Raw genomic sequence first — 112,675 nt, 5'->3', positions numbered from 1 at the left:
AAACCTTCGATCTGGTCTACGTGCCGGATGCGCCCCAGCACCAGGCTGCCATCGCCGAGCATGGTAGCCGCGTGCGGGTGGTGCTCACCATCGGCTCCATCGGCATCACGCCCGCGCAGATCGATGCGCTGCCGGCCCTCACGCTGATCTGCGCCCTGGGTGCGGGCTACGAGAACATCGCCGTGGCGCATGCCAAGGCGCGCGGCATCGTGGTGGCCAATGGCGCCGGCACCAACGACGACTGCGTGGCCGACCATGCCTTCGGTTTGCTGATCGCGGCCGTGCGCGGCATCCCCAAGCTGGATGTCGCCACTCGCCAGGGCGTGTGGCGCACGGCACTGCCGCTGCCACCGAATGTTTCGCACAAGCGCATCGGCATCATCGGCCTGGGCACCATCGGCAAGAAGATTGCACAGCGCGCGCTGGGCTTCGATCTGCAGGTGGGCTACCACAACCGCAGCGAGCGCACGGACGTGCCCTACCGCTATTTCGGCGACGTGAAGTCGCTGTCCGAGTGGGCCGATTTTCTGGTCGTGGCTACGCCCGGCGGGCCAGGCACACAGCACCTGGTCAATGCCCCGGTGCTAGATGCCCTGGGGCCGCGCGGCTACCTGGTCAATATCGCGCGCGGCAGCGTGATCGACACTGCAGCGCTGGCCCAGGCGTTGCGCGAAGGGCGCGTGGCGGGGGCCGGCCTGGATGTCTACGAGAGCGAGCCCGCGCCACCGGCCGAATTGCTGGATCTGGACACCGTGGTGCTCACACCCCACGTGGGCGGCTGGTCGCCCGAGGCGGTGCAGGCCTCTGTGGACCGCTTCGTCGAGAATGCGCGCCGGCACCTCGCGGGCGAGTCGCCGGTTTCGCCGGTCTGAAAGCGCGCTGGAGAAGGGGGCTCAGCCCCCGCCGAGCACCTTGTACAAGGTGATGCGGTTGGTCTGCTCGGCCAACTGCAGGCTCAGCAGGGTCTGCTGCGCCGCGTACAGCGAGCGCTGCGCGTCGAGCACCGTGAGGTAGTTGTCGGCCCCGGCCTTGAAGCGGGCTTCGGACAGGGCGTACACCCGCTCCGTCGCCGCCAGCAGCGAGGTCTGTGCGGTGATGCGGTCCGTCAGCGTGGCGCGTTCTGCCAGGGCGTCGGCGGCTTCGCGGAAGGCGGTCTGGATGACCTTCTCGTACTGCGTGAGGGCAATGCGCTGGTTGGCGTGGGCCACGTCCAGGTTGGCCTGGTTGCGGCCACCGTCGAAGATCGGAAGCCGGATCTGCGGCACGAAGCTCCACAGCAGGTTGCCGCTGCCGAACAGGCCCGAAAGCTCCGTGCTGGCCGTGCCCAGGTTGGCCGTGAGCGAGATGCTGGGGAAGAAGGCTGCGCGCGCGGCGCCGATGTTGGCGTAGCTGGCCTGCAGGCTGCGCTCCGCGGCCATCACGTCGGGGCGCAAGAGCAGCACGCTCGACGGGATCTGCGCCGGCACTGCCAGCAGTTGCAGGGCGCTTTCGCGCAGCATGGGCACCTGCGTGGCCGCCTGCGTGACGCGCTCACTGCGCCGCTCGTCCGGCACCTGTGCGGCCACAGGCACGGGGGGCGCCACCTGTACGGCGGGCAGCAGGGTGGCGGGAACGGGCGAGCCCACCAGCAGTTGCAGCGCATTGCGGTCGCGCGCCACCTGGCTGGTGAAGGCCGCGACGTCTGCGCGCGCGCTGTCCACTGTGGTCTGGTTCTGCGCCAGCACCAGGCCCGAGGTGCCGCCCAGGCGGTGCGTGCGCTCGGTCAGGGAGTAGGAGGCTTCGCGCGAGCGCAGGGTTTCCTTCGCCAGCTCCAGGCGTGCCTGGTCGGCCGCGAGGTTGAGCCAGGCATTGGTGACCTCGGCCACCAGGCTCAGCTGCACGCTGCGCTGGGTGTCGGTGACGCGCAGCACCTCCTGCAGTGCGGACTCGTTGAGGTTGCGCACGCGGCCGAAGAAGTCGAGCTCATAGCTGGTGATGCCCAGTTGCGCGCTGTACTGCTCGCCGATCTGCGAGCGGCCGGCGGTGGTCAGGTCGGCGGCGGTGCGGGCGCGGCTGCCCTGGGCCGTGCCGCTCACGCTGGGCAGGCGATCGGCGCGGCTCACGCCGTACTGGGCCTGGGCGCGCTCGATGGCCAGCGCTGCGGCTCGCAGGTCGCGGTTGTTCTGCAGCGCGAGGGTGATGACGTCGCGCAACTGTGCAGACTGCACCACCGCGTCCCAGCCCAGCGGGGCATAGGTCTCGCTGGCGCCTGCCGTCGTGGCGGCGTTGTCCAAGGCTGCGGGCACCGGGGCGACAGGGCGGTCGTAGCTGGGTGCCAGATTGGTGCAGCCGGCCAGGACCAGCAGGGCGCACAGGGGAGTCATCAGGGCTTTGGACATGCCGGTGGACACAACGGGGTAGGCAAGAACGGTACGGAAGCTCATGCCTGCGCCTCCTGGGCTCCTGCAGGCGGCGTGGCGGGCGCGGCGGGGGCCTGGCCCTGGCCCTTGCGCCGCTGGACCAGGGAGCGCACGAGCAGGAAGAACACGGGCACGAAGAACAGCCCCAGCACGGTGGAGGCCACCATGCCGCCGAGCACGCCGGTGCCGATGGCCTGGCGGCCGCCGGCACCCGCGCCCGTGCCGATGGCCAGAGGCAGCACGCCGAAGCCGAAGGCCAGCGAAGTCATGAGGATGGGGCGCAGGCGCATGCGCACGGCTTCCACCGTGGCGTCGTACAGGTTCTTGCCCTGGGTTTGCAATTGCACCGCGAATTCGACGATCAGGATGGCGTTCTTGGACGCCAGCCCCACGGTGGTGAGCAGCCCCACCTGGAAGTACACGTCGTTGGTCATGCCGCGCGTGTAGGTGGCCAGCAAGGCGCCGATCACGCCCAGCGGCACCGCCAGCATCACCGAGAACGGCACGCTCCAGCTTTCGTACAGGGCCGCCAGGCACAGGAACACGAAGAGGATGGAGACGGCGTAGAGCAAGGGCGCCTGCGAGCCCGAGCGGCGCTCCTGCAGCGAGGCGCCGGTCCACTCCATGCCGATGCCGGGCGGCAGCTTTTTCATGATTTCCTCGATGGCCACCATGGCGTCGCCCGAGCTGGCGCCTGGCGCGGTTTCGGCCTGCAGTTCCAGGGCGGGGCTGCCGTTGTAGCGCATGAGCTGGGGCGGGCCGTTGGTCCACGAGGTGCTGGCAAAGGTCGAGAAAGGCACCATTTCGCCATTGCGGTTGCGCACGCTCCAGTGACCGATGTCTTGCGGCAGCATGCGATAGGGCGCATCGCCCTGCACATACACGCGCTTGACGCGGCCCTGGTGCACGAAGTCGTTCACATAGGTGCCGCCCATGGCGCTGGAGAGCACGCCGTTGATGTCCGCCGTGGTCAACCCCTGGGCCGCGGCCTTGCGGTCATCGATGGTGACCTTGAGCTCCGAGGTGTTGTCGAAATTGGTGGTCCGCACATTGGTGAGGATCGGGTTCTGGCGGGTCAGTTCGATCAACTGGTCCTTGGCGGCGACGAGAGCGTCCTGCCCCAGGCCATTGAGGTCCTTGACCATGAAGTTGATGCCCGCGCTCGACCCCAGGCCGCGCACGGCGGGCGGCAGCGAGACGAAGATGCGTGCGTCGCGGATCTTGGCGAGGTCCTTGGTGGCCTGGCTGGCGATGACCTCCGCCGACTGGCTGCGCAGCGGGCGTTCCGCCCAGGGCTTGAGCCGGATGAACATGTTGCCGGAGTTCTGGTTGCCGTTGTTGCCGGCAATCGAATTCACACGCAGCACTTCGGGCTTGGCCAGAAAGTAGTCCTTGATTTCATCAAGCACCACACCCAGGCGCTCGTCGGTGGCGCCAGAGGGCAAGGTGATCGAGGCCGTCACGAAACCCTGGTCCTCATTGGGCAGGAAGGAGGTGGGCAGTACCTTGAACAGCAGCCCCACGCCCACCAGGATCGCCAGGTAGATCACGACCATGCGCAGGCTGCGCTTGAGCAGGCCGCCCACGACGCGCTGGTAGCGGTTGGCCGTGCTGTCGAACGTGCGGTTGAACCAGGCGAAGAAGCGGTCGCTCAGGCCGAGCAGGCCACGCCTTGGCGGGCCGTCATGGGCTGCGTGGTGGCCCTTTTCGATGGGCTTGAGCAGGGTGGCGCACAGCGCAGGGGTCAGCGTCAGCGCCACGAACACCGACAGCGCCATGGCCGAGACGATGGTGATGGAGAACTGGCGGTAGATGACCCCCGTGGAGCCCGTGAAGAAGGCCATGGGGATGAACACGGCCGACAGGGTGAGGCCGATGCCTACCAGTGCAGGCGTGATCTCCTTCATCGACTTGCGCGTGGCCTCCTTCGGCGACAGGCCTTCCTCGCTCATCACGCGTTCCACGTTCTCCACCACCACGATGGCGTCGTCCACCAGCAGGCCGATGGCCAGCACCATGGCGAACATGGTCAGCATGTTGATCGAGTAGCCCAGCGCCGAGAGCACGCCGAAGGTGCCCAGCAGCACCACGGGCACGGCGATGGCCGGGATCATCGTGGCGCGGAAGTTCTGCAGGAAGATGAACATCACGATCACCACCAGCAGCATCGCCTCGGCCAGGGTCTTGACGACCTCCTCGATGGAGGCGCGCACGAACGGGGTGGAGTCGGAGCTGACGACACCGTTGATGCCATCCGGGAAGAAGGGTTCGAGCTCCTTCATCTTGCGTGCCACGGCATCGGCCACTTCCATGGCATTGGCGCCGTCGGCCAGCACGATGCCGATACCGGCGCCCGGCTGCCCGTTCAGGCGCGACTTCACGGTGAGGTTGTCCGCCTCCAGCGCCACCCGGGCCACATCGGCCATGGTGACCACCGAGCCATCGGTGCCGGACTTGAGGACAATGCGCTCGAACTCCTCCACCGTCTGCAGCTTGGTGCGCGCGGTGATGGTGGCATTGAGCATCTGCCCGGCGGGCGCGGGCTGCTGGCCCAACTGGCCGGCCGAGACCTGCGCGTTCTGGGCATTGAGCGCGTTGATCAGGTCCGACGGCATCAGCGCGAACTTCTCCATCTTGGCCGGGTCGATCCAGATGCGCATGGCATAAGATGTGCCGAACACGGTCACGTCGCCCACGCCGTCCAGGCGGGCGATCACGTCCACCACGTTGCTGGAGATGTAGTCGCCAATGGCCACCTGGGTCACGGTGGGGTCGGGCGAGGTGAACACGTAGGTCACCAGGAAGTCCTGGCCGCCCTTGTTCACGAACACGCCGCGGCTTTTCACGGCCTCGGGCAGGCGGTTCATGGCCGCCTGCAGCTTGTTCTGCACCTGCACCTGGGCCACGTCGATGTTGGCGCCGGGGGCAAACGTGAGCGTGGTGCGCGAGCGGCCGGCGGAGTCGCTGGTCGAGCCCATGTACAGCAGGCTGTCGATGCCCTTGAGCTGCTGCTCGATCACCTGGGTCACCGAGTTGTCGACCGTGCCGGCCGAGGCACCGGTATAGGTGGTGTTGATGGTCACGCGCGGTGGCGCGATGTCGGGGTACTGCTCCAGCGGCAGCGTGAAGATGGACATCGCCCCCGCCAGCATGATGACGATGGACAGCACCCAGGCGAAGACCGGGCGGTTGATGAAGAACTGGGCCATGGATCAGCGTGGGTGTGGTGGGGTCGCAGGTCGGTCGGGCGAGGCGTTGCGCGCAGCGCGCCTCAGGAGCTGGCGGCGGCCGACGAGGCCGTGGCCGCCGCAGGTGCGGCCTTGTCGCGTGGCTTGACCACCGTGGGCTTGACCGTCTGGCCCACGCGGGCCTTCTGGAAGCCGTCCACCATCACCTTTTCACCGGCCTTGACGCCCGAGATCACCAGCCAGCGGTTGCCTACGGCCTGGCCGAGTTCCACCGGGCGTTTGGTGAGCTTGTTGTCCTCGCCCACCACCTGCACGCTGGGCTCGCCGGCGGCGTTGCGGATCACGGCCTCCTGGGGCAGCAACAGGGCCTGTGGCGCCACGCTGGTGGCCAACTGGGAGCGTACGTACATGCCGGGCATGATGAAATGGTCGGGGTTCGGGAAGGTCGCTCGCAGGGTGATCGCACCCGAGGTCGGGTTCACTGCGGTGCCGGTGAACTGCAGCGTGCCTTCCTTTTCGTAGGTCGAGCCATCCTCCAGGATGAGCTTCACCTTGGCCTGGTTGGAATCCACGCGCGTGAACTTGCCTTCCTGCCATTGCCTGCGCAGCTGCAGCAGCTCCGCGCTGGACTGCGTGATGTCCACCTGGATCGGGTCGAGCTGCTGGATGGTGGTCAGCGCATTGGCCTGGTTCGCCGTGACCAGGGCGCCGGCCGTGACGGCCGACAGCCCGATGCGCCCGGAGATGGGGGCCAGCAGGCGTGTGTAGCGCATGTTGATGCGAGCAGCGTCCAGCGCCGCCTGCGCCACGCCCACGTCGGCCTGGGTCTGCTGCACCGCCGCCTGGCTTTCGTCGAAGACCTGGCGGCTGATGGCGTCGATCTCGACCAGTTCCGCATTGCGTTTGGCGTTGACCTGGGCCGTGCGCGCCGTGGCCTGCGCCTTGGCGAGCACTGCCTGGGCGCTGGCCTGGGCGGCTTCGTAGGTGGCCGGGTCCACCTGGTACAGCGGCTGGCCGGCCTTGACCAGCGCGCCCTCGGTGAACAGGCGCTTCTGGATGATGCCGTTGATCTGCGGGCGGATGTCGGCGTTCTGGAAGGCCGCCGTGCGGCCCGGCAGCTCCGTGCTCAGGGTCTGGCTTTCGGGGGCCAGCACCACCACGCCCACCGCCGGTTCACCGGCCGGCTTGCCGGCCCCGGCCTGGGGGGGCTGGTCCTTGCCGGAGCAGGCCACCAGGCCGCCGATGCACAGGGCAGCGATGCAGGTTCGTGCCCAGGCCGGGCTCAGCCGGGACAAGGGGAGGGCAGCAGGGCGGACGGGGGCGGGGGCCAGCGTCAGCGAGCCCGTGGCAGCCGGGCGTGCGGCATTCAGAAGGAACGGCATGGGAGACGGTGAGTCAGAGTTGAAGGCATTGTGGGGGCCATATGTGTACGCACGATAAAGTTGGCAAAGCCGGAGCCTGTTGGCGGGCTTTTTTCAGACAGATGCGCGCGCGTCCCGCACCGCAGCAGCGCTTGCAAGCATCGGGCCAGCCGGGGTGGCCACCCCGGCGGCCGCCCACGAAAAAGGCGCCCCTTGTTACAGGGGGCGCCTTGGATTGTGCGGGCCGCCCTTATCGGCTGCCGGTATGTGCTTATGCGTTTATTGCTTGCGCGCGGCAATCGCCTTTTCGGCCTGGGCCACCAGGTCGGCACCGATCTGGCCCTTCCACTTCTCGAACACGGGGCGGGTGGCCTTCACGAAGGCCTCGCGCTCGGCGGGACTCAGCTGGGTCACGGTCACGCCATTGGCTGCGATGTCCTTGAGCAGGGGCTTGTCGGCCTCGACCATGCCCTTGCGCGCGATGGCGATCTCTTCCTTGCCGGCGTCGATGGCGGCCTGCTTGACGATCTCGCGGTCAGCCGGCGTCCAGGAGTTCCAGATGTCCTTGTTCACCACGAAGATCAGCGGGTCGTTGATGTAGCCCCACATGGTCACGTGCTTCTGGGCCACGGTGTGCAGCTTGGCGGCCATGTACACGGCGATCGGGTTCTCCTGGCCGTCCACGGCGCCACTGGCCATGGCGGGCTGGGCATCGGCCCAGCTCATCTGAGTGGGGTTGGCGCCCAGCGCGGTGAAGGTGTCCAGGAACAGGGGCGAGCCCACCACGCGGATCTTCAGGCCCTTCAGGTCGTCAGGGGTCTTGATGGCTTTCTTGGAATTGGAGATCTCGCGGTAGCCGTTCTCGCCCCAGGCCAGGGGCACCACGCCGGCCTTGTCCAGCGTGCTGAAGATGTTCTTGCCGACTTCGCCCTGCGTGAGTGCGTCCACTGCGGCGTAGTCGGGCATCAGGAAGGGCAGCGAGAACAGGTTCAGCTGCTTGACCTGGGGCGACCAGTTGATGGTGGAGCCCACCGCCATGTCGATCACGCCCTGGCGCAGCGCCGAGAACTCGCGCGTCTGGTCGCCCTGGATCAGCGAGACACCGGGGTACAGCTTGATGTTGATGCGGCCCTGCGTGCGTTCGCGCACCTTGTTGGCCCACAGCTCACCGCCCTTGCCCCAGGGGAAGGCAGTGCCCAGCACCAGGGACATGCGGTATTCGCTCTTGTAGGCCGTCTGTGCGATGGCGGCCGGGGCGGCGAAGGCCAGTGCGGCGGCAGCGGCCACGGCGGAAGTCAGAAAGGTGCGCAATTTCATGTTGTCAGTCTCCTGGGGTCAATTTTGTAGGGTTAAAAGCAAATCGGTCTCGGGGTTTACTACGGGTCAGTAGCCCAGTCGCGCCGGCAACCACAGTGCCAGTGGCGGGAAGGCGATCACCAGCACCATCACGAGGAACATGGCGAACAGCATCCAGCCCACCCAGCGCACGGTCGATTCCATGCGCACGCCGGCGATGCGGCACGAGACCATCAGGTTCACCGCCAGCGGCGGGGTGAACTGGCCCAGCGCCACCTTGAGCGTCAGGATCACGCCGAACCAGACCGGGTCCCACTGGTAGTGCTGCATGATGGGCAGGAGCAGCGGCACGAAGATCAGGAAGATGGAGATGCCGTCGAGGAACATGCCCACGGTGATGAGCAGCACGATCAGCAGCGCCAGCACGCCGTATTCGCCCAGGCCCGAATTCACGATGGCCTTGGCCACCGGGTCGATCACCCCGAGGGTGGACAGCGAGTAGGCAAAAATCCCCGCGAGCGAGACCACGAGCAGGATCACGGCCGACAGCTCGCCCGATTCGCGCAGGATGGGGAACAGGTCGCGCACCTTGATCGTGCGGTGGATCACCATGCCCACGAAGAGGCCGTAGAACACCGCTACCACGGCCGCTTCGGTGGGTGTGAACCAGCCGGCGCGCATGCCGCCCAGGATCAGCACCGGTGCGGCCAGGCCCCACAGGGCTTCGCGCAGGCTCTTCCAGAACGGGGGGCGGGGCATGGTGGATTCGAGCGCACCCATCTTGTGCTTGCGCGCCATCCACACGGCCGGAATGATCAATGCGATGCCGGCCAGGATGCCCGGGATCATGCCGGCAGCGAACAGCGCGGGCACCGAGGCGCCCGGCACCAGCACCGAGTAGATGATGAAGGCGACGGACGGCGGTATCAGGATGTCGGTGGCCGCAGCCGCCCCCACCACGCTGGCCGAGAACGAGGGCGGGTAGCCCGCGCGCGACATGGCCGCGATCATCACGCCGCCCACGGCGGCGGCGTTGGCCGGGCCCGAGCCCGAGATGCCGCCCAGGAACATGGCCACGGCAATCGCCACCAGCGGCAGCATGCCCGGGCCGCGTCCGACGATGGCCACGGCGAAGTTCACCAGGCGCAGGGCCACGCCCGAGCGGTCGAAGATGGAGCCGACCAGCACGAACATCGGAATCGCCAGCAGCGGGTACTTGCCCAGGCCGGCATAGAAGTTCTGCGGCACGGCCAGCAGGCCGAACCACTGGCTGTCGGCATTCGCCAGCGCAATCGCGGCGGCACCGGCCAGCCCCAGGGCAGCGCCTATCGGCACGCCCAGGAACATCAGGCCCAGGAAGGCCACGAACAGGAGCGTGGCGATCATGGCTGTGCGTCCTCGGCGGGGCTTTCGGGCCGCAGCGCTTCACGGCTGCGGCGCAGCAGCAGGCCCACGGCCCGCGCAGCGATCAGCGCCGAGATGACGGGCAGCCAGATGGAATACCACCACTGCGGCACGCCGATGCCCGGCGAGGTCTCGCCAAAGCGGTAGTCGTCCCAGACCACGCGCACGCTGAGCACCGCGATCAGCGCGAACAGCACGGCCACGGCCACGGCGCCCAGCTGCGCCAGGCGCTTGCGGCGCGCGGCCGAGCCGCCTTCGGCAAAGTATTCGATGCGGATGTGCTGGTCGCGTGCCACGGCGGCGGAGCCCGCCACCAGGGCCAGCACGATCATCAGGAAGACGGAGATCTCTTCCGTCCAGGCGAAGGAGGAACTGGTGAAGTAGCGCACCAGCACATTGGCAAAGGTGATCAGCGCCAGCGCAGCCATGACGATGACGGTGAGCCAGTCCTCGATGCGCAGGGAGCGGGGTTCTTCGGAGTCAGGGGCGGCGACGGGCACGGAGGCGTCGGTCACCGGCCCTTGGGGAGGGGTGGAGGACATCGGGGCGGCGGTACAGGAGAACAAACAGGACGGGCCGGTCGCTCTGCCCGCCGGTGTTGTGCACCTGGGGCCGTGACGCGGGAGCGCGCTTTGGACGCAACTTTCCCTATTATGCGGTGCGTTGCTATGTGTGCACACCAATGGTGCGCTATGGATAAACCCTTGTACAGGCTTTCCACCACAGGCCAGCACGCGGCAGGGCCGGCACCGATAATGCACCGATGGAAACCAAGTGGCTTGAAGATTTCGTCAGTCTTGCGGAAACGCGCAGCTTCAGCCGGTCCGCCCAGTTGCGGCATGTGACGCAGCCCGCCTTTTCGCGGCGCATCCAGGCCCTGGAGGCCTGGGCCGGTACCGATCTGGTGGACCGCAGCTCCTACCCCACGCGCCTCACGCCGGCCGGCAAAACCCTGTACGACCAGGCGCTGGAGATGCTGCAGGCGCTGCAGAACACCCGGGCCATGCTGCGCGCGCACACCAGTGCAGGCAAGGACATGATCGAGTTCGCGGTGCCGCACACGCTGGCCTTCACCTTCTTCCCGGCCTGGGTGTCGAGCCTGCACGACAAGTTCGGCCCCTTCAAGAGCCGGCTGATCGCCCTGAACGTGCACGACGCCGTGATGCGCCTGGTGGAAGGGGGCTGCGACCTGCTGATCGCCTACCACCACCCCTCACAGCCCTTCCAGCTCGATGCCGACCGCTACGAGATGGTGAGCCTGGGCCAGGAGGTGCTGTCCCCGTACTCCAAGGCCGACGCCGACGGGCAGCCTCTGTTCCGGCTACCGGGCCGGGTGGGCCAGCCGCTGCCCTACCTGGGCTATGCGCCCGGTGCCTACCTGGGGCGGGTGACGGAGCTGATCCTCAAGGAGTCGGGCACGGCGATCCACCTGGACCGGGTCTACGAGACCGACATGGCCGAGGGCCTCAAGGCCATGGCGCTCGAAGGGCATGGCGTGGCCTTCCTGCCCCACAGCGCTGTCAAGAAAGAGCTGCGCACGCGCAAGCTGGTCAGTGCCGCCCCGCCGGACACCGAGGGCCTGCAGATGACCATGGATGTGCGCGCCTACCGTGAAAAGCCCTCGGGCAAGGAAGCGCCCAAGGGCACGGCCCAGGCCCTGTGGACTTATCTGCAGGCGCAGGCGGCATGAACAGCCGGTTTTTCATGCCTAGGGTAAATACGGATATAAACAGTTTGCATAGTTGTCCGCGCAAACGGCATTGGAATTTCATGGTAACGACACGTACAGTCGCCCCCATTGCTGGATCAGCGATGGCGATGTAGTCTCTTTCAGGCCCCACGGTGGCACGAAGATTGCAAATCTGATTCCACTTCCTATTTACCGAGACATCCGCATGAAAGTTCAGCATTGGGGTTTGGCGTGGGGCATTGCTGCCTTGTGCTGCGCATCCGCGGCGTCTGCGCAGGGGGTGCTCGAACGCGTCAGCGGTGGCGGCAAGATGGTGATCGCGTACCGCGAGTCGTCAGTGCCCTTCTCGTATATCGACACCAAGACAGGCAAGCCGGTGGGCTACGCCATGGACCTGTGCCTGCGCCTGGCCGACGTGGTGCGCAAGAAGACGGGCAAGAAGGACATGCAGGTCGAGTTCCTGGCGGTCACGCCAGCCAACCGGATTGCGATGATCGAGCAGGGCAAGGCCGACATGGAGTGCGGCTCCACCACCAACAATGCCGAGCGGCGCCAGAAGGTGGCCTTCACGGTGCCGCATTTCATCACCGGCGCGCGCCTGCTGGTGAAATCCGCCAGCACCATCGACCGCGTGGAAGATCTCAATGGCAAGAAGCTGGTGTCCACCAAGGGGACCACGCCGCTGAAGGCGGCCGACCAGGCCAACCGCGAGCGCCTGATGGGCATCACCATCCTGGAAGCGCCCGACCACGCCAAGGCCGTGGAGATGGTGGAAAAGGGCGAGGCCGATGCCTTCGTGATGGACGACGTGCTGCTGTACGGCCTGGCCGCCGGCCGGCCGAACCCGGGTGCCTTGAAGGTGGTGGGCCGGTTCATGACCACCGAGCCCCTGGCCATCATGCTGCCCAAGAATGACCCCGAATTCAAGAAGCTGGTGGATGAGGAGATGCGCCGCCTCATCACCAGCCGGGATATCTACCCCATATATGAGAAGTGGTTCGCCAAACCGATTCCCCCGAACAACACCACGCTGAACCTTCCGGTCAGTTATCTGTTGCGGGACTTCTGGAAATACCCTACCGACCAGGTCCCGTTCTGACTAATATCGCTGGTCGCGTGGTTCCCTTTTTGGTTTTTTGCCCGCCGGTGCTTCCGGGCTGGGTAAATCTCTAAAATCCCCCCCTTTTTTCGTTTCACACAAGGAGATCCCAATGAAGAAGCATTTGCTCGCGGTTGCCGTGACCGCCCTGGCTGCAGGCAGCGCATTCGCCCAAGCCACCGACACCCTGGCCAAAATCAAGGCCTCGGGCAGCGTGACGCTGGGTGTGCGGGAGTCTTCGGGTCTTTCCTACACTCTGGGCAATGGCAAGTACGTGGGTTTCCACACCGAAATGGGTGAAATCATCCTGGCCGACATCCAGAAGCAACTGGGCCTGGCCAAGCTGGAAACCAAGTACCAGCCCGTGACCTCGCAAAACCGCATTCCCCTGGTAACCAATGGCACCGTGGACCTGGAATGTGGCTCCACCACGAACAACGCCGCACGCCAGAAGGACGTGGCCTTTGCCGTGACCACCTATGTGGAAGAAGTTCGCACCGTCGTGAAGGCCAATTCGGGCATCACCTCCATCAAGGACCTGAACGGCAAGACCGTGGCCACGACCACGGGCACCACCTCGGTGCAGACCCTGCGCAAGCACGAGCGCTCTGGCGGCATCGACTTCAAGGAAGTCTTCGGCAAGGACCACGCCGACAGCTTCCTGATGCTGGAAACCGGCCGTGCCGACGCCTTCGTGATGGATGGCTCGATCCTGGCTGCCAACATCTCCAAGTCCAAGAACCCTGCCGACTACAAGATCGTTGGCGAAGTGCTGTCGGTGGAGCCTATCGCCTGCATGCTGCGCAAGGATGACCCGGCCTTCAAGAAGGCCGTGGACGACAGCATCAAGCGCCAGATCGCCGACGGCTCGCTGGCCAAGCTGTACGACAAGTGGTTCATGCAACCCGTGCCTCCGACCAACACCAAGATCGGCCTGCCCATTTCCGACGCCACCAAGGCGGCTTGGGCCGCCCCGAACGACAAGCCCATGGAAGACTACGCCAAGAAGTAATCTTCGGGATGCTTGCGCCCCTTCGGCCACCGCGGTTTGAAGGGGCTTTTTTGTTGGGTGGGCAAAGGATTGCGCCCAATGCAATACCAAAAAATAAAGGGGTGATCCTATGAGTTGGGATTGGCAGGTGTTCTGCCAGGACACCATGGACAGGGAAGTCGTGCAAAGCTGCTTTGGCAAGGGCGGCGAAATCACTTACCTGGACTGGATGCTGTCGGCCTGGGGCTGGACGGTGTCTGTTTCGCTGCTGGCCCTGGTGCTGGCTCTCGTATTGGGCTCCGTCATTGGCACGCTGCGTACCTTGCAGGACCGGCCGATGGTCGTGCGCCTGGGCAATGCCTGGGTCGAGCTGTTTCGCAACATTCCACTGCTGGTGCAGATCTTCCTGTGGTACCACGTCCTGCCCAGCCTCTTTCCGGTCATGAAGGGCGTTCCCGGCTTCACGCTGGTGGTGCTGGCGCTGGGCTTCTTCACGTCGGCACGCATTGCCGAGCAGGTGCGCTCGGGTATCAACACCCTGCCGCGCGGCCAGCGCTATGCGGGTCTGGCGGTGGGCTTCACCACCTTCCAGACCTACCGCTACGTGCTGCTTCCCATGGCGTTTCGCATCATCATCCCGCCGCTGACCAGCGAGACGATGAACATCTTCAAGAACTCCTCCGTCGCGTTTGCCGTGTCGGTGGCTGAGCTCACGATGTTTGCCATGCAGGCGCAGGAGGAAACCTCGCGCGGCATCGAGGTCTATCTGGCCGTGACGGCGCTCTACGTCATCTCGGCGTTTGCCATCAACCGCATCATGGCGTTCATCGAGAAGCGTGCGCGCATTCCCGGCGTGGTTGTGCCCAGCGGCGCAGGTGGGGGGCACTGACCAATGAATCTCGATTTTTCCTTCTACAACTGGGACCTGATCTCCAACTTCGTGCTCAAGGGGCTGTATTTCAGCCTTTTCCTCACGGTGGTGGCCACCATCGGTGGTGTGCTCTTCGGGACCGTGCTGGCGCTCATGCGCTTGTCGGGCAAGAAGTGGCTGGACGTGCCCGCGACCATCTACGTCAATGGCATGCGCAGCATCCCGCTGGTGATGGTGATCCTGTGGTTCTTCCTGCTGGTGCCGGCCATCATTGGCCGGCCTATCGGCGCGGAAGTGTCTGCGGTGGTGACCTTCATCGCCTTCGAGGCCGCCTACTTCAGCGAAATCATGCGCGCCGGCATCCAGTCCATTGCGCGTGGCCAGGTCCATGCGGGCCAGGCGCTCGGGATGACCTACGGGCAGAACATGAAGCTCGTGGTGCTGCCCCAGGCGTTTCGCAACATGCTGCCGGTGCTGCTCACGCAGACCATCATCCTGTTCCAGGACACCTCGCTGGTCTACGCCATAGGTGCCTACGACATGCTCAAGGGCTTTGAAGTGGCCGGCAAGAACTTTGGCCGCCCCATCGAGGCTTACCTGGCCGCAGCGGTTCTGTACTTTGTGATGTGCTATGCGCTGTCCTGGATGGTCAAACGCCTGCACCAGAAGATCGCGATCATTCGCTGATGCAAAAGAGATTGGATTGAGGAACAAGAAATGATCGAACTCAAGAACGTATCCAAGTGGTATGGCCCCGTGCAGGTGCTCAACGAGTGCTCGGCCGTCATCAACAAGGGTGAAGTGGTGGTGGTGTGCGGGCCTTCGGGCTCGGGCAAGTCCACGCTGATCAAGACCATCAACGCGCTCGAGCCCTTCCAAAAGGGCGAGATCACGGTGGACGGCATCCAGCTGCACGACCCCAAGACCAACCTGCCCAAGCTGCGCAGCCGCGTCGGCATGGTGTTCCAGCACTTCGAACTGTTCCCCCACCTGTCGGTGACGGAGAACCTGACGATTGCGCAGGTCAAGGTGCTGGGCCGCAGCCCCGACGATGCCAAGAAGCGTGGCCTGAAGATGCTGGAGCGCGTGGGCCTGATGGCGCACAAGGACAAGTTCCCTGGCCAGCTCTCGGGCGGCCAGCAGCAGCGTGTGGCGATTGCCCGTGCCCTGAGCATGGACCCCATCGTGATGCTTTTCGACGAACCCACTTCGGCGCTCGACCCCGAAATGGTCGGCGAAGTGCTGGACGTGATGGTGGGCCTGGCCAACGAAGGCATGACCATGATGTGCGTGACCCACGAAATGGGCTTCGCCCGCAAGGTGAGCAACCGCGTGATCTTCATGGACGTGGGCGGCAAGATCCTGGAGGACTGCTCCAAGGACGACTTCTTCAACCACCCCGAAGCCCGCCAGCCACGCACCAAGGACTTCCTCAACAAGATCCTGGCGCACTGAGTGGTGCATGCATGCCTGTGCCCTGCGGGGCACGGCGTGCAGGATTTCATACAAGGCGCCTTCGGGCGCCTTTTTTTGTTCGTGGCGGCAGCGCAAAGCGTGGGAGGCCCAAGCTGGGTTCGCGGCTTCTCGCGCCCGGTGACCTCGGCGCGCTGAGTCGCTGGCTGCCGTCTATTTTCGGACGGGCTTGCGTCCTGGAACTCCCTCCACGATGAGCTGCTGGTCCTCCACATCCTTCCACAGCGTATCCCGGCGCTTGAGTGCTTCCGACACGGCTTCGTGCCGCAGCTGCGCCACGGCCGACACCAGCGCGTTGCACAGGAAGAAGGCGGCGGTATACGAGTCGAATGGCGAGGCGTTCGAGGTGCGCACCAGGATGCGTTCATGGGCCAGCACGGCCAGCGGGGCCGAGGCGCTGTCGGTGATGGTCAGCACCTGGCCACCGGCCTCGCGAAAGCGCTGCGCAACCTTCACCGGCCCGCTCGCGTAGCGGCGGATGCTGAAGGCCAGCAGCACATCGTCGGGCTGCACCCAGAGCAACTGGTCGGTGGCGGCCACAGCACCCGCGCCCAGCTCATGCACACCGGGGCGGCACATGTTCAGGTGCAGCGCCAGCCACGCTGCCACGGGCGCGCTGTTGATCTGTGCGAGCACGAAGACGCGGCCCTTGCCCTGCGCCAGTCGCGTGGCGATGGCCTCGAAGGCCGCCATGTCCAGCCCGTCGCGCGTGGCGCCGATGTTGTGCTGGTCGTGCAGCAGGGCGTCGTCCACGCATTGTTGCAGGCTGCGCCGTGTGCCGATGGTCACGGGCGCGCGCTGCCCGGCCGTCTGCAGCAGGGCCGTGACCTCGGCGCGGGCCTCGCGCTGGGCCTCGGCGTAGCTGCCATATCCCAGCTTGGCGAACAGCCGCACCACGGTGGAGGCACTGGTGCCTGTGCGGGCGGCCAGCGAGGTGGCCGATTCCAGCAGCGCATGGGGGTAGTCGCGGTCCAGCGCCTCGGCCAGGGCGCGCTCGCTGGCCGTCAGGCCGGCGCCCTGGCGGGCCAGGCGTTCGGGCAAAAGACCGTCTGAAGTTTGCAATGATGATTTCATTGATGTCCATTTTATGAAAAATGTATTGCGAACAACGTCGCTGCATGCAACACTTTCTCCCCATCACCATGCCGTCCCCGGGCGTGGATGGAAAGGAAAACATGCAGGATACCCTTGAAGAAAGCCGTGCACAGGTGCGCGAACGCATCCTGCCCTGGCTGGCCGGCCAGCAGCAGGCCATGCAAGACCTGTTGCAGAAGGTGGTGGACATCGACAGCGGCAGCCGCGACGAAGCGGGCGTGGCGGCGGTGGCCAGCGCGCTGCGCGGGCGGCTCGTGGCTGCCGGTGTGGCGGTGGAGCTCGTGCCTGTGCCCGGCTATGGCGTGCTGCTGCAGGCCCAGGTGCCTGGCCCCACCGAGGGCGCACCCATCCTGCTCATGGGCCACATGGACACCGTATACCCGGCCGGCACCGCAGCGCGCCGCCCCTTCCGCGTGGAAGAGGGGCGGGCCTATGGCCCCGGCGTGGCCGACATGAAGTCGGGCCTGGTGATGAACACTTTCGTGGCTGAGGCTTTTGCGCGTTGCGGCGGGCTCACGGCACCGCTGCGGCTGTTCTTCTCGTGCGACGAGGAGATCGGTTCGCCCGCCACGCGCGAGCAGATCATGGCTGCGGCCCGCGGCGCCCGCGCCGTGCTCAATGCCGAGCCCGGCCGCGTGAGCGGCAACCTGGTCACCAGCCGCAAGGGCTCCATGGCCATCGAATTCGAGGTGCAGGGCGTGGCCGCCCATGCGGGCATCAACCATGCGGCCGGCGCCAGCGCCATCGGGGCGCTGGCCCACAAGATCCTGGCGCTGCATGCGCTGACCGACGTGGCTGCGGGCATCACCACCAACGTCGGCGTGGTGCAGGGCGGTATCGTGCCGAACATGGTGGCGCCGCACGCCAAGGCCGAACTGGACGTGCGCTACACCGCCGAGACCGACCCCGACGAACTCTTCGAGCGTGTGCGCGCCATCGTCGAGGCCGAGAGCCTTCCCCGCACCCTGGGCCGCGTGACCGGCTTGCGCCGCACCCTGCCCATGAAACCCACGCCCGATGCACTGCTGGCGCTGTACCAGCGCGGTGCGCAATCGCTGGGCTTTTCGGTAGAGGGCGAATTCACCGGCGGCGCGGCCGACAGCGGGCTGACCGCCTCGGTGGGCGCACCCACGCTGTGCGGCACCGGCCCCGTGGGTGGCCACCCGCACACCGAGCGCGAGTACTGCGAGCTGTCTACCCTGGTGCCGCGCGCGCAGGCCGTGGCGCTGGCCGTTCTCGACCATCCCTGATTTCCGATCCCTGCAAGACCTTGAGAGAAGACCCCGTGAACTCCTTCATGCAACCCAATCGCCGCCACATCCTCAACGCCGGCCTCGGGCTGGGCCTCGCGGGCCTGGCACCGCTGGCCGCACAGGCCCAGGACAAGTATCCCTCGCGTCCCATCACGCTCGTGGTGCCCTTTCCTCCCGGGGGCTCGGTGGACATCATGGCGCGCCAGTATTCGGAGCCGCTGTCGCGCATCCTGGGCGTGCCCATCGTGGTCGAAAACCGCGCCGGTGCCGGTGGCTCCGTCGCATCACTGGGCGTGGCGCGCGCCAAGCCCGATGGCTACACCCTGGTGGTGTCCTCGCAAAGCAGTCACCTTGCCAACCCGCTGACCCAGCCCAAGGTGGGCTACGACCCGATCAAGGACTTCGAGAACATCGCCATCCTGGGCCGCCAGCCCAATGCGCTGGTCGTGCACTCGAGCCTGCCCCTCAAGTCCGTCAAGGAGTTCGTGGACTACGCCAAGAAGAACCCCGGAAAGCTCAACTACGGCAGCGGCGGTGTGGGCAGCATGGGCCAGCTCAACGTGGAGATGTTCAAGGCGGTCACCGGTATCTACACCACGCACATCCCCTACCGCGGAGGCACGCCGCTGATCACAGCCGTGCTGGCCAACGAGGTGCAGTTCATCCTCGACAACCTGGTCATCATGCTGCCCCATGTGCAGGCCGGCAAGGTGCGCGCGCTGGCTGTGGCCTCCGAGCAGCGCCTGCCGCAACTGCCCGATGTGCCCACCATGGCCGAGGTCGGCTATCCCGAGCTCAACCTCAGCTCCTGGACCGGCCTGGCCGCCCCTGGCGGCACCCCTGAAGCCATCGTGCAGACGCTGTACAAGGCGGTGCGCCAGGCCGCCACGGCACCGGCCATGGTGGCCAACCTCAAGGAGCGCGGCGTGATCGTGCCCGAGGAGATGCCGCCCGCCGCCTTCGAGAAGATGATGGCCGAGCGCCTGGTGAAGTTCGGCGACGTGGTGCGCAAGGCCGGCATCACCGCCGAATGAGCGGTGCTGGCAAGGGGGTGATGCGAGGAATGGGAGAATATCGCCCATGACTGCAGCCGCCCCCACCAACACCCTCACCATCACCCGCCCCGACGACTGGCACCTGCACGTGCGCGACGGGGAGCCCCTGTTCACCGTGGTGCCGCACACGGCCGCCCAGTTCGGCCGCGCGATCATCATGCCCAACCTGCGCCCGCCCGTGACCACGGCTGAGCAGGCCCTGGCCTACAAGGAGCGCATCCTGGCCGCGGTGCCCGCAGGCGTGCAGTTCGAGCCGCTGATGACGCTGTACCTCACCGACAACCTGCCGCCCGAGGAAATCGTGCGCGCACGCGAAGCGGGCGTGGTCGCCGCCAAGCTCTACCCCGCCGGTGCCACCACCAACAGCGACGCCGGCGTGACCGACCTGCGCAAGACCTACAAGACCCTCGAAGCCATGCAGAAGAGCGGCATGCTGCTGCTGGTGCACGGCGAGGTGACCAGCAGCGACATCGACCTGTTCGACCGCGAGGCGGTGTTCATCGAGCAGCAGTTGATCCCGCTGCGCCGTGATTTCCCCGAACTCAAGATCGTCTTCGAGCACATCACCACCAAGGATGCGGCCGACTACGTGCAGGCGAGCGACCGCTTCACGGCCGCCACCATCACGGCGCACCACCTGCTGTACAACCGCAACGCCATCTTCATCGGCGGCGTGCGCCCGCACTACTACTGCCTGCCCGTGCTCAAGCGCGAGACGCACCGCGTGGCCCTGGTGCAGGCCGCCACCAGCGGCAGCGCCAAGTTCTTCCTCGGTACCGACAGCGCGCCGCACCCGGCCCACCTCAAGGAGCACGCCAGCGGCTGCGCCGGCTGCTACACCGCCCATGCGGCGATGGAGATGTACGCCGAGGCCTTCGACAACGCCGGCGCACTCGACCAGCTCGAAGCCTTCGCCAGCTTCAACGGCCCGGACTTCTACAGTCTGCCGCGCAACACCGGCACCATCACGCTGCAACGCGAATCGTGGACGCCGCCCGACAGTTTCGCCTTTGGTGAAGCCGAACTGAAGCCTTTGCGCGCGGGTGAAGCGCTGCCGTGGCGGCTGGTCTAGAGGCCATTGACTGGGCCGCCGCCTGGCTGGCCCCGTGGCGGGCGATGGGGGAACCGGTGGCCCGGCAGGAGCTGCCGGTGCACCGCGCGCTGCAGTGCTTGCCGGCCATGCCGGTCCAGTTTGCCCCGCAGGACGACTTGCCCGAAGGCGCGGCCTACGAGCAGCACATCTTCGACACGCGCCGCGTGCCCACGCGCGACAACCTGCACGATTTCTTCAACGGCCTGGTGTGGCTGCAGTTTCCGCAGGCCAAGCGGCGGCTCAACGAACTGCAGGCCGGTGCCATCGCGGCGCACGGCATTGGTGCGGTGCGCGGCCCGCTGCGCGATGCGCTCACGGTGTTCGATGAGAACGGTGCCCTGCTCGATGCGCCTGCGCCTTTGTGGGACGCGTTGAATGCGCGCCAGTGGCAGCGCCTGTTTGTGGATCTGCGCCCGCTGTGGCGAGAAGCCCGGCTGGTGCTGTTCGGCCATGCGCTGCTGGAGAAGCTCGTGACGCCGCGCAAGCCTATCGTTGCGCATGTGTACCGTGCGCCGGCACCCATGGCCTCCCTGGCACAGGCCGATGCCTGGCTGGCGCAGCAGATGCAGCCCGAATATTGGGCCACCAAGCCCTTCACGCCACTTCCGGTGCTGGGCGTGCCCGGCTGGTGGGCGGCCAATGAGGATCCCTGTTTCTACGCCGATCCGCAGGTGTTCCGGCCTTCCCGCGCCATGTCGGACAGGACGCCCTAATTCCCGTCAGCGACTGTGTGATAAGGCCCCTCCAGGCAATTCGCCCTACCATACCGCGAAGGGAAACTGCGGTTGCGGGCCACGGTGTGGCGGTGCTTGAATCGCGCCGGCCCACCCCCCATATAGTGAACCGTAACAGCCAATTCAGAAGTGCTTGCCACGCCTGCGATGCGCAGGGCGTCGTTGCAAATGCTCGCCATAGCTTCGGCTATGGCTGCGCTTTGCGCCTAGCCCTGCACACCGCAGGTGCGGCCCTCACTCCCGAATCGACTGTTGCGGTCCACCGGCCGCAGTTCCTTGTTTACCCCACGGAGAGAACATGAAGCGGATATTTTTGTTTGTACTGACCAACCTGGCCGTCGTCGTCGTCCTGGGGGTGGTGGCGAGCCTGCTCGGCGTGAACCGCTACCTCACGGCCAACGGCCTGAACCTGGGTGCGCTGCTGGGCTTTGCGCTCATCATGGGTTTTGGCGGCGCCATCATCTCGCTGTTGATCAGCAAGCCCATGGCCAAGTGGACCTCGGGTGTGCGCGTGATCGACGGCTCGGGTTCGGCCGATGAGCGCTGGATCGTCGAGACGGTGCGCAAGTTCGCCGACGAGGCCAAGATCGGCATGCCCGAAGTCGGCATCTTCGAGGGCGACCCGAACGCATTCGCCACGGGCGCGTTCAAGAACTCGGCGCTGGTGGCGGTGTCCACCGGCCTGCTGCAGGGCATGACGCGTGAAGAGGTCGAGGCCGTGATCGGCCACGAGGTGGCCCACATCGCCAACGGCGACATGGTGACCATGACCCTGATCCAGGGCGTGATGAACACCTTCGTGGTGTTCCTGTCGCGCGTGATCGGCTACGCGGTGGACAGCTTCCTGCGCAAGAACGACGAGAACAGCTCGGGCCCCGGCATCGGCTATTACGTGACTACCATCGTGCTCGACATCGTGCTGGGTTTTGCCGCCGCCATGGTGGTGGCCTGGTTCAGCCGCCAGCGCGAGTTCCGCGCCGATGCGGGTGCCGCCCAACTGATGGGCCGCCGCCAGCCCATGATCAATGCCCTGGCCCGCCTGGGCGGCATGCACCCGGGCGAGCTGCCCAAGAGCGTGGCCGCCATGGGCATTGCCGGTGGCATCGGCAAGCTGTTCAGCACCCATCCGCCCATTGAAGAGCGCATTGCTGCGCTGCAGAACAAGGCGTGATGCGTTGAACGGCCCCGGGACCGTATCGCTCAGTTAAAAAAAGCCGCCGGGTGTGAACCCGGCGGCTTTTGTTTTTGGGGACCTGCCTCATGCGGATTTGCATTCNAACTAGGCGGGAGCCGCNCAGTGCTGTAGCACGGCAAGGCGAACCAACGACGTTATACGGTTGAAGGCAAATCCGTATCAGCCCGCGTAGGCCGGGGTGGCGCTGGAGAGCGATTGCTTCACATGGCGCGTGGTGTCGTCGGCCAGCACCTCGGCGAGGCCGGCCTGCACGCCCTGCAGCGCCAGGCGTGCGACGTCGAGCGGGGCGGCCTTGGGGGCGTCCAGGCCGCGCGTCATGTCGGTGTCCATGTAGGCCACGTGCAGGCTGGTCACCTGCGTGCCCTGGGCGCGCAACTCGTTGCGCAGGCCATTGCTCAGCGACCAGGCCGCGGCCTTGGAGGCGCTGTAGGTGGCCACACCGGGAATCGTGAGCCAGCTCAGTACCGACAGCACGTTGAGCACCGCGCCACCGCCGTTCGCCTGGAGCACCGGGGCAAAGGCCTGCGCCACGGCCCAGGGGCCGAAGAAATTGGTCTCGAACTCGGCGCGCGCAGCTGCCATGGCATCGGTGCCCAGGAAGCTCGATCCGCGCGAGATGCCGCTGTTGTTCACCAGCAGCGTCACATCGGGGCAGGCGGCCACGGCGGCCGCGATCTGGGCGGGGTTCGTGACATCGAGCTGCACGGGGATGACGCCGGGCAAGGTGACGGTGGCGGGGTCGCGTGCGGCCGCGTAGACCTTGCGGGCACCTGCGGCGAGGGCCGCCTGCGCAAAGGCCAGGCCCAGGCCCCGGTTGGCACCGGTGATGAAGACGACGGAGTTCTGGAGGTTCATGGAAGCAGTCCTTGGAGCAAGAGGGTGAGGTGGGGGTAGGAGAAATGGTTGGTGGCTGTCACAGCGCCTGCAGCACCGTGGCGATGCCCTGGCCGCCGCCGATGCACTGGGTGGCCAGCGCGTAGCGCCCGCCCTGGCGCTGCAGCAGCGCAGCCGCCTTGCCGGTGATGCGCGCGCCGGTGGCGCCCAGCGGGTGGCCGATGGCCAGGCCGCCGCCGTCGAGGTTGATGGCCTCGGGCCGCAGGCCCAGTTCGCGGATGCAGGCCAGCGCCTGGGAGGCGAAGGCCTCGTTGATCTCGACCACGTCCATGTCGGCTGCGGCCAGGCCTGCGCGGGCCAGCGCCTTGCGCGATGCAGGGATGGGCCCCAGGCCCATGAAGGCGGGGTCCACGCCCGCAGTGGCCATGGCGACTATGCGCGCCAGCGGTTGCAGGCCGTGGCGCGCGGCGTAGGCCTCGCTGGTCACCAGCACGGCGGCTGCGCCATCGGTCAGTGGCGACGAAGTGCCCGCCGTGACCGAGCCGGTCTCGCGGAATGCGGGCTTGAGGCCGGCCAGCGCTTCGAGCGAGGTGGCGGGGCGGATGCAGCCGTCCTCGGCCACCACCTGTCCGTCGGGCAGGGCAATGGGCACGATCTCGCTGCGCAGCAGGCCGGCTTCGCGCGCTGCGGCGGCCTTGCGGTGGGATTGCAACGCCAGTTGCTCCTGGTCGGTGCGCGACACCGCGTAGCGCTCGGCCACGTTCTCGGCCGTCTCGCCCATGGCCATGTAGGCATCGGTCTGCTCGAACAGCACAGGGTGGGGCGAGAAGGTGAGGCCGCCCTGCGGCACCATGGTCATGGACTCCACCCCCAGGCACAGGTAGGCATCGCCCAGTCCGGCCTCGATCTGCGCGGCCGCAATGTGCACGGCCGACATCGACGAGCCGCAAAAGCGGTTCACCGTCATCCCGCTGACCCCGTGCGGCAGCCCGGCCAGCAGCGACGCGATGCGCGCGATGTTGTTGCCCTGCGCACCCTCCGGGTAGGCGCAGCCGGCGATCACGTCTTCCAGCGTCGCCGGGTCGATGCCGGTGCGCTGCACCAGGCTCCTGATGAGTTCGGCGGCCAGCGTGTCGGGCCGCACCTGGGCCAGGGCACCTTTGCGTGCGAAGTGGAACGGAGTGCGCGCATAGGCGGTGATCAATGCTTTCATGGGGGATGCCTTTTTAAATGTTGTCTGACATGAATAAATATAAATGTCGATCAACATGTAAAATAAGTCAAGCACAAGGAGAAGCCATGAAAGTGACGAGGGCGCAGGCCGAGGCCAACCGCGAGCGCATCGTGGATGTGGCAGGTGAGTTGTTCCGTGAAAAAGGGTTCGACGGCATCGGCCTGAACGAGCTGATGCAGGCTGCCGGGCTGACCCGGGGCGGCTTCTATGGCCATTTCGAGTCCAAGGATGAACTGGCTGGCCTGGCATGTGAGCGCGCACTCATGGCCAACCAGCACTACTGGGAGGAGCTGTCTGCCAAGCCGCCGGCCGAGGCGCTGCAGGCGCTGGTGGGGTTCTACCTCTCGGATCTGCATTGCCAGCACACCGCCAAAGGCTGTGCGATGGCGGCGCTGGCCGGTGACGTGGCCCGTGCTGGTGCGGCGCTGAAGGGCACGTTCGAAACCGGGATCGACAATTTCCTGCGGGTGCTGGAACCGCTGATGCAGGGTAACGGACCCGCCGAGCGCCGCGAACAGGCCTTGGCTGCGCTGTCGCAACTGGTGGGGGCACTGGTGCTGTCACGCGCCGTCCGCAGCCCGGAGCTCTCCGGCGAACTGCGTGCCGCAGCAGGGGCGAGCGTGCTGAGGGGGGCGGCGGCAGAGTGACCTTGAAAAACGCCCTTTCCTGCCCTTTGGCTGGAATCAGGCTGGCATGGGGCTGGCAGAGGGCACTCCGGGTTCAAGTATTCGTCCCATATTGACGATATAAGGGAAAACCCGGATTTGTTGCAATCTGCTACAGATCCAGTATTCACTGACCCCACCAACAGGCCTGCACCATGTCCCTCACCCAAACGCGTGTCGCGTTCCGCCTGGCCCTCGCCTTTGGCGTCGTATGCCTTGTGATGTTCCTGTCGGCAGCGGTGGGGATCTGGCGGCTGGCGGAGCTGCAGGATATCGCCGATGACCTGGGCGGCGCCTCCTCCGAGCGGGCCCTGCTGGCCCGCGAGCTGCACGCCATCGTGGTGCTCAGTTCGGTGCGGGCCGAGACCCTGCTGGAGATCGACAACCCGGCCTACACAGCGCGCATCGACGCCGACCGCAAGGTCACGTCGGCGCGCTCCAGCGAGGTGCGCAAACGGCTCGACGAGCTGACCGAAGACCCCGCATCGCAACGCATCTTCGACACCATCGACAAGGCGGGCAACCAGTTTCGCAGCGTGCGCGACGATCTGGTCAAGCGCCGCAAGGCTGGCGAGGCCCTGCCTGCAGACGCCATTGCCGGCACCCTGCGCCCAGCGGCGGATGCCTATGCCAAGGCGGTCGACGAGCTGGCCGAATACCAGCGCCAGCGGGTGGCCGATGCGCGCGCGGCGGCCACCCGCAGCGAGAAGATGGGCACCTTGCTGCTGGCTGCGGGCTCTGCGCTGGGGCTGCTGCTGAGCCTGGTGTGTGCCTGGTTGCTGTCGCGCTCCATCCTGCGGCCCCTGGCACGGGCATCGGACGTGACCGACCGCATCGCCGAGGGCGACCTGACCTCGCACGTGCCCGCCGCGGACACAGGCAACCGCGATGAACTGCAGGCCCTGGTGGCCCGGCTGGGCGACATGCAGGCACGTCTGGCGGCGCTGGTCGTGGGCATGCGCGGGGCCAGCGCCTCGGTAGCCGATGCCAGCGGCGAGATCGCGGCGGGCAACAGCGACCTGTCGGCCCGCACCGAGCAGACGGCCTCGAACCTCGAAGAAATCGCCGCCAGCATGGAAGAGCTGCTGGCCACCGTGCGCCACAGCGCCGACGCGGCCGCGCAGGCCAGCAGCCTGGCCACGGGTGCCAGCGGCGTGGCCCAGCGCGGGCGCGACGCGGTGGACCGGGTGGTGGGCACCATGGAGGGCATCGCCCAGTCGTCCCGGCGCATTGCCGACATCACCAGCGTGATCGACGGCATCGCCTTCCAGACCAACATCCTGGCGCTCAATGCGGCGGTGGAAGCCGCCCGTGCCGGTGAGCAGGGCCGGGGCTTCGCCGTGGTGGCCAGCGAGGTGCGCAGCCTGGCCCAGCGCTCGGCCAAGGCCGCCAAGGAAATCGGCGGCCTGATCAGCGACAGCGTGCGCCAGGTGGACGAAGGCTCGGCGCTGGTGCATGCCGCTGGCAGCACCATGGGCGAGATCGTCGACTCGGTGAAACAGGTGGCGACCATCATCGGCGAGATCAGCACCGCCGCGCGCGAGCAGACCACGGGCCTGAGCCAGGTGGGCGAGGCCGTGTCCCAACTGGACCAGATGACGCAGCAGAACGCCGCGCTGGTGGAGGAGTCTTCGGCCGCCGCGCAGGGCCTGCGCGTGCAGGCGCAGCAGCTGGCCGAACTGGTGGAGGCGTTTCGCCTGCCCTCGACGGGCACGCTGCGATAGGCCCGGCCCTGGCAGCTTCGCCGCACCCGTCTCAACCCACTTCCACCCGCCAGCGCCTGCGCGGGGCACGCAAGGCGTGGCGCTTGCGGTACTCGGCCGGCGGCATGCCGGTGTGCCGCACGAAGATGCGGCGAAAGGCCGCAGGGTCCGCATAGCCGCAGGCCACGGCGATGCTGGGCACGTTCTCCAGCGTCACTTCGAGCATCACCTTGGCGCGCGCGCAGCGCAGGGCATGCAGGTAGTCGAGCGGCGACTGCGCCAGCTCGGCCTGGAAATGCCGCAGCAGGGTACGTGTGCTCACCGATGCGGCCTGCGCCAGGCGTTCCAGTGAATACGGCTCTTCCAGGTGGGCCTCCATCCATGCGATGGCGCGCGCCAGGGTGCTGTCGCGCGTGGCCGGGATATGCTGCTGGGCATTGGCCTGCAGGGCGGCCTGCGCGCGCTGGTGGTCGGGCGCCATCACCGTGGCGCAGGCCCGGGCCATTTCCTCGCCAAAGGCATGGCGCACCAGGGCGATGGCCAGGTCCACCAGGTTGTGGGGCAGGGCGCCGCTCAGCCAGGGGCCATCGTCGGTCCAGTCCCGCCCTGGCAACAGCGTGATGCCAGGGAAGTCCCGCGCAAAGCCAGCCATGTAGAACCAGGGCAGGCTGGCCGTGCGCCCCTGCAGGCGGCCGCTGGCCGCGGCCAGCCAGGCGCCATCGCCCATGGTCAGCAGCTTTTGCCCGGCATCCACTGCAATGCCGACCTGCCGCACCAGCGCGGGGTGGCGCGCCACCACCTGGCGTATGGCCGGAATGTCGGCCGCGAGGAACGAGGCAATGAACACCGCCTGTGCCGGGCCGCTGTGCACTTCGGTGGACGGTCCGGCAGCGGTGTAGTGCGCCCATGGTCCGGTCAGGGCGGGCAGGGGCTGGCCGTCGGCATCGAGAAGCCGCCAGGCCATGCGCGGCGCCTGGTTCCCCGACCGCAGGCGGGCCAGCAGGTTGGCGCTGCGCAACAGGTCGATGAAGTGCAGGGCAGTGCCTAGGGAGGATTCAGGCACCAGCGGAATGTCGATGCGGAAGGTGGGGATGGGCATGGCGGTATCGGCTCTGTAGATGGCGATTTTCGCTTGTCATGAAACATCTGGGCACCCGTAGCATGAACGCTCGTTCTTTTTTAACTCCCCCTGCACGGACCCCGCCTCATGCACAAAACCCTCTCGTCGATCGCCGTTGCCGCCGGACTCGTGGCCGGCAGCCTGGCCCTGGTTTCTTCCGCCCATGCCCAGGCCCTGGATGCCGCTGGCCTGCAGGCCATCGATACCGCCGTGAACGGCGTGGCCGGCAAGATGGTCGGCTGGCGCCGTGACATCCATGCCCACCCCGAGCTGTCGGGCCAGGAAGTGCGCACCGCCAAGCTGGTGGCCGAGCACCTCAAGCGCCTTGGCATGGAGGTTCAGACCGGCGTGGGCGGCACCGGCGTGGTCGGCACGTTGCGCGGCGGCCTGCCAGGCAAGGTGGTGGCCCTGCGCGCCGACATGGATGCGCTGCCCGTGCCCGAGAACACCAACCTGCCGTTCGCCTCCAAGGTCAAGGCCAACTACCTGGGCAAGGAAGTGCCGGTGATGCATGCCTGTGGGCACGATGCCCACGTGGCCATGCTCATGGGCGCGGCCGAGGCCCTGGCGGGCATGCGGGCCACGCTGCCGGGCACCATCAAGTTCATCTTCCAACCCGCCGAGGAAGGCGCGCCGGTGGAGGCCGACGCCAGCGGCAAGGTACCCAGCTTCGGCGCCAAGGCCATGGTGGAAGAGGGCGCGCTGAAAGACGTGCAGACCATCTACGGCCTGCACATCACGGCCAACCTGCCATCCGGCGTGGTGGGCTACCGCAGCGGCCCGCTGATGGCGGGCTCGGACAACATCAGCATCCAGGTCGAAGGCCGCGGCGGCCATGGCTCGTCGCCCTGGAACGCAGTGGACCCGGTGGTGGCTGCCAGCCAGGTGGTACTGGGCCTGCAGACGGTGGTGAGCCGCCAGCTCAACATCAGCCAGGAGCCGGCCGTGATCACTATCGGCTCCATCCATGGCGGCACGCGCTACAACATCATTCCCGACAACGTGGAGCTGCTGGGCACACTGCGCACCTTCGATGAAGGCATGCGCCAGGAGGCACTCAAGCGCATCGCCACCACGGCCGAGTCCATCGCGGCATCGAGCGGTGCCAAGGCCAAGGTGCGCTTCGGCCCCGTCGCCTACCCCGTGACATCCAACCCTGCGGCGCTGACCGAAGCCTCGCTGCCTGCGCTCAAGCTGGCCACCGGCGGCAAGGCCATGATCATCCCCAAGGTCAGCGGTTCGGAAGACTTCTCCGAATTCCAGAAGGTGGCCCCTGGCTTCTTCTACTTCCTGGGCGCGCCACCCAAGGGTGCGGACTTCACCAAGGCACCATCCAACCATTCGCCGTTGTTCGACATCGACGAAGACCAGATGCCCGTGGGTGCCCGTACCCTGGCTGCGCTGGCCGTCGACTTCCTGCAGCGCAAGTAAGCTTCAGTGGAGCTGCGCTGCCCGGTTGCCGATGAGCAGGCGAAAGGGCAGCAGCAGCGCCACGCCCAGCACCAGCTTCACGGCCAGGTCGCCCAGGGCCCAGGTGACCCACGGGTCGCTGGTGCCTGCAAACGCGATGCTCCAGAAGACGGCCGTGTCCAGCACGGCCGCGAGCAGCGTGGCCACCAGCGGCGCGCGCCACCAACTGCCGTGGCGCAGGCGGTCGAACACGCCAATGTCCAGCCACTGCGACAGCAGGAAGGCCGTGCCCGAGGCCACGGCAATGCGGGCCGGCGCCAGCACCAGCGAGGCCGCCACCGCCACCGCGAAACCCACCCATGCCACCCGCCGCGCCTGCTGCGGGCCATGGCGGCGGTTGACCAGCTCGCTCACCAGGAAGGCCACCGGGTAGGTGATGGCACCCCAGGTGAGCCAGTCGTTGATGGGAAACTGCACCAGGATGTTGGAGGCCAGCACCACGGTGGCCATCGCCAGCGCCGCAGCGATGAACTGTGCGCGCGTGGGCGCTGTAAGCAGGAGGGCCATAGGGGCGGTGGCCTCAGGCCGTGCCCAGCAGCGCGCGGGCCACGGCTTCGCCGACCTTGATTCCATCGACCCCGGCTGAAAGGATGCCGCCCGCGTAGCTCGCGCCCTCGCCCGCCGGGTAGAGCCCGCCAGTGTTCAGGCTCTGCAGGTTCTCACCGCGCCCGATCTTGAGCGGGGATGAGGTGCGCGTCTCCACCCCGGTGAGCACCGCATCGTGCATGTCGAAGCCCTTGATCTTGCGGCCGAAGGCCGGCAGCGCCTCGCGCAGTGCCTCAATGGCGTAGCCGGGCAGGGCTGCATGCAGGTCGCCCAAGGCCACGCCGGGCTTGTACGAAGGCTCCACGTCGCCCAGCTGCTTCGAATCGCGCCCGGCGATGAAGTCGCCCACCAATTGACCGGGCGCACTGTAGTCGCTACCGCCCAGCACATAGGCATTGGATTCGAGCTGGCGCTGCATCACGATGCCCGCCAGCGGGTGGTGCTGCCCGGCCGGCTGCGCTTCGGCGCCATAGGTCGCGCCCAGGTGCAGCGCAAAGGCCTCGGCATCGGTCGGGTAGTCGGTGGGGTCGATGCCCACCACCATGCCGGCGTTGGCATTGCGCTCGTTGCGCGAATACTGGCTCATGCCGTTGGTGACCACGCGGCCTGGCTCGCTGGTGGCGGCCACCACCGTGCCGCCGGGGCACATGCAAAAGCTGTACACCGCACGCCCGTTGGCCGCGTGGTGCACCAGCTTGTAGTCGGCCGCGCCCAGCAAGGGGTGGCCGGCATGGCGGCCCCAGCGGGCGCGGTCGATCACGCCCTGCGGGTGTTCTACCCGAAAGCCGATGGAAAACGGCTTGGCCTCCATGGCCACGCCGCGCTGGTACAGCATGGCAAAGGTGTCGCGCGAGCTGTGGCCCAGCGCCATCACCACATGGTCGGCACGCAGTTCGGTGGTCTCACCCGTGGCCTGGTTGAGCACCGTGAGGCCGCGCAGGTGTCGGCTCTCGCCCGTGCCTTCGACGACGACGTCGGTCACGCGCTGTTCGAAACGGATCTCGCCGCCCAGTGCGATGATCTGCTCGCGCAGGTTCTCCACCACCTTCACCAGCTTGAAGGTGCCGATGTGCGGGTGTGCCACGTACAGGATCTCTTCGGGCGCCCCGGCCTTGACGAACTCGCCCATGACCTTGCGGCCCAGGTGGCGCGGGTCCTTGATCTGGCTGTAGAGCTTGCCGTCGCTGAAGGTGCCTGCGCCGCCTTCGCCGAACTGCACATTGCTTTCGGCGTGCAGCTCGCGCTTGCGCCACAGGCCCCAGGTGTCCTTGGTGCGCTCGCGCACCGGCTTGCCGCGTTCCAGCACGATGGGCTTGAAGCCCATCTGCGCCAGCACCAGCGCGGCAAAGATGCCGCAGGGCCCGAAGCCCACCACCACGGGCCGCAGCGCCAGGTCGGCGGGGGCCTGGCCCACCGGCTGCCAGGCCATGTCGGGCGTGGGCTGGATGTGCGGGCGGCCGGCATGCTGGGCGAGCAGGGCGGTTTCGCGCACTGGGTCGGCCAGCGTGAGGTCGATGATGTACACCGCCAGCAGGTCGGCCTTGCGCGCGTCAAAGCTGCGCTTGTGCACGTGCACGGCGGCAATGTCGGCCGGGGCGATGCCCAGGATCTGGACGGCCTGGGCGCGCAATGCGTCCAGCGGGTGCTCGGCGGCGTCGGCCGGCACGGCTGCCAGCGGCAGCTTGATTTCGGAGAGGCGGATCATGGTCTTGCAGGCCCGTGTCGATCGGGCGGTGGCAATGTCGTGGGGCTGGTATTTTAAAGGAGGCGGTGCTGCCATGCCCGCCAGGGTGCTCAGTCCGGGTCCAGCATGTCGGCGGCCTGGGCCTTGAGCCATTGCTTGAGGTAGTCGTTGTCGGCTACCGCCTGCACCTCCCGCTGCAGCAGCGGAATGTCGTGCTCCAGTGCCTGGATCTGGCTGCGCAACTGGGCCATCAGCTGGCCGGGCTGCAGCTTGCGCTTGGATGCAAGGCCCAACTGCAGCCGCATCGTGTTCTCCAGCGTCACCACCTCCTGGCGCAACTCTGCCAGTTGGTCGGTGAGGACCTGGTTGTAGCGCTGCAGGTGCGTGTCGCCCACGCCCGCCATGTGCTGCGCGTCGATCTGCTCCACCTCCAGCTGCAGTTGCAGCAGGTCGAGCAGGCTGTTGGCGGCATAGGCCAGGTTCACGCGCTGCATGAGTGCGGTCTTGCGCAGGCGCTCGGCTTCGTCGGGCTCGCGGTCGGGGTGCAGGGCACTGGCCAGCTTGCGGTACACCGCGCGCACCGACAGGCTGGCCTCCTGGGCGGCTTCCTGCTGTTCACGCTCCTGCGCGCTGGGCTTGCGGCCGCGGCCGGCACGGTGGCGCTCGCGCTCCTGTTGCGCGCGCGCCTGCCGGGCCTGCATTTCCTCCTCCACCCGGCGCACGATGTCTTCGGGGGATTCCGGCTCGGTTGCGGATGGCAGCCGCGGCGCGTCGGTGCTGTCGGGTGTTTCCTCGGTGTCGAGCGGCTCCTCGGTGTATTGGGCGTGCAGCGCCTGCATCGTTGCGCGCGTGGCGGCATCGCGCACGTTGTGGGCCAGGTCGCCAGCGAGCCGGGCGATCACGGCATGCAGGTCGCGCAGCAGCGTGCGGCCCAGGCCCTTGCGCGCCGAGGCCTCTACCAGGGCGTTCACCAGGCCGGCGTGCGCAGCGTAGTACCTGTCGAGCAGGGGGGCGACGTCTTTGGCGTAGCGCTGGTGGTAGGCGTCGATGGCCTGGTTCCATGCAGCCAGGATCTCGCGCTGTTCTGCGATCTGCGCGAGCAAGCCGTTGAACGACTGTTGTGCCAGCGAGAGCGGCGCCTGGCCTTGCTGCGCGGTGATGCGCAGCGGGGTGGCGGGGAGGGAAGAGGACATGAAGCGCGTGGCAGGGGCAAAAGGCCCTCGATTTTGCCCGCACGGTGGCTGTTCAGTTCGAAGAGGTCGCCGAGGCCGGTGCCGGCGTGCTTGTCCCACCCTTGCGCCAACGCAGTTCCACCACCCCGAAGGCCAGCGCGGCGACGGCCAGCGGCGCAAAGAAGTAGAGCGTGCGGTAGGCGAGGATGGCGGCCAGCGCCTGGGGGGCCGGCATATAGGCTGACAGCACGGCCGTACCCACGGCCTCCAGCACGCCCAGGCCTGCGGGGATGCGCGAGATCAGGCCGGCCACGGCACCCAGCAACACGGTGGCCAGGGCCGCCACATAGGGCGCCTGCTGCTGGGTGAGCAGCCAGATCGCTGCGCCCATCACCATCCAGTTCACTGCAGACACTGCCACCTGCAGCAATCCCACCGACCAGTGCGGCATGGGGAAGCTGTGGCCCCGCAGGGTGAGCGGCTGGCCCCGGCGCCACACGCAGGCCACCAGGTAGGCCGCGGTGACGCCCGCCATGGCGCCGCCAATCCATCGCAGCTGGCCGGAGGCCATGTCCCAGCCCTCGGGCAGTTGCGGCGTCCAGAGCCAGAACACCGCGCCCGCGAGTACGAAGTAGCCGAGCCAGTTGGTGATGATGCTGATGGCCACCACCTGGCCGATGTCGCCCACCGACAGGCCCTGGCGCGAGTACAGCCGGTAGCGCACCGTGACCCCGCCGATGAGGGAGCCCAGGTTCAGCGTGAACGGGTAGGCGATCAGCGTGGTGCCCACGGTGCGTGCCACCGGGAGGCCATGCCGGGTGTAGTAGCGCCCGAACAGGTCGAAGCTGCTGTAGATGCCGTGGCTGGCGAACGCCAGCGCGGCGCCGCCCAGCAGCGCGGGCATGGGCAGGTCGATCAGCGCATTCCACACGGCGCCCCAATCCACACTGCGCGCCTGCCGGAACAGCAGCGCGCCGATCAGCAGCACGAACGCGCCGGTGACCAGCGTGATGGCCCACGGCCACCAGCGGCTGTTGCGCACGGTGCTCCAGCGGCCAGACCCCTTGTGCGGGGCTGCGGTGGAGGGTGGCGTGGCAGTCCCGCGCAAAGGGTGGGTGGCGGGAGCGCTCATGGGCTGTATCCTAGGTGGCCGAAGCCGCCTGGGGATTGTCGGCTGCCAGCGCATTGGCCTTGACCAGCGAGATGGTGGGCTCGTGGCGCGGCAGCCAACCGGCCCAGGCCGGGAACCAGCGCATCAGGTGGAACACGCAGTAGCTGCGCACCAGGCGCAGGCCTTCCCAGCGGCTTTTGGGCGTGGGCTCCACCTGCTTGCAGGAGTTCTCCATCAGGTGTGCCAGGCGCCCGTACAGGGTCGAATTGAAGGCTCGGTCCCGGATGATGACATTGGCTTCGAGATTGAGCGACAGGCTCAGCGGGTCCAGATTGCTCGATCCCACGGTGGACCATTCGTCGTCCACCAGCGCCACCTTGCCGTGCAGCGGCCGGTCGCAGTATTCGTAGATGCGCACCCCGGCGCGCAGCAGGTGGTCGTAGAGCAGGCCTGCTGCTGTCTTCACGATGGGCATGTCGGGCTGGCCCTGCAGGATCAGGCGCACGTCCACCCCACGCCGTGCCGCGCGCCGCATCTCGCGGATGAAGCGGTAGCCGGGGAAGAAATAGGCGTTGGCAATCACCACGCGCTTGCGCGCCGAGCGCAGCGCAATGCGGTAGTGGCGTTCGATGTCGTTGGTATGGCCGTGGTTGTCGCGTGTGACAAAGATGGCATGCGCCGTGCCCTCGTACGGCAACCCGCGTGTGTTGGATGCCTTGTTGCGGCGGCGGTCATCGGGGTCGAGCACCGCTTCACGCGTGAAATGGTGCATCTGGGCGACGATGGGGCCACGCACCTGCACGGCGTAGTCCTGCTTGGCCTCCGGCCCGAAATCGGCCACATGGTCGGCGGAGTAGTTGATGCCCCCGATAAAGCCGAGTTCGCCATCCACCACCACGATCTTGCGGTGCATGCGGCGCAGTACATTCAGGCGCTGGCCCATCACGCGCTTGCCGGGGTCGAAAACGCGAAAATGAACACCGGCTTCCACCAGGGCACGCAGGTATTGGTCCGACAGGTCGGGCGAGCCGAAGCCATCCACCAGCACGTGCACCTGCACCCCGCGCTGCGCGGCAGCCAGCAGCACGGCATGCAGTTCCTGGCCGATCTTGTCGTCGAACAGGATGAAGGTCTCCAGCATGACCTCACGGCGCGCCTTGCGGATGGCATCGAACACCCGGGGGAAGAAATCCTCTCCGTTCTCGAGCAGTTCGAAATGGTTTCCAGGAACCCAGCGAGAGGACTGTGATGCGCGTTTCATAGCGAGATCTCCGCAGCCAGGGGGGCGTGGTCCGAGAGCTTGTCCCAGGGCTTCTTCGGCAGGTTCAATGGGGTGTGAACCGAGGCATTGCGCACGTAGATGCGGTCCAGCGCCAGCAAGGGCATCGATGCGGGGAAGGTGCGTATCGCACGGCCGGTGGACTGCACGAACACTTCATGAAGGTTGGCACGTTCGCGCAAGACTTCGTGGGCGCGGCCACGCCAGTCGTTGAAGTCGCCGGCCACCACCACCGGATCGTCGGGATCGAAGCTGTTGACAAGGTCGCACACGCTGCGCAACTGGCGTTGGCGGTGGGCTTCCTGCAGGCCCAGGTGCACGCAGATGGCATGCACGGGGCTGTGGTGGTTGGGCGGCTGCAGGATGCAATGCAGCATGCCGCGCCGCTCGGGTCCGCTCACCGAGATGTCGTGGTTCTCGTAGTGGGTGATCGGAAACTTGGACAGCAGCGCATTGCCGTGGTGGCCGTTGTCGTACACCGCATTGCGGCCATAGGCGAACTGGGTCCAGATGGTGTCTGCCAGGAACTCGTAATGGGGCTCCTGGGGGAAGTTTTCCACCCGCCCTGCATGGCGGTGGTGCGTGCCCAGCACCTCTTGCAGGAACACGAGGTCCGCCGCCACGTTGCGCACGGCATCGCGCAACTCGTGCAGCATGAAGCGCCGGTTGAAGGTGGTAAAGCCCTTGTGCACATTCACGGTCAATACCTTGAAGGCAATGGGCTGGGTGGTGGAAGCGTGAGCCATGCAAGCAATCGGAAAGAGGTGTCGCACCCTGGTGGTGCGGTGCACCACCCCGGATGCGCTGGGCACTGGGGTGGTGGCGTGTCACCTTGATTGTTCCGGCCGCAGGCCGGGCCTGCTGTAGGACGGTTGGCCGTCAGCGCGTGCAGCGCTTACCCGCCGTGCGGGGTGCGTTCAGGCAGGCAGGAAGCCTTCAACCGACAGGTAGCGCTCGCCCGTGTCGTAGTTGAAGCCCAGCACGCGCGCGCCCGCCGGCAGCTCGGGCAGCTTCTGGGCAATGGCGGCCAGCGTGGCGCCCGAGGAAATGCCCACCAGCATGCCTTCTTCGCGTGCGCAGCGGCGTGCGTATTCGCGGGCCGGCTCGGCATCGACCTGGATCACGCCGTCGAGCAGGGTGGTGTCGAGGTTCTTGGGCACGAAGCCCGCACCGATGCCCTGGATGGGGTGCGGCGAGGGTGCGCCGCCCGAGATCACGGGCGAGGCCGATGGCTCCACCGCGAACACCTTGAGCGCGGGGAACTTCGCCTTGAGAACGCGTGCCACGCCCGTAAGATGGCCGCCCGTGCCCACGCCGGTGATGATTGCGTCCAGTCCGTCGGGGAAGTCCGCCAGGATCTCCTGTGCCGTGGTGCGCACATGCACGTCGATGTTGGCGGGGTTCTCGAACTGTTGGGGGATCCAGGCACCGGGCGTCTGGGCCTGCAGCTCCTGGGCGCGGGCGATGGCGCCCTTCATGCCCTTTTCGCGCGGGGTCAGGTCGAACGTGGCGCCGTAGGCCAGCATCAGGCGGCGGCGCTCGATGCTCATGCTGTCGGGCATCACCAGCACCAGTTTGTAGCCCTTGACAGCGGCCACCAGCGCCAGGCCGATGCCGGTGTTGCCCGAGGTGGGCTCGATGATGGTGCCGCCCGGCTGCAGCGCGCCCGAGCGCTCGGCGTCTTCCACCATCGACAGGGCGATGCGGTCCTTGATCGAGCCGCCGGGGTTGGCACGCTCGGCCTTGACCCAGACGTTGGCGGCACTGCCGAACAGGCGGTTGATGCGCACGTGGGGCGTGTTGCCGATGGTCTGCAGAATGTTGTCGACTTTCATGGCGTCTCCTGTTCAGGCAAGGGATGGGAAGGGGAATGCAAAGCAGGCATTTTGGCCCAGTCCGGAGCCCATGGGCGCGGCTGGGCCTTCACGATGCGGGCCGGGGCTCTATCCGCACCAGGGTGCTGTCGTTCACAGCCTCGGTTGCCACCCGCACCGGCAGGCAGGCGTTGATCACCGCCGCATTCGTGCGCGTGTGGTCCGTGAGCTCGCTGGCCGTGTAGCAGGCAGCCTGGCCGGTGCGCCACACGGCCAGTGCCAGCGGCAGCATCCATTGGTCAGCCAGGTGCGGGCCCGTGGCCGCCGTGCTGCGCTGGAAGGCCAGCACCTCGTCGGCCAGCCGGCGTGCCACGAGTTCGGACGACACTCCACGTTCGCCGAACTGGCAGAACACTTCGGTCACCTGCGCGTATTCCAGCGTGGCCAGCAGCACGTTGCCAGGCCCTTCGTGCTGGCGCACGCCGGGCGCGCGCAACTGGTCGGCCTCGTGCGTCCAGCCCAGGCGCCGGCCCAGTTCCTCCAGTTCGCGCGCAGCCACGCTGCGCGCCAGGCCCGGGGCCAGCGCCTCGGCCCAGGCAGCCAGGGCCGCCCCGCGTTCGGTCAGGTTAAACGGCACGAGCGCCTGCGTCGCAGGGGTGATCACGGCCTGCAGCAGGCCGCCGCCCGCAGGGTAGAAACCGCGCCGCTCCAGCGTGAGCGCCAGCCCCACGCCCAGGCGCGCCAGCAGCGGTGCGTAGGCGCGCTGCAGAAAATCGAATGGTGGTGCCATCGGGTTGTGCGTGCCGCCCGCCAGCTGGATCCGGCTGGGCGCATCGGCCAGCATCAGTGCGGGAAGCACGGTCTGAAGCACCAAGAGGCAGCTGCCGGCGCCGGCGATGCGGAAGGTGTAGTCGCCCGCACGCACCGCGCCGGGCGTGAACTGCAGCGACTGCGAGCCCAGCTCCGCCCCCTCGGCCTCCCCACCGCTGACCTCCAAGGCGGCTTGGACGCAGGCCAGGTGCTGGCGCATCAGCCCAGGCTTGGCGCGGCCGGCACGGATGCGCTCGATGCGCAGCGGCCGGCCGGTGACCATGGACAGGGCCAGGCCGGTGCGCAGAATCTGGCCGCCGCCTTCGCCCTGGGCGCCGTCGAGCGTCAGCATGGCGCCTCCTTGGCTGGGGGCGCGTTGAAGCGCAGCACCGTGTCGTGCAGCAGATCATCGAGCGCGGCATGGCCCGGCACGGGCAGCGGCTGCACCGGCTCGGCCGCATTGCGTGCCAGCTCCGCTTCGATGAAGGCGTGGATGCCGGGCCAGCGCGGGCTGGTCGCGGCCTCGCCCGCGCGCATCTTCACCTCCAGCAGGGCGTTGATCTCGGCGATCAGCGCGGCGTCGGTCACCGGGTCCAGCGTGTGCTGGGCCAGTTCGGCAAAGCGCATGGGCGGCACGCCCGGGCGCGCGCGTATCCAGCGCGCGGCCAGCAGCGGGCGCAGCACGTACAGGTACTTCTTGTAGCGCACTTCGTCGGCCTGCAGGTGCTCGCGGAAGTTCTTCTTGGCCATGGAGGCGTAGTGGTGCCAGCCCTTGGCGTTGGAGAACACGGTCTCGGCCAGCGCGCGAAAGCGATCCATGGTGGGCCCGTCCTCGCCGTAGACCACGGGTGAGCGCAGCCATTCGAGCAGCGTGGGGTTGGACTCGCGCATCAGGCCCAGCGCCTTGCGCAAGTCCCAGCCGTTGATGTCCAGGTCGCCGCTGATCGGCACTTCGATCACGTCGCGCCCTGGCGTGACCGTGAGGTACCAGGGCAGGCGGTTCACGTAGATGAATCGCACGTCGTAGTCGCTGTCGGGCGAGGCAAAGCCCCAGCCTCGGCTGCCCGACTCGCAGGCAAAGAGGATGGTGACCTGGTGCTGCGCCTCGATGGCGCCCAGGTTCTCCATGATCTGCACGCGCATGGCGGGATCGATGGGGTGGGCCGATTGCAGAAATTCTTCTTGTTGCTGTTCTTGGTGCATGTGCTGATCCGGGCGCTGGTCTGGCCAGCGCGGGCTCCGTTCAATGATTGCGATGGAGGTGCAAAGGGGTCTATCCCTTCACGCACACCACCTGCTTCAAGGTATAGACCACCTCCACCAGGTCTTCCTGGGCGGCCATCACGGCGTCGATGTCCTTGTAGGCCATCGGGATCTCATCGATCACGTCGGCGTCCTTGCGGCATTCCACGCCCTCGGTGGCGGCGATCTGGTCGGCGATGGTGTACATCTTCTTGGCCTTGGTGCGGCTCATCTTGCGGCCCGCGCCGTGGCTGCAGCTCATGAAGCTCTCGGGGTTGCCCTTGCCGCGCACGATGAAGCTCTTGGCGCCCATGCTGCCGGGGATGATGCCCAGCTCGCCGGCCTTGGCGCTCACGGCACCCTTGCGGGTGATGAGCACGTCTTCTCCGAAGTGCGTCTCGCGGCTCACGTAGTTGTGGTGGCAGTTCACCGCCTCCACATGCGCCTCGAAGGGCTTGGTGATCACCTTGCGGGCTGCAGCGATCACGCGCTGCATCATCACCTCGCGGTTGGCGCGCGCGAACTTCTGCGCCCAGCCCACCGCGCGCACGTAGTCGCCGAAATACTTGGCCCCCTCTTCGAAGTAGGCCAGGTCCTGGTCAGGCAGGTTGCGCTGGTGAAGCTCGGCGTCCTTCTTGGCCAGCTCGATGAAGTGCGTTCCGATGGCATTGCCCACGCCGCGCGAGCCCGAGTGCAGCATGAACCACACGCTGCCGTGCTCGTCCAGGCACACCTCGATGAAGTGGTTGCCGGTACCTAGCGTACCCAGGTGCTTGTGGTTGTTGGTGTTGCGAAAGCGCGGGTAGTCCTCGCAGATCGCGTCGAACTCGCCCTTGAGCGCTGCCCAGGCCACGTCGGTCTCGTCGGGCGGCGTTTCCCAAGCGCCCTTGTCGCGGCCCATGCGGCGCGGGTTGCTGCCGTGCGGCACGGCCTTCTCGATCGCCGAGCGCAGGGGCGCCAGGTTGTCGGGCAGATCGTTGGCATGCAGCGTGGTCTTGCAGGCCATCATGCCGCAGCCGATGTCCACGCCCACGGCGGCAGGGATGATGGCCTTGAAGGTGGGGATCACCGAGCCCACCGTGGCGCCGATGCCGTAGTGCACGTCGGGCATGGCCGCCACGTGCTTGAACACGATGGGCAGGCGTGCCGCGTTCTCCAGTTGCTTCTGGGCCTCTTCTTCCACAGGGACGCCCTGGGTCCACATCTTGATGGGGACGCCGTTTTCCACGTTGCGTTGCAGGTAGTTCATTGCATTCTTCTTTCGTTGTGCTTGTCGTTGCCTGTCTTGATGCAGGTTGCTCATTCACTCACCAGGTCGAACACCGCTTCCAGGATCTGGCGCGGGCCCATGCAGTTGCCGCAGGTGCAATGCGCAGGCGGGCCCATGGTGCTGGTGTCCAGCGCCAGGATCTTCTGTGCAAAGCGCTGGCGGTTGCCGGCGTCGAGCAGCCAGGTCTTCATGGTTTTGCAGAACGCCGGCTGGTCTTCGGCGAAGGCGTTCTGGATTTCGTGCTTTCCCCAGAAATCCCAGTAGCTCGCCTCGGCATAGTGCTGCACGGCGCTCGGGCGTTCGTCGTTCAGCCAGTGCGCCAGCAGCGGCTGCACATCCACACCACCCTTGTGGAACATCAGCAGGATATCGAAGGCGTTCGATCCGTTGAATGGGCTGGGTTCACGCCCGGTGTGCCCCAGCCCCTCGCGGAAGAAGGCCAGCGCGAAGGCGTCCACGGCGGCGCGCTCCTTGGGCGTCAGGGCATCTGCGGGGCAGTTGCCCAGGCGGTCCAGGTACAGCTCGGTCGAGTGGTGCAGGTCCTCGCCCAGCGCCAGCAGCTCCAGCATGCGGGGCAGGAAGTACAGCAGTTCGTCTGCAGGCTGTTCGCTGCTCTTGGCGGAGCTGTTGTATTCGTAGAAGTGGCGGGTCGTCACCTGGCGCAGGGGCATGCGGCGCATCTCGCGTTCCAGCTCCTCGTCCATGCAGCAGCCCAGGCACACGTCCAGCGTGCCCTTGGGGGGCTCATGGTGCTTGAACGTGGCGTACGCAGCGTCAACCACTGTGCGCAGGGCAGGTGGCAGTGCGGTATGGGTGGCGCTGGCTTGTGCTTTCGTCATGATTCTCTCCGTGGCGCCCAGGGCGCCGTTCGGTCCTTCATCAGGCGCCGCTACTGCACCATTCCATGTGCCGCGGCGCGCGCATAGTTCTTCAGTTCCTCGTCGTGTGCCGGAACGCTGCGGATGAATTGCTCCACCCGCTCCTGCAGTTCCCTTGGGCGCTGCAGGTGGCTTCCCTCGTGGCCGATGCCATGCAGGCCAGAGACCTGCACCTCGCGGCAAGGCACCTCCAGCATGTGGCAGAACACCTGCCACATCGCATCGCGCCACTCGGGGATGTGCCTGGCGTTCCAGAAGGTCGGCCAGACGTCGAACCACATGTAGCAGGCATAGCCCAGGCGGCCGCTGCTGCTGCCGATGGATTCGTGCACGTGGGCCAGGCGTGGGCCGATGCAGTCGCTCCACAACCGGGGGAAGGCCTGCAGCATGCGCATCGCATCCGCCAGAGGAACCGAGGGATCTGCCGCCATGAGCGGTATGTCGCCCGCGTTGTTGCTCATCACGTGCGTGAGGCCCATGCCCACCTGCTCGTCGCTGTAGGGCGCCAGGTCGATGCCTGCGTTGGCGAACAGCACCGTCTGGATATGCGTCCACTGCAGCGGTGTGGCTTCGAACTCGGGACCATCCATGTCCCAGTACCACTCCCGCTCCTTCCTGCCCGGCACGGGCCGGTCGAAGAGGTAGCGGACGGCGTCGGCATACAGCGTGGCATCGAGTCCCAGGGACCCGGGCGTCACTGGCAACGGAGCCTGCCTTGCCAGGCGCTTTGCGCGGGCGGGCTGTTTCATGGTGTTCCTCTTTTCTTCTTTTCTATCTGTCTGGTGGACGTGACGGGATTCGAACCCGCATCTTTGCAGCGACCACGGTTCTTGAGTCCAGTGGCCCAGTGAACGGTTGGAAACGCGCGCCAGTGGCAGACCCGTCATCGGAGCCAGCACCTGCATCCTCAACCTTGCCCGTTCACCGACTCTCCCGCTGCACTCGGTGTTACCCGACCTGCCGGCAATAACAACATTTTTGGCAGTGGCGCTCCCTTCTGTGCCAGCGCGCCCGTATTCCTCTTGGCTCCCTGCTCAGCGCAGCTTTACCAGGCCGTTGAGTACCTGGTCCAGGCCGCCGAACACCGAGATCTTGTCGATGCGCTCGGCCACGCGTTCCAGTGTTTCCAGCTCCTTCATGCGCAGGGCGACGGGGTTGTCCTCCATCACCTTGGCGGTGTTCAGCAGCGAGCGCGTCGCGGCTGTCTCTTCGCGGCGGCGGATCACATTGGCCTGGGCCTGCTTTTCCGCCTGCACCACCTGGGTCAGGATGGCCTTCATGTCGCCGGGCAGCACGATGTCCTTCACGCCAGCGCTCTCCAGCGCAATGCCGTAGGGCGCGAGCTTGGCGGCCATGTGGGCGCCCACCACGTCGTCGATCACTGTCTTGTTCTCCAGCAGCTCATCGAGCGTGCGGGTGCCCACGGCGGCGCGCAGTGCGAACTGCAGCTCGCGGTACAGGTGCTCCGCGGGCTTTTGCAGCTGGCTCCAGGCGCGCAGCACATCGGTGTAGCGGAAGGTGGCGCTCAGGTTGATGCGCAGGCCCACCTTGTCGCGGGTCATGATGTCCTGGCCCGAGACTTCCACCGATTGCAGGCGCAGGTCCACCTGCTCCACCGCCACCGTGCGGCCGTACTTCCAGAAGGCGTACGAGCCCGCGGCCAGCAGCCGTTCCACCTTGCCGTCCACCGTCAGCAGGCCGCAGGACGACTCGGGCACCTGCACCTGCAGCAGGCCGGCCAGACCGGTCACCGTGCGGTGGCGCAGTTGCGTCTGCGTCAGGCGCGCCACCAGGGCGGCGGGCAGCTCTGCGCCCGCGTTCAGGTCCACCACCTGCACGGACACATCCACCAGGCCCTTCCAGTACAGGCGGCGCGTGCCAGGGGGCAGGATCTCGACCAGCACGCCGTTCTCGCTGCGCAGGCCGACCTCGTGCTCGGCCAGTTCCACGCGCACGAACTCGGCTGCCACCACCTCGGGCTCACGGGCCATCAGGTAGTCGGCCAGGCCGTGGGTGAAGGCGGCTTGCTCCAGCGCGAAGGTCTCCACGCGCAATTGGTCCAGGCCGGCGAATAGCCAGTGCGTGCCGCTGTGCAGCATGCGGTCGAAATCGCCATTGCGCAGCAGCAGTGCGCGTTCGTTCTTCTTGACGGTGGTGCGTTGGATCTTCAGCATGTGTCTACCCTCGTTCTTTCTTTTTTCAATGTCGTTGGTCGCCGCATCAAACTTCTTGCATCGGGGCCGTTACAGCGGGGCAGTGGTCCCAGGGGGCACGGCTCGGGCCCTGCAGTGCGCCGTGGCGGTTGCCCCGAGGGGCTTTCGCTTGGGCTGGCTGCGGGCGCGGGCCGTGCCGGGTACTGGCACAAACCGCCACCGCTGACGGGGCAATGGCTTGCAGGCTGCGGCGCAACCTTTGGTCCTTCACCCCGCGTCCGGCGGGTGGTCTTTCGACCGTCTTCGATAGCCGGCCCGAAGGCCGGAAGAATGGGCAGGAGTCGAACCTGCGACAGTCCCTTTTCAGGGGTGCTCTACCAGACTGAGCTACCAGTGGTGCAGGCCGGGAGTCGAACCCGGCAACCCCTTTCGGAGCTGGCTTCCACAGCCCTGCAGTCACCCGGCGCTCGCAGCGTGCGGCATGCAGGGAATCCGACGGACCCCAAGGCCCTGGATCCCCGGCACCGGCAGGGCGGGCGTTGGCCCCAACCCTGGCCTGTGAGCGTTCGCTGTCTGCGCCGAGTGCCTTGGTATTTGCGAATTGCGTGCCAGCCGTGCGATTTGGCGGGTGAAGTATCGCAACCCATTGATTCGAAAGGAATTAATGCAAATGAAGAAAATTCTGTAACATGGTGGCTTCTGTGATAAATAGAATGTGGGCTAGTTTTATAGATTGTTGGCAATGCGCAAGAGCAGGGTAGTGATTGGTTTTATCGGTACCCAGCTCGACTCGGGCAAGGGCGCAGGGCGCTGGGAGAAGTGGCGGCCCACCGTGTCGCTGGTGCAGCACGAGGACATGGTGGTGCACCGCATGGAGCTGCTGTACACGCCGGCCCACCAGGAGCTGGCGCACCAGGTACGCAACGACATCGCCATCGCCTCGCCCGAGACCACGGTGCGGTTGGTGCCCATGGAGATCGCCGACCCCTGGGACTTCGGCGAGGTCTACGCCAAGTTGTTCGACTGGACGCAGGCCTACCGCTTCGACACCGAGCGCGAGGAGTACTGGACCCACATCACCACCGGCACGCACGTGGCGCAGATCTGCCTGTTTCTGCTGGTGGAGTCGCGGCGCATCCCGGGCGTGCTGGCGCAGACCTCGCCGCCCAGGCGCCAGCAGATGGGCGATGCGGGCAGCTATGCGTTGATCGACCTGGACCTGTCGCGCTACGACGTGATTGCCCAGCGCTTCGGCGCCGAGCAGCGCGATGCGGTGGACTTCCTCAAGAGCGGCATTGCCACGCGCAATACGCGCTTCAATGCGCTGATCGACGAGGTGGAGCGGGTGGCGGTGCGCTCGCGCGCGCCCATTTTGTTCACTGGGCCCACCGGAGCGGGCAAATCGCATCTGGCGCGGCGCATGTACGAGCTCAAGAAGGCGCGCCACCAGGTCGAGGGCGAATTCGTCGAAGTGAACTGCGCCACCCTGCATGGCGATGGGGCCGCATCCACGCTGTTCGGGCACAAGAAGGGCGCTTTCACGGGCGCTGCGGCCGACCGCGCGGGCCTGCTGCGCACGGCGCACAAGGGCGTGCTGTTCCTTGACGAGATCGGCGAGCTGGGCCTGGACGAGCAGGCCATGCTGCTCAAGGCCGTGGAGGAAAAGCGCTTTTACCCCATGGGCAGCGACCGCGAGGTGGCCAGTGATTTCGAGCTGATCTCCGGCACCAACCGCGACCTGCGCACCGAGGTGGCGGCCGGGCGCTTTCGCGAAGACCTGTACGCGCGCATCAACCTCTGGAGCTACCAGCTGCCGGGCCTGGCCCAGCGCCCCGAGGACATCGAGCCCAACCTCGATCACCTGCTCGCGCGCACCGGCTCGGAGCTGGGCCGCACGGTGCGCCTCTCGGCCGAGGCGCGCACCGCCTACCTGCGCTACGCCCAGTCGCCCGACGCGCTGTGGAGCGGCAACTTCCGCGACCTGTCGGCCAGCGCTACGCGCCTGGCCACGCTCGCCGACAGCGGCCGCATCGGCCTGCCTCTGGTGGAGGCCGAGATCGCGCGCCTGCAGTGGCTGTGGCAGCCGGCCAAGGATGCACGCGATGGGCTCTCAGGCGCGCGGGCTGCCGATGCGACCGATCTGCGTGCCCTGTTGGGCGATGAAGCCCTGGATGCCATGGACCTGTTCGACCAGCTTCAACTGGCCGCCGTGCTGCGCGTGTGCCGCCAGGCGCGCACCCTGTCCGATGCGGGGCGCCAGCTGTTCCAGGCCTCGCGCGCGCAGCGCACGGTGGTCAACGACGCCGACCGATTGCGCAAATACCTGGTCCGGTTTGGCCTGGATTGGGAGTCGGTCATCCGCGGTGAACGATAATCACCCCGTGAAGCGCGCCAGACCGCCGCTGGTGCAATCTGGGAAACCAGGCACTGGAGGAACGTCCGGACTGCACAGGACAGCGTAGCAGCTAACGGCTGCCCACCGTGAGGTGAGGATCAGAGCAACAGAGACGAGTCTAGACAGGTGCCTGTACGAGGTGTTCTGTGAGGCGCCAGCGTAAGCTGGCGAGAGGACAGCGAGAGCTGTCCGAACCTGGCGAAAGCCAGGTCCGAACAGCCACCCCAAACAGGCAGCGGGCATGCCCGCAGCCTGTTTGGGGTGAAACGGGCAATCTCTACGCGCAGCAATACCAAGTAGGCCAACGTTGATGTGGTTCCGCAGAGTTGGCGGGTAGGTAGCATCGAGCCGTGGTGGCGACACCCGGCCCAGAGTAATGGCGGTCACGCCGCAGGCAACTGCGGTGCACAGAATCCGGCTTATCGGCGCGCTTCACACTTTTGAATTCAAATCCGCGGCGACGGCAGTCGTCAATGCTGCTCAGGCCTGCCCTGTGCAGGCGACACGCTGATCAACCCCGCTTGGGGCAGTGCAAGGCATGCCCTTGTTCCAGTTCGGTGGCGCGCTCCACGGTGTCGGGGTGGCTGCTGAGCAAGGACCACACGGGGTCCAGTGCCTCCGGCGCCTTGGGTTCTGCGGTGGTGGATGCAGAGCCTTCGGCCGGTGCGCTGGCGCCTTCCTTGGCTGCGGTGGCGGCCTTCTTCTTGGCCGCCTTTTCCTCATCGTCCTCGTCCTGCGCAATGGCCAGCAGCAGCTTGCCCATGGGCGCCGTGGGCAGCTTCGCATGGGACATGACGGCGATGGCAAAGCAGTCGGCCTCGCGCTCGTGGTTGCGGCTGTAGGCCAGGCCGGTGAGCACCGATGCGCCGGTGGAGACGATGCCCGACACGTCGCCCAGCGCCAGCCCCATGCCCATCTGCAGCACGCCTTGCTGCACCACCATGCGCGTGGTGTGGCGGTTGGCCACGTGGCCGATCTCGTGGGCCAGCACGCCGATGAGGGCGTCGTCGCTGAGTCCCTTCTTCTCTGCCGCCTTGGCCAGGCCATCGGTCATCACCACCGTGCCGCCAGGCAGGGCGAAGGCATTCGCCCCCATGCCGGAGCGGAACGACAGCGTGTAGGTGGGGGCGTAGCCAGGGTAGCGCTGCAACTGGGTGGGCAACGCTTGCACCAGCGTGTCGAAGCGTGCCTTCAGTGCGGCCTGGCGCTCCTGGGGCAGCTTGCTCGGCTTGAGCGTGCCCTTGTCCATCTGCGTGAGCACATTGCTGGCCACGCTGGTTTCCCAGGACAGGGGGACGAAGCGCGTGAGTTCCGTGGCCGCCCAGGGCGTGCCGTAGCGGTAGAACAGGGTCAGTCCGACGATGGCGACCGCTGTGACGCCGAGTAGCACGGGCCAGCGCGTCTGCATGCGCTCGGCCAGGCTGGGGCGGGCACCCGCCTCGGCCAGCGCAGCATGCCATTGGGCCACGGCGTCGATCTCCAGGCTGCCCTGGTCGTGCAGGTCCACCACCACCCGCTGCTGCGGGCGGCGCTCGCTCCAGGCCTCGGGCCAGCCCACCTCGCCCCAGGGGAATACGGTGGGGGCCGCACCAGGCTGGGACAGCGGGTGCAGCGCCAGCGACGGGCCCTTGGGCGAGGGCTGCAGGCCCACGAGCACCGGCCTGGCCTGGCTGCTCAGCCCATCGAACCAGCGCCCTGGCACCAGGGTACCGGTGGGTGTTGCAGCAGGGGAGAGGGGGGCGTTCATCAGCCGATCAGGTCCAGCCCGGCCGCGTCGGCCAGCGCATCGCCAATGCCGCCTTGCTGCTGCTGGCGCACCATGGCACCGGCCACCTGGTCCACGCCACCCTTGACGTGCAGCGTCACGGATTCGACCTTCATGCGATACTCGCTGACCCGTGCGAACGGGCGGTACAGGCCCAGCGTGAGCAGGGTCAGGAACAGGTTCTTGATACGCAGCAGCACGTAGCGGCCCGTGCGCAGCTGGCATTTGAAGCGGGCCACCTGGCTCAGGCCGATGTTGTCCCACATGAGCTGGAACATGCGCGCCTCGCGGTAGGCGCGTGCGGGTGCCGAGGCCAGGAACATCAGGAAGATGCCTGCGATGAACGCCACCGCGAAGACCACGAAAATCAGGGCCCCCCACTTGTCCTTCAGGCCGGCGATGAGCGCGAACGAGCCCCCCGCCAGCACCGCCAGGCCGACCGAGATGCCCGCCACGAACAGCAGGAAAACGGCCACCGTGGCCGCCCAGACCTTGATGAAATCCATGTACACGGGCTTCCAGCGACCGGATTCGGCCCCTACCTGGGCGCGCAGCACCAGCAGGCTCTTGTAGTTGTATTCGAGGCGGATGAAGCACAGCACCGACAGCAGCAGGCCCAGCACCACCAGGCCCCAGATGGCGGCGGTCATGGTCGGCAGGTCGGCCTCGCCGCTTTCGTCGGCAGCCAGCTCCTGCAGCGCCCCGGCCGATTCGGGCGCGAGGTACTGGATGCCGAAGAACACGCCGATCCACACGAGGGCGATGGCGAACACGGGCCAGCTGGCCACGTACACCTCGCGCCAGGAGGCCGTGAACTGCAGGCGCAGGCCGCGCCACCGCGTGGAGCCCAGGCGAAAGCGCATGGCACTGCCCCAGATGAACGGGGCCAGCAGGGCGCCGGCAAGCAGGAAGAGGGACACCGCCGTGTCCTGCCCGGTGTTGACGGCAATGTTGTAGGCGATGGTGATCATCACCAGCATGACGAAGCCCATCACCATCCGACGCTGCTGCGCCGTGAATTCGAGCGGGCTGCCGGCCACCAGGGTGTGGCCATAGAAATACTGGGCGGTGCGCCGGCGCGCCCAGGGGGTGTAGAAGCCCAGCGTGAGAATGGTCAGCAGCACGTTGACGATCCATACCCGGAAGTACTCGCCGCCGCTGCCGGTGAATTCAAGCGGATGCGCATCGATCTCCTGCGCGAAGTTCGAGACGGGCGCCGCTCCTGCCCCTGATTGCTGATGGTCCATGGACTCCCTCCTGTTATGGAGGGCAGTGTATCAGCGGCCTGTGGCGGATCGCCTTCCCTCAAAACACCTATTGCTCACCTTTTGATAGCTAGCGAGTGCCGTTCAGAATCGCTCCCAGGGCTGCAGGTAGCGCCACTGTCCCTCGGGCACCTTGGACAGTGGCACGCGCCCGATGCGGATGCGCTTGATGGCCACCACGCGCAGGCCCACGGCCTCGCACATGGCCGGAATCTGCCCCGGACGGATGCCTTTGAGCGCAAAGCGCAGCCGCGTCTCGTTCTGCCAGCTCACCTTGATGGGGGGCAGCGCGCGGCCATTGAATGACAGGCCGTGGCACAGGCGCTGCAGGCCGTTGGGTGCGATCTCGCCGGCCACCTCCACGATGCATTCCTGCTCCAGCGATTCGATGTCCTCGGCCAGCTTGCGTGCAATGCGCTTGTCCTGGGTATAGACCACCAGGCCGCTGGCCTCTGTGGGCAGGGGGGTGAAGCATTCGAGCTGGCGAAAATGGCGCTGCAGCACGCGAATGCCCGAGGCGTCCTCGGGCAGGTGCGAGGCGAGGGCCAGCAGCGTGACGGCGGGCGTCGCGCCCTGGCTACGGCTCGCATGGGCGGCGCCGGCCTGCCCCGGCGCACCCAGGCCGGCCTCGAAACCGGCGGGCTTGTGCAGCAGCAGGGTGACGGGGGTCAGCTCCAGCAGGCTCGCATCGGGGTCCACCGCCACGCTTTGGTGCGGTGCCACGCGCGCACCGGGCACCTCGACCACGGCGCCCTCCACGCTCACGAAGCCGCCCTCGATGAATTGTTCGGCCGTGCTGCGCGAGCAGTTGAGCTGCTCGGCCACGCGCTTGGCCAGCCGGACATGGCCGGCTTCAGGGTTTTTTTCAGTCATTACCGGGTTCCATGGCGCGGATGCGCTCTACATGTGCAAGCAGCGAACGCTGGGCGACGGGCCACATGCGCGGGGGCACGTCGTCGTAGGCGTGCCGCACCCAGTCGTCCATGCTGCCCTGGGGCAGGGCCTGCATGGCGGCCAGCACCTTGGCCTCGCGCGCCAGGCGGTGGGCCTTCAGGCGGGCAATGGCGCTGCGCGCCTCGCCCAATACGTAGCCGTGCGCGGGCAGGATGAAGTTCACGCCCTGCTTCTCGCAGGCCGCGTCCAGCGCGTCCAGCGAATCGAGGTAGTCGGCCATGTTGCCGTCCGGCGGGTCGACCACCGTGGTGCTGCCGTTGAGGATGTGGTCGCCGCTGAACAGCAGGCCATCCTCCTCCAGCAGCAGGCACAGGTGGTTGGCCGCATGGCCGGGGGTGTGGACCACCTGCAGGGTGTGGCTGGTGGCGGCATCGCCCACCTGGGCGGACAGCACCAGGCGCTCGCCATGGGCCAGCTCGCGCTCGGGCGTGAAGGCGCTGGCCACGCGGGCTGTGGGGGCCGAGCGCAGGCCCAGGATGGGGGGCGCCGGCTGCCCGGCCTGCACGCACAGTGCCTGCAGCGGCGCCGCGCCGGGAGAGTGGTCGGGGTGCGAGTGTGTGCAGACGATGGAGCGGATGTCGCCACCGGCGGCGCGCCAGAGCTTCTCCAGGTGCTCGGGGTCGGCCGGTCCGGGGTCGATGGCGATATAGCCCGTGGCCGGGTCGCCCACCAGGTAGCTGTTGGTGCCCGGGCCGGTCATCACACCCGAATTGGGGGCCGTGAGGCGCTGCACGTTCTTGAGCAGGGGCACGGGGTGGTCGGTCTGCCAGTCGAGCGGGTGCACGATCTGCCCATCGGGGCAGACCAGCGCCAGTTCGCCGAACGGCATCTCGTCTTCCATGTAGCGCGCTTCCTTGCCACCCAGCAGGCCGGCGCGCGGGCAGCTCACCCACAGGGGCTGTTCATTGGCCAGGGCGCCGAGCACGGCGTCGGTGTTCTTGAATTTCGCCAGCCGCTGCAGCGTTCGGATGGTCGGGAAGATCATGAAGAACTGGCCTGCCTCGTGCCGCGCCAGTGCGTCGGCCGGGCGCACCCACACGGGCTCGAACTGCTCGGCCTCGTCGGCCACCGGGGTCTGGCCCTCGGGCATGCGTGCGGCCAGGAAGGGCACCTCGAAGCGGCGCGGCAGGTCGCGGTCGGCCGTCCAGTAGGCCAGCAGGTACACGCTGTCGGCCGCCAGGCGCAGGCCCCGGGCTTCGCACTGCGCGGCAAATGGCGCGCTGCGGTCCAGTGCGGCAATGTCGTCGGCATCGGCCATGCGGCCGTCGGCGTGGCGCGCCAGCAGCACGCCCAGTTCCTCGAAGCTCTCGCGGATGGCGGCGATCGCCTGGGTCAGGTGCAGGTCGCTCTGGGCCGGGCGGCGGTCCGCCACCTGGTGCGACTGGGCATCGAGCGCATCGATGCCGCCGCCCGGAAAGACGTAGGCCCCTGGGGCAAAGCTCGCGTTGGGCGAGCGCCGCGTCATCAGCACCTCCAGCGCCCCGTCGCCTTCGGCGTCGCGCAGCAGCAGCACGGTGGCGGCCAGGCGGGTGGGAACGGGTTCGCGGTGGGGATGGAGTTGCTGGCTGATGCGGGGCATGGGCCCATTATCCGGCTTTGACCGCAGCCTGCCGGGCGCGTCATGCGGGAAAGCGCGGGGCTTTCCCGCGGATCAGTACTTGCCCGAGAGCAGGGCGCCGGCATGGGGCACCCGGGTCTCCAGCCCCAGGCGCCTGAGCATGGCCCAGGTGGTGCAAGCCGCAGCCGACACGACGGGGATGCCCAGCCGGTCCTGCGCCACCTGCACCGATGCCAGCGAGGGCATCTGCACGCATGCCGAGATCACCACCACGTCCACGCCGCGCGTGTCCAGGCGCTGCACGATCTGCGCCGGTGCCGCAGGGTCCTGTGCGCCCACCTCCAGGTTGTCGGCGATCTCCAGCGACAGGCTGTCGTGCACGGCGATGCCTTCGTGTTCGATGTAATCCACCACCAGTTGGGTGAGGGGTTTCATGTAGGGCGTGAGGATGGAAACCTTCTTCGCGCCCATGGCCTTCAGGCCTTCGACCAGCGCGCCAGCGCTCGACACCACGGGCGCAGGCTTGCCGTTGGCCACGGTGACATCGTGCAGCCGCCGCTCGGACGTGCGGTGGTAGCCCAGGCCCATGCTCATGATGGCCACCAGGCAGGCATAGCCCATCACGTCCATCTTTCCATCCGAAAGTTCCAGTGCGCAGCGGTCGGAGTCGCGGTCCATGGCGGCCAGCTCTTCCTGGGTGACCTTCTGCATGCGCATGCGGCTGGCATGGAAGCTGAAGCGCTCGGGCAGGATCTGCTCGCGGGCGCGCAGCATGGCGGGGATCTCGGTCTCCATGGTGGTGTTGGAGCTGGGCACGATCTGCCCGATGCGGTAGGTGCGTTGCATGGCGGTCTTTCAGGGAAAAATGGCAAAGCGCTGCCTGCCCGGCGCTGGAGGCGCCGGGGACGGGATCACGCAGGGAGAGTCTTTGGCGGGTCAGTCGGCCTTGATGCCGGCGCCCTTGATGGTCTTGGCCCAGTAGGCGGTCTCGGTTTTCACCAGGTCGCCGAGCGCATCGGGTGGCAGGTAGCGCAGCTCGATGCCGGCGGCGTCGGCGCGCTGGCGCGTCTCGGGCATCTCCAGGGCCTTCTTCACGTCGGCCGTGAGCTTGGTGATCACTGCCGGTGGCGTGGCCGCCGGGGCGAACAGGCCCACCCAGGCTTCGAGCTTGAAGTCGGGCATGCCGGCCTCGGCCACTGTCGGCACGTTGGGCAGGCCCGGGTGGCGCTTGGTGCCGGTCACGGCAAAGGCCTTGAGCTTGCCGCTGACCACATGCTGCATGACGGAGGGCGGCGTGGTGATGAACACCTGCACCTGGCCGGCCAGCACGTCGGCCACGGCCGGGCCCGAACCGCGGTAGGGGATGTGGGTCATGAAGGTGCCGCTCTGCTGCTTGAAGATCTCGGTGCCGATGTGCGAGAGCGAGCCATTGCCTTGCGATGCGTAGTTGACCTTGCCGGGGTTCGCCTTGAGGTAGGCGATGAACTCCTTGAGGTTGTTGCCCGGTACCGAAGGGTGGGCCGCAATCACGTTGGTGGCCACGGTGAGCAGGGCCACGGGCGCGAAATCCTTGGCCTCCCAGGGCAGGCTGGGCGAGAGCGCCGGGTTGCCCACATGGTAGGCCGAATACGAGATCAGCAGGTTGTAGCCGTCGGCCTTGCTGCGGGCCACCGCACCGTAGGCCACGTTGCCGCTGCCGCCCGCCTTGTTGTCGATCACCACCGGCTGGCCGAGCACGCGCGCCAGGGGTTCGTTGAGCAACCGGGCCGAGGTGTCCACCACACCGCCGGGCGGGTTGGGCACCGTGAGCGTGATGGCCTTGCTGGGGAAGTTGTCCTGCGCAGTGGCCAGGCCCGAAAGGGCCAGCGTGGCAGCCAGCAGGCTGTGCTTGATCGTCATGTTTGTCTCCGCCTGGATGTTGTAGTCAGGGTATTGTGGAAACAAGCGAACCAACAGTCCAATATATTGTTGGTCTTGATCAAGACTTGAAAAGTATCAATGGAACTGCGGCACCTGCGTTACTTCATCGCCCTGGCCGAAGAGCTGAGCTTCACGCGCGCCGCGCAGCGCCTGCATGTGTCGCAGCCGCCGCTGAGCCTGCAGATCGCGCAACTCGAGGCGGAGCTGGGCGCCCAGCTGTTCGTGCGCACCAGCCGGCGTGTGGAACTGACGCTGGCAGGCCAGGCCTACCTGGTGGATGCGCGTGCGGTGCTGGAGCGGCTGGACACGGCGCGCCAGCGCGTGGCGGCCATCGGCCAGGGGCAGGCGGGGCGCATCGAGGTGGGGCTGTCGGGCTCGCATTTCCTCGGGCCGTTTCCGGCAGCGCTGGCGCGCTACCGGCACAGCCACCCGGGCGTGGACGTGGTGCTGCACGAGATGCAGCCCTCGCTGCAGCAGGCGGCCCTGCGCGACAAGCGCATCGACGTGGGCATTTCGCGCACGGCGGTCAACGACGACCAGCTCGCGAGCACCCTGCTGTGGCCCGACCCCGTGGTGGCGGCCCTGCCGCCCGGCCACCCGCTGGCGGCGCGCAAGGCGCTGGCCCTGAAGGACCTGCGCAGCGAGGCCTTCGTGATGCTGCGCCGCGATTCATCGGCCCACGCCGAGCACATGGTGCAGTGCTGCGTGCAGGCCGGCTTTGCGCCCCGGGTGGCGCAGACCACGGTGGAGCTGGCGGCCTTGCTGAGCCTGGTGGCCGCAGGGCTGGGCGTGGCGCTGGTGCCGTCGTCGCTCGGCAGCCTGTTCGGCGCCCGCGTGGTGCTCAAGACCCTGGGGGCCAGGGCACCGCGTGCCGACGTGCATGCGCTGCAGCGGCGCGACGATGCCTTGGGGGTGGTGCCGGCCTTCGTGCGCGTGGTGACCGGCTGAGAGGATCGGTCAATCCCAGGCAGGGGCAAGGCCGTCGGGGTCGACCAGGCGGCCGCCACGGTCCAGGCTGGCGATCTGCGCCATATCGGCATCGGTAAGGCGCAGCTGCTGCGCCTTGAGGTTGCTGGCCAGGTTCTCGCGCCGGGTGGACGAGGGGATCACCGCGTAGCCGAGCTGTAGCGCCCAGGCCAATGCCACCTGGGCCGTGGTGCCCCCATGCGCGCGGGCAATGGCTTCGATCACCGGGTCGTTCAGCACCTTGCCGTAGGCCAGCGTCATGTACGAGGTGATGGGGATGCCCTGGCTTCTCGCGAAGTCGGCCACGCTGCGGTTCTGCAGGTAGGGGTGCAGCTCAACCTGGTTGGTGGCGATGGCGCCCGCGCCCACGGCGGCAATGGCCTCCTGCATCAGCGCCACGGTGAAGTTGGAGACACCGATCTGCCGCGCCAGGCCCTGGGCCCTGGCTTCGGCCAGTGCACCCATGAACTCGGCCACGGGCACGGCACCGCTGGGCGAAGGCCAGTGGATCAACGCCAGGTCCACCTGCTCGCTGCGCAGCTTGGCGAGGCTGTCCTTCAGGCTGGGGATGAGCTTGTCCGCCGCCAGGTTCTCCGTCCAGACCTTGGTGGTGAGGAACAGCGCGCTGCGTGGCACACCGCTTTCTGCGATGGCCTGGCCGACCTCGGCCTCGTTGCCGTAGATCTGCGCGGTGTCGATGGCGCGGTAACCCAGGTCGAGCGCGTTGCGCACCGAGTCGATGACGACTTGGTCCTTGAGGCGAAAGGTACCGAGGCCGAAGGCGGGGATGGTAGAAGAATGCATGAAGAAAGACTCCGTGTGGATGTGCAGGAAAAGAAGGTGATCAGTGGCCGACGGGGACCGGGCCACTGGAGCGCACGGGGATGCCGGCTCGGCGGTCCAGCACGCCGCTGTAGTGCGTCAGGGCCAGGGAGCCCAGCACCACCACGGCACCGATCCAGGGCGTGTGCATCAGGCCCAGGTGCGTCACGATCAGGCCACCGGCCCAGGCGGCACCGGCAATGCCCAGGTTGAAGGCGGCGATGTTCAGGCCCGAGGCCACGTCCACCGCCTGCGGCGTGAAGCGCTCGGCCTGCTTGACCACGTAGACCTGCAGCCCCGGCACATTGCCGAAGGCCACGGCGCCCCAGAGCAGCACGGTCACCAGCGCCAGCCAGGGGTGCGGCGCGGTGAACTGCAGCAGCAAAAGCACGGCGGCCAGCAGGGCGAACACGATGCGCAGCGCCGGGATCGGGCCCAGCCGGTCGGCCAGCCGGCCACCCCAGATGTTGCCCACGGCCACCGACACGCCGTAGACCAGCATCACCCAGCCCACCGCACCGGCGCTGAACCCCGAGATGTCGGTCAGGATGGGTGCAAGAAAGGTGAAGGGAATGAAGGTGCCACCGTAGCCGATGGCCGTCTTGGCATAGACCAGCAGCAGGCGTGGCTCGGCCAGCACCTTGGCCTGCTGCAGCAGCGAGGCGGGTGGGGTATGGGCGATATTGCGCGGCACGAAGAGTGCGCTGCCGATGAAGGCGACCACGCCCAGGGCCGAGACGGCCAAAAAGGTCTCGCGCCAGCCGAAGTGCTGGCCGATGAAGGTGCCCAGCGGCACGCCGGTGACCAGCGCCACGGTGAGCCCGGTGAACATGATGGCAATGGCGCTGGCCGCCTTCTCGCGCGGCACCAAACCGGTGGCGATGGTTGAGCCGATGGAGAAGAACACCCCGTGCGCCAGGCCGGTGAGGATGCGCGCGGCCACCAGCGATTCATAGCTCGGTGCCTGCCAGGCCAGCAGGTTGCCGGCGGTGAACAGCGCCATCAGCGACAGCAGCAGCGCCTTGCGCGGCAGCTTGCCGGTCAGCGCGGTGAGCACCGGGGCGCCGACGGCGACACCCAGGGCATACAGGCTCACCAGCAGGCCCGCCGAAGGGATGCTGATGGACAGATCGGCCGCCACGGTGGGCAGCAGGCCAACGATCACGAACTCCGTCGTGCCGCTGGCGAATGCGCTGAGCGTCAGCGCGAGCAAGGCAATGGGCATGGAAACACTCCTGTGTAGATGCAGGGAAGTGTCGGGTTTGCAGCCTTGCAGAAAAAGAGGGTTCTACGCCATAGATAGTTGATTTGGAATCAACAATCGGCGAGCATTGCGCCCATGAAATCCACCCTGGAAGAGTTGCAGGCCTTCGTGGCCGTGGTCGACGGCGGCTCCATCACGGCGGCGGCGGACCAGTTGGGGCAGACGGTTTCGGGCATCAGCCGTGCCCTTGGGCGCCTGGAAAAGAAGCTGGAGACCACGCTGCTGCGCCGCACCACGCGCCGCACCGAGCTGACCGAGGAGGGCCAGGCCTTCCTGCTGCGCACGCGCGCCATCCTGGCCTCCATCGACGATGCCGAGGAAAGCATGGCGGCACGCCGCCAGCAGCCCGCCGGCCGGCTGCGCGTGAATGCGGCCACGCCTTTCATGCTGCACGCCGTGGTGCCGCTGGTGCCGGCGTTCCGAGCCGCCTATCCGCAGATCACGCTGGAGCTCAATACGGACGAGATGTACATCGACCTGCTGGAGCAGCGCACGGACGTGGCCATCCGCATAGGCCGGCTGCAGGACTCGACCCTGCACGCGCGCCCCCTGTGCACCAGCCGCCTGCGCGTGCTGGCCAGCCCGGAGTACCTGGCGCGCGCCGGCAAGCCCAAGGGCGTGGCCGAACTCTCCGGGCACACGCTGCTGGGCTTCAACGAGCCAGAGTCGCTCAACCGCTGGCCGCTGCGCGGCACGCACGGAGACGAATGGCGGATCGTGCCCAGCCTCACCGCGTCGAGCGGCGAAACATTGCGCCAGCTGGCGCTGGAACATGTGGGGCTGGTTTGCCTGTCGGATTTCATGACCGCAGGCGACCGCGAGGCCGGCCGCCTGGTGCAGGTGCTGGCGCGCGACACGGTGGACGTGCGCCAGCCCATCAATGCGGTGTACTACCGCAACACGCAGCTGGCCGCGCGCATTGCGTGCTTCCTGGACTTTCTCCAGGAGAGAATGGGCTGAGCTCGATCGCTCAGCCGCGCGCGGGAATGTTCAACCCCTTGGCCACGGCCGGGCGTGCCACGAAGGCGTGCAGCACGCGTTTGATTTCCTTGAACTGGTCGAACTCCACCAGCTCGCCCGCGCCATAGAAGCCCACCAGGTTGCGCACCCAGGGCAGGATGGCGATGTCCGCAATGGTGTAGGTGTCGCCCATCACCCACTGGCGTCCGGCCAGGCGCTGGTCCAGCACGCCCAGCAGGCGCTTGGACTCGGCCACATAGCGGTCGCGCGGGCGCTTGTCTTCATAGTCCTTGCCGGCAAACTTGTGGAAGAAGCCGAGCTGGCCGAACATCGGGCCCACGCCGCCCATCTGCCACATCACCCACTGCAGGGTTTCATAGCGGGCGGCCGCGTCCTGGGGCACCAGCTTGCCGGTCTTGTCAGCCAGGTAGATGAGGATGGCACCGGACTCGAACAGCGCCAGTGGCTTGCCGCCGGGGCCGTCGGGGTCGAGGATGGCGGGGATCTTGTTGTTGGGATTGAGCGACAGGAACTCGGGCGAGGTCTGGTCGTTGGTCTCGAAACTCACCAGGTGCGGCTCGTAGGGCAGGCCCAGTTCTTCGAGCGCGATCGAGGCCTTCACGCCATTGGGCGTGGGCAGCGAGTACAGCTGGATGCGGTCGGGGTGCTGGGCGGGCCACTTGCGGGTGATGGGGAAAGCGGAAATGTCTGCCATGGGCTCCTCGTTCGTTGTTTTCAAAGACGCGTTAGCCTAAACCGCTTGGCCGCCCTGTGCCGGATGGGGGTATTGCCATTGCCACGGTGTCTGACAAGGCCGGCCCTGCACCGACGATAATCCGGGCATGAAGATCCACTTCACCAAAATGCAGGGCGCGGGCAACGACTTCGTCGTGCTCGACGAGACCCGCTCGCGGCTGAATCTCACCGCCGGCCAGTACCGCTACCTGGCGGACCGCCATTTCGGCGTGGGCGCCGACCAGATCCTCACCGTGCGGCCCTCGCCTGCCGCGGGCATCGACTTCGAATACGTGATCCACAACGCCGACGGCGGCGAGGTGGGTCAGTGCGGCAACGGCTCGCGCTGCTTTGCGCGTTACGTTTACGACAAGGGCCTGACCACCAAGGACACCATCCGCGTGCAGACGCTCAGCGGGGTGCTCTCGCCCAGGCTCAATGCCGATGGCCGGGTCACGGTGGACATGGGCGTGCCCGTGCTCGACGAGCCCCGCGTGCCTTTCGATACCGCGGCCCTGGCCCCTACGGTGCAGGGCAATGGCCGCACCTGGCCCCTGGCGTTCGACGTGCAGGGCATCTCCGTCACCGTGCCGGTGGCCGTGGTCTCCATGGGCAACCCGCACGCCGTGCAACTGGTGGACAGCGTGGACACGGCCCCCGTGGGCCTGTGGGGCCCGTTGATCGAGAGCCATTCGCGCTTTCCTGAGCGCGTGAACGCGGGCTTCATGCAGATCGTGGACCGCGGCCATGTGCGCCTGCGGGTGTTCGAGCGCGGCACCGGAGAGACCCTGGCCTGCGGCTCGGGCGCCTGTGCGGCCGTGGCCGCCGGCATCCGCCTGGGGCTGCTCGACAGCGAGGTGCATGTGGACATGCACGGCGGGCGCCTGACCATCGCCTGGAGCGGCGAGGACACCGATTCCCTTTTCATGACCGGCCCGGCCACCACCGTATTCGAAGGCCAGATCGACATTCCGGACGCAGCATGACCAATCCCAGCACCCATATCCCGCCCATCACCGAAGACGACATCGCCCAGTTCCTGGAGAACACCCCCGGCTTTTTCGAGCGCCACGCCGAGGTCCTGGCCAGCGTGCAGATCACCAGCCCCCACGGCGCGCGCGCCGTGAGCCTGCAGGAGCGCCAGGCCGAGATGCTGCGCGAGAAGATCAAGGGTCTGGAGCACCGCGTGATGGACATGGTGCGCAACAGCGGTGAGAACACCGCCATTGCGGCCAAGGTGCACCAGTGGACCAGCGCACTGCTGCAGGTCAAGGACCCGTTCGACCTGCCCGAAGCAGTGGTGGAGGGCATCCGCTCCCTGTTCGACGTGCCCCAGGCCACCGTGCGCGTGTGGGAAGTGGCCGGCCCCTACGTGGATGCCGACTTCGCCCAGGGCGCCAGTGAGGACGCGCGGGCGTTCGCTTCGTCGCTGACCATGCCCTTTTGCGGCCCCAACCTGGGCTTCGAGCCCGCCGGCTGGCTCAGCGCAATCGATGGCGTGCAGGCCCAGTCGCTGGCCCTGCTGCCGCTGCGCCAGGGCGCCATCGACAGCGCCACTCCGGCCTTCGGGCTGCTGGTGCTGGGCTCGCACGATCCCCAGCGCTTCGATGCCACCATGGGCACCGAATTCCTTTCGCGCATTGCCGAGCTGGCCAGCTCGGCGCTGGTGCGCCTGCGCTGACCTGCTGGCGGACGGCTGCACGTGACCACCACCGCACCCGTCGCCCCTGAGCCCGGCACCTTGGCGCCAGACCCGCTGGTGCTGCGCTACCTGGAGCATGTGCGCGTGGAAAAGCGCCTGGCGGCGCGCACGCTCACGCTCTACACGCTGGACCTCGAAAAGCTGGCGCAGTTCGCAGCCGGCGTGGGCCTGCCCCTGCTGCAGTTGCAGACGGCGCACATCCGCCGCTTCGTCGCGCAGATGCACAGTGGCGGGCGCAGCGGGCGCGGCATTGCGCTCATCCTTTCGGGCTGGCGCGGCTTTTTCATCTGGGCCGGGCGCCAGGGCCTGGTGCCACACAACCCGGTGCAGGACGTGCGCGCGCCCAAGGCGCCCAAGCCCCTGCCCAAGGCACTGGGCGTGGACGACGCCGTGCGCCTGGCCGAGTTCGACAACACCGGCGCCGACCCGTGGCTGGAAGCGCGCGACGCCGCCATGGTGGAGCTGCTCTACGGCTGTGGTCTGCGCGTGGGCGAGCTCGCGGGGCTTGATGCCGTGCCCAGTGCCGAAACCCAGCGCCAGGGCCGCGGCTGGATCGACCTGCAGGCGGGCGAGGCGCATGTGTTCGGCAAGGGCAGCAAGCGGCGCAGCGTACCGGTGGGCCGCTCGGCCCTGGAGGCCCTGCAGGCTTGGCTGGCGCTGCGCGCCGGCCCCTTCGGCGGCGGCGGATCGGCGCGCATGGATGCCGCGCTGTTCCTGGGCCAGCGCGGCGCGCGGCTCACGGCACAGTCCATCTGGCTGCGCCTGCGCCAGCGCAGCCAGCAGGCCGGGCTGACCACCCCCGTGCACCCGCACATGCTGCGCCATTCGTTCGCCAGCCACCTGCTGCAGTCCAGCGGTGACCTGCGGGCCGTGCAGGAGTTGCTCGGCCACGCCAACATCACCACCACTCAGGTCTACACGCGCCTGGATTTTCAGCACCTGGCCAAGGTGTACGATGCGGCACACCCGAGGGCCAGGCGCAAGCCAGGCTCTGAATAGTCCGATCCTGCAGGTGGTCAGGTGGCCGTCGCTGGCTGCGCGGCGATGAATGCGGTGACCGCTGCCAGGTCCAGCGGGCGGGCAAAGTAGAAGCCCTGGCCGGTCACGCAGCCCAGGCCCTGCAGCAGGTGGGCCTGCTCGGCGGTTTCGATGCCCTCGGCCGTGGTCTCCATGTGCAGCGCCTGCGCCAGTTCGATCACCGAGTGCACGATGGCCTTCGACTCAGAGCTGCCCTCTATGGGCGCGATGAAGGAGCGGTCGATCTTGAGCCGGTCGAACGGAAAGCTGCGCAGATAGGCCAGCGAGGAGTAGCCCGTGCCGAAGTCGTCCAGCGCAATGCGCACCCCGGCATGGCGCAGCCGGTGCAGCGTGGCCATCACATCGTCCGTGTCCTGCAGGAAGACGGATTCGGTGATCTCCAGCTCCAGCCGCTCGGGCGGCAGGCCGCAGCGCTCCACCACCGCCAGGATCTTGTCGGCCAGCAGGGCATCGTCGAACTGGCACACCGAGAGGTTGACCGACATCACCAGCTCGCCCGGCAACTGGAGCGCCGCCAGGCAGGCGTGTTCCAGCACCCACAGCCCGATGTCGCGGATCAGGCCTGCCTCTTCGGCCACGGGGATGAATTCCACGGGCGACACGCTGCCAAAGCGCGTGCTGTTCCAGCGCAGCAGGGCCTCCAGCCCCGCGATGCGGCCCGAGGCCAGGTGCCATTGGGGCTGGAAGGCCAGGTGCAGTTCGCCCTGGGCCAGGGCGGTGCGCAGGCCGTCCTCGAGCGCAATGCGCCGGTGGGCGCGCTGGTCCATCTCGATGGAAAAGAACTGCACCTGCCTGCGGCCGCGCTGTTTGGCTTCGTACAGGGCCAGGTCGGCGTGGTGCAGCAGGGCGTCCACGTGGGTGCCATCGCGCGGCAGGAAGGCCACGCCGATGCTCAGGTGCGGGGTGGTGGCCAGGCCCGAGAGGTCGCAGGGCTGCTCTACGGCGCGCATCAGCCGGTCGCAGAACACCTGCACCTCGGCCCGTGTGCTGGCACCGTCGAGCAGGATGGCGAACTCGTCCCCACCCAGTCGGGCCACCAGGTCGCGGCTGCGGATCTCCTGGTCCATGCGCTGCGCCACGGTCCTGAGCAGCAGGTCTCCGTTGCCGTGGCCATAGGCGTCGTTGATGCGCTTGAAATTGTCCATGTCCAGGCACAGCAGGGCTGCAGCGCTGGTGCCGGCACTGTCCAGCGCACACTGCTGCTGCAGCCGATGCTGGAAGTGGCGCCGGTTGGCAAGACCGGTCAGCGAGTCGAAGTGCGCCAGGCGGTGCATCTCGTCCTCTGCGTGTTTCTTGTGGGTGATGTCCACCCCCACGCCGCGCCAGTCCTGCAGGCTCTGGTCCAGCCGCCAGATGGGTTTGGCGGTAAGCGCCCACCAGCGCAACTGGCCCTCGATCACGATGGGTACGGGCAGGTCGCGAAACGGCTGCGGGCCCCTGAGCGCGGCCTGCAGTGCCTGCAGGTGGCCGGCCGGGTCCACACCATGGGTGGCGCCCTGGTGGGTGCGGGCGATCAGTTCCACCAGGCCCAGGTCGGGGTCGTCCTGGCGGCTGTAGCGCAGGGCCTGGTCCAGGCGGTTGGAGGAGTGGCGCAGCGTGCCTTCGCTGGAAACCTCCCAGAGGAAGTCGCTGGTGTTCTCCTCGAAATCGCGCAGCAGCAGGCCCACGATCTGCTGCTGGTGGGCGGCATCGGCCTCGGCCGCCAGGCGCGATCCGTAGGAGCGGGCCATCACGCGCACCGAGGCGATCACCACCAGCCCATAGGTCATCAGCAGCACCAGCAGTGTCACCGTGCCCGGCTGGTCTGAAGCCCGCGCCAGCCCCACGGCCGAGCCTCCCGCGAGCAGCAGCACGTAGCTCAGGGCCGCCTCGGGCACCGTCACCAGCGCAAAGCCCCCCGCGCAGATCATTCCGCAGCTGATCGCCAGGATCATCATCTGGTCCGGCGCCGTGGCCGAGGCGAAGAGCGCAGCCGGTATGGCGCCCCACAGCAGGCCCAGCGCGCCGGCGTGGCGGGCGGCGCGCCGGATGGCCTTCTTCGACGCCAGCAGTCGAGGAGGGTGGTTGCGTGCGCGCTGCCAGGCACGCAGTCCCTGTGCCGCCACAAACAGCAGCGCCAGCATCCAGGCCCAGAGCCAGGGCGGCACCGTGGCCAGCCGCCAGGCGATGAAACACCCGTTGAAGACATTGACCGCCATGGCCAGCGGGGTCAGGCGCAGCATGGCCTGCAACTGCTGGGCGCGAAAGCTCGCGGCCAGCGGTTCGTCTGCCTCGTAGGGGGCTAGCCATTGCTGCACGCGCGCGGGCAGGAGTGTCAAAAGGCGGGGTTCTGCCATGCAGGCGGGTCCGTTGGGGCAGCCTCCGGCCTCTGCGCTCGGGCGGCTGCGTCATCACACAGGTTTCGGCAAAACACACTTTGCAACCATTGTGCACCCTCGGCTGTGTGCCTGCCCAGGGGTCAACCCAGGGGGCGCGCGGTCCGTTGCGCCGACCGCACGGCGTTCGGGCTGCATGCGCATGGTGGCCGGGAACCTTTGGCGCGGTGGCGGGCTCCGAGCGCTGTGGCCGTGCAGCGCAGGGCCACACGATAAGCCGTTCAAGGGACAACCCGAGGAGAAGAATCGATGGGACGCTGGATCAAGGCCAACAAGGGATTTCTGGTGCTGCTGATGTGCTTCGGCCTGTTTCGCACGGCCGTGGCGGACTGGAACCCCATTCCCTCGGGCTCGATGCGGCCCAACCTGGTCGAGGGCGATGTGGTGTTCGTCAACCGCCTGGCCTACAACGTGAAGATTCCGCTGACCGACGTGGTGCTGGCCCCGATGGGCGAGCCGCGGCGCGGTGACGTGGTGACCTTCTCTTCGCCGCTGGACGGCACGCGCCTCATCAAGCGCCTGGTGGCAGTGCCAGGCGATACGGTGGAGATGCGCGACGAAGTGCTCATCATCAATGGCGAAGCCGCCCGTTACGAGGCACCGCAGGCGCTACAGGAAGCCATGGGCCTGGGCCGCACGGTCGACGCCACGCGCCTGACGGAGCAGGTGCAGGGCCACGAGCGCCGCGTGCAATGGCTGCATGGCGTGACGGCGCGCAGCAGCTTTGACCCCGTGACCGTGCCCGAGGGTGAGTACCTGGTGCTGGGCGACAACCGCGACAACAGCGCCGATTCACGCTACATCGGCCTGGTGCCGCGCCATCTGCTGATCGGCCGGGCCCTGGGCGTGCTGGTGTCGGCGGATACCGACCGGTATTTCATGCCGCGCTTCGAGCGCTTCGGCCAGAAGCTGTAATCCAGCCGCCCGTCTGGCGGGGGAGCGCTCCAACGGCGCGACAATCGGGGCCATGAAAACCCTTCGCCTTCGCCCTGGCAAGGAGCGCTCGCTCCTGCGCCGCCATCCCTGGATCTTCGAATCGGCCATCGCCAAGGGCGGCGGCGACAGCGGCGAGACGGTGCGTGTCGAGTCGCACGAGGGCCAGTTCCTGGCCTGGGCCGCGTTCAGCCCCAGCTCGCGCATCCGGGCCCGGGTGTGGAGCTTCGACGAGGCGCAGCGCATCGATGAGCCCTTCTTCATCGCCGCCTGCGCGCGCGCCATCATCGCCCGCGCGCGCTTCGATGTGCAGAGCGACGGCATCCGCCTGGTGCATGGCGAGTCCGACGGCCTGCCCGGCCTGATCGTGGACCGCTACGGCGATACGCTGGTGGCGCAGTTCACCAGTGCCGGCACCGAGCGCTGGAAAGATGTGCTGGCCGATGCCCTGCTGCGCGAGACCGGCCTCACCCGGCTGTACGAGCGCTCGGATGCGAGCGTGCGCGCTCTGGAGGGGCTGGAGCCCGCCACGGGCTGGCTGCGCGGCGGCCCGGTGGCCGGTGGCGAGGTGCCGCCGGTGGAGCTGACCATCCACGAGCACCAGTGGCAGCTCACGCTCAACATTGCCGAAGGCCACAAGACCGGCTTCTACCTGGACCAGCGCGACAGCCGCAAGCGTTTTGCCGACTATGCGCGCCGGCTGGGCTTCCAGCATGTGCTCAACTGCTTTTGCTACACCGGCGGCTTCAGCGTGGCAGCGTTGGCCGGCATGCGTGCGGCCGAGGCGGCGGGCGGCCCGGGAGGCGGCCACGTGACTTCCATTGACTCCTCCGGCCCCGCGCTGGAGCGGGCGCGCGCCCACGTGGCGCTCAACGGCTTCGACGTGAACCGCGCGAGCTTCCTGGATGCCGATGTGAACGCCTCGCTGCGCCAGTTCCTCAAGGAAGGCCAGCGCTTCGACGCCATCGTGCTCGATCCGCCCAAGTTCGCGCCCACCGCGGCGCATGCCGAACGCGCCGCGCGCGCCTACAAGGACATCAACCGTCTGGCGCTGCAACTGCTCACGCCCGGCGGCGTGCTGTTCACCTTCTCGTGTTCGGGCGGCATCAGCGCCGACCTGTTCCACAAGATCGTGGCCTCGGCAGGGGCCGATGCGGGGGTGGACGGCTACATCGTCGAACGCCTGGCAGGGGCTCCCGACCACCCGATGACGCTGGAGTTTCCCGAAGGCGAATACCTCAAGGGGTTGGTGGTGATGCGCAAATCCTGAAGTCCACAGCTTCCTGTCCGGGCACTAACGCAACTTCCTTTCGTCAAGAGATGCTTTTTTGCTCCTTGATCCATAGCTTCAAGTCAAAGACTGGTATGCGACTGAGCTCAAAAATGCGGGATCCTCATTGGTGCAGGTGTTCGGTGGGGTCTTGATTTCGTGGCTAAACTGCCGCAAGTCGTCCCCCTGGCACCCGCATCCTTTTCTAGGCTTTTCTCCATGTCCCTCATACCTGCCACCATCCTCACCGGCTTCCTGGGCTCGGGCAAGACCACCCTGCTCAAGCGCCTGCTCAGCGAAGCCCACGGCCAGAAGATCGCCGTGATCGAAAACGAGTTCGGCGAAGAGAACATCGACAACGACATCCTGGTGACCGAGTCCAAGGAGCAGATCGTGCAGATGAGCAATGGCTGCATCTGCTGCACCATCCGCGAGGACCTGCGCGAGACGCTGCAACTGCTGGCCGCCAAGAAGCGCAAGGGCCTGCTCGACTTCGATCGCATCGTGATCGAGACCACGGGCCTGGCCGACCCCGGCCCTGTGGCGCAGACCTTCTTCATGGACGAGGAGATTGCCGAGACCTACCTGATCGACTCCATCATCACGCTGGTGGATGCCAAGCACGCGCCCCAGCAGCTCAACGACCGCCAGGAGGCACGCCGCCAGGTGGGCTTTGCCGACCAGATCTTCCTGTCCAAGACCGACCTGGTCAGCGCCGAGGAGACCGATGCCCTGATCCATCGCTTGAAGCACATGAACCCGCGCGCGCCCATCAAGGCCGTGCACTTCGGCGAAGTGCCGCTCAAGGAAGTGCTGGACCTGCGTGGCTTCAACCTCAACGCCAAGCTCGACATCGATCCCGACTTCCTCAAGGAAGAGGGCGATCACGACCACCACGACCATGGCCATGACCACCATGACCATGAACATGGTGAGCACTGCGACCACCCTTCGCACCAGCAGGGCCACGAAGGCGGTGGGCACCACCACCACCACGATGACGACGTCAAGAGCTTCGTTTTCCGCTCGGTGCGTCCTTTCGATCCGGCCAAGCTCGAGGACTTCCTGGGCGCCATCGTCAACATCTACGGTCCGCGCATGCTGCGCTACAAGGGCGTGCTGTACATGAAGGGCACCGAGCGCAAGGTGATCTTCCAGGGCGTGCACCAGCTCATGGGCAGCGACCTGGGGCCGCAGTGGGCCGAGGGCGAGGAGCGCCTGAGCAAGATGGTCTTCATCGGCATCGACCTGCCCAAGGACATCCTCCTGCAAGGGCTGGAACAAAGCCTTGTGGCTTGACGGGCGCTGAGCTGGTTGGGGATTGTCAACAAGCGTCCCCTTCGCGATTTGCCTCGGAAAACCGCGATATGGCTGGCAAGATGTGTCGTATCTGCAACGTTTTCGTTTGCGTCAGCCCAGGTCGATACAATCGCGCCCCGGTAAAACCCCGGAAGGCTTGCCATCCGCCCTTGGCTGCCAGCGCAGCCTGGGCCCGCCCGTATAGCGAGGAGACCAGGAAGTGAAAGCCGAAACCAGCAAATCCAAGGCGGCTGCGAAAGCAGCCCCGAGCGCGGGTAAAAGCGCTGCCGCACCAGCGGCAGCCAAAGCTGCTGCAAAGGCCCCTGCCAAGGCTGCTCCCAAGGCGACAGCCGCCCCGGTGCCCGTCGCCCCCGAACCTGTTCTGCAGGCGGGATCCCATGTACCCGTGCGCACGACCCGGCCTTCTTCCCGATTGGCCCAATTGACCGTACCATCCATGGCACAGGCAACGGCTTCCACCGCTGCCAAAGCCAGCTACCAACAGACCATGCCCACGACCGCGCAAGTGCATCCCACTTTCACTGCTGCCAAAAAAGACCCCAAGCTGGCCAACAACTGGAAAGCCAAGACGGCCCAGGAGCTGACCGACGCTGAAGTCCTGGCCATGCCTGACAGCGAATACATGAACGAAAAGCAGATGGCGTTCTTTCGCCTGAAGCTGGTCCAGCTCAAGCAGGACATCCACAACAGTGCCGGTGAAACCACCGAGCACCTGCGTGAAGACACCGTGGTGGTGCCGGACCCTGCCGACCGTGCCACCATCGAGGAAGAGCACGCCCTGGAGTTGCGCACGCGCGATCGCGAGCGCAAGCTGCTCAAGAAGATCGAGCAGTCCATCGCCCGCATCGACGCTGGCGACTATGGCTACTGTGACGAGACGGGCGAGCCCATCGGTGTCGGCCGCCTGATCGCCCGCCCCACAGCCACGCTGTCGCTCGAAGCGCAACAGCGCCGTGAACTCAAGCAGAAAATGTTCGGTGACTGAAGTCCGCCCGGCCTGAATGCACCCATGCGCACGCACCCTCTCTCGCCTACCCCATGAGCAAGGAAGAAACCACGCCCGGCGGCCTGCTGTCCAAGATGGTGCGGTTTGTGCGCAACCCGACGACAAACTGGACCGAGCTCGACTCGCTTCAGGACGACCGGGAGAGCCAGTACAGCAAGCAGATGCTCAAGGAGATGATCGAGCGCAAGCGCCGCAACGATTTCGTGCGCCGCCGCGAGTTCGATCAGCTGCGCAAGCTGCGCCAGCGCGAAGTGCTGCAAGGCCAGCGCACCGAAGACCCCACCGCACGCCCCTCGTTCTTCCAGAGCAGCATGGCCTCGCCCGACGAGCGCGCCGTGACGCTCAAGAAGATCGACGAGATCGAGGCGCAGATGTCGCAGCAGTGGTGGAAGAGCAAGGCCAACGCCGACGCCCCCACCCAGCCTGCGGATTTTCGCGGGGAGGACGAGGCCGCTGCACGCGCCTTCGCGCCCACCGCGCCCGTCAGCCTGGCCGCGCCCATTGCCGCCGCCCCTGCGGCGGTCAAGCCCCTTTTTGATGACGACAGCATGGCGATCGGCCAGTTTGGCGGCATCGATGCGACCATGCGGGGGGAGCCGCCGCGGCAGGACGTACTGGCATCGTTTGACCCGAGTCCGGCACCAACGCCCGAAACCGCATCCGCACCGGAGGAATTCGTGCACGAACCCGACCTTGAAGAGGCCGCCATCCGCTTCGCCAACGGCGATCACGCAGGGGCGGAGTCCGGCTTGCTCGACGTGTTGGCACAGCACCAGCAGGACGAGCCGGCGCAGCAGCTGGAAATCTGGATGACGCTGTTCGATCTGTACCGCGCGACGGGCCAGCACGACCGCTTCGACACCCTGGCCATCGATTTTGCCGCCGGCTTCAGCCGCTCGGCGCCCTTGTGGTTCTCCATGCCCGAGCAGCTCGGTCTGGTGCAGGAGCAGGCGCCCGCAGCGGGTGCGGCCCGCCGGGATTTCAGCTGGAATGCGCCCCCGCGGCTTACGGTGTCATCCGTGGCGGCGCTGCAGGCCTCCATCGAGCGCTCTGCTGCGCCCTGGACGCTGGCCTGGACGCGCATCGCCGGCATCGACGATGCCGCCGTGCCCCTGCTGGCAGACCAGTTCACCAAGTGGGCGGACCGTGCGGGCCAGTTCGTGTTCTCGGGGGTGGACCGGCTCACGACGCTGATGGAGATCATGACCCAGTCGGGTGATCGCGCCTCAGGCCCCGAGTGGTGGCGCCTGCGCATGGCAGCGCTGCGCCTGATGGGCCGGCCTGACGAGTTCGAATTGGTGGCGCTCGACTACTGCGTGACCTATGAGGTGTCGCCGCCCTCCTGGGTGGCCCCCAAGATGGGCTATTCGGACGATGCTACAGCGACCAGCAGCCAGGCTGCGGCGCCCGCGGAGCGGGACATGCTGGCGTCGGACTTCGGTTTTGATGCCTCGGTTCCTGCGACGCTGGACAACACGCCTGTGGCCTCGCTCAGCGGCCACATCGATGGCGATGCCACCCCGCTGCTTGAGCCCTTCCAGGCGCTGATGCGCCCCGGGGTGCCGCTCACGGTGTCCTGCGACAAGCTGATCCGCGTCGACTTCGCTGCGGCCGGTTCGGTGCTCAACTGGGCCGCAGAGCAGCAGGGCCAGGGCCATGAGGTGCATTTCCACAACCTGCAGCGCCTGGTGGCCATCTTCTTCAACGTGATCGGTATCAACGAGCACGCCTGGGTGATCCCCCGCAAGAACTGACGGGCTGCGTGCCTGTGCCGGGCGGCGGGCGCTGCCCCGGCTTGAAAGCCGTGCCGGCGCCCCCATCTGCGGCAGCTATGGATTCCTCAAACAACCACCCGGTGTTTCACGGCACCACCATCCTGAGCGTGCGCCGCCAGACCCCTGCCGGCGTGCAGGTAGCCATTGGCGGGGACGGCCAGGTCACCCTGGGCAACATCGTCGTCAAGGGCACCGCCCGCAAGGTGCGCAAGCTGCACCATGGCAAGGTGCTGGCCGGCTTTGCGGGCGCCACGGCCGATGCCTTCACGCTGTTCGAGCGCTTCGAGGCCAAGCTCGACAAGCACCAGGGCCACCTGGTGCGTGCCGCCATCGAACTGACCAAGGACTGGCGCACCGACCGCGTGTTGCGCCGCCTGGAGGCCATGCTGGCGGTAGCCGACCTGGAGGCTTCGCTCATCATCACCGGCAACGGCGACGTGCTGGAGCCCGAGCAGGGCATCGTGGCCATCGGCTCGGGCGGGGCCTATGCCCACTCGGCCGCCAAGGCGCTGCTCAACCACACCGACCTGCCGGCGCAGGAGATCGTCAAGAAGTCCCTCGAGATCGCGGGTGAACTGTGCATCTACACCAACATGCACCACACCATCGAAACGCTTTGATGGCTTTGCCCGGTGCGCGACTGCGCGACCCGAGCCCTCCCTTTCATGGTGCCGGCCGCAGTGTGATGCGGCGGCCGGTTCCCCCACCGAACCCAGGCGGATCCCCATGTCGTCCATGACCCCCCAAGAAATCGTCTCCGAACTCGACCACCACATCGTTGGCCAGGCCAGCGCCAAGCGTGCGGTGGCCATCGCGCTGCGCAACCGCTGGCGCCGCCAGCAGGTCGAGGGCGCGCTGCGCCACGAGATCACTCCCAAGAACATCCTCATGATCGGCCCGACAGGCGTCGGCAAGACCGAGATCGCCCGGCGCCTGGCGCGCCTGGCCGATGCGCCCTTCATCAAGGTCGAGGCCACCAAGTTCACCGAGGTGGGCTATGTGGGCAAGGACGTGGACTCCATCATCCGCGATCTGGCCGAGATCGCCGTCAAACAGACGCGCGATGCCGAGACCCGCAAGGTGCGCGCGCGTGCCGAGGATGCAGCCGAAGAGCGCATCCTGGACGTGCTGATCCCCGTGGCCCGCTCGGGCGCCGGCGGTGAAGCACCCCCTGCCACCGACAGCACGGCGCGCCAGGTGTTTCGCAAGAAGCTGCGCGAGGGCTCGCTCGACGACAAGGAGATCGAGATCGACGTGGCCGAAAGCCGGCCAGCGCTGGAGATCATGGGCCCCTCGGGCATGGAGGAGATGACCGAGCAGTTGCGTGGCATGTTCAGCCAGATGGGCCAGGACAAGCGGCGCACGCGCAAGCTCAAGATCGCCGAGGCGCTCAAGCTGCTCGTTGAGGAGGAGGCCGCCAAGCTCGTCAACGAGGAAGAGATCAAGACCCGCGCCATCGCCAACGCCGAGCAGAACGGCATCGTCTTCATCGACGAGATCGACAAGGTGGCATCGCGCCAGGAAAGCAGTGGCGCCGATGTTTCGCGCCAGGGCGTGCAGCGCGATCTGCTGCCGCTGGTGGAGGGAACCACCGTGTCCACCAAGTACGGCATGGTCAAGACCGACCACATCCTGTTCATCGCCTCGGGCGCCTTTCACCTGGCCAAGCCCAGCGACCTGATTCCCGAACTGCAGGGGCGCTTTCCGATCCGGGTGGAATTGGGCTCGCTCTCGGTGCAGGATTTCGAGGCCATCCTCGTGCAGACCCATGCCTCCCTGGTCAAGCAGTACCAGGCGCTGCTGGCCACCGAGGGGGTCACCCTGGAATTCGCCTCCGAGGGCATCACGCGCCTGGCGCACATCGCGTTCGAGGTCAACGAGCGCACCGAGAACATCGGCGCGCGCCGGCTTTCCACCGTGATGGAGCGGCTGCTCGATGAGGTGAGTTTCGACGCCACGCGGCTGTCGGGTCAGACGGTCACCATCGATGCGGCCTATGTCGATGCCCGGCTGCAAACCCTGAGCCAGAACGAGGACCTCTCGCGCTACATCCTGTGACCTTGGGCGCTGCCTTGAGGTAACACTTGCATAGGCTGCTCTAAGTGGTTCTTTTTCAACGACTTTTGCTTGTTTGGCTTCTTCGGAGTTGCGCCTAAGTCCTTGATTTCATTACAAAAGTTTGTTGTGCACCCCCTTGCTCGGTGTGCTTTTCCTGCTACAGTGCAAAAAAGTGCAATTAAGTGGTGAAAAGTGCCCTCGAAGACCCTTTGCACGGGTTGAGTGGATCCATACCGAGTGGGGATTTTTTTCGTGTTCCAAGGTGCCTCGTCGCTGAGTCTCGATGCGAAGGGTCGGCTGTCCGTGCCGACCCGGCATCGTGACGTCCTCGCCGCGACGGCCGCCGGGCAACTCACGATCACCAAGCACCCCCATGGCTGCCTGATGGTCTTTCCCCGTCCCGAGTGGGAAAAATTCCGCGAGCGCATTGCCGAGCTGCCCATGTCCGCCCAGTGGTGGAAGCGCATCTTCCTGGGCAATGCCCAGGACGTGGAGATGGACGGCACGGGGCGCGTCCTCGTTTCCCCCGAACTGCGCGAGGCCGCCGGCATTTCGCGCGAGACCATGCTGCTGGGCATGGGCAACCATTTCGAACTCTGGGACAAGGCCACCTATGACGAGCAGGAGGCCAAGGCCATGCAGGGTGAAATGCCCGACGTCTTCAAGGACTTCTCTTTCTAAAGGCGCGCGGTGACCGAGGCTTTGCAACATACGACCGTCCTGCTCGAAGAAGCGGTGGACGCGCTGCTCGGCGGCGCGGGCCCCGAGCCGTCTGGCACCTTTGTGGACGCCACCTTCGGGCGCGGGGGGCACTCGCGCCGGATCTTGCTGCGGCTGGGGCCAGAGGGGCGTCTTGTGGCATTCGACAAGGACCCCGAAGCCATCGCCGAAGCAACGCGCATCAACGATGCGCGTTTTTCCATTCGGCACGAAGGATTTCGCCACCTCGGTGAACTGCCTGCGGGCAGTGCCGCAGGCGTGCTGATGGACCTGGGCGTGAGCTCGCCCCAGATCGACAGCCCCGAGCGGGGTTTCAGTTTCCGTTTCGATGGCCCGCTGGACATGCGCATGGATACCACGCGTGGCGAAAGCGTGGCCCAGTGGTTGGCAACTGCCGAGGTTCAACAGATTGCGGAGGTGATACGTGACTACGGTGAAGAACGGTTTGCTGGCCCCATTGCAAAGGCGATTGTTGCGCGGCGCGAAGAGCGGGGGCCTGTTGCAACCACCGGTGAACTGGCCAGTCTCGTGGCTGGCACGGTCAAAACCCGCGAGCAGGGCCAGAACCCTGCAACGCGCACATTTCAGGCTCTTCGGATTTTCATCAACGCCGAGCTTGAAGAGCTGCAACAGGCGCTAGAGGCCAGCCTGTCGGTGCTGCAGCCGGGCGGGCGCCTGGCGGTGATCAGCTTCCATTCGCTGGAAGACCGCATCGTCAAGCAGTTCATCGCCAAGCACTCCAAGGAGGTCTACGACCGCCGCGCACCCTTTGCCGTGCCCCAGGCCATGAGGCTGGTGGCGCTGGACCGCATCAAGCCCAGCGCGGCCGAAGTGGCCGGCAACCCCCGTTCGCGCAGCGCGATCATGCGCGTGGCCGAGCGCACCGAGGTGCCCGCATGACCCGGTTGAACCTGGTGCTGCTGCTGGCGGTGCTGGCCAGCGCGCTGTTCCTGGTGCACACCCAGTACCAGTCGCGCCGCCTGTTCACCGAGCTCGACCGCGCCACGGCCGAGGCCCGCCGGCTGGAAACCGAGCACCAGCGCCTGCAGGTGGAAAAGCGCGCCCAGGCCACGCCGCTGCGCGTGGAAAAGCTCGCGCGCGCGCAGCTGCAGATGCGCACGGCCACGCCGGCCATCACCCAGTACGTGTCCGACCCGGCCGGTGTCACGGCCGCCGCCTCGCCCTCGCAGGCCGCGGCACCCGCCACAGGGGTGCAGCCATGAGCCGCAGCGTTCTGTACACCTCCAGCCCGCTGCTGGCCAGCAAGACGCCCGTCTGGCGCAGCAAGTTCATCGTGGCAATGATCGCGCTGGGCTTTCTGGGCCTGGGCGCGCGGGCGGCCTATGTGCAGGTGTTCGGCAACGCGTTCTTCCAGCGCCAGGGCGAGGTGCGCTTTGCCCGCACCCTGGAGATGCCGGCCAACCGCGGCAAGATCCTCGACCGCAACGGCCTGATCCTGGCCTCCAGTGTGCCGGCTGCCAGCATCTGGGCCATCCCCGAGGACGTGGAGCAGGACCAGCCCGAGGTCAAGGCCAAGATGAAGCAACTGGCCAAGCTGCTGGAGATGCCGCTGTCCGAACTCAACGCCAAACTGGCCGATGAGGACAAGACCTTCGTCTGGATCAAGCGCCAGCTCGACTGGGAAGTGGGCCAGCAGATTGCCGCCCTGGGCATCAAGGGTATCTACCAGCGCAAGGAATACAAGCGCCAGTACCCCGAGGGCGAGGCTGCTGCGCACGTGGTCGGCTTCACCAACGTCGAGGACCATGGCCAGGAGGGCATGGAGCTGGCCTTCAACAAGGAGCTGGCCGGCAAGGCCGGATCGCGCCGCGTGATCAAGGACCGCCTGGGCCGCGTGGTCGAGGGCGTGGGCGAGACCGTGCCACCCGTGGACGGGCGCGACATGCAACTGTCCATCGACAGCAAGGTGCAGTTCTTCGCCTACCAGAAGCTGCGCGACCAGGTCGCCCTGCACAAGGCCAAGGCCGGTAGCGTGGTGGTGCTCGATGCCCACACGGGCGAATTGCTGGCCCTGGCCAACTACCCGAGCTATGTGCCCGACAAGCGCCAGCACCTCACTGGCGAGCAACTGCGCAACCGCGCGCTGACCGATGTGTTCGAGCCCGGTTCGACCATGAAGCCATTCACCATCGGTCTGGCGCTGGAGTCGGGGCGGGTCAAGCCCGACACGATCGTGGATACCAATCCCGGCCGCATCACCATCACGGGCTCCACCATTTCCGACACGAGCAACCATGGGGTGCTCACCGTCGAAGGCGTGATCCAGAAGTCGAGCAACGTGGGCACCACCAAGATCGCCATGCAGATGCCGGCGCGTGAAATGTGGGAGACCTTCTCGGCTGCGGGCTTTGGCCAGAAGCCGCAAATCACTTTTCCTGGCGTCGTCACCGGCAAGCTGCGCCCCTACAAGACCTGGCGCCCTGTGGAGCAGGCCACCATGTCCTACGGCTACGGCCTGTCGGCCAGCCTGTTCCAGATGGCCCGTTCGTACACCGTGTTCGCCAACGGCGGCAAGGTGATCCCGGCCACCATGTTCAAGACCGATGAGCCCGCCATCGGCGTGCCCGTGTTCTCCGAGCGCACGGCCGACCAGGTGCGCAAGATGCTGCAGATGGCCGCCGGCCCCGGCGGCACCGGCCAGAAGGCCCAGACCCTGGGCTATTCGGTGGGTGGCAAGTCCGGCACGGCGCGCAAGCAGGTGGGCAAGAGCTATGCCTCCGGCAAGTACCGCGCCTGGTTCACCGGCATGGCGCCCATCGACAAGCCGCGCATCATCGTTGCCGTGATGATCGACGAGCCCAACAACGGTGTGTACTACGGCGGCGCCGTGGCCGCCCCGGTGTTCAGCGAGGTGGTGCAGCAGACGCTGCGCATGATGGGCGTGCAGCCCGACATGGCTGTCAAGCCCCAGATCGTGGCCAACCCCGTGGAGGAATCCCTGTGACCCAGGTGCTGAACTCCCCCCGCGACGCAGTGCAGTGGCTGCGCGGCCGCGTCACCGGCACGCTGCAGACCGACAGCCGTCTGATCGGCCCGGGCGACGGCTTCATTGCCTGGCCCGGTGCGGCCACCGACGGGCGTGCCCATGTGTCCGATGCCCTGGTGCGCGGTGCCACGGCCTGCCTGGTGGAGCAGGCGGGCGTGGAGGTGTTTGCGCTGGAGGGTGAGCATATCGCCGCACTGCCGGGCCTCAAGGCCGCCACCGGCCCGATGGCGGCCGAGTGGTTCGACCATCCCACCCAGCGGCTCGATGTGCTTGCCGTGACGGGCACCAACGGCAAGACCAGCACCGCCTCTTGGCTGGCCGATGCGCTCAACCTGCTGGCGGGCCCGCAGTACGGCAAGGGCTGCGCTATCGTCGGCACCCTGGGGCTCGGGCGGCCACCGGCACTCACCTACACCGGCATGACCACGCCCGACCCCGTGCGCCTGCAGCGCGCCTTCGCGCAGTTCGCGGAGGAGGGAATGGGCGCTTGCGCCATCGAGGCCTCGTCCATCGGCATCGCCGAGCGGCGCCTGGACGGCACGCGCATCCGCGTGGCCGTGTTCACTAACTTCACGCAGGACCACCTGGATTACCACGGCAGCATGGCCGACTACTGGCTGGCCAAGCGCGAGCTGTTCGGCTGGGCCGGCCTGCAGGCCGCTGTGGTCAACGTGGACGACCCGGCCGGCGCGCAACTGCATGCCGAGCTGGCGGGCACGGCGCTGGACCTGTGGGGCATAGCCCTTGAAGCCGACGCCCGCCTGGTCGCCCGCGACGTGGCACTGGGCGAGCAGGGCCTGCGCTTCACCGTGGTGGAGGGCGCAGAGCGGCAGGTCCTGCAGACCCGCGTGATCGGCCAGTACAACATCCTGAACCTGCTGGGCGTGCTGGCCACGCTGCGCAGCCTGGGCGTGTCCCTGGCCGATGCCGTCGATGCCTGCAGCCGCCTGCAGCCGGTGCCCGGGCGCATGCAGCGCCTGGTGGCGCCAGGGCAACCCCTGGTGGCCGTGGACTACGCCCACACCCCCGATGCGCTGGACAAGGCGCTGCGCGCGCTGCGCCCCCTGGCGGAGGAACGCGGCGGCCAGTTGTGGTGCGTGTTCGGCTGTGGCGGCGACCGCGACGCCGGCAAGCGCCCGCTGATGGGCGCCGTGGCGCAGCAGCAGGCCGACCGCGTGCTGGTGACCAGCGACAACCCGCGCAGCGAAGACCCCGCCCTGATCATCCACCAGATCCTGCAAGGCACGATTGCCGGCGCCTCGGTGCTGCCCGAGCCCGACCGCGCCGCCGCCATCGCGGCCGCCATCGGTGAAGCCGATGCCCTGGACGTGGTACTGATCGCCGGCAAGGGACACGAAGACACCCAGGAGACGGCCGGCGTGCGCCTGCCGTTCTCCGACATGGCCCATGCGCAGGCTGCGCTGCAGGCCCGAGGAGCCCGCACATGGGCATGATGATGAACCTGCGCCAGGCGCACGCCCTCATCCATCCGCGCATCGCTTCGGCGTGCTTGGTGGGCGATGGCGATGTGGCGCTGCAGCGCGTGCACACCGATACCCGCAGCCTGCTGGCGGGCGACCTGTTCGTGGCGCTCAAGGGCGAACGCTTCGATGCCAATGCCTTCCTGGACCAGGCCCGTACGGGCGGGGCTGCCGCAGCGATTGCGCATGGCGGCCTCGAAGCGGCCGGCATGCCTGGTATCGAGGTGCCCGACAGCCTGGCCGCATTGGGTGCGCTCGCCACCGGCTGGCGCACGCAACTGCGCCTGCCGCTGATCGGCGTGACCGGCAGCAACGGCAAGACCACGGTGACGCAGATGATCGCCTCCATCCTGCGCGCCTGGCAGGGCGATGCCGCCTTTGCCACCGAGGGCAATTTCAATAACGACATCGGCGTGCCGCTGATGCTGCTGCGCCTGCGCGAATCGCACCGCGCCGCCGTGATCGAGATGGGCATGAACCACCCCGGCGAGATCGCCGTGCTGGCCGCCATGGCCCAACCCACGGTGGCCCTGGTGAACAACGCGCAACGTGAACACATGGAGTTCATGCACACGGTGGAAGCCGTGGCGCGCGAGAACGGCTCGGTGTTCGCGGCGCTGCCCGCCGATGGCGTGGCCGTGTTTCCCGCTGCCGACCCCTTCACGCCGCTGTGGCGCGAGCTGGCCGGAGCACGCCGCTGCCTCGCGTTCGGCGAGGGGGGCGATGTGGCCTGCGCGTCTGCCGAATGGACACAGGGCGCCTGGGTTGTGCAGGTGCAGACACCCGCCGGGGCCCTCGATTGCCGCCTGCAGATCGCCGGCCGCCACAACGTGACCAATGCACTGGCGGGCACCGCCTGCGCCCTGGCCGCCGGTGTGCCGCTGGCCGCCATCGCCCGGGGGCTCGATGCTTTCGTGCCGGTCAAGGGCCGCTCGCGCGCCTTCAGCGTGCAGCACGCCGGGCGCGAGATCACCGTGGTGGACGACACCTACAACTCCAACCCCGATTCGCTGCAGGCCGCCATCCACGTGCTGGCGGCCTTGCCCGGCCCGCACCTGCTGGTGGTGGGCGATATCGGCGAGGTAGGCGAGCAAGGGCCGCAGTTCCACACCGAGGCAGGCGCCCAAGCCAAGGCGGCCGGCATCGCCACCCTGTATGCGCTGGGAACGCTGTCGGCACACACCGCGCGGGCCCATGGGGCTGCCACGCATTTCGAGGGCATGGAACAGCTGCAGTCTGCGGTCTGTGCCGCGCTGCCCACGGTGGGCAGTGTGCTCGTCAAGGGTTCGCGCTTCATGAAGATGGAAAGGGTGGTGCAGGCCATTGCCGCTGCCGCCGCCCCGCCAGCAACACAACAAGAACAACAAGGAAAGTCCGAGGGAACCCATGACGCAACGCACTGAATCGACAAGCGCTCGCCGGGCACGTTGCCTCTTGCAGGGAGGTGCCGCATGCTGCTGATCCTGTCGCAATGGCTGCAGGGGCTGTCGCCCGAGCTCGGTTTTTTCCGCGTGTTCCAGTACCTCACCTTCCGCGCGGTGATGGCCGCGCTCACGGCGCTGTTGATCGGCCTGGTGGCCGGCCCCAAGGTGATCCGCGTGCTCACCTCGCTCAAGATCGGCCAGCCCATCCGGGGCTACGCCATGCAGTCGCACCTGTCCAAGAGCGGCACGCCGACCATGGGTGGGGTGCTTATCCTGCTGTCGATCGCGATTTCCACGATCCTGTGGTTCGACCTGTCCAACCGCTTCGTCTGGATCGTGCTCATCGTGACGCTGGGCTTTGGCGCCATCGGCTGGGTCGATGACTGGCGCAAGGTGGTCAACAAGGACCCCGAGGGCATGCGCTCGCGCGAGAAGTATTTCTGGCAGTCCGTCATCGGCCTGATTGCGGCCGTCTACCTGGTGTTCAGTATCTCCGAGAGCTCCAACGCCAAGGTCTTCGAGCTGTTCATGACCTGGGTGCAGTCGGGCTTCTCGCTGGACCTGCCGCCCAAGGCCGGCCTGCAACTGCCCTTCTTCAAGGAAGTGAGCTACCCGCTGGGCGTGCTCGGCTTCGTGATCCTGACCTACCTGGTCATCGTGGGCTCGAGTAACGCCGTGAACCTGACCGACGGGCTCGATGGCCTGGCCATCATGCCGGTGGTGATGGTGGGCTCGGCCCTCGGTGTGTTCGCTTACGTCACCGGCAGCTCGGTCTACTCCAAGTACCTGTTCTTCCCGAACATCCCGGGGGCTGGCGAACTGCTGATCTTCTGCGCCGCCATGGCGGGTGCGGGCCTGGCCTTCCTGTGGTTCAACGCCCACCCCGCGCAGGTGTTCATGGGCGACGTGGGCGCGCTGGCGCTGGGCGCGGCGCTGGGCACCATCGCCGTCATCGTGCGCCAGGAGATCGTGCTGGCCATCATGGGCGGCATCTTCGTGGTCGAGGCCTTGTCGGTGATGCTGCAGGTGGTCTGGTTCAAGTACACCAAGAAGCGCTACGGCGAAGGCCGCCGCCTGCTCAAGATGGCGCCCCTGCACCACCACTTCGAGAAGAGTGGCTGGAAGGAGACCCAGGTGGTCGTGCGCTTCTGGATCATCACCATGCTGCTGTGCCTGATCGGCCTGTCCACGCTCAAGCTGCGCTGACCATGACGACCACGCCCCACGATCCCCACGCCAGCGGCACCGAGCCCGTCGATCACCTGCCCCCATCGGCAGGCGATGGCCTGCCTGTGCCAGGCGGTGAGGAGGCTGTTGTGCCGCAAGAGCGCGTGGATGAGGCCGGTGCCGAGTCGGTTGCCTTGCCCGGAGAAACGCCGGTCGAAGCGGTTCACGGCGACGAACCCGCCGCAGAGCCCGAACCTACGCCGGACGCCGCAGCCGTCCCTGCGCCTTCTGCGGTGCCAGCTGCCGATGGCTATGTGGCCCCCGCCATTTCGGCCGCCAAGGCAGCCGCTGATTTCGTGGCACAGATCTTTGCCGAGGTGAATGCGCCAGACACGACAGAGCCATCGCCGCTGTTGGCCATGCCCGTGGACGCGCCCGATGGCGAGGCCGAGCCAGCGCAACCCCTGGGCCGGCCGGGTGAGGGCATGCTGCCCTATGAGGGCAAGCACTTTCTGGTGCTGGGCCTGGGCGCCTCGGGCCTGGCCATGGCACGCTGGTGCGTGCGCTGCGGCGCCACCGTCACCGTGGCCGATACCCGCGCCGCGCCGCCCCAACTGGCGGTGCTGCAGCGCGAACTGCCCGGCGTGCGTTTCGTGGCTGGTCCGTTCGATGCCAGTCTGGTCGAAGGCGGCGCTGGCGTGCATGCCGTCTACCGCTCGCCCGGCCTGAGCCCGGCCACGGTGGCGCCGGTCTGGGCGGCGGCTCAGGCCATCGGCCTGGCCACGGGCGGCGAGCTGGGCCTGTATGCCGCAGCGCTGCAGTACCTGCGCGCATCGCACGGCTACGCGCCGGCGGTGCTGGCCATCACCGGCACCAACGGCAAGACCACCGTCACCTCGCTCACCGGCCAACTGGTGGAGCGCGCCGGCAAGACCGTGGCCGTGGCCGGCAACATCGGCCCCACCCTGCTCGACACCCTGGCCGGGCACATCGACGCCGATACCCTGCCCGAAGTCTGGGTGCTGGAGCTTTCAAGCTTCCAGCTCGATGGCGCCACGGGCTTCGAGCCCACGGCCGCCACCGTGCTCAACATCACGCAGGACCACCTGGACTGGCATGGCGACATTGCCGCCTATGCCGGCGCCAAGGCACGCATCTTCGGCGACACGGCGCTGATGGTGCTCAACCGGGACGACCCCACCGTCATGGACATGCTGGGCTCGGCTTCTGCTGCTGCGGCCCAGGCAGCGCAGGCTGCTGCACTGGCGGCATCCGGCAAATCCGTACCGACCTCGCGCAGCAAGCAGCCCGCGAAGGTGCCGCTGCGCGAGCACCTGAGCTTCGGCATCGACATGCCCCGGCGCCCTGGCGACTTCGGCATGGAGATCGTGGGCGGCATGCCCTGGCTGGTGCGAGCCCTGGAGGCCGACGAAACGCGCAAGCGCAGCACGCGCCGCCGTGCCGTGGTGCCGGCACAGGGCGATGCAGCGGCCGCCGCTGTTGCGATGGACGAGGAAGACTTGCACATCCAGCGCCTGATGCCCGCCGACGCACTGCGTATCCGCGGGCGCCACAACGCCTCCAACGCCCTGGCGGCGCTGGCGCTCGCATCGTCGGCAGGCTGCACGCTGTCGGCCATGCTGTTCGGCCTGCGCGAGTACCGGGGCGAGCCGCACCGCGTGGAGCCCGTGGCCTTGATCGACGGTGTGGAGTATTTCGACGACAGCAAGGGCACCAACGTGGGTGCCACTGTGGCCGCGCTCAACGGCCTGGGGGCTGACCGGCGCATCGTGCTGATCCTGGGCGGCGACGGCAAGGGCCAGGATTTCGCGCCCTTGGCCACGCCCGTGGCGCGCTATGCCCGCGCCGTGGTGCTCATCGGGCGTGACGCGCCGCTGATCCGCACGGCCCTGCACGAGGCCGGCGTGCCGCTGCTCGATGCGGCCACGCTGCCCGAGGCCGTGCACCAGGCCGCGCAGCGCGCGCGTTCGGGCGATGCGGTGCTGATGTCGCCCGCCTGCGCGAGCTTCGACATGTTCACCGGCTACGAACACCGCGCGCGTGTGTTCTGCGACACGGTGCTGGCCATGGCGCAGGACGCCGGCCAATCCCTGGAGGGCATGTGATGGCTGCAAGCAGCGCCAGCGCCCCCATCAGCTTCCCGCAACGCCTGGCCGGCTGGCTCGGCCGCCTCAGCGGCAAGGCCGGCGAGGTGCTGCCCGTGCGCGTGGGCGGCACCGAATACCGCCAGTCGACCACCACACCCGCGAGCGTGCTGGGCTTTGACCAGGCCCTGTTGTGGGTGGTGGTGGCACTGCTCGCCTGGGGGTTGGTGATGGTGTATTCGGCATCGATTGCCATGCCGGACAACCCGCGCTTCGCCAACTACGCGCCCACGCATTTCCTTACCCGCCATGTGATGTACCTCGTGGTGGGTTTTGTCGCGGCGCTGCTGACCTTCCAGGTGCCCATGAAGCTCTGGGAGCGCGCGGCGCCCTGGCTCTTCGTGGCGGCGCTGCTGCTGCTGGTGGCCGTGCTGATTCCGGGCGTGGGCAAGGTGGTCAACGGGGCCCGGCGCTGGCTGTCCATCGGGCCGGTGGGCTTCCAGCCCTCCGAGGTGGCCAAGTTCGCCGTGCTCATCTATGCCGCCGACTACATGGTGCGCAAGATGGAGGTCAAGGAACGGTTCTTCCGCGCCGTGCTGCCCATGGGCGCTGCCGTGGCCATCGTGGGCGTGCTGCTGCTGGCCGAGCCCGACATGGGGGCCTTCATGGTGGTGGCGGTGATCGCCATGGGCATCCTGTTCCTGGGCGGCGTCAACGCGCGCATGTTCTTCCTGATCGCTGGGGTGCTGGTAGGCGCCTTTGCCCTGATGATCGCCAGCTCGCCCTGGCGCCGCGAGCGGGTGTTCGCCTACCTCGACCCCTTCAGCGAACAGCATGCACTGGGCAAGGGTTACCAGCTGTCGCACTCGCTGATCGCCATCGGGCGCGGCGAAATCTTCGGCGTGGGCCTGGGCGGCAGCGTCGAGAAGCTGCACTGGCTGCCCGAGGCGCACACCGACTTCCTGCTGGCCGTGATCGGCGAGGAATTCGGCCTGGTGGGTGTACTGGTGCTCATCGTGCTGTTCCTGTGGATGACGCGCCGCATCATGCACATCGGGCGCCAGGCGATCGCGCTGGACCGCGTTTTTGCCGGCCTGGTTGCCCAGGGCGTGGCGATCTGGATCGGCTTCCAGGCCTTCATCAACATGGGCGTGAACCTGGGGGCGCTGCCCACCAAGGGGCTGACCTTGCCGCTGATGAGCTTTGGGGGCTCGGCCATCCTGATGAATCTGGTGGCGATTGCGGTGGTGCTCCGCGTCGATTACGAGAACAAACACATGATGCGCGGAGGTCGCGTATGACGGCGCCCAAGACTGCCCTCATCATGGCCGGTGGCACCGGCGGCCATATCTTCCCCGGCCTGGCCGTGGCCGAGGAGCTGCGTGCGCGCGGCTGGCGCGTGCACTGGCTGGGTGCGCCCGGCAGCATGGAGTCGCGCATCGTGCCCGCGCAGGGCTTTGCGCTGGAAACCATCGATTTTTCGGGTGTGCGCGGCAAGGGCCTGGTCACCCTGGCCCTGCTGCCGCTGCGCCTGCTGCGCGCCTTCTGGCAGGCGCTGCAGGTGGTGCGCCGCGTGAAGCCCGACGTGGTGGTGGGCCTCGGGGGCTACATCACCTTTCCGGGCGGCATGATGGCCGTGCTGTGCGGCAAGCCGCTGGTGCTGCACGAGCAGAACTCCGTGGCCGGCATGGCCAACAAGGTGCTGGCCGGCGTGGCCGACCGGGTGTTCACCGCCTTCCCGAATGTCTTCAAGAAGGGCCGGTGGGTGGGCAACCCGCTGCGCGCCCCGTTCACCCGCCAGGGCGAGCCGGCCGAGCGGTTTGCCGGCCGCAGCGGCCCGCTGCGCCTGCTGGTGGTGGGTGGCAGCCTGGGCGCGCGTGCGCTCAACGAGATCGTGCCGCAGGCGCTGGCCCTCATCCCGTCCGAGAACCGGCCCGTGGTGACGCACCAGAGCGGCGCCACCCAGATCGACGCGCTGCGCGCCCACTATGCCGCCGCAGGCGTCGAGGCCGAACTGACCCCCTTCATCGACGACACCGCCAGCGCGTTTGCGCAGGCCGACATCATCGTCTGCCGCGCGGGCGCCAGCACCGTGACCGAGATCGCCGCCGTGGGCGCGGCCGCCCTGTTCGTGCCTTTCCCCTCGGCGGTAGACGACCACCAGACCACCAACGCCCGGTTCCTCGTGGCCAGCGAGGGCGGCTGGCTGGTGCCGCAGCGCGAGCTCACGGCCCAGGGCCTGGCGGCGGTGCTGCGCAACACAGAGCGCCCGGAGCTGCTGCACCGGGCCACAGAAGCCAAGAAAATGCAAAAAACCAACGCCACCCATGAGGTGGTGACTGCCTGCGAGGAGCTTGCAACACCATGAAGCACGCCATTCGCCACATCCATTTCGTAGGCCTCGGGGGCGCCGGCATGAGCGGCATCGCCGAGGTGCTGTTCAACCTGGGCTACCGCATCTCCGGCTCGGACCTGGCCGACAGCGCCACCCTGCGCCGGCTGCAGGGCCTGGGCATCAAGACCTGCCTGGGCCATGCGGCCGCGCACATCGACGGCGCCGACGCCGTGGTCACTTCCACCGCCGTCACGGCCGACAACCCCGAGGTGCTGGCCGCGCGCGACAAGCGCATCCCCGTGGTGCCGCGCGCGCTGATGCTGGCCGAGCTGATGCGCCTCAAGCAAGGCATCGCGATTGCCGGCACGCACGGCAAGACCACCACCACCAGCCTGGTCACCAGCGTGCTGGCCGAGGCGGGGCTGGACCCCACCTTCGTGATCGGTGGGCGCCTGAACAGCGCCGGTGCCAATGCCAAGCTGGGCAGCGGCGACTACATCGTGGTCGAGGCCGACGAGTCCGACGCCTCGTTCCTGAACCTGCTGCCGGTGATGGCGGTGGTGACCAACATCGATGCCGACCACATGGAAACCTACGGGCACGACTTCGGCCGGCTCAAGGGCGCCTTCGTCGACTTCCTGCACCGCATGCCTTTCTACGGCACGGCCATCCTGTGCGTGGACAGCCCGGCGGTGCGCGACATCCTGCAGAGCGTGACCTGCCCGATCACGAGCTACGGCTTTTCCGAGGACGCCCAGGTGCGTGCCATCAACGTGCGCGCCGAGGCGGGCCAGATGCGCTTCACCGTGCAGCGGCGCAACGGCGTCACCCTGCCCGACATGGAGATCGTGCTCAACCTCGCGGGCGAGCACAACGTGCTCAACGCGCTCTCGGCGATTGCCGTGGCGGTGGAGCTCAACATCCCCGACGAGGCCGTGCAGCGTGCGCTCGCCGGCTTCAAGGGCGTGGGCCGGCGCTTCCAGAGCTATGGCGACCTGCCCGCCAGGGACGGCGGCAGCTTCACCGTCATCGACGACTACGGCCACCACCCGGTGGAGATGGCCGCAACGCTGGCGGCGGCGCGTGGCGCCTTCCCCGGGCGGCGCCTGGTGCTGGCCTTTCAGCCGCACCGCTACAGCCGCACGCGCGACTGCTTCGAGGATTTCGTGAAGGTCATCGGCAACGCCGATGCCGTGCTGCTCACCGAGGTCTATGCCGCAGGCGAGGCCCCCGTGGTGGCGGCCGATGGCCGTTCGCTCGCACGCGCACTGCGCGTCGCCGGGCGCGTGGAGCCGGTCTTCGTGGACGACGTGGTCGAGCTGCCCCAGGCCATTGCCGACAACGCGCGCAACGGCGACGTGGTGATGTGCATGGGAGCAGGCTCCATCGGTGCCGTGCCGGCCAAGGTGGTCGACATGCTGCAGAACAACAACCAATCCAACCACAAGGCGCTGGCGGGGAGCGCGACATGACGATGACGACGAAACTGGGTTCCAACATCGATGTGAAGGCACTGGGCAAGGTCGCCGTGCTGATGGGTGGCGCGTCCGCCGAGCGCGAGGTGTCGTTGATGTCCGGCACCGGTGTGCTGCAGGCGCTGCGCTCGCGCGGCGTGGACGCGCATGCCTTCGATCCCTCGCAGAACGACCTGGGCGAGCTGCGCAGAGACGGCTATGCGCGCTGCTTCATCGCACTGCATGGCCGCCATGGCGAGGACGGCACGGTACAGGGCGCGCTGGAGCTGCTGCGCATCCCTTACACCGGCCCGGGCGTGATGGCCTCGAGCATCGCGGTGGACAAGATCATGACCAAGCGCATCTGGCGCGCCGAAGGCCTGCCCACGCCCGACTGGCGCCTGGTGGGCAGCGTGGCCGAGACCACGGACGCGCTGGCGGCGCTGGGCGCCCCGATGATCGTCAAGCCCTCGCGCGAGGGCTCCACCATCGGCCTGACCAAGGTCACCTCGCCTGAGCAGTGTGCACAGGCCTATGCCCTGGCTTCGCGCTACGACCCTGAAGTGCTGTGCGAGCAGTTCATCGAGGGTGAGGAAACCACCTGCCCGATCCTGGGCGAGGGGGCTGGCGCCTATGCGCTGCCGGTGATCCGCATCGTGGCGCCCGAAGGCAACTACGACTACCAGAACAAGTATTTCACCGACGTCACCCAGTACCACTGCCCGAGCGGCCTGCCCGAGGCCGAAGAGCGCGAGATCCAGCGCCTGGTGGTGGCAGCATTCCGCTCGCTGGGCTGCCGCGGCTGGGCGCGTGCGGACATCATGATCCGCGCCAGCGACCGCCAGCCCTTCCTGCTGGAGATCAACACCTCGCCCGGCATGACCGGGCACTCGCTCGTGCCCATGTCGGCACGTGCCTCGGGCATCAGCTACGAAGACCTGTGCGTGGGGGTGCTGGCCACGGCCACCATGGACACGCCCGCCGGCAGCACCCTGGGAACCTGATGAACAACACGCTGCCCGCACCGCTGGACGTCAAGCTCATGAACATGACCGCATCGGTCCTGTTCGTGGGCTGCGCCATGCTCGTGCTGGCAGCGGGGGCCTGGTGGGTGCTGCGCTACCCGGGCTTTGCCATCGCCCGCATCGTGGTGCAGGGCGAGCTGGTGCACAACAACGCCGTCACCCTGCGGGCCAACGTGGCGCCGCACCTGGTGGGCAACTTCTTCACGGTGGACCTGCGCAAGGCGCGCGAAGCCTTCGAGCAGGTGCCCTGGGTGCGCAAGGCGTCGGTACGGCGTGAGTTCCCGGGCAGCCTGCACGTGGTGCTCGAAGAGCACGACGCCGTGGCGTACTGGGGGCCCGAGTCGGGTTCGGCCATGGTCAACACGCAGGGCGAGGTGTTCGAGGCCAATGTCGGCGACGTGGACCAGGACGGCCTGCCGCGCCTGCAGGGGCCGGGCGGCAGTTCGGGCGAGGTGCTGCAGATGTACGGCCTGCTGCAGCCGGTGTTCGAACCGCTGGGCATGGACATGGAAGAGCTGGCATTGACCGGCCGGGGCGGCTGGCGCGCCACGCTGGACACCGGGGCGGTGGTGGAGCTGGGAGGCGGCACACCGCAAGAGGTGGTGGCCCGTGCCAAGCGCTTTGCGCGCACGCTGACCCAGGTGGCGGCCCAGTACAAGCGCCGGGTGGACGCCCTCGAATCGGCGGACCTGCGGCACGCGGGGGGGTATGCGCTGCGCCTCAAGGGCGTGACCACCACGGAGGCGGCCGCAGTTGCCGCCCCCCGGAGGTAGCCACCATGCATGAACGAACCCGCAGCCGGCGCAACAGAACAACGAAGGGCAGTGACTGAATATGGCTAGAGAATACAAAGACGTGGTGGTCGGCCTGGACATCGGCACAGCCAAGATCATGGCGGTGGTGGCCGAAGTCCTGCCCAATGGCGAGCTCAAGCTCGCAGGCCTGGGCGTGGCCCCGAGCAATGGCTTGAAGCGTGGCGTGGTGGTCAACATCGACGCCACGGTGCAGAGCATCCAGCAGGCGCTCAAGGAGGCAGAGCTGATGGCCGACTGCAAGATCCAGCGCGTGTACACCGGCATCACCGGCAGCCACATTCGCGGCCTCAATTCCAGCGGCATGGTGGCCGTCAAGGACAAGGAAGTCACCTCGGCCGACGTGGCCCGCGTGGTGGAGACGGCCAAGGCCATCAACATCTCGTCCGACCAGCGCTTGCTGCTGGTGGAGCCGCAGGAGTTCGTGATCGACGGGCAGGACGTCAAGGAGCCCATCGGCATGAGCGGCATCCGCCTGGAGGCCAAGATCCACATCGTGACCGGTGCCCAGAGCGCGGCCGAGAACATCATCAAGTGCGTGCGCCGCTGCGGGCTGGAGGTCGAGCAACTGCTGCTCAACCCGCTCGCATCGAGCCAGGCCGTGCTGACCGACGACGAGCGCGAGCTCGGCGTGGTGGTGGTCGACATCGGTGCCGGCACGACTGACGTGGCCATCTTCACCGGGGGCGCCATCCGCCACACGGCGGTGATACCGATCGCGGGCGACCTGATCACCAGCGACATCGCCATGGCGCTGCGCACGCCAACGAAGGATGCCGAGGACATCAAGGTCGAGAGCGGCTACGCCAAGCAGCTGCTGGCCGACCCCGAGAGCCAGGTGGAAGTGCCAGGCCTCGGTGACCGCAGCCCCCGCATGCTGAGCAAGCAGGCCCTGGCCGGCGTGATCGAGCCGCGGGTGGAGGAGATTTTCTCGCTGGTGCAGCAGGTGATCCGCGAGTCGGGCTATGAAGAAGTGCTGTCCTCGGGCATCGTGCTCACGGGCGGCAGTGCCGTCATGCCCGGCATGATCGAACTCGGGGAAGACATCTTCCTCAAGCCCGTGCGCCGCGGCATCCCCAAGTATTCGAGCGCGCTGTCGGACATGGTGGCCCAGCCCCGTGCGTCGACCGTGATGGGCCTGCTCGAAGAGGCGCGCCTGGCGCGCCTGCGCGGCTTCAAGGTGGCCCAGAAGAGCGGCTCCATGAAAACCGCGTTCGGCCGGTTCAAGGACTTCATCGTGGGGAACTTTTGATGACCATGAACCAGTGCCACCGATTTGCGCGCGCAGGCCCACGAATGCCCGGCGGGCGATGGCGATGCACAGGACCGCCATGCCGCCCGCGCCACCAGACAACACCGAACCCCATTTTGCAATTGCGTACGAAGACAGAACCAGGAGCTCCAACATGTCCATCGAAATGATCGAAGCCGAAACTTTCAACCAGGGCACCCAGATCAAGGTGATCGGCGTGGGCGGCGGCGGCAGCAACGCCGTCGAGCACATGATCGCCCGCAGTGTGCAGGGCGTGGAATTCGTCTGTGCCAATACCGATGCGCAGGCCCTCACGCGCAGCTCCGCGCACAGCGTGATCCAGCTCGGTGCCAGCGGCCTGGGCGCCGGCAGCAAGCCCGACAAGGGCCGTGACGCAGCCGAAGCCGCAGCCGAGGACATCCGCGCGGCCATCGACGGCGCGCACATGCTGTTCATCACCGCCGGCATGGGCGGCGGCACGGGCACGGGCGCAGCGCCCGTGATCGCGCGCATCGCCAAGGAAATGGGCATCCTCACCGTGGGCGTGGTCACCAAGCCCTTCGACTGGGAGGGCGGGCGCCGCATGACCAACGCCGACAACGGCCTGGCCGAACTCGAAGCCAACGTCGATTCGCTGATCGTCGTGCTCAATGAGAAGCTGCTGGAAGTGCTGGGCGACGACATCACCCAGGACGAAGCCTTCGCGCACGCCAACGACGTGCTCAAGAACGCCGTGGGCGGCATTGCCGAAATCATCAACGAGTACGGCCAGGTGAACGTCGACTTCGAAGACGTGCGCACCGTGATGGGCGAGCCCGGCAAGGCCATGATGGGCACGGCCACGGCCAGCGGCCCCGACCGCGCCCGCATCGCAGCCGAGCAGGCCATCGCCTGCCCGCTGCTCGAAGGCATCGACCTGTCGGGTGCCAAGGGTGTGCTGGTGCTGGTCACGGCCAGCAAGGGCAGCCTCAAGCTGTCCGAGTCGCGCCTGGCGATGAACACCATCAACGCCTACGCGTCCAAGGATGCGCACGTGATCTTTGGCGCCGCCTACGACGACACCCTGGGCGACGAGATCCGTGTGACCGTGGTCGCGACCGGCCTGTCGCGCCAGAACGCCCGCCGCCAGCCCATCTCGGTGGTGCAGGGCGGCCTGCGCACCGGCACCGACAACATGGCCTACCAGATCCCCGTGGCAGGCGTTGCCGGTGCGATGGGCAGTGCCATGGGCGTGCCCTCGGGCCAGACCGGCCATGGCGGCAGCAGCAGCTCGCAGGCCGACTACGGCAGCATGTCGGTGCCCAGCGTGTGGCGCACCAACCGCACGCAGGCCGCCGCCCGCGTGGACGCGCTGTCCTCGGGCGGCATGGACGACCTGGAAATCCCGGCCTTCCTGCGCAAGCAGGCGGATTGATGGAGTAGGGGGCCGTCAGGTCCTGACTCTTCAGGGGGCCTTCGGGCCCCTTTTTCATGGCCGATGGCCGGGGATTGCCGAGGGTATCAGGCCTGTGCAGGTGCAGGCGCGCCCAGCGGCAAGGACAGGCACACCGTGGTGCCCGCGTCGCCTTCCTGGCGCAGCTCCAGCACGGCACCGATCAGGGCGGCGCGTTCGTGCATGGTGCGCAGGCCATTGCCGCAGGCGCCGTCCTGCCTGCCCACGCCGTTGTCGCGCAGGTGGATGGTGATGGCCTGGCCGTCGGCGCGGGCGGTCAGTGCCAGCTGCCGCGCGTGGGCGTGTTGCAGCACGTTGGAGATGGCCTCGAACACGATGTACTGCAGGTGGCGCATGGCCTCCTCGCTGCTGTCGGGCCACAGGGGCAGCAGCTCCACGTCCCACAGCAGCTCCAGACCCGAATCGCGGATGCGCTGCTCCAGGCGGAAACGCAGGCTGGCCAGCAGTGCGTTGACGTCGCCGTTGGGCAAGGACATCGCGTCCACCGACAGGCGCAACTGGTCCAGCGACTCGCGCAGCGTCTGCATCACCTCGGCCTGCGATGCCACCCCGCCTTCGAGCTGGCGCATGGCCGTGATCAGGTGGGCGCCCGCGCCGTCGTGCATGTCGCGCAGGATGCGTGCGCGCTCCTCGGACTTGGCGCTGATGCGCTCGAGCTTGCGCAGCGCCTGGTGCTGCTCGGCCAGCTTCTCCTCGCGCTGCAGAACGCGCTGCTCCAGCGACGCCGTGAGGTTGATCAGCGCATTGCGCGCCTGCTGAAAGCGTTGCCCCACGATGGCCAGCACGGCCACGCCAGCGAAGGCGGCTGCCCATTGCGTCCAGCCGCCGTCCATGTACTGTGCAGGCGCCAGGCGTGCGGCCGCGATGTCGCGCACCAGGGCCGCCCAGCAGACACCGAGGGCCACCAGCATCCACAGCCGCGGGCTGTCGCGGGTGAGCCTGCACTCCCAGCCCAGCCGCAGGACCAGTGCGGCCCAGGCCACGACCAGCACGACGGTCCAGCCCAGCACCCAGTCGGCACCGCCGGCTACAGCAAAAGGGCACAGCACGAAGATCGCTGACGCGACATACAGCTCTGCCCGTGGCCGGGGCCCCCAGACGGTGCGCGTGAGCCAGTAGGTGGCAAGGCAGCCGGTCCAGAACAGGCCCTGAACGGCCTGGAACCAGGCGGGCCAGGCCAGAAAGATCTCCTCCAGCCAGGCTGCGGTGACGCGGCAGGCCCATGCCAGCTCGCACAGCGCCGCAAACGCATACAGCGCCTGGCGCTGCTGCCACCACAGCAGCAGGCAGAAGATGCCCACCACCAGGCTGAACAGCGAGACCGCGCGCGGCAGCGTCACGCGCTGCCACTCCAGCGCGTGCCAGGTGCCCTGCAGCGCCGCCTCCGGCCCGAACTGCACGGACGAGATGCCGGCGCGCCGCAGATAGTCCGCACGGATGTGGATCTCCAGCACGTTGTGCGCCTGCAGCAGCGTGCCCGGCAGCCGGATCCACAGCGGGCGCCGGCCGGTCCAGCCGTCGTTGGGCAGCAGCAGTTCGCCGCCAGTGGCCAGTTCCATCCCGTTGAGCGAGATGCGGTAGGCATTGCCCAGCCGGGGGATCAGAAGGGCCTGGGGCTGCAGCCGCTGTGCATCCATGGCGTCGAAGCGCAGCGTGGCAGTGGCCCAGCCGGCCTTGCGCCGGTGCAGCACGTCCCAGTGCAGCGGAAGTGTGTGGGCCGTCGTGGTCTGGGCGGCGCTCTGGCGCAGGCGCACCGTCAGTTCGGCGTCGCGCAGCACCTGCACGCCCGGGGGCGGCGCAGCGTCCTGCGCCAGCGCCGGCAGAACCTGCAGGCTCCAAAGGACCAGGCCGCACAGCAGGTGGCCGATGAACGACGCGGGCAGGCCGAGGGTGCGCTGCATGGCCGGTGAACTGTCAGGGGGCGCGACGGTGGCGGTCCAGCAGGCCCATGCGGCTGGCCTCGAAGACCGCTTCGCCACGCGAGTGCACGGCCAGCTTGCTGTACAGGTTCTTGATGTGGCTTTGCACCGTGTGCTTGGAGATGTCCTGCAGGCGCGCGATCTCAGCGTACGAGTAGCCGCGCGCGATCAGCTCCAGCACGTCCGACTCGCGCGGCGTGAGTTCCAGGCTGGGCAGTGCCGGGTCCACGGGCTGGGGCTGGGGTTCCTCGCGCGCGCCCCGCTGGCGCAGCCGGGCCAGCAGCTTGCGCGCGATCATGGGCGAGATGGGCGACTCGCCGTGCTTCACGCCGACGATGATCCGGCCCACGTCCGCCGGGGTGGAGTCCTTCTGTATGTAGCCCACGGCACCGGCCTCCACGCAGGCGATCACGGTGTCCTCGTCGCCGAAGACCGACACCACCAGCACCTCGCACGCCGGCTGCGTGCGCACCACGTGCTGCAGCAGTGCCAGGCCATGGCCATCGGGCAGCGCCAGATCGGTCAGCAGCACGTCGGCAGGGTGCTCGTCCAGCCAGCGGCGCGCAGGCGCCAGCATGCCGAAGGAAGCGGCCAGCTCCAGATCTGGGTGGGCGGTGACGCAGCCTTCGAAGAATCTGCGCATCTCGGCATCGTCCTCTATCAGTACGACGCGCCAGCGGGGTGTGCTCATGGATGGCAGGGTAGGGAGGTCGGCGGGGGTGCGTCGCGCCATCTTAGCGCCCGCCTGCGCCGCGTCATCCCATCTTCGCGGCGGCGCCCCTCCCATGTTCATGGGGTGCGGGCAAAGCGCGCGGAACCTACGATTTTCCCGGTGCTGCAGGAGCCACAGGGCCTCGGCATGGATGCAGGTCGAGATCAGGAAAAAAAGTTTCTGCCCCCTGCATCCAAACGCTGCACCGCGCCGTTCCACAAGCAGGACGCCATGTGGCGCTCTTCAACCGGACCTACCGAGATACAGGAACCAACATGAAACAGCTCAAGTACTTCGCACCCGCACTGCTCCTGGGCCTGGCCACGCTGACCGCGCAGGCGCAGCCCGTCTTTCAGCAGGGCGTGCTCACCGACGCCGCCGGCCGCACGGTCTACACCTTCGACAAGGACGCTGCTGGCAAGAGCAACTGCAGCGGCGGCTGTCTGGCCGCATGGCCGGCCTTTGCAGCCAAGGCCGGTGCCAAGGCCGAGGGCGACTTCGGCGTCATCGAGGCCGGTGGTGCGCGCCAGTGGAGCTTCAAGGGCAAGCCCCTGTACTACTACGCCAGCGATGCCAAGGCCGGCGACCGCCTGGGCGACGGCATGGGCGGCGCATGGCACGTGGTGCCCAAGCCCTGACCTGTTCCCACCCAAGGCCTTTCACCGATTGCACTCCCCCATTTCCCGAAGGACACCCCCATGAAGTTCTCTTCCATCGCCATCGCCTGCCTCACCCTGGCCGGTGCCGCCGTTTCCACCTCCGCCTGGGCTGACAAGGCCTCCCTGCTGCGCGCCACCGGCAACGTGCCCGAGCGCGCTGAATGCCCCGCCAACACCGAGGTCAACCGCGCCGGCGGCGTGCTCAAGTGCAGCGTCACCCTGGTGTTCGAGCGCGGCTCGATCTGCCCGCCTGCCAACAAACCCAACTACGTGACCATCCAGATGGCGGGCGCCGACAAATGCCTGCCCGCCGTGACGGGTGACGTGGCCAGCGTGCCGTCGGCCATGAACCCGGTGGTCGGCCCGCCCAAGCTCAAGGGCCAGTCGGGTCTGCCGGGCGACATCATGGGCTACCTGACTGCCGTCGGTCCGGCCGCGCTGCTCGGGCCTGACGAAGGGCGCTACCAACGCGTCGTCAACGCCGGTGGTGCCGACAAATTCGTAGCCGAGAAGATCGTTCACCTGTGGCCCGCGAGCTATCCGGTGCACTACACCCTGGGCAAGAACCCGACCAACGGCGTGAGCTGCCCCAATGGCTACACCGACGTCACCGGCCGCAGCCAGGACAGCCTGGGCTGCGAAAGGATCGAGAAGAAAAAGCCCATGTGCCAGAACGTCAACGGCATTGGCTGGCGCCTGGAGGTCAAGCGCGGTGAAGACCGCTGCCAGGGCCCCACCGAAGGCCCGACCAAGCCCGAGGGCGAGCATGCCGGCCCCGGCAATGACTGGGACCTGGACACCGACGCCGTCGGCAACGAGGACCGCTGGGTGCGCGTTTCCTACACCCGCCCCGTAGGCCGCTGACATCCCGCACCAGCCCGCGCTGTGCGTGCACCGGCTTGGGTGCGCACCGCGGGCTGGCCTGTGCACGCCCATCCCCTTTGCCGAGATTGCCATGACCTTCAACCACTCCCCCGTGCACAGCCGTGCACGCCGCGCAGCCGCTGCGGCCGCCGTGCTGGCCCTGGCGGCGGCTCTGGCCGGCTGTGCCGGCGCACCCGACCGTGCCGCCCTCAACGAGGTGCGCGCCCAGGCCAACCCGACGGACAAGGCGCAGCGCACCATCACCAACTTCACGCCCGCGCTGCGCTGCATGGACGAGATGATGTTCGATATGGGCACGCGCGACGTGACCATGATGATGGAGGAGTTTCGCGACGCCACGCAGAAGGTGCCCATCTCGGCGCGCGACATGCTGACCTCGGCCGTGTCGGACATGACGCGGCGCTCGCGCGGGGTGCGCCTGTCGGTCTTCGGCAGCGACCAGCAGAACCTGGCCCAGGTGCTGGCGCAGGCGCAGCGCACCAGCGCCTTCGGTGTGGTGCCGGCCTACAACATCCGCGGCACGGTGAGCCAGCTCGACGAATCGGTGCTCAAGAACGGCAGCTCCTTTGGCGCCACGCTGGCGCAATCGGTGTTCGGCGTGCGCTTCGGCAGCGAGACCAAGTTCTCGGTGCTTGGCCTGGACGCCGCCGTGGTGGAGACTGCGAGCATGACGCTGTTGCCCGGTGTGTCGTCCAAGAACACCACCGTGCTGGCCAGCCGCGACGCGAGCGCGGCCGATGGCCAGGCGCAACTGGTCAACCCCGGCATCGGCGTGGTGTTCTCGTTCTCGACCTCGCGCGCCGACGGCCCCTCGCAGGCGGCGCGCAACATGGTCGAGCTGGCCGCCGTGGAACTGGTGGGCAAGCTGCTTCGCGCGCCCTACTGGCAGTGCCTGGGCACCACCGACAGTGATGCCGAGGTGCAGCGCGAGCTGGCCGACTGGTTCCTGTCCATGGACGAGGCCGAACGCATCGCCTTCTACAAGGAGCGCATGCGCGAGCGGCGCTACTACGACGGCGCCATCGACGACCAGGCCGACGCCGCCTTTGCCACGGCGCTGCGCAGCTACCGCCAGGCGCTCGGCCTGCCTGCCCAGGGCGCGTTGGACGAGGGTTTTTTTCGCTCCTTCGTGCTCGCCAAGGTGCCACGCGGCCCGCTGAAGGCGCTGCCGCGCAATGCCTCCACGCGCGCATCGGGCGCCGCATTGGCCGCCGTGCCCGCCGCAGCACCAGCCCCCGGCGACGCCAGCGCAACTGCGGCCCCGCCACCGCCTGCACCCGCTGCGGCGCCCGAGGTTGCGGCCCTGGCCGTGGCGTTGGGTGCACCGCAGCGCGGCAGCGCCAGCCTGGACATCGCGGTGCTGCGCCCTGGCTATGTGTACTGCTACTCGCAAGACCCGGTGACGCGGCGCATCCAGCGCATCTTTCCCAACCGCTTCACGCGCGACCCGCGCATGGTGCCGGGCAAGCCGCAGCGCCTGCCGGGTAACGAGCGCTTCGTGCTCAACCCCGCAGCCGAATACGCCTGCCTGCATGCGCCGAGCGAGGTCTATGGCGACCTGCCGCCGCCGCTGCGCTGGGGTGACTTCGAGGACATCCGCGTAGGCACGTTCGACGAGATCCGTGCCGGTTTCGCACAGGCTTCGGGCATGCCCGTGCAGCTCTTCGCGGTGCCACGATGACTGGCGCTGCATTGCCCGCCGATGGGCTGCCCGACGCCGTGGCGCAGCTGCTGTCGCGCGTGGTGCTGCGCGACACATCGGCCTTCCAGCGCCTGTACCAGCTGGTGGCCAGCCGCCTGCTGGCGGTGGCCGTGCGCGTGGTGCAGGACCGCGCCCTGGCCGAAGACGTGCTGCAGGAGGTCTTCGTGCACCTGTGGAACCGGCCGCAGACCGGTGCGCCGGGGCAGGCGCTGAGCCTGTCGTGGCTGTGCGTGGTCACACGCAACCGCGCCATCGACGCACTGCGCAAGCGCCGCCCCGAAACGCCGCTGCACTGGCGCGATGCCGATGGCGAGGAACAGGTGCACGATGCCGCAGCCGAAGGCGGCTCGCCGCTGGAGCTGCTGCTGGCCGAGGAAGACGGCTCGCGCCTGGGGCGCTGCATGGGCCAGATCGACAGCGAACCGCGCAGCGCGCTGCTGCTGGTCTACTACGAAGGGCTCACCCATGCCGAGCTGGCCCAGCGCCTGGCCCGCCCCCTGGGCACGGTCAAGGCCTGGATGCGCCGCAGCCTGGCGCGCCTGCGCGACTGCATGGAGTCCTGCGCATGAAATGGCACCAGAACCCCCGGCTCGTGGACCTGCTGGCAGGCGAGTACGCCCTGGGCACGCTGCAGGGGGGCGCCCGCCGCCGCTTCAAGAAGCTGCTCGCGCGGCGGCCCGATCTGGCCGAAGCCGTGGCGCGCTGGAACGAGCGCATGGCGCCCGCGCTGCTGGCCCTGCCACCCCAGGCGCCGGCACCCGCTACCTGGCGCGCCATTGAGCAGCGCCTGGGGTTTCCTGCCCCTGGGGTGCGGGTGCCGTGGTGGAAACGGTTGTTGCAGCCAGCCCCGGCGGGCGCCTTGGCGCTGGGCCTGATGGTGGGGGTGCTGCTGCCGTCGCTCTGGCAGGCGCAGCACGGCGGGCCTGATGCACCGGCCTCCACCCAATTGCCCGAAAGCTATGTGGGGGTGCTGGGCCTGGCCGACGGGCGCCCAGGGCTCATCGTCTCCAGCCTGCGGCAGGGCCGCACGGTGGACATCAAGCGCGTGGCCGCAGTGCCGGTGCCTGCCGGCCAGGTGCTGTACCTGTGGTCGCTGGATGCGGCGGGCAAGGCCAGCCCCGTGGCGCCGCTGCCGCAAGGGGCCTTCGTGCACCTGCAACTGGGCGCCTCGTCTGAAACCGTGTTTGCCAAGGCGGTGGAGCTGGCGGTGAGCGTGGAGCCAGAGGGCAGCAGCCCCGCAATACCCTCCAGTGCCTATGTGTATCGGGGCCTTTGCGGGAAACTGTGGCGGGTGCCGTAAGGCTTGCCATGGTCTTGCGGCGAGCAGGGACGGGCCCGCCCTTTTACAATGCGAGAATGCTCCAGCAACGCACCCTCAAGACCTTGACCCGCGCCGTCGGCGTGGGGCTGCACAGTGGCCAGAGGGTCGAGCTGACCCTGCGGCCTGCGCAGCCCGACACCGGCATCGTGTTCCGCCGGGTCGATCTGCCCCAGCCCGTGGACATCCCGATCCGGGCCGACGCGGTGACGGACACGCGCCTGGCCTCCACCATCGGGGTCGGCAGTGCCAAGGTGCATACCGTGGAGCATCTCATGTCGGCGTGCGCCGGCCTGGGGCTCGATAACCTGTACGTGGACATCACGGCTGAAGAGGTGCCCATCCTCGACGGGTCGTCGTCCTCCTTCGTGTTCCTGCTGCAAAGCGCGGGGATCGAGCTGCAGAAAGCCCCCAAGCGCTTCATCCGCGTCAAGCGCCCGGTGGAGGTGCGCGAGGGCAGTGGTGCCCAGGCCAAGTGGGCGCGCCTCGTGCCCTACCATGGCTACAAGCTGAGCTTCGAGATCGATTTCGACCACCCTGCGGTGGACTCTACTGGCCAGCGTGTGGAGTTCGACCTGGGCGAGGGCAACTACAGCCGCGACATCGCACGCGCACGCACCTTCGGTTTCACGCGCGATGTGGAGATGATGCGCTCCAACGGCCTGGCCCTGGGCGGCGGGCTGGACAACGCCATCGTGATGGACGACTACAAGGTGCTCAACAGCGATGGGCTGCGCTACGACGACGAGTTCGTCAAGCACAAGATCCTCGACGCCATGGGCGACCTGTACATCATCGGCAAGCCTCTGCTGGCGGCCTACAGCGCCTTCCGCTCGGGCCATGCGATGAACAACCTGCTGCTGCGCGAACTGCTGTCCCAGCCCGATGCCTGGGAAGAGGTTACCTTCGAGGATGAGCGCCAGGCACCGCGCGGCTTTGCGCAGCCGGCGCGCGCCTGGTAAGCACCCGCCATGGTGCTCTTTCGCTGGGCCGTCATGGCGCTGCTGCTGGCAGCCGCCGTATCGTTCGCGTTCTACGCGGGCACCGGTCAGCCCCATTACAAGCGCTGGGGCCTGGTGGTGCTCAAGTGGACCGTCATCGCAGCTGTGTTCTTCTTCGCCGTGGCGATCATCGGGCGCATCTGATACGGATTTGCCTTCAACCGTCTAACGTCGTTGGTTCGCCTTGCCGTGCTACAGCACTGTCTGCGGCTCCCGCCTAGTCATACGATCGAATGCAAATCCGTAGAAACAACGCAGGCCGGTATCGATATACTGGCGCCTGCTCCGGGGTGTGCGAAAGCGCTGAGATGCATGGGGCCTGACCAACAATCAGGCTGCCTGCGAACCCGACGAACTTGATCCGGTTCATACCGGCGGAAGAAGAGCCGACCTCCATGCCCGTGCGCGCCTCTGCTGGCCCGCAGGGTGGGCTGTACATGCGCCATGGCGCGTGTACGGGGCGCAGGTCCATTCCGGAGCAATTCCCTTTGCCACCGGAACTGGAGACCCGCCCCATGAATGCACCCGATCCCCTCGCCCGTGAAAAATTCGCCGAGCTGCTGGCCGCCACGCGCGAGCCGTTCCCGGCCTCGCGCAAGGCCTACCTGCCAGGCCACCTGCATGCCGACCTGCGCGTGCCCGTGCGCGACATCGCACTGACCAACGGCGAGCAGGTCAGCGTCTACGACACCTCGGGCCCCTACACCGATCCCGACGCCGTGATCGACGTGCGCCGCGGCCTGGCCAGTGTGCGCGGCGGCTGGATCACCGGCCGTGGCGACGTGGAGCACTACGAGGGCCGCGCGCCTCTGGCGCTGGACGACGGCCAGAAGAGCGAGGACGCCGTGCGCCTGGCCCAGCTGCGCGCCGAAGCGGCCGCGCTGCAGCGCAAGCCCCTGCGCGCGCGCAGCGGTGCCAACGTGACGCAGATGCACTACGCGCGCCAAGGCATCGTCACCCCCGAGATGGAGTACGTGGCCATCCGCGAGAACGGCAAGCGCGAGTGGATGGCGCAGTACCTGGCCGATGCCGGGCGCGAGCAGCGCCTGGCGGGCAACCCCATGGGCGCGAGCATCCCGCGCACCATCACGCCCGAGTTCGTGCGCGACGAAGTGGCGCGCGGGCGCGCCATCATCCCTGCCAACGTCAACCACCCCGAGGTGGAGCCCATGGCCATCGGGCGCAATTTCCTGGTCAAGATCAACGCCAACATCGGCAACTCGGCCGTCACCTCCAGCATCGAGGAGGAGGTCGAAAAGCTCGTCTGGGCCATCCGCTGGGGGGCCGACAACGTGATGGACCTGTCCACCGGCAAGAACATCCACACCACGCGCGACTGGATCGTGCGCAACAGCCCGGTGCCCATCGGCACCGTACCCATCTACCAAGCACTCGAGAAGGTCGGCGGCGTGGCCGAAGACCTGACCTGGGCGATCTTCCGCGACACGCTGATCGAACAGGCCGAGCAGGGCGTGGATTACTTCACCATCCATGCCGGCGTGCGCCTGGCCTACATCCACCTCACGGCGGCGCGGCGCACGGGCATCGTCTCGCGCGGCGGCTCCATCATGGCCAAGTGGTGCATGGCGCACCACCGCGAGAGCTTCCTGTACGAGCATTTTGAAGACATCTGCGACATCATGAAGGCCTACGACGTGTCCTTCAGCCTGGGCGACGGTCTGCGCCCCGGCTGTGCATCGGACGCCAACGATGAGGCGCAGTTTGCCGAGCTGCACACCCTGGGCGAGTTGACCCAGGTGGCCTGGAAGCACGACGTGCAGACCATGATCGAAGGCCCGGGCCACGTGCCCATGCACATGATCCAGGCCAACATGACCGAGCAGCTCAAGACTTGCCATGAGGCACCGTTCTACACCCTGGGCCCGCTGACCATCGACATCGCCCCCGGCTACGACCACATCGCCTCGGCCATCGGCGCCGCCATGATCGGCTGGATGGGCACGGCCATGCTGTGCTACGTGACACCCAAGGAGCACCTGGGCCTGCCTGACCGCGACGACGTCAAGCAGGGCATCATTGCCTACAAGATCGCGGCGCATGCGGCCGACGTGGCCAAGGGGCACCCGGGATCGCGCGCGCGCGACGATGCCCTGAGCCAGGCGCGCTTCGATTTTCGCTGGCAGGACCAGTTCAACCTGGGCCTGGACCCCGAGACCGCCAAGGAATACCACGACGAAACCCTGCCCAAGGACAGTGCCAAGGTGGCGCATTTCTGCTCCATGTGCGGGCCCAAGTTCTGCTCGATGAAGATTACCCAGGAAGTGCGCGAATTCGCGGCGCAGAAGGGCCTGGCAGAGAGCGAAGCGCTCTCAAATGGCATGGAAGCCAAGGCCGTGGAATTCCAGCGCGGCGGTGGCGAGTTGTATGTGCCCATCCACCCGGTGAAATAAGCGTGGCTACTGCCCCCGCAGTTTGGCTGCTGGGGGCAGGGGGGCGGTACATACCCTCTGGGGTGGAGCGTGCGGGGCGCATACAGTCGCGCCCACACACGCTCCGTAGGGACAAGTCACCCTATGGCACCAAAGTTGCTATGCTTGAGTTGTCAAAAAATGTAAGGAAGAGCGATGAACCTGCTCAGCCGTCTTTCCATCCGCGCACGTCTTTATTTCGGCACGATTTTCTCCCTGGTTCTGCTCGTGGTCATCGGTGCCATGGGGTATCTGGCGCTGGAGCGCACCCGCAGCACCCTGGACCAGCTGTTCTCCCAGCGGGTGCAGACCCTGACCGATGTGGCCGAGCTGCGCACCACCCTGGGTGACCTGCGCCGGTCCGAAAAAGACATCATCATCAGCTTCAACAACTCCGTCGAGGTCGCGGCCCTGCGTGAGAGCTGGAAGAAATCGCTCACCGCGCTGAACAAGGGCATGGCCGATGTGCGCCAGGTGCAGTCGGGCGATACGGCCTTCGTCGAGTCCATCGACAAGTCCCTGGCCGAGGTCAAGGAATACGAGGCCGGCATCTCTCCCGTGTTCGAGCAGATCGAGCGCGCCCAGATCGATGGCGCCGTGGGCGGTGCCTATGCCGACCGCCTCAAGAAGCACATGGAGGCCACCGACAAGCTGCTGTCCGACCTCTCCGTGACGGCACGCACCAAGATGGACGAGGCGCGCGAGGGCGTGAACACGCTGACCACCACCATGTCCGGCCTGATCGGCATCGTGCTGGTGCTGGCCCTGGCCGTGCTCATCCCGCTGACCTTCTTCAGTGTGCGCTCCATCACCCGCTCGATCGCGCAGGCCAGCGAACTGGCCGAGCGCATTGCCGGCGGTGACCTGTCGCAGGACGTGCAGGTGACTTCGCAGGACGAGGTGGGCCAGCTCGTGGCCTCCATGGCACGCATGCAGGACGCCTTGCGTGGCCTGGTCCAGCAGGTGCAGGAGGCGGCCAGCAACATCTCCACGGCCAGCACCGAGATCGCCTCGGGCAACCACGACCTGAGCCACCGCACCGAACAGACGGCCGCCAACCTCGAAGAGGCCGCTTCGTCGATGGAGCTGCTCACCAGCACCATCGGCCAGAGCGCCCAGTCCTCGCGCCAGGCCAGCGACTTCGCCTCGTCGGCCGCCGAGGTGGCCGGGCGTGGCGGTGTGGTGGTCTCCCAGGTGGTGACCACCATGGACCAAATCACCACCAGCTCGCGCAAGATCGCCGACATCACTGGCGTCATCGACGGCATTGCCTTCCAGACCAACATCCTGGCCCTCAATGCGGCGGTGGAAGCCGCCCGTGCCGGAGAGCAAGGCCGGGGCTTTGCCGTGGTGGCCAGCGAGGTGCGCAGCCTGGCCCAGCGCTCGGCAGCGGCTGCCAAGGAGATCAAGGGCCTGATCGGCTCCTCGGTGGAGCGTGTGGAAGACGGCTCGCGCCTGGTGAGCCAGGCGGGAGCGACCATGAACGAGATCGTGGGCAGCGTGCGCCGCGTCTCGGACATCATCAGCGAGATCACGGCATCGTCCGCCGAGCAGCGCGACAACGTGGGCCACATCAGCCAGTCGGTGAGCCAGCTGGACAACATGACGCAGCAGAACGCCGCGCTGGTCGAGCAGTCCACTGCGGCCTCCGAATCCCTGCGTGAGCAGGCCCTGCAACTGACCCAGGCCGTGAGCCAGTTCAAGCTGCAGCCGGGAGCCAGGGCCGCCAGCCCGGGTGCGGGCGGCAGCATGCCGACCCCACGCCAGGGCATCCCTGCGCCGGCCCAGCGGCCTGCCGTTCCGGTGCGCGCGCCCAAGCAGGCATTGCAGATCCGCTGACGGTCTGCCGGCTATCCCCGGCTGCACCCAGCAAAAAGCCCCTGTCGCCGGTTGGTGACGGGGGCTTTTTTCTTGGGGCGCTTGGGCTTGCGTTGCGAAGGTCTGCTAATCCCTTGTGACGCGCAGCACTTCCTCGCGGCTGGTGATGCCGGCGGCAATGAGGCGCTCGCCGTCTTCGCGCATCAGCGCCATGCCGCCTGCGAGGGCCGCCGTGCGGATGTCCGCCTCGGAGGCCTGGTTGTGGATCTGCGCGCGGATGGCGTCGTTGGTCACCAGCAGCTCGAACAGGCCGGTACGGCCGGTGTAGCCGGTCTGGCCGCAGTGCTCGCAGCCGGCACCCTGGCAGTGGCTGCAGTACTTGCGCACCAGCCGCTGGGCCAGCACGCCGAGCAATGAGGACGACAGCAGGAAGGGCTCCACGCCCATGTCGGTCAGGCGCGTCACGGCGCTGGCCGCGTCGTTGGTGTGCAGCGTGGCCAGCACCAGGTGGCCCGTGAGCGAGGCCTGGATGGCGATCTGCGCGGTCTCGAAATCGCGGATTTCGCCGATCATGATGATGTCCGGGTCCTGGCGCAAAATGGCGCGCAGGGCCTTGGCGAAGGTCAGCTCGATCTTGCTGTTGACCTGGGTCTGGCCCACGCCGGGCAGCTCGTACTCGATGGGGTCTTCCACCGTCATGATGTTGTTGCGCGTGGCATCGAGCCGCCCCAGGCCGGCGTACAGCGTGGTCGTCTTGCCCGAGCCTGTGGGCCCGGTCACGAGGATGATGCCGTGCGGCTGGGCAATCAGGCCCTCGAAGCGGCGCAGCGTGTCGCCCTGCATGCCCACGGCTTCCAGGCTGAGCTTGCTCTCGCTCTTGTCCAGAAGGCGCAGCACGGCGCGCTCGCCATGGGCGCTGGGCAGGGTGGAGACGCGCACGTCGATGGCGCGCGTGCCCAGGCGCAGGCTGATGCGCCCGTCCTGCGGCAGGCGCTTTTCCGAAATGTCGAGGTCGGCCATGATCTTCAGGCGCGAGATCAGTGCGGCGTGCAGGGCGCGGTTGGGCTGCACCACTTCGCGCAGAGAGCCGTCGACGCGAAAGCGCACGCTCGAATGCCGCTCGTAGGGCTCGATGTGGATGTCGCTCGCGCCGTCGCGCGCGGCTTGCGTGAGCAGGGCGTTGAGCATGCGGATGATGGGCGCGTCGTCGGCCGTTTCCAGCAGATCTTCCACCGCCGGCAGGTCCTGCATCATGCGCGACAGGTCGGCGTCGGACTCGACTTCGCTCACCACGGTGGCAGCGCTCGACTCGCCCTGGGCATAGGCTGCGCTGATGCGCTGGGCCAGGGCCGGGGCCGCCAGCGACTGCAGGTGGCGGATCTTGTGCTTGCGCATCACTTCCGACAGCGCGGTCACGTCGGGTGCAGGGCCGTGCCACAGCACGAGCTGCTGGCCATCGTCCTCCAGCAGCAGCTGCGAGGTGCGGGCAAACGCGTAGGGCAGGGGGTGGCGCATGGGTCAGAGCGTCTGGCGGGTCACCGTGGCGGCGGGCGCGAGCTCGCGCACCATCGCGGCAGCGGAGTCGGCCGAGGCCGGGTTATGGTACGGGCCTACACGCACGCTGGTGCGGGGGCCCTGGCTGGTGTCCACCGGCTGCTCCGAGATGGGGAGCGCCGAATTGCGCAGCCTGGCCAGTGCAGCCTGCGAGGCCGAGTCATCGCCGAACACGCCGGCACGCACGTAGTAGGTCGGTGCAGTGGCCGCAGCGGGCGCCGGGGCTTCACTGATGGGCACGCCCGAAGGCGTCAACTGGGGTGCTGGTTGAACAGGCGTCACCAGGTCCTGCAGGGGGGCAGGCTGCAAGCGCGTTGCCGGGGCGCTACGCTGGGGCAGTTCCGGCAAGACAGGAGCGCCCGATATCGACCGCAGCGGCAGGCTCGACGCGGGTTGCGTCACCTGCTGCAGCCCGCGGATCGCGTCGTAGCGGTCTGCCATCAGGGCTTCGCTGGTGGCCGCATCGCGCACCACCACGGGGCGCAGGAAGACCATCAGGTTGGTCTTGTTGCGCGTGCGGTTTTCGCTGCGGAACAGGCCGCCAACCAGAGGCAGATCGCCCATCACCGGCACCTTGTCCTCGCCCTGGGAGTAGCTGTCTTCGAGCAGACCGCCGAGAACGATGATGTTGCCATCGTCCACCACCACGTTCGACTCGATGGAGCGCTTGCTCGTCGTGGGGCCGTTCACGTCAGAGAGGGTCGCGCGGTCGATCTTGGAGACCTCCTGGTAGATCGACATCTTCACGGTGCCGTTCTCGCTGATCTGCGGGCGCACCTTGAGCATCAGGCCCACGTCCTTGCGCTCCACCGTGGTGAAGGGGTTCACCGTGTTGCTGCCGCCGGTGTTGGCATACGAGCCGGTCGGGAAGGGCACGTTGTTGCCGATCACGATGCGCGCTTCCTCGTTGTCCAGCGTCATCAGGTTGGGGGTGGACAGCACATTGGCATCACCGCTGTTCTGCAGGAAGTTGGCCAGGGCGCCCAGGTAGTACTGGCCATTGATGCGCGGTGCAAGGGCCAGGTTCAGGCCCTTGCTCAGCGTGCTGGCTGCCGAGGTGATGGCGCTGGTGCTTCCACTGGCCAGTGCTCCTGTGACATTCAGGATGTTCGCACCTCCACCTTGGACCGAATTGGTGCCGATGACGCCGACGGTGCCATCGCCCTGCTTGCCCAAAACCCCTTGCCACTGGATGCCGAACTCCGCCAGCTTGGTAGCCGAGACCTCTACGATCATGCTTTCCACCAGCACCTGGGCCCGTCGACCGTCGAGTTGGTCGATCACTGCGCGCAGTTGGCGGAACAGCGGCTCGGGCGCCGTGATGATCAGCGAGTTGGTGGTCGGGTCGGCCTGGATCTGGCCGCCGGTGGAGGGCTGGTTGCTGTTGGCGCTGCCCATGCCCGAGCCGGCGCCCATGCCGGAACTGCTGCCCAGCCCGCCGAGGCTGCTGTTGCTGCTGCTGTTGGAGCCGCCGCTCAGGCCGCCGCTGTTGCTGCCGCCACCCGACAGTGAGCTGGACGGTGCACCCCCACCGGAAATCGCCGGCGTACTGGCGCTGGCCCCTCCGCTGGCGTTGCCGCCCATGCTGGCCATGGCCGCGCGCAGGGTGGTGGCGAGCTTGGTGGCATCGGCGTTCTTGAGGTAGACCACATGGATGTTGCCCGTGGAGGCGCTGCTGCCCGGCACCGGGGGCTGGTCGAGCTTGTCGACGAGGGCACGCACCATGGCCACCCGTGCAGGGTTGGCCGCACGCAGGATCAGCGAATTGCTGCGCGGCTCGGCCAGCAGCGTGGTCTTGAACGAGGTATCCGCCTGGCCCTGGGCAGCGGCGGGGGCGGCGCCACTGCCGCCATCGATGAGGCGTGCCACCAGGGGTGCGAGGTCGACCGCCAGGGCGTTGCGCAGCGGGATGATCTCCACATCGCTGGCGTTGGAGACGTCCATCGCCGCGATGATGCGGCCCAGGCGTTGCAGGTTGTCGGCGTAGTCGGTGATCACCAGCGAGTTGTTGCCGGGGTTCACGTTGATGGTGTTGTTGGGGCTGATCAGCGGGCGCAGCACCGGCACCAGGTTGCCCGCATTTTCGTAATTGAGCTTGAAGATCTGCGTCACGATCTGCCCGCCGCCGGGCGTGCCGCGCGCAGAGCCCGACTCGCTCACGCCCACGCTGCCGCTTTGCAGCTTGGCGTCGGCCTCGGGCACCACCTTGTACAGGCCGGCCGATTCAACCACCGTGAAGCCCTGCAGGCGCAGTGCGGCCAGGAACTGCTGGAACGCGGCCGAGGGGGGCACTGCGCGCTCGGTGATCAACGTGAGCTGGCCCTTCACGCGCGGGTCGACCACCACGTTGCGCCCGGTGATGGTGGCCATGGTGCGGGCCACGGCCTCGATCTCGGCGTTGGCGAAGTTCAGCGTGACGGGTTCGTTCCCGCGCACGCTGCTGGTGCCCGTGCCAACGGCTGTCTGCGCCAGCGCCAGCGGGCTGCTGGTGAGCAGCATGGCGGCCAGGGTGATCGAGCTGACGGCGCATTGCAGGTGCGGCGAAAGGGAGGATGCGGAAGTCGTCATAGGGTCAACCCACGGTGATGAGGGAGCGCGCGCCGTTGCGCCGTCCGATGATGTTCAGAAGATTGGTGAGCGCCGCTTCGCGGTCGGGCGCTGCACTGGCCTCGCCCGCAAAGCGCAGGCGCTGGCCTACCCATTGGCCGGTGCCGCTCAATTGCAGGTGGCCGCTCAGGGTGGTCAAGGTCAGGATGGGCACCTCGCCACCCTGCACGGCCAGCCGGTAGCTGCCCATGGGGCGCAGGGTGGACAGGCGCGAGGACATGTCCAGCGCATCGAGCTGCACCTTGCCGTCCAGCACCATGCGGCCGGCCTGCCAGGCGGCTTGCAGCCCCTGGGTCTGCAGCACCAGCTGGCCTTGCGGCTGCAGCGTGTTCCAGGGAGTGCCCAGGCCCGAGAGCAATGCGGCGGGCCAGTTGCTCTGGCCATCGCCCACCGTCAGGCGCAGTTGCGAGAGGCCCAGCGCCAGCCGCGCCTGCAGCGGCTGCGCGGTGCAGCAGGGGGCCTGCACCTGTGCGCGCACGCCATTCAGGGTGGGGCGCAATGTCCATTGCAGGCGCCCGGGCAGCGCCGTGCGGTCCTGGCTGGCGGTGCCGCCGGTCAGGACCAATTGAGCAGAGCCACTCCAGACCGTGCCACGCGCTTCCGACAGCAGCAGTTGCCCACCCGTGGCCCGGGCCAGGCCCTGCGCCAGCCATTGCGCCGGGGCAAAGACCACCAGCGCAGGCAGCAGGCCGGCCAGGGCGCCGCCCACCGCCCAGCCCCAGGGCGAGCGCGGTACGGCACCGGTGGTGCGCGAGGAGGTGCGTGTGCTGCGGGTGGGGGACACGGGGCGTTCCGTGGGGGTCACCGTGCAGGCAGGGCCAGCACCAGCGTGCCGTCCCAGCGCGGGGTCCCGGGGGCAGAGCCCTCAGGTGCGTTGCCCTGTACGGGGTTGGCGCCCATGGCGGGCATGTTGCCGGGAATCGGCGGCATCAGCGAGCCTGAGGGCACGGCCCCCGCTCCCAGTGCCGGTAAGGCCGGCGCCGCGGCGGGGCCTTGCGGGGCCGGGCGGGCATTGCCTGTTGTCGTTGCGGGCGTGGTCGGGTTGGCAGTGCGGGTCAGGCGCGCCTCGATGGGCACGGCTCGGGCATTGCTGCGCGCCAGGGCCAGCCACTGCGCCAGGGCATCGGCAGGGGCGGCCTTGAGCGTCACGGTGGCACGGTCGCCGGTCACGTTGAGCTGGGCGGCTGTGCCCATGCGCTGGGTCAGGCCGTTGCGCAGGGCGCCGGTAGGGTCGCCCGTGCTGTTGCGCGGTGCGGCCTGCAACTGCTGAGCCTCGGCCTGCAGGCTGCGCATGCGCTGCAGCTGCGTGTCCAGTTCGGCGTGGCGCTTGGGGGCGGTGCGCAAGGTCTGCAGGGCCGGTGAAATGGCCACCCACCACACCAGGGCCAGGCCCACCAGGGCGGCAGCACCCAGCACGAAGTTCTGTTCGCGCGGGGCCATGGCCTGCCATTGGGTTTTCAAGGGGGCGAGCTGGCTCATGGGGCGGTCTCCGCACGCAGCACCAGGCTGCCATCGTCCAGGCGGCCGGTGTAGCCGGCAGCCCGCAGTCGGGTGGTGAGCACGGGTTCCTCTTGGGGTGCAAGCGGCAGGCCGCGCAGGCGCAGCTCGCCGGTGGTGAATTCCAGGCCGGTAGGGATGCGGCCATCGGGCAGCACGCTGCCGGCAGCGGCCATCATGGGCTCCAGGTCGCGCGGCGAGAAGCTGCCGGACGCCTGGCGCAGCAGCGCCATCTCGCGTTCCATCTGCTCCAGGGGGGCGATCACGGCCTGCACCTGCGGGAAGGTCTGCGTGAAGGTGCTGCGCAGGCTGGTCTGTTTGGCGGCCAAGGCCTGCCTCTCCTGCCAGGCCCAGACGTTCAGGCCCGCCAGGTGCGCCAGTACGAGCACGCCCAGCGCCCAGCGCGCTGCGCGCCACTGGGGGGCGTACAGCAGGGCGCTCAGCACGCCGCCGGCCTTGCGCAGGGCGCGCGAACGGCTGGTGCTGGACAGGTCGAACTGCGCCAGGTCCCAGTCGCCGCGGGCGGCGTCCAGGGCGCGGGCGCTGGCCGTGTGCAGGTCCACCGGGTGGCCCAGGGCGCGTTCGGCCAGTTCCGCCACGGCCGGGTCGGCGCGCAAGGGGGCGGGGGGCGCATCGCTGCCGGCAGCGCCAAGGCCTGCCAAGGCCAGCGTGGCCGGCGTCAGGGGCAGCACCGAAATCCCCTGGTCGGCGCCCAGCCCGCACAGGATCAACTGGGGGTCGTCCGCCGTGCCGATGGCCGACACCTCGGGGCCGCCACTGGCCGTGGGGCCGGGCGCGAACTCGGGCACCACGCGGGACACGCGCCGGCCTGCGGCCTCCAGGGCCTGCAGGTGGGCGCGCAGCCAGGCGCGGTCGCACACGGCCACCCACACCGGCACGCCGGCCTGGGCGCCCGGTTGCAGCGCAAAGTGCAGCTGGGCCGTGTCGTCGAGCAGGCGGTCTTCGAGCAGGCCGTCCAGCACCGAGCGCAGGCGCGGCGTCTGCTGGCTGGCCCCCAGGGGCAGTCCGGGCGGCAACTGCACCTTTTGCCAGGACAGCGCCTCTATCGGCACCACGGCCACGACCTCGCCGGGGCGCGCGGTCTCGGGCAGCAGGGCGGCCTCGGTGAGCGCGTGGCGCTGTGCGGTGTGCCCGTCCGCAGTCAGCGTATAGCCGTACTGGGTCGATATCCCCGGAAGGGAGGGCGGCAGGGAAAGTATCAGCGTGCTCATGGGCGGGTAGTGCGGGCCATTTTAGGGTGTGCTGGGAGGGCTGCGCGCATTCAGCGCAGGCCCTGTTGCGCCGGGGCGGCAGTGTCCCGGTCGAAAGCGCCGCGTTCCCGCCACAGCGTCGTCACTTCCAGGCCCAGCTTGCGGACCAGGGAGCGCTCGTCCACAGTGGTGTTGTCCATGCGCAGCCGGCCCCGTACCTCGAAATAGGCCGAGGCGATGGCCAGGTCATTGGTGTCGAACGGGACCTTGCCCAGCACCTCGACCACTTCGGCCATGGAGCGGAAATGTTTCGATTCGCGGGCCTGCACCAGCTTCTGGGCACCGGCCATGTCCAGCCCGTCGATGCTGGCCCAGACCACGTCGATGCCCGCCGTGTTGAGGTTGACCGGTGTGCGCACCGGCAGGATGGTGACATGCGGCAGCAACGCCGCCACGGTGGGCGGCGACAGCCCCAGCCAGCCCAGCTGAGATACTGTCTGCGGCATGAGCGGGGCGCTGCCATCGGCCCCCGTGCGGGCCTGGGCCTTGCGCAGGTTTTCCAGCAGCAGCGCCAGCTCCTGCGAGGGCAGCCCCAGCCGCTCGAACAGCCGGGTGAACTGCTTCAAGGCCCCGGCCTGCACCTGCCCACCTTCGGCCAGGCTGGTGATGTTCAGGCGCGACTGCAGGTCGGTGATCTGCCCCGAGAGAAAGGCATCGGTGGTGTCGGTGCTGGCGTCTTCCACCTGCGCCACGCCGCGCTCGGCCGCGAGGAAGCTGGACAGCCGGGCTTCCTGCAGCGGCACCGCCCAGGGCTCGGCCAGGTGGTCGGCACCGCCGGCTCGGCCGTCTTCGCGCAGGATCAGGCGCGACCAGTCCAGCGCCCCCACCAGTATCCAGGCGGCCTGCACGCGGGCGCGCTCGGCGGTCTCGACCTCGATGGCGCGCCACTGCTGCCACAGGGAGGCGGCGGCAAACGTGGCCACCAGCGTCACTGTGAGCATGGCCGCGAGCAGCGCCGCGCCGCGCTGGGCCAGCGTTCGCCGTTGCCGGATGTTCGGTGCGCGGCGCATCAGGTGCGTCCCCCACCCAGTGTCGGGTTGACCCAGTCGCGCACGATGGCGCCGCTCAGTGCCTGGCCGGGTGACAGCGTGATCTGCAGCCGCACCCCATCGGGCAAGGTGGAGGCCGGGGTGCCTGCGGTCTGCCCGGCGCTCGACAGCGGGTTGGACCAGGCGCCGCCGCGGAAATAGAACAGCTGCCAGTTGGTGATGGGCACCAGGCTGATCTCGTAGCGCCGGGCCTGTTCGTCGGGCGTGCGCGCCCACTGCTCGGCCTGTTGCCAGGCCTGCTGCCATTCGGTTCGGTTGCGCACGGGCGGGGACTGCCAGCGCACCCACTGGCCGCCGCCCTCCACGCCCGGCGCATCACGCCGGGTCCAGGCCACCACCAGCGCGCCTTCGTCGGGCACGGCCGTGGTGCGGCGCGTGATGCGCAGCACCTGCCCGTCCCAGTCCATCGGGGTGGTGCTGGCCAGCGGCAGGATGGCGTCGAGGTCGGCGCCCCACTGCCCCAGGGCCGACTGGATCACCAGCATCTCATCGGCGCGCAGGCGCGTCTGCTCCTGCGCGCGCACCATGCCGTCGATGCCGCGCCAGCTCATGATGGCCAGGATGGACATCAGCGCAATGGCGACCAGCAGTTCGATCAGCGTGAAGCCGCCCGATGCCGCCGGCAACGGGCTGCGCTCGCGGCCTGGTGGCACAGAGAGGCGCGCAGGGTGGGTCATGGGCCTGGAGCGCATGGTCAATAGCGCCCCAGGATGGTCGATATGCGCAGGACGGAGTTTTCGCCGTCGAGCACCTGCGCATCCACCCGCCGAAAGCTCGGGTTGGGCGTGGGCCGCACGATCAGGCGCACGTCAAAGCGCCGGCCCGCCTGCTCGCAGGGCTGGGTGCTGTCACCCACGCTGGGCATCTGGCGCGACAGGCGCGTGCGCACCAGTTCGTTCTCGGCGCACAGCTGTGCCAGCACGATGTCGGACTGGCGCAGCGCATTGCGCGTGAGGGCATTCGTGGACTGCAGCCCCGCCATCAGCGCAATCGCCACGATGCTCAGGGCCACCAGCACCTCCACCAGCGTGAACCCCTGCTGGTGCGTGTTCATGGGAGTGCGGGTCATTGCACCGACTCCACACTGAAAGGCCGCAGCCCGTCCGTCACCACGCGCAGGGCCTGGTCGGGGTGGTCCTGGTGCGTGAGCAGCACCTGCTGCGCCCCGATCACCGGCTCGGGCCCGAGCAGCAGGATGGCATTGCCGCGCACCAGGGTGCCGGTGGCCAGCCACTGGTGCGGCAGCGCCTCGGGCGGCAGCCCCTCGAAATTGAAACCCTGCGGCCCGCCGCGCCAGCGCACCGGCACGCCACTGGCCCGCGACTGCGCCCGCCCCGATTCGAGCAGGGCAGCCAGCCGCGCCGCCTCGCGCTCGAGCTGCGTCTGCCCGTTGTCGCGCAGCGCCAGCGAAATACCCGCCGTCGCCAGCGCCATGATGCTGATGACCACCAGCAATTCGAGCATCGTGAATCCACGTGCACGGCGTGTCATGGGTGTTTGGAATGCCGGGCACACAGTGCTCGCAGCATCATCGCAGGCGTCAACGGTGTGCATGGGGCGCCGTTGCAACGGTCACAGCACCAGCCGAGGGCGGCCGGCCGCAGCGCCGGGCCGCCCCAAGCAAGGCCCGGCCCCCTCGGGGGGCAGCGACGACACGAAGTGCGGGAGCGTGGGGGCACCGGCCTTGCGCCGGGCCGCCCCAAGCAAGGCCCGGCCCCCCTGGGGGGCAGGGAGCGACACGCAGTGCGCGACCGTGGGGGCCAACATCCTTACTGCCAGCTGCCGATATCGGCATCCTTGCCTTCGCCGCCCGACTGCCCATCGGCACCGAAGGACATCACATCGATCTCGCCCTTGATGCCGGGGTTCAGGTACTGGTAAGGGCGGCCCCAGGGGTCGTTGTTGAGCTTTTCGAGGTACAGCTTCCAGTTGCCGGGAACCGGGCCGGACGTGGGCTTGGCCACCAGCGCCTGCAGGCCCTGCTCGGGCGTGGGGTAGCGCTGGTTGTCCAGCCGGTACAGCTTGAGCGCCTGCATGATGTTGGTGATGTCCGTCTTGGCGGCAGTGCTGCGCGCGTCGTCGGCGCGGTCGAGCACGTTGGGCACGATCAGCGCGGCCAGCACGCCGATGATGACCACCACCACCATCAGCTCGATCAGGGTGAAACCCCGGGCCAGGCTGCGGCGTGCGGAGCCCAGGGAGGCGGAGGAAGACAGGAAAGAAAGAGTGTTCACTGCAGGCGGTCTCGCTAGGGTCGTATCGGGTGAATCATAATCCCCGCATGGTGACCAATTCATACAGCAAATGGGGCGTGCGCCTGGGGACTCTGGCGTTCTGGGTCGCCGCGGGCGCCAGCGTGGCCTATTGGGGCCTGCGCCTGTCGAACCGGCCGGTCGCGCAAGCCGTTCCGGCGATGGCCTCCATGTCGGCGGTGCCCGATGCCCAGGCGGTCGCCCGGGTGCTGGGCGCCGTGCCGGCCGGCGCGGTGGCCGCCGTGGCGGCGCCAGTGGCCTCGCTGGCCAGCCGCTTTGCCCTGATTGGCGTGCTGTCCGGGCGCCAGAGTGGAGGCGGTGCCGCGCTGATCGCGGTAGACGGCAAGCCGCCCAAAACCTTCCGCGTGGGCACCCTGGTGGACTCCGGCATGGTCTTGCAGTCCCTCGGCCCGCGCCAGGCGCAACTGGGTGCCGATGTGGGCGGCCCGGCCATGCTCACGCTGGACATGCCGCGCAAGAACTGAGAGGCTGAGAATCTTTCGC

At 67.7% G+C, this 112,675-nt stretch carries 98 protein-coding genes, 1 other RNA gene and 1 riboswitch (1 of these 100 cut by a window edge); of the genes, 54 read left to right on the top strand and 45 right to left on the bottom strand.

Annotated features, from left to right (window positions below):
* A protein-coding gene (locus tag ASE28_RS09045) for a 2-hydroxyacid dehydrogenase (protein ID WP_057266320.1) crosses the window boundary here: on the top strand, window positions 1–872 show its 3' portion. It extends 61 nt beyond the left edge of the window; 872 of the gene's 933 nt are visible here — the last part of the coding sequence; its start codon lies off the left edge, out of view; the stop codon is at window positions 870–872.
* 21 nt (window positions 873–893) lie between these two features.
* On the opposite strand, the gene ASE28_RS09040 is transcribed toward ASE28_RS09045, so the two are convergent.
* From ASE28_RS09040 to ASE28_RS09015, 6 genes are all read right to left on the bottom strand, one after another.
* Window positions 894–2,423, bottom strand: coding sequence for a TolC family protein (locus ASE28_RS09040; protein WP_369818139.1), 1,530 nt, complete (start codon window positions 2,421–2,423; stop codon window positions 894–896).
* Window positions 2,420–5,608 (bottom strand): efflux RND transporter permease subunit, encoded by a 3,189-nt coding sequence (locus ASE28_RS09035; RefSeq protein ID WP_057266319.1) that lies wholly within the window; start codon window positions 5,606–5,608, stop codon window positions 2,420–2,422. Before ASE28_RS09035 ends, ASE28_RS09040 begins: the two co-directional genes overlap by 4 nt.
* 62 nt (window positions 5,609–5,670) lie before the next feature.
* Window positions 5,671–6,969, bottom strand: a complete 1,299-nt coding sequence (locus ASE28_RS09030; RefSeq protein WP_057266318.1) for an efflux RND transporter periplasmic adaptor subunit — start codon at window positions 6,967–6,969, stop codon at window positions 5,671–5,673.
* Between the two features lie 258 nt (window positions 6,970–7,227).
* Window positions 7,228–8,265, bottom strand: a complete 1,038-nt coding sequence (locus ASE28_RS09025) for a DctP family TRAP transporter solute-binding subunit (protein ID WP_057266317.1) — start codon at window positions 8,263–8,265, stop codon at window positions 7,228–7,230.
* A gap of 66 nt (window positions 8,266–8,331) precedes the next feature.
* On the bottom strand, window positions 8,332–9,630 hold the full coding sequence (locus ASE28_RS09020) for a TRAP transporter large permease (protein ID WP_057200099.1): 1,299 nt from the start codon (window positions 9,628–9,630) through the stop codon (window positions 8,332–8,334).
* Complete coding sequence (locus ASE28_RS09015) at window positions 9,627–10,190, bottom strand: TRAP transporter small permease (RefSeq protein ID WP_057266316.1); 564 nt, start codon at window positions 10,188–10,190, stop codon at window positions 9,627–9,629. The genes ASE28_RS09020 and ASE28_RS09015 overlap by 4 nt, the downstream gene beginning before the upstream one ends.
* 221 nt (window positions 10,191–10,411) lie before the next feature.
* Between ASE28_RS09015 and ASE28_RS09010 the strand changes: the two genes are divergently transcribed.
* The 6 genes from ASE28_RS09010 (at window position 10,412) to ASE28_RS08985 (ending at window position 15,754) form a co-directional block, all read left to right on the top strand.
* Window positions 10,412–11,338, top strand: a complete 927-nt coding sequence (locus ASE28_RS09010) for a LysR family transcriptional regulator (protein ID WP_057200101.1) — start codon at window positions 10,412–10,414, stop codon at window positions 11,336–11,338.
* Window positions 11,339–11,543: 205 nt separating this feature from the next.
* A complete protein-coding gene (locus ASE28_RS09005; protein WP_057200102.1) occupies window positions 11,544–12,437 on the top strand; it encodes an amino acid ABC transporter substrate-binding protein in 894 nt (297 codons plus the stop codon).
* 112 nt (window positions 12,438–12,549) lie between these two features.
* Complete coding sequence (locus ASE28_RS09000) at window positions 12,550–13,449, top strand: amino acid ABC transporter substrate-binding protein (protein ID WP_057200103.1); 900 nt, start codon at window positions 12,550–12,552, stop codon at window positions 13,447–13,449.
* Between the two features lie 109 nt (window positions 13,450–13,558).
* The gene (locus ASE28_RS08995) at window positions 13,559–14,317 is read left to right on the top strand and encodes an amino acid ABC transporter permease (RefSeq protein ID WP_057200104.1); all 759 of its coding nucleotides are present in this window, start codon (window positions 13,559–13,561) and stop codon (window positions 14,315–14,317) included.
* 3 nt (window positions 14,318–14,320) lie between these two features.
* Window positions 14,321–14,986, top strand: a complete 666-nt coding sequence (locus ASE28_RS08990; RefSeq protein ID WP_057200105.1) for an amino acid ABC transporter permease — start codon at window positions 14,321–14,323, stop codon at window positions 14,984–14,986.
* Between the two features lie 30 nt (window positions 14,987–15,016).
* Entirely contained in the window at window positions 15,017–15,754 is a 738-nt protein-coding gene (locus tag ASE28_RS08985; RefSeq protein WP_057200106.1) for an amino acid ABC transporter ATP-binding protein, read from the top strand.
* A gap of 171 nt (window positions 15,755–15,925) precedes the next feature.
* Here the strand turns inward: ASE28_RS08985 and ASE28_RS08980 are convergent, their stop codons facing one another.
* The gene (locus ASE28_RS08980) at window positions 15,926–16,846 is read right to left on the bottom strand and encodes a MurR/RpiR family transcriptional regulator (protein ID WP_057266315.1); all 921 of its coding nucleotides are present in this window, start codon (window positions 16,844–16,846) and stop codon (window positions 15,926–15,928) included.
* Between the two features lie 101 nt (window positions 16,847–16,947).
* Here ASE28_RS08980 and ASE28_RS08975 point away from each other — a divergent pair, with 101 nt between their 5' ends.
* The 5 genes from ASE28_RS08975 to htpX all read left to right on the top strand — a co-directional run bounded on the left by ASE28_RS08975 (window position 16,948) and on the right by htpX (window position 22,173).
* Window positions 16,948–18,117, top strand: coding sequence for a M20 family metallopeptidase (locus ASE28_RS08975; protein ID WP_057266570.1), 1,170 nt, complete (start codon window positions 16,948–16,950; stop codon window positions 18,115–18,117).
* A 47-nt stretch (window positions 18,118–18,164) separates the two neighbouring features.
* On the top strand, window positions 18,165–19,154 hold the full coding sequence (locus ASE28_RS08970) for a tripartite tricarboxylate transporter substrate binding protein (RefSeq protein ID WP_057266569.1): 990 nt from the start codon (window positions 18,165–18,167) through the stop codon (window positions 19,152–19,154).
* A 46-nt stretch (window positions 19,155–19,200) separates the two neighbouring features.
* A complete protein-coding gene (gene pyrC, locus ASE28_RS08965; RefSeq protein WP_057266314.1) occupies window positions 19,201–20,247 on the top strand; it encodes a dihydroorotase in 1,047 nt (348 codons plus the stop codon).
* Window positions 20,248–20,291: 44 nt separating this feature from the next.
* Window positions 20,292–20,981: a DUF3025 domain-containing protein gene (locus ASE28_RS08960; protein ID WP_082608000.1), complete on the top strand. Its 690-nt coding sequence runs from the start codon at window positions 20,292–20,294 to the stop codon at window positions 20,979–20,981.
* 319 nt (window positions 20,982–21,300) lie between these two features.
* Window positions 21,301–22,173, top strand: coding sequence for a protease HtpX (gene htpX / locus ASE28_RS08955; RefSeq protein ID WP_057266312.1), 873 nt, complete (start codon window positions 21,301–21,303; stop codon window positions 22,171–22,173).
* A 183-nt stretch (window positions 22,174–22,356) separates the two neighbouring features.
* Here htpX and ASE28_RS08950 read toward each other — a convergent pair whose 3' ends face one another.
* Together ASE28_RS08950 and ASE28_RS08945 are read right to left on the bottom strand one after the other, a co-directional pair.
* The gene (locus ASE28_RS08950) at window positions 22,357–23,052 is read right to left on the bottom strand and encodes an SDR family oxidoreductase (RefSeq protein WP_057266311.1); all 696 of its coding nucleotides are present in this window, start codon (window positions 23,050–23,052) and stop codon (window positions 22,357–22,359) included.
* A gap of 58 nt (window positions 23,053–23,110) precedes the next feature.
* Window positions 23,111–24,244, bottom strand: coding sequence for a thiolase family protein (locus tag ASE28_RS08945; protein ID WP_057266310.1), 1,134 nt, complete (start codon window positions 24,242–24,244; stop codon window positions 23,111–23,113).
* A 17-nt stretch (window positions 24,245–24,261) separates the two neighbouring features.
* Between ASE28_RS08945 and ASE28_RS08940 the strand changes: the two genes are divergently transcribed.
* Window positions 24,262–24,912, top strand: coding sequence for a TetR/AcrR family transcriptional regulator (locus ASE28_RS08940; protein WP_235516080.1), 651 nt, complete (start codon window positions 24,262–24,264; stop codon window positions 24,910–24,912).
* Window positions 24,913–25,085: 173 nt separating this feature from the next.
* Window positions 25,086–26,654, top strand: coding sequence for a methyl-accepting chemotaxis protein (locus ASE28_RS08935; RefSeq protein ID WP_057266308.1), 1,569 nt, complete (start codon window positions 25,086–25,088; stop codon window positions 26,652–26,654).
* A 31-nt stretch (window positions 26,655–26,685) separates the two neighbouring features.
* Here the strand turns inward: ASE28_RS08935 and ASE28_RS08930 are convergent, their stop codons facing one another.
* Window positions 26,686–27,732, bottom strand: a complete 1,047-nt coding sequence (locus tag ASE28_RS08930) for a GlxA family transcriptional regulator (RefSeq protein ID WP_057266307.1) — start codon at window positions 27,730–27,732, stop codon at window positions 26,686–26,688.
* Window positions 27,733–27,840: 108 nt separating this feature from the next.
* On the opposite strand from ASE28_RS08930, the gene ASE28_RS08925 reads away from it, so the two are divergent.
* On the top strand, window positions 27,841–29,184 hold the full coding sequence (locus ASE28_RS08925; RefSeq protein WP_057266306.1) for an amidohydrolase: 1,344 nt from the start codon (window positions 27,841–27,843) through the stop codon (window positions 29,182–29,184).
* Window positions 29,185–29,187: 3 nt separating this feature from the next.
* Here the strand turns inward: ASE28_RS08925 and ASE28_RS08920 are convergent, their stop codons facing one another.
* From ASE28_RS08920 to ASE28_RS08860, 13 genes are all read right to left on the bottom strand, one after another.
* Window positions 29,188–29,730, bottom strand: coding sequence for a VUT family protein (locus ASE28_RS08920; RefSeq protein ID WP_057266305.1), 543 nt, complete (start codon window positions 29,728–29,730; stop codon window positions 29,188–29,190).
* Between the two features lie 13 nt (window positions 29,731–29,743).
* Window positions 29,744–31,474, bottom strand: a complete 1,731-nt coding sequence (locus tag ASE28_RS08915) for an NAD(P)/FAD-dependent oxidoreductase (RefSeq protein ID WP_057266304.1) — start codon at window positions 31,472–31,474, stop codon at window positions 29,744–29,746.
* 89 nt (window positions 31,475–31,563) lie between these two features.
* Window positions 31,564–32,646: a hypothetical protein gene (locus tag ASE28_RS08910; RefSeq protein ID WP_057266303.1), complete on the bottom strand. Its 1,083-nt coding sequence runs from the start codon at window positions 32,644–32,646 to the stop codon at window positions 31,564–31,566.
* 52 nt (window positions 32,647–32,698) lie between these two features.
* Window positions 32,699–33,757 (bottom strand): YbhN family protein, encoded by a 1,059-nt coding sequence (locus tag ASE28_RS08905; protein ID WP_057266302.1) that lies wholly within the window; start codon window positions 33,755–33,757, stop codon window positions 32,699–32,701.
* A 10-nt stretch (window positions 33,758–33,767) separates the two neighbouring features.
* Entirely contained in the window at window positions 33,768–34,997 is a 1,230-nt protein-coding gene (clsB, locus tag ASE28_RS08900; RefSeq protein WP_057266301.1) for a cardiolipin synthase ClsB, read from the bottom strand.
* Entirely contained in the window at window positions 34,994–35,761 is a 768-nt protein-coding gene (locus tag ASE28_RS08895; protein WP_200963925.1) for an endonuclease/exonuclease/phosphatase family protein, read from the bottom strand. Before ASE28_RS08895 ends, clsB begins: the two co-directional genes overlap by 4 nt.
* Window positions 35,762–35,932: 171 nt before the next feature.
* Window positions 35,933–36,850 carry a cysteine synthase A gene (gene cysK / locus ASE28_RS08890; protein WP_057266299.1) on the bottom strand — a complete coding sequence of 306 codons (918 nt, stop codon included), beginning with the start codon at window positions 36,848–36,850 and terminating at the stop codon, window positions 35,933–35,935.
* A gap of 88 nt (window positions 36,851–36,938) precedes the next feature.
* Complete coding sequence (gene rtcA / locus ASE28_RS08885; protein ID WP_057266297.1) at window positions 36,939–37,991, bottom strand: RNA 3'-terminal phosphate cyclase; 1,053 nt, start codon at window positions 37,989–37,991, stop codon at window positions 36,939–36,941.
* Window positions 37,985–38,842, bottom strand: coding sequence for a nucleotidyltransferase domain-containing protein (locus ASE28_RS08880; RefSeq protein ID WP_057266295.1), 858 nt, complete (start codon window positions 38,840–38,842; stop codon window positions 37,985–37,987). Before ASE28_RS08880 ends, rtcA begins: the two co-directional genes overlap by 7 nt.
* A gap of 70 nt (window positions 38,843–38,912) precedes the next feature.
* A complete protein-coding gene (locus tag ASE28_RS08875) occupies window positions 38,913–40,130 on the bottom strand; it encodes an RtcB family protein (protein ID WP_057266293.1) in 1,218 nt (405 codons plus the stop codon).
* Between the two features lie 50 nt (window positions 40,131–40,180).
* Entirely contained in the window at window positions 40,181–40,990 is an 810-nt protein-coding gene (locus ASE28_RS08870) for a hypothetical protein (RefSeq protein ID WP_057266291.1), read from the bottom strand.
* 50 nt (window positions 40,991–41,040) lie between these two features.
* On the bottom strand, window positions 41,041–41,778 hold the full coding sequence (locus ASE28_RS08865; protein ID WP_057266289.1) for a hypothetical protein: 738 nt from the start codon (window positions 41,776–41,778) through the stop codon (window positions 41,041–41,043).
* A gap of 285 nt (window positions 41,779–42,063) precedes the next feature.
* The gene (locus tag ASE28_RS08860) at window positions 42,064–43,203 is read right to left on the bottom strand and encodes a slipin family protein (RefSeq protein WP_057266287.1); all 1,140 of its coding nucleotides are present in this window, start codon (window positions 43,201–43,203) and stop codon (window positions 42,064–42,066) included.
* Window positions 43,204–43,924: 721 nt separating this feature from the next.
* Between ASE28_RS08860 and rtcR the strand changes: the two genes are divergently transcribed.
* Window positions 43,925–45,556 (top strand): RNA repair transcriptional activator RtcR, encoded by a 1,632-nt coding sequence (gene rtcR / locus ASE28_RS08850; RefSeq protein ID WP_057266285.1) that lies wholly within the window; start codon window positions 43,925–43,927, stop codon window positions 45,554–45,556.
* A 9-nt stretch (window positions 45,557–45,565) separates the two neighbouring features.
* Window positions 45,566–46,015, top strand: an RNA gene (rnpB, locus tag ASE28_RS10805) — RNase P RNA component class A.
* Window positions 46,016–46,088: 73 nt separating this feature from the next.
* On the opposite strand, the gene ASE28_RS08845 is transcribed toward rnpB, so the two are convergent.
* The 6 genes from ASE28_RS08845 to ASE28_RS08820 form a co-directional block, all read right to left on the bottom strand.
* Entirely contained in the window at window positions 46,089–47,324 is a 1,236-nt protein-coding gene (locus ASE28_RS08845; RefSeq protein ID WP_057266283.1) for a M48 family metallopeptidase, read from the bottom strand.
* A complete protein-coding gene (locus ASE28_RS08840; protein WP_057266281.1) occupies window positions 47,324–48,589 on the bottom strand; it encodes a YjgN family protein in 1,266 nt (421 codons plus the stop codon). Before ASE28_RS08840 ends, ASE28_RS08845 begins: the two co-directional genes overlap by 1 nt.
* A 102-nt stretch (window positions 48,590–48,691) precedes the next feature.
* The gene (locus tag ASE28_RS08835; protein ID WP_057200135.1) at window positions 48,692–49,480 is read right to left on the bottom strand and encodes an rRNA pseudouridine synthase; all 789 of its coding nucleotides are present in this window, start codon (window positions 49,478–49,480) and stop codon (window positions 48,692–48,694) included.
* On the bottom strand, window positions 49,473–51,140 hold the full coding sequence (locus ASE28_RS08830; RefSeq protein WP_057266279.1) for an MBL fold metallo-hydrolase: 1,668 nt from the start codon (window positions 51,138–51,140) through the stop codon (window positions 49,473–49,475). Before ASE28_RS08830 ends, ASE28_RS08835 begins: the two co-directional genes overlap by 8 nt.
* Window positions 51,141–51,212: 72 nt before the next feature.
* The gene (locus ASE28_RS08825; RefSeq protein WP_057266277.1) at window positions 51,213–51,965 is read right to left on the bottom strand and encodes an Asp/Glu racemase; all 753 of its coding nucleotides are present in this window, start codon (window positions 51,963–51,965) and stop codon (window positions 51,213–51,215) included.
* 90 nt (window positions 51,966–52,055) lie between these two features.
* Complete coding sequence (locus tag ASE28_RS08820; protein ID WP_057266275.1) at window positions 52,056–53,018, bottom strand: tripartite tricarboxylate transporter substrate binding protein; 963 nt, start codon at window positions 53,016–53,018, stop codon at window positions 52,056–52,058.
* A gap of 99 nt (window positions 53,019–53,117) precedes the next feature.
* On the opposite strand from ASE28_RS08820, the gene ASE28_RS08815 reads away from it, so the two are divergent.
* Window positions 53,118–53,987: a LysR substrate-binding domain-containing protein gene (locus ASE28_RS08815; RefSeq protein WP_057200139.1), complete on the top strand. Its 870-nt coding sequence runs from the start codon at window positions 53,118–53,120 to the stop codon at window positions 53,985–53,987.
* A gap of 9 nt (window positions 53,988–53,996) precedes the next feature.
* Here the strand turns inward: ASE28_RS08815 and dkgB are convergent, their stop codons facing one another.
* Both dkgB and ASE28_RS08805 read right to left on the bottom strand, forming a co-directional pair.
* The gene (gene dkgB, locus ASE28_RS08810) at window positions 53,997–54,809 is read right to left on the bottom strand and encodes a 2,5-didehydrogluconate reductase DkgB (RefSeq protein WP_057200251.1); all 813 of its coding nucleotides are present in this window, start codon (window positions 54,807–54,809) and stop codon (window positions 53,997–53,999) included.
* Window positions 54,810–54,849: 40 nt separating this feature from the next.
* Window positions 54,850–56,052, bottom strand: coding sequence for an MFS transporter (locus ASE28_RS08805; protein ID WP_057266273.1), 1,203 nt, complete (start codon window positions 56,050–56,052; stop codon window positions 54,850–54,852).
* A gap of 114 nt (window positions 56,053–56,166) precedes the next feature.
* On the opposite strand from ASE28_RS08805, the gene ASE28_RS08800 reads away from it, so the two are divergent.
* Window positions 56,167–57,051 (top strand): LysR family transcriptional regulator, encoded by an 885-nt coding sequence (locus tag ASE28_RS08800; protein WP_057200141.1) that lies wholly within the window; start codon window positions 56,167–56,169, stop codon window positions 57,049–57,051.
* A 10-nt stretch (window positions 57,052–57,061) separates the two neighbouring features.
* Here the strand turns inward: ASE28_RS08800 and ASE28_RS08795 are convergent, their stop codons facing one another.
* Window positions 57,062–57,766: a glutathione S-transferase N-terminal domain-containing protein gene (locus tag ASE28_RS08795; protein WP_057266270.1), complete on the bottom strand. Its 705-nt coding sequence runs from the start codon at window positions 57,764–57,766 to the stop codon at window positions 57,062–57,064.
* A gap of 127 nt (window positions 57,767–57,893) precedes the next feature.
* Here ASE28_RS08795 and dapF point away from each other — a divergent pair, with 127 nt between their 5' ends.
* The 3 genes from dapF to ASE28_RS08780 are packed head-to-tail and all read left to right on the top strand — an operon-like array spanning window position 57,894 to window position 60,487.
* Complete coding sequence (dapF, locus tag ASE28_RS08790; protein WP_057266268.1) at window positions 57,894–58,772, top strand: diaminopimelate epimerase; 879 nt, start codon at window positions 57,894–57,896, stop codon at window positions 58,770–58,772.
* Entirely contained in the window at window positions 58,769–59,467 is a 699-nt protein-coding gene (locus ASE28_RS08785) for a DUF484 family protein (protein WP_057200144.1), read from the top strand. The genes dapF and ASE28_RS08785 overlap by 4 nt, the downstream gene beginning before the upstream one ends.
* Window positions 59,468–59,488: 21 nt before the next feature.
* Window positions 59,489–60,487 (top strand): tyrosine recombinase XerC, encoded by a 999-nt coding sequence (locus ASE28_RS08780; RefSeq protein ID WP_057266266.1) that lies wholly within the window; start codon window positions 59,489–59,491, stop codon window positions 60,485–60,487.
* Window positions 60,488–60,504: 17 nt separating this feature from the next.
* Here ASE28_RS08780 and ASE28_RS33430 read toward each other — a convergent pair whose 3' ends face one another.
* Window positions 60,505–62,862 (bottom strand): bifunctional diguanylate cyclase/phosphodiesterase, encoded by a 2,358-nt coding sequence (locus ASE28_RS33430; protein WP_082607999.1) that lies wholly within the window; start codon window positions 62,860–62,862, stop codon window positions 60,505–60,507.
* Window positions 62,863–63,150: 288 nt separating this feature from the next.
* On the opposite strand from ASE28_RS33430, the gene lepB reads away from it, so the two are divergent.
* The 22 genes from lepB to ftsZ all read left to right on the top strand — a co-directional run bounded on the left by lepB (window position 63,151) and on the right by ftsZ (window position 89,459).
* Window positions 63,151–63,816: a signal peptidase I gene (gene lepB, locus ASE28_RS08770; protein ID WP_057200146.1), complete on the top strand. Its 666-nt coding sequence runs from the start codon at window positions 63,151–63,153 to the stop codon at window positions 63,814–63,816.
* A 52-nt stretch (window positions 63,817–63,868) separates the two neighbouring features.
* Window positions 63,869–65,104, top strand: a complete 1,236-nt coding sequence (locus tag ASE28_RS08765) for a class I SAM-dependent rRNA methyltransferase (protein ID WP_057200147.1) — start codon at window positions 63,869–63,871, stop codon at window positions 65,102–65,104.
* Between the two features lie 219 nt (window positions 65,105–65,323).
* A complete protein-coding gene (locus tag ASE28_RS08760; protein ID WP_057266262.1) occupies window positions 65,324–66,403 on the top strand; it encodes a GTP-binding protein in 1,080 nt (359 codons plus the stop codon).
* Window positions 66,404–66,623: 220 nt separating this feature from the next.
* The gene (gene dksA / locus ASE28_RS31270) at window positions 66,624–67,409 is read left to right on the top strand and encodes an RNA polymerase-binding protein DksA (RefSeq protein ID WP_082604010.1); all 786 of its coding nucleotides are present in this window, start codon (window positions 66,624–66,626) and stop codon (window positions 67,407–67,409) included.
* A 53-nt stretch (window positions 67,410–67,462) separates the two neighbouring features.
* A complete protein-coding gene (locus ASE28_RS08750; protein ID WP_057200149.1) occupies window positions 67,463–69,184 on the top strand; it encodes an STAS domain-containing protein in 1,722 nt (573 codons plus the stop codon).
* A gap of 77 nt (window positions 69,185–69,261) precedes the next feature.
* Entirely contained in the window at window positions 69,262–69,825 is a 564-nt protein-coding gene (gene hslV / locus ASE28_RS08745) for an ATP-dependent protease subunit HslV (protein WP_057200150.1), read from the top strand.
* A gap of 106 nt (window positions 69,826–69,931) precedes the next feature.
* Entirely contained in the window at window positions 69,932–71,263 is a 1,332-nt protein-coding gene (gene hslU / locus ASE28_RS08740; protein ID WP_057266260.1) for an ATP-dependent protease ATPase subunit HslU, read from the top strand.
* A 252-nt stretch (window positions 71,264–71,515) separates the two neighbouring features.
* Entirely contained in the window at window positions 71,516–71,944 is a 429-nt protein-coding gene (gene mraZ / locus ASE28_RS08735) for a division/cell wall cluster transcriptional repressor MraZ (RefSeq protein ID WP_057200254.1), read from the top strand.
* Window positions 71,945–71,953: 9 nt separating this feature from the next.
* On the top strand, window positions 71,954–72,883 hold the full coding sequence (gene rsmH, locus ASE28_RS08730; RefSeq protein ID WP_057200152.1) for a 16S rRNA (cytosine(1402)-N(4))-methyltransferase RsmH: 930 nt from the start codon (window positions 71,954–71,956) through the stop codon (window positions 72,881–72,883).
* Window positions 72,880–73,206, top strand: a complete 327-nt coding sequence (ftsL, locus tag ASE28_RS08725) for a cell division protein FtsL (protein ID WP_057200153.1) — start codon at window positions 72,880–72,882, stop codon at window positions 73,204–73,206. The genes rsmH and ftsL overlap by 4 nt, the downstream gene beginning before the upstream one ends.
* Entirely contained in the window at window positions 73,203–74,948 is a 1,746-nt protein-coding gene (locus tag ASE28_RS08720) for a penicillin-binding protein 2 (protein ID WP_057200154.1), read from the top strand. Before ftsL ends, ASE28_RS08720 begins: the two co-directional genes overlap by 4 nt.
* Window positions 74,945–76,444: a UDP-N-acetylmuramoyl-L-alanyl-D-glutamate--2,6-diaminopimelate ligase gene (locus ASE28_RS08715; protein ID WP_082604011.1), complete on the top strand. Its 1,500-nt coding sequence runs from the start codon at window positions 74,945–74,947 to the stop codon at window positions 76,442–76,444. The genes ASE28_RS08720 and ASE28_RS08715 overlap by 4 nt, the downstream gene beginning before the upstream one ends.
* Window positions 76,435–77,874, top strand: a complete 1,440-nt coding sequence (murF, locus tag ASE28_RS08710) for a UDP-N-acetylmuramoyl-tripeptide--D-alanyl-D-alanine ligase (RefSeq protein ID WP_082607998.1) — start codon at window positions 76,435–76,437, stop codon at window positions 77,872–77,874. The genes ASE28_RS08715 and murF overlap by 10 nt, the downstream gene beginning before the upstream one ends.
* Before the next feature lie 48 nt (window positions 77,875–77,922).
* Complete coding sequence (gene mraY / locus ASE28_RS08705; RefSeq protein ID WP_057200156.1) at window positions 77,923–79,101, top strand: phospho-N-acetylmuramoyl-pentapeptide-transferase; 1,179 nt, start codon at window positions 77,923–77,925, stop codon at window positions 79,099–79,101.
* Between the two features lie 2 nt (window positions 79,102–79,103).
* Window positions 79,104–81,188, top strand: a complete 2,085-nt coding sequence (gene murD / locus ASE28_RS08700; protein WP_082607997.1) for a UDP-N-acetylmuramoyl-L-alanine--D-glutamate ligase — start codon at window positions 79,104–79,106, stop codon at window positions 81,186–81,188.
* Window positions 81,188–82,468 (top strand): putative lipid II flippase FtsW, encoded by a 1,281-nt coding sequence (ftsW, locus tag ASE28_RS08695; protein ID WP_057200157.1) that lies wholly within the window; start codon window positions 81,188–81,190, stop codon window positions 82,466–82,468. Before murD ends, ftsW begins: the two co-directional genes overlap by 1 nt.
* Window positions 82,465–83,535, top strand: coding sequence for an undecaprenyldiphospho-muramoylpentapeptide beta-N-acetylglucosaminyltransferase (gene murG, locus ASE28_RS08690; RefSeq protein WP_057266258.1), 1,071 nt, complete (start codon window positions 82,465–82,467; stop codon window positions 83,533–83,535). The genes ftsW and murG overlap by 4 nt, the downstream gene beginning before the upstream one ends.
* Window positions 83,532–84,974 carry a UDP-N-acetylmuramate--L-alanine ligase gene (gene murC / locus ASE28_RS08685; protein WP_057266256.1) on the top strand — a complete coding sequence of 481 codons (1,443 nt, stop codon included), beginning with the start codon at window positions 83,532–83,534 and terminating at the stop codon, window positions 84,972–84,974. Before murG ends, murC begins: the two co-directional genes overlap by 4 nt.
* Window positions 84,971–85,960, top strand: a complete 990-nt coding sequence (locus ASE28_RS08680) for a D-alanine--D-alanine ligase (protein ID WP_057200160.1) — start codon at window positions 84,971–84,973, stop codon at window positions 85,958–85,960. Before murC ends, ASE28_RS08680 begins: the two co-directional genes overlap by 4 nt.
* Entirely contained in the window at window positions 85,960–86,754 is a 795-nt protein-coding gene (locus ASE28_RS08675; protein WP_057266254.1) for a cell division protein FtsQ/DivIB, read from the top strand. Before ASE28_RS08680 ends, ASE28_RS08675 begins: the two co-directional genes overlap by 1 nt.
* Window positions 86,755–86,815: 61 nt before the next feature.
* Window positions 86,816–88,045, top strand: coding sequence for a cell division protein FtsA (ftsA, locus tag ASE28_RS08670; protein ID WP_057200162.1), 1,230 nt, complete (start codon window positions 86,816–86,818; stop codon window positions 88,043–88,045).
* A gap of 154 nt (window positions 88,046–88,199) precedes the next feature.
* Window positions 88,200–89,459: a cell division protein FtsZ gene (gene ftsZ, locus ASE28_RS08665; protein WP_057266252.1), complete on the top strand. Its 1,260-nt coding sequence runs from the start codon at window positions 88,200–88,202 to the stop codon at window positions 89,457–89,459.
* 86 nt (window positions 89,460–89,545) lie between these two features.
* Here the strand turns inward: ftsZ and ASE28_RS08660 are convergent, their stop codons facing one another.
* Window positions 89,546–91,399 carry an ATP-binding protein gene (locus tag ASE28_RS08660; protein ID WP_057266250.1) on the bottom strand — a complete coding sequence of 618 codons (1,854 nt, stop codon included), beginning with the start codon at window positions 91,397–91,399 and terminating at the stop codon, window positions 89,546–89,548.
* A 13-nt stretch (window positions 91,400–91,412) separates the two neighbouring features.
* Window positions 91,413–92,108: a response regulator transcription factor gene (locus ASE28_RS08655; protein WP_057266248.1), complete on the bottom strand. Its 696-nt coding sequence runs from the start codon at window positions 92,106–92,108 to the stop codon at window positions 91,413–91,415.
* A gap of 296 nt (window positions 92,109–92,404) precedes the next feature.
* On the opposite strand from ASE28_RS08655, the gene ASE28_RS08650 reads away from it, so the two are divergent.
* From ASE28_RS08650 to ASE28_RS08615, 9 genes are all read left to right on the top strand, one after another.
* Window positions 92,405–92,767, top strand: a complete 363-nt coding sequence (locus tag ASE28_RS08650; RefSeq protein WP_057266246.1) for a hypothetical protein — start codon at window positions 92,405–92,407, stop codon at window positions 92,765–92,767.
* Window positions 92,768–92,827: 60 nt separating this feature from the next.
* On the top strand, window positions 92,828–93,652 hold the full coding sequence (locus tag ASE28_RS08645; RefSeq protein ID WP_057266244.1) for a hypothetical protein: 825 nt from the start codon (window positions 92,828–92,830) through the stop codon (window positions 93,650–93,652).
* A gap of 91 nt (window positions 93,653–93,743) precedes the next feature.
* Window positions 93,744–95,354 carry a DUF4384 domain-containing protein gene (locus tag ASE28_RS08640; protein WP_057200168.1) on the top strand — a complete coding sequence of 537 codons (1,611 nt, stop codon included), beginning with the start codon at window positions 93,744–93,746 and terminating at the stop codon, window positions 95,352–95,354.
* Window positions 95,351–95,944, top strand: coding sequence for a sigma-70 family RNA polymerase sigma factor (locus tag ASE28_RS08635; RefSeq protein ID WP_082607996.1), 594 nt, complete (start codon window positions 95,351–95,353; stop codon window positions 95,942–95,944). Before ASE28_RS08640 ends, ASE28_RS08635 begins: the two co-directional genes overlap by 4 nt.
* The gene (locus ASE28_RS08630) at window positions 95,941–96,675 is read left to right on the top strand and encodes an anti-sigma factor domain-containing protein (protein WP_057266237.1); all 735 of its coding nucleotides are present in this window, start codon (window positions 95,941–95,943) and stop codon (window positions 96,673–96,675) included. The genes ASE28_RS08635 and ASE28_RS08630 overlap by 4 nt, the downstream gene beginning before the upstream one ends.
* Before the next feature lie 56 nt (window positions 96,676–96,731).
* A complete protein-coding gene (gene lpxC / locus ASE28_RS08625; RefSeq protein WP_057266235.1) occupies window positions 96,732–97,655 on the top strand; it encodes a UDP-3-O-acyl-N-acetylglucosamine deacetylase in 924 nt (307 codons plus the stop codon).
* A gap of 9 nt (window positions 97,656–97,664) precedes the next feature.
* Window positions 97,665–97,838, top strand: coding sequence for a hypothetical protein (locus ASE28_RS32585; RefSeq protein ID WP_164470706.1), 174 nt, complete (start codon window positions 97,665–97,667; stop codon window positions 97,836–97,838).
* Window positions 97,839–97,970: 132 nt separating this feature from the next.
* A riboswitch (TPP riboswitch) is annotated at window positions 97,971–98,094 on the top strand.
* 115 nt (window positions 98,095–98,209) lie between these two features.
* On the top strand, window positions 98,210–100,105 hold the full coding sequence (gene thiC / locus ASE28_RS08620) for a phosphomethylpyrimidine synthase ThiC (protein WP_057266233.1): 1,896 nt from the start codon (window positions 98,210–98,212) through the stop codon (window positions 100,103–100,105).
* Between the two features lie 174 nt (window positions 100,106–100,279).
* Complete coding sequence (locus tag ASE28_RS08615; protein ID WP_057266231.1) at window positions 100,280–101,962, top strand: methyl-accepting chemotaxis protein; 1,683 nt, start codon at window positions 100,280–100,282, stop codon at window positions 101,960–101,962.
* A gap of 105 nt (window positions 101,963–102,067) precedes the next feature.
* On the opposite strand, the gene ASE28_RS08610 is transcribed toward ASE28_RS08615, so the two are convergent.
* The 10 genes from ASE28_RS08610 to gspG all read right to left on the bottom strand — a co-directional run bounded on the left by ASE28_RS08610 (window position 102,068) and on the right by gspG (window position 112,153).
* Window positions 102,068–103,456, bottom strand: coding sequence for a GspE/PulE family protein (locus ASE28_RS08610; RefSeq protein ID WP_057200174.1), 1,389 nt, complete (start codon window positions 103,454–103,456; stop codon window positions 102,068–102,070).
* A 3-nt stretch (window positions 103,457–103,459) separates the two neighbouring features.
* Window positions 103,460–106,063, bottom strand: coding sequence for a type II secretion system secretin GspD (gene gspD / locus ASE28_RS08605; protein WP_162262240.1), 2,604 nt, complete (start codon window positions 106,061–106,063; stop codon window positions 103,460–103,462).
* A gap of 4 nt (window positions 106,064–106,067) precedes the next feature.
* Window positions 106,068–106,886: a type II secretion system protein N gene (gspN, locus tag ASE28_RS08600; protein WP_057266564.1), complete on the bottom strand. Its 819-nt coding sequence runs from the start codon at window positions 106,884–106,886 to the stop codon at window positions 106,068–106,070.
* Window positions 106,887–106,903: 17 nt separating this feature from the next.
* Window positions 106,904–107,581 (bottom strand): type II secretion system protein GspM, encoded by a 678-nt coding sequence (gene gspM, locus ASE28_RS08595; protein WP_057266229.1) that lies wholly within the window; start codon window positions 107,579–107,581, stop codon window positions 106,904–106,906.
* A complete protein-coding gene (gspL, locus tag ASE28_RS08590) occupies window positions 107,578–108,831 on the bottom strand; it encodes a type II secretion system protein GspL (RefSeq protein ID WP_057266227.1) in 1,254 nt (417 codons plus the stop codon). Before gspL ends, gspM begins: the two co-directional genes overlap by 4 nt.
* 50 nt (window positions 108,832–108,881) lie before the next feature.
* A complete protein-coding gene (gspK, locus tag ASE28_RS08585; RefSeq protein ID WP_057200177.1) occupies window positions 108,882–109,880 on the bottom strand; it encodes a type II secretion system minor pseudopilin GspK in 999 nt (332 codons plus the stop codon).
* Window positions 109,880–110,596, bottom strand: coding sequence for a prepilin-type N-terminal cleavage/methylation domain-containing protein (locus ASE28_RS08580; RefSeq protein ID WP_082607994.1), 717 nt, complete (start codon window positions 110,594–110,596; stop codon window positions 109,880–109,882). Before ASE28_RS08580 ends, gspK begins: the two co-directional genes overlap by 1 nt.
* 17 nt (window positions 110,597–110,613) lie before the next feature.
* Window positions 110,614–110,988 (bottom strand): type II secretion system minor pseudopilin GspI, encoded by a 375-nt coding sequence (gspI, locus tag ASE28_RS08575; protein WP_235514243.1) that lies wholly within the window; start codon window positions 110,986–110,988, stop codon window positions 110,614–110,616.
* Window positions 110,985–111,410, bottom strand: a complete 426-nt coding sequence (locus tag ASE28_RS08570) for a prepilin-type N-terminal cleavage/methylation domain-containing protein (RefSeq protein ID WP_057200179.1) — start codon at window positions 111,408–111,410, stop codon at window positions 110,985–110,987. The genes gspI and ASE28_RS08570 overlap by 4 nt, the downstream gene beginning before the upstream one ends.
* 278 nt (window positions 111,411–111,688) lie before the next feature.
* The gene (gspG, locus tag ASE28_RS08560; RefSeq protein ID WP_057200181.1) at window positions 111,689–112,153 is read right to left on the bottom strand and encodes a type II secretion system major pseudopilin GspG; all 465 of its coding nucleotides are present in this window, start codon (window positions 112,151–112,153) and stop codon (window positions 111,689–111,691) included.
* Window positions 112,154–112,200: 47 nt separating this feature from the next.
* Here gspG and ASE28_RS08555 point away from each other — a divergent pair, with 47 nt between their 5' ends.
* Window positions 112,201–112,656, top strand: coding sequence for a type II secretion system protein N (locus ASE28_RS08555; RefSeq protein ID WP_057266225.1), 456 nt, complete (start codon window positions 112,201–112,203; stop codon window positions 112,654–112,656).
* Window positions 112,657–112,675: the final 19 nt, after the last annotated feature.

Origin of the sequence: Acidovorax sp. Root219 (genome assembly GCF_001428665.1) — a bacterium.
Classification (GTDB): domain Bacteria; phylum Pseudomonadota; class Gammaproteobacteria; order Burkholderiales; family Burkholderiaceae_C; genus Acidovorax.
The sequence above is the reverse complement of the archived record's forward strand: the minus strand, read 5'-3'. Positions and strand labels throughout refer to the sequence as shown.

What these genes read in the sequence shown, in the direction of transcription:
- ASE28_RS09040 (WP_369818139.1), bottom strand. Translation starts at nt 2,423, where the DNA reads ATGAGCTTCCGTACCGTTCTTGCCTACCCCGTTGTGTCCACCGGCATG.
- ASE28_RS09035 (WP_057266319.1), bottom strand. Translation starts at nt 5,608, where the DNA reads ATGGCCCAGTTCTTCATCAACCGCCCGGTCTTCGCCTGGGTGCTGTCC.
- ASE28_RS09030 (WP_057266318.1), bottom strand. Translation starts at nt 6,969, where the DNA reads ATGCCGTTCCTTCTGAATGCCGCACGCCCGGCTGCCACGGGCTCGCTG.
- ASE28_RS09025 (WP_057266317.1), bottom strand. Translation starts at nt 8,265, where the DNA reads ATGAAATTGCGCACCTTTCTGACTTCCGCCGTGGCCGCTGCCGCCGCA.
- ASE28_RS09020 (WP_057200099.1), bottom strand. Translation starts at nt 9,630, where the DNA reads ATGATCGCCACGCTCCTGTTCGTGGCCTTCCTGGGCCTGATGTTCCTG.
- ASE28_RS09015 (WP_057266316.1), bottom strand. Translation starts at nt 10,190, where the DNA reads ATGTCCTCCACCCCTCCCCAAGGGCCGGTGACCGACGCCTCCGTGCCC.
- ASE28_RS09010 (WP_057200101.1), top strand. Translation starts at nt 10,412, where the DNA reads ATGGAAACCAAGTGGCTTGAAGATTTCGTCAGTCTTGCGGAAACGCGC.
- ASE28_RS09005 (WP_057200102.1), top strand. Translation starts at nt 11,544, where the DNA reads ATGAAAGTTCAGCATTGGGGTTTGGCGTGGGGCATTGCTGCCTTGTGC.
- ASE28_RS09000 (WP_057200103.1), top strand. Translation starts at nt 12,550, where the DNA reads ATGAAGAAGCATTTGCTCGCGGTTGCCGTGACCGCCCTGGCTGCAGGC.
- ASE28_RS08995 (WP_057200104.1), top strand. Translation starts at nt 13,559, where the DNA reads ATGAGTTGGGATTGGCAGGTGTTCTGCCAGGACACCATGGACAGGGAA.
- ASE28_RS08990 (WP_057200105.1), top strand. Translation starts at nt 14,321, where the DNA reads ATGAATCTCGATTTTTCCTTCTACAACTGGGACCTGATCTCCAACTTC.
- ASE28_RS08985 (WP_057200106.1), top strand. Translation starts at nt 15,017, where the DNA reads ATGATCGAACTCAAGAACGTATCCAAGTGGTATGGCCCCGTGCAGGTG.
- ASE28_RS08980 (WP_057266315.1), bottom strand. Translation starts at nt 16,846, where the DNA reads ATGAAATCATCATTGCAAACTTCAGACGGTCTTTTGCCCGAACGCCTG.
- ASE28_RS08975 (WP_057266570.1), top strand. Translation starts at nt 16,948, where the DNA reads ATGCAGGATACCCTTGAAGAAAGCCGTGCACAGGTGCGCGAACGCATC.
- ASE28_RS08970 (WP_057266569.1), top strand. Translation starts at nt 18,165, where the DNA reads ATGCAACCCAATCGCCGCCACATCCTCAACGCCGGCCTCGGGCTGGGC.
- pyrC (WP_057266314.1), top strand. Translation starts at nt 19,201, where the DNA reads ATGACTGCAGCCGCCCCCACCAACACCCTCACCATCACCCGCCCCGAC.
- ASE28_RS08960 (WP_082608000.1), top strand. Translation starts at nt 20,292, where the DNA reads ATGGGGGAACCGGTGGCCCGGCAGGAGCTGCCGGTGCACCGCGCGCTG.
- htpX (WP_057266312.1), top strand. Translation starts at nt 21,301, where the DNA reads ATGAAGCGGATATTTTTGTTTGTACTGACCAACCTGGCCGTCGTCGTC.
- ASE28_RS08950 (WP_057266311.1), bottom strand. Translation starts at nt 23,052, where the DNA reads ATGAACCTCCAGAACTCCGTCGTCTTCATCACCGGTGCCAACCGGGGC.
- ASE28_RS08945 (WP_057266310.1), bottom strand. Translation starts at nt 24,244, where the DNA reads ATGAAAGCATTGATCACCGCCTATGCGCGCACTCCGTTCCACTTCGCA.
- ASE28_RS08940 (WP_235516080.1), top strand. Translation starts at nt 24,262, where the DNA reads ATGTTGTCTGACATGAATAAATATAAATGTCGATCAACATGTAAAATA.
- ASE28_RS08935 (WP_057266308.1), top strand. Translation starts at nt 25,086, where the DNA reads ATGTCCCTCACCCAAACGCGTGTCGCGTTCCGCCTGGCCCTCGCCTTT.
- ASE28_RS08930 (WP_057266307.1), bottom strand. Translation starts at nt 27,732, where the DNA reads ATGCCCATCCCCACCTTCCGCATCGACATTCCGCTGGTGCCTGAATCC.
- ASE28_RS08925 (WP_057266306.1), top strand. Translation starts at nt 27,841, where the DNA reads ATGCACAAAACCCTCTCGTCGATCGCCGTTGCCGCCGGACTCGTGGCC.
- ASE28_RS08920 (WP_057266305.1), bottom strand. Translation starts at nt 29,730, where the DNA reads ATGGCCCTCCTGCTTACAGCGCCCACGCGCGCACAGTTCATCGCTGCG.
- ASE28_RS08915 (WP_057266304.1), bottom strand. Translation starts at nt 31,474, where the DNA reads ATGATCCGCCTCTCCGAAATCAAGCTGCCGCTGGCAGCCGTGCCGGCC.
- ASE28_RS08910 (WP_057266303.1), bottom strand. Translation starts at nt 32,646, where the DNA reads ATGTCCTCTTCCCTCCCCGCCACCCCGCTGCGCATCACCGCGCAGCAA.
- ASE28_RS08905 (WP_057266302.1), bottom strand. Translation starts at nt 33,757, where the DNA reads ATGAGCGCTCCCGCCACCCACCCTTTGCGCGGGACTGCCACGCCACCC.
- clsB (WP_057266301.1), bottom strand. Translation starts at nt 34,997, where the DNA reads ATGAAACGCGCATCACAGTCCTCTCGCTGGGTTCCTGGAAACCATTTC.
- ASE28_RS08895 (WP_200963925.1), bottom strand. Translation starts at nt 35,761, where the DNA reads ATGGCTCACGCTTCCACCACCCAGCCCATTGCCTTCAAGGTATTGACC.
- cysK (WP_057266299.1), bottom strand. Translation starts at nt 36,850, where the DNA reads ATGAAAGTCGACAACATTCTGCAGACCATCGGCAACACGCCCCACGTG.
- rtcA (WP_057266297.1), bottom strand. Translation starts at nt 37,991, where the DNA reads ATGCTGACGCTCGACGGCGCCCAGGGCGAAGGCGGCGGCCAGATTCTG.
- ASE28_RS08880 (WP_057266295.1), bottom strand. Translation starts at nt 38,842, where the DNA reads ATGCACCAAGAACAGCAACAAGAAGAATTTCTGCAATCGGCCCACCCC.
- ASE28_RS08875 (WP_057266293.1), bottom strand. Translation starts at nt 40,130, where the DNA reads ATGAACTACCTGCAACGCAACGTGGAAAACGGCGTCCCCATCAAGATG.
- ASE28_RS08870 (WP_057266291.1), bottom strand. Translation starts at nt 40,990, where the DNA reads ATGACGAAAGCACAAGCCAGCGCCACCCATACCGCACTGCCACCTGCC.
- ASE28_RS08865 (WP_057266289.1), bottom strand. Translation starts at nt 41,778, where the DNA reads ATGAAACAGCCCGCCCGCGCAAAGCGCCTGGCAAGGCAGGCTCCGTTG.
- ASE28_RS08860 (WP_057266287.1), bottom strand. Translation starts at nt 43,203, where the DNA reads ATGCTGAAGATCCAACGCACCACCGTCAAGAAGAACGAACGCGCACTG.
- rtcR (WP_057266285.1), top strand. Translation starts at nt 43,925, where the DNA reads ATGCGCAAGAGCAGGGTAGTGATTGGTTTTATCGGTACCCAGCTCGAC.
- ASE28_RS08845 (WP_057266283.1), bottom strand. Translation starts at nt 47,324, where the DNA reads ATGAACGCCCCCCTCTCCCCTGCTGCAACACCCACCGGTACCCTGGTG.
- ASE28_RS08840 (WP_057266281.1), bottom strand. Translation starts at nt 48,589, where the DNA reads ATGGACCATCAGCAATCAGGGGCAGGAGCGGCGCCCGTCTCGAACTTC.
- ASE28_RS08835 (WP_057200135.1), bottom strand. Translation starts at nt 49,480, where the DNA reads ATGACTGAAAAAAACCCTGAAGCCGGCCATGTCCGGCTGGCCAAGCGC.
- ASE28_RS08830 (WP_057266279.1), bottom strand. Translation starts at nt 51,140, where the DNA reads ATGCCCCGCATCAGCCAGCAACTCCATCCCCACCGCGAACCCGTTCCC.
- ASE28_RS08825 (WP_057266277.1), bottom strand. Translation starts at nt 51,965, where the DNA reads ATGCAACGCACCTACCGCATCGGGCAGATCGTGCCCAGCTCCAACACC.
- ASE28_RS08820 (WP_057266275.1), bottom strand. Translation starts at nt 53,018, where the DNA reads ATGACGATCAAGCACAGCCTGCTGGCTGCCACGCTGGCCCTTTCGGGC.
- ASE28_RS08815 (WP_057200139.1), top strand. Translation starts at nt 53,118, where the DNA reads ATGGAACTGCGGCACCTGCGTTACTTCATCGCCCTGGCCGAAGAGCTG.
- dkgB (WP_057200251.1), bottom strand. Translation starts at nt 54,809, where the DNA reads ATGCATTCTTCTACCATCCCCGCCTTCGGCCTCGGTACCTTTCGCCTC.
- ASE28_RS08805 (WP_057266273.1), bottom strand. Translation starts at nt 56,052, where the DNA reads ATGCCCATTGCCTTGCTCGCGCTGACGCTCAGCGCATTCGCCAGCGGC.
- ASE28_RS08800 (WP_057200141.1), top strand. Translation starts at nt 56,167, where the DNA reads ATGAAATCCACCCTGGAAGAGTTGCAGGCCTTCGTGGCCGTGGTCGAC.
- ASE28_RS08795 (WP_057266270.1), bottom strand. Translation starts at nt 57,766, where the DNA reads ATGGCAGACATTTCCGCTTTCCCCATCACCCGCAAGTGGCCCGCCCAG.
- dapF (WP_057266268.1), top strand. Translation starts at nt 57,894, where the DNA reads ATGAAGATCCACTTCACCAAAATGCAGGGCGCGGGCAACGACTTCGTC.
- ASE28_RS08785 (WP_057200144.1), top strand. Translation starts at nt 58,769, where the DNA reads ATGACCAATCCCAGCACCCATATCCCGCCCATCACCGAAGACGACATC.
- ASE28_RS33430 (WP_082607999.1), bottom strand. Translation starts at nt 62,862, where the DNA reads ATGGCAGAACCCCGCCTTTTGACACTCCTGCCCGCGCGCGTGCAGCAA.
- lepB (WP_057200146.1), top strand. Translation starts at nt 63,151, where the DNA reads ATGGGACGCTGGATCAAGGCCAACAAGGGATTTCTGGTGCTGCTGATG.
- ASE28_RS08765 (WP_057200147.1), top strand. Translation starts at nt 63,869, where the DNA reads ATGAAAACCCTTCGCCTTCGCCCTGGCAAGGAGCGCTCGCTCCTGCGC.
- ASE28_RS08760 (WP_057266262.1), top strand. Translation starts at nt 65,324, where the DNA reads ATGTCCCTCATACCTGCCACCATCCTCACCGGCTTCCTGGGCTCGGGC.
- ASE28_RS08750 (WP_057200149.1), top strand. Translation starts at nt 67,463, where the DNA reads ATGAGCAAGGAAGAAACCACGCCCGGCGGCCTGCTGTCCAAGATGGTG.
- hslV (WP_057200150.1), top strand. Translation starts at nt 69,262, where the DNA reads ATGGATTCCTCAAACAACCACCCGGTGTTTCACGGCACCACCATCCTG.
- hslU (WP_057266260.1), top strand. Translation starts at nt 69,932, where the DNA reads ATGTCGTCCATGACCCCCCAAGAAATCGTCTCCGAACTCGACCACCAC.
- ftsL (WP_057200153.1), top strand. Translation starts at nt 72,880, where the DNA reads ATGACCCGGTTGAACCTGGTGCTGCTGCTGGCGGTGCTGGCCAGCGCG.
- ASE28_RS08720 (WP_057200154.1), top strand. Translation starts at nt 73,203, where the DNA reads ATGAGCCGCAGCGTTCTGTACACCTCCAGCCCGCTGCTGGCCAGCAAG.
- murF (WP_082607998.1), top strand. Translation starts at nt 76,435, where the DNA reads ATGGGCATGATGATGAACCTGCGCCAGGCGCACGCCCTCATCCATCCG.
- mraY (WP_057200156.1), top strand. Translation starts at nt 77,923, where the DNA reads ATGCTGCTGATCCTGTCGCAATGGCTGCAGGGGCTGTCGCCCGAGCTC.
- murD (WP_082607997.1), top strand. Translation starts at nt 79,104, where the DNA reads ATGACGACCACGCCCCACGATCCCCACGCCAGCGGCACCGAGCCCGTC.
- ftsW (WP_057200157.1), top strand. Translation starts at nt 81,188, where the DNA reads ATGGCTGCAAGCAGCGCCAGCGCCCCCATCAGCTTCCCGCAACGCCTG.
- murG (WP_057266258.1), top strand. Translation starts at nt 82,465, where the DNA reads ATGACGGCGCCCAAGACTGCCCTCATCATGGCCGGTGGCACCGGCGGC.
- murC (WP_057266256.1), top strand. Translation starts at nt 83,532, where the DNA reads ATGAAGCACGCCATTCGCCACATCCATTTCGTAGGCCTCGGGGGCGCC.
- ASE28_RS08680 (WP_057200160.1), top strand. Translation starts at nt 84,971, where the DNA reads ATGACGATGACGACGAAACTGGGTTCCAACATCGATGTGAAGGCACTG.
- ASE28_RS08675 (WP_057266254.1), top strand. Translation starts at nt 85,960, where the DNA reads ATGAACAACACGCTGCCCGCACCGCTGGACGTCAAGCTCATGAACATG.
- ftsA (WP_057200162.1), top strand. Translation starts at nt 86,816, where the DNA reads ATGGCTAGAGAATACAAAGACGTGGTGGTCGGCCTGGACATCGGCACA.
- ftsZ (WP_057266252.1), top strand. Translation starts at nt 88,200, where the DNA reads ATGTCCATCGAAATGATCGAAGCCGAAACTTTCAACCAGGGCACCCAG.
- ASE28_RS08660 (WP_057266250.1), bottom strand. Translation starts at nt 91,399, where the DNA reads ATGCAGCGCACCCTCGGCCTGCCCGCGTCGTTCATCGGCCACCTGCTG.
- ASE28_RS08655 (WP_057266248.1), bottom strand. Translation starts at nt 92,108, where the DNA reads ATGAGCACACCCCGCTGGCGCGTCGTACTGATAGAGGACGATGCCGAG.
- ASE28_RS08650 (WP_057266246.1), top strand. Translation starts at nt 92,405, where the DNA reads ATGAAACAGCTCAAGTACTTCGCACCCGCACTGCTCCTGGGCCTGGCC.
- ASE28_RS08645 (WP_057266244.1), top strand. Translation starts at nt 92,828, where the DNA reads ATGAAGTTCTCTTCCATCGCCATCGCCTGCCTCACCCTGGCCGGTGCC.
- ASE28_RS08640 (WP_057200168.1), top strand. Translation starts at nt 93,744, where the DNA reads ATGACCTTCAACCACTCCCCCGTGCACAGCCGTGCACGCCGCGCAGCC.
- ASE28_RS08635 (WP_082607996.1), top strand. Translation starts at nt 95,351, where the DNA reads ATGACTGGCGCTGCATTGCCCGCCGATGGGCTGCCCGACGCCGTGGCG.
- ASE28_RS08630 (WP_057266237.1), top strand. Translation starts at nt 95,941, where the DNA reads ATGAAATGGCACCAGAACCCCCGGCTCGTGGACCTGCTGGCAGGCGAG.
- lpxC (WP_057266235.1), top strand. Translation starts at nt 96,732, where the DNA reads ATGCTCCAGCAACGCACCCTCAAGACCTTGACCCGCGCCGTCGGCGTG.
- ASE28_RS32585 (WP_164470706.1), top strand. Translation starts at nt 97,665, where the DNA reads ATGGTGCTCTTTCGCTGGGCCGTCATGGCGCTGCTGCTGGCAGCCGCC.
- thiC (WP_057266233.1), top strand. Translation starts at nt 98,210, where the DNA reads ATGAATGCACCCGATCCCCTCGCCCGTGAAAAATTCGCCGAGCTGCTG.
- ASE28_RS08615 (WP_057266231.1), top strand. Translation starts at nt 100,280, where the DNA reads ATGAACCTGCTCAGCCGTCTTTCCATCCGCGCACGTCTTTATTTCGGC.
- ASE28_RS08610 (WP_057200174.1), bottom strand. Translation starts at nt 103,456, where the DNA reads ATGCGCCACCCCCTGCCCTACGCGTTTGCCCGCACCTCGCAGCTGCTG.
- gspD (WP_162262240.1), bottom strand. Translation starts at nt 106,063, where the DNA reads ATGACGACTTCCGCATCCTCCCTTTCGCCGCACCTGCAATGCGCCGTC.
- gspM (WP_057266229.1), bottom strand. Translation starts at nt 107,581, where the DNA reads ATGAGCCAGCTCGCCCCCTTGAAAACCCAATGGCAGGCCATGGCCCCG.
- gspL (WP_057266227.1), bottom strand. Translation starts at nt 108,831, where the DNA reads ATGAGCACGCTGATACTTTCCCTGCCGCCCTCCCTTCCGGGGATATCG.
- gspK (WP_057200177.1), bottom strand. Translation starts at nt 109,880, where the DNA reads ATGCGCCGCGCACCGAACATCCGGCAACGGCGAACGCTGGCCCAGCGC.
- ASE28_RS08580 (WP_082607994.1), bottom strand. Translation starts at nt 110,596, where the DNA reads ATGACCCACCCTGCGCGCCTCTCTGTGCCACCAGGCCGCGAGCGCAGC.
- gspI (WP_235514243.1), bottom strand. Translation starts at nt 110,988, where the DNA reads ATGACCCGCACTCCCATGAACACGCACCAGCAGGGGTTCACGCTGGTG.
- ASE28_RS08570 (WP_057200179.1), bottom strand. Translation starts at nt 111,410, where the DNA reads ATGACACGCCGTGCACGTGGATTCACGATGCTCGAATTGCTGGTGGTC.
- ASE28_RS08555 (WP_057266225.1), top strand. Translation starts at nt 112,201, where the DNA reads ATGGTGACCAATTCATACAGCAAATGGGGCGTGCGCCTGGGGACTCTG.